The organism is Okeanomitos corallinicola TIOX110 (assembly GCF_038050375.1).
GTDB classification, from domain to species: domain Bacteria; phylum Cyanobacteriota; class Cyanobacteriia; order Cyanobacteriales; family Nostocaceae; genus Okeanomitos; species Okeanomitos corallinicola.
Genome location: NZ_CP150886.1, coordinates 4,671,216 through 4,786,558, shown reverse-complemented (window position 1 = coordinate 4,786,558; position 115,343 = coordinate 4,671,216). Strand labels below are relative to the sequence as shown.

General features: G+C 36.5%; 102 protein-coding genes (2 of these 102 cut by a window edge). 54 read left to right on the top strand and 48 right to left on the bottom strand.

All coding sequences use genetic code 11. From position 1 onward, the window contains the following. The 4 genes from WJM97_RS21040 to WJM97_RS21025 all read right to left on the bottom strand — a co-directional run. Positions 1–394 carry the 5' portion of a DUF2382 domain-containing protein gene (locus WJM97_RS21040; protein ID WP_353930708.1) on the bottom strand. The gene continues 77 nt to the left of window position 1, outside the view, so 394 of the gene's 471 nt are visible here — the first part of the coding sequence; its start codon is at positions 392–394; the stop codon falls past the left edge of the window. A gap of 361 nt (positions 395–755) precedes the next feature. Beyond that, entirely contained in the window at positions 756–1,703 is a 948-nt protein-coding gene (locus WJM97_RS21035; protein WP_353930707.1) for a DUF2382 domain-containing protein, read from the bottom strand. Between the two features lie 29 nt (positions 1,704–1,732). After that, positions 1,733–2,560, bottom strand: coding sequence for a DUF2382 domain-containing protein (locus tag WJM97_RS21030; protein WP_353930706.1), 828 nt, complete (start codon positions 2,558–2,560; stop codon positions 1,733–1,735). Between the two features lie 427 nt (positions 2,561–2,987). Next, positions 2,988–3,839 carry a DUF72 domain-containing protein gene (locus WJM97_RS21025; protein ID WP_353930705.1) on the bottom strand — a complete coding sequence of 284 codons (852 nt, stop codon included), beginning with the start codon at positions 3,837–3,839 and terminating at the stop codon, positions 2,988–2,990. Positions 3,840–3,985: 146 nt separating this feature from the next. Here WJM97_RS21025 and WJM97_RS21020 point away from each other — a divergent pair, with 146 nt between their 5' ends. Next, positions 3,986–4,429, top strand: coding sequence for a molybdopterin-binding protein (locus tag WJM97_RS21020; RefSeq protein ID WP_353930704.1), 444 nt, complete (start codon positions 3,986–3,988; stop codon positions 4,427–4,429). 171 nt (positions 4,430–4,600) lie between these two features. Here WJM97_RS21020 and WJM97_RS21015 read toward each other — a convergent pair whose 3' ends face one another. The 6 genes from WJM97_RS21015 to bchB all read right to left on the bottom strand — a co-directional run bounded on the left by WJM97_RS21015 (position 4,601) and on the right by bchB (position 8,891). Further along, positions 4,601–4,882: a DUF427 domain-containing protein gene (locus WJM97_RS21015; RefSeq protein ID WP_353933234.1), complete on the bottom strand. Its 282-nt coding sequence runs from the start codon at positions 4,880–4,882 to the stop codon at positions 4,601–4,603. A gap of 266 nt (positions 4,883–5,148) precedes the next feature. Further along, on the bottom strand, positions 5,149–5,439 hold the full coding sequence (locus tag WJM97_RS21010; protein ID WP_353930703.1) for a helix-turn-helix transcriptional regulator: 291 nt from the start codon (positions 5,437–5,439) through the stop codon (positions 5,149–5,151). A 2-nt stretch (positions 5,440–5,441) separates the two neighbouring features. Continuing rightward, a complete protein-coding gene (locus WJM97_RS21005) occupies positions 5,442–5,786 on the bottom strand; it encodes a type II toxin-antitoxin system RelE/ParE family toxin (RefSeq protein ID WP_353930702.1) in 345 nt (114 codons plus the stop codon). 131 nt (positions 5,787–5,917) lie between these two features. Then, positions 5,918–6,196, bottom strand: coding sequence for a type II toxin-antitoxin system prevent-host-death family antitoxin (locus WJM97_RS21000; protein ID WP_353930701.1), 279 nt, complete (start codon positions 6,194–6,196; stop codon positions 5,918–5,920). Positions 6,197–6,552: 356 nt separating this feature from the next. Then, the gene (locus WJM97_RS20995) at positions 6,553–7,104 is read right to left on the bottom strand and encodes a hypothetical protein (protein ID WP_353930700.1); all 552 of its coding nucleotides are present in this window, start codon (positions 7,102–7,104) and stop codon (positions 6,553–6,555) included. Between the two features lie 260 nt (positions 7,105–7,364). Further along, positions 7,365–8,891, bottom strand: coding sequence for a ferredoxin:protochlorophyllide reductase (ATP-dependent) subunit B (gene bchB / locus WJM97_RS20990; RefSeq protein WP_353930699.1), 1,527 nt, complete (start codon positions 8,889–8,891; stop codon positions 7,365–7,367). Positions 8,892–9,203: 312 nt separating this feature from the next. Between bchB and WJM97_RS20985 the strand changes: the two genes are divergently transcribed. Then, positions 9,204–9,893 (top strand): Uma2 family endonuclease, encoded by a 690-nt coding sequence (locus WJM97_RS20985; RefSeq protein ID WP_353930698.1) that lies wholly within the window; start codon positions 9,204–9,206, stop codon positions 9,891–9,893. A gap of 79 nt (positions 9,894–9,972) precedes the next feature. On the opposite strand, the gene WJM97_RS20980 is transcribed toward WJM97_RS20985, so the two are convergent. Genes WJM97_RS20980 through WJM97_RS20965 form a run of 4 tightly spaced genes read right to left on the bottom strand, consistent with a single transcriptional unit; the run spans position 9,973 to position 18,089 of the window. Then, positions 9,973–12,468 (bottom strand): BsuBI/PstI family type II restriction endonuclease, encoded by a 2,496-nt coding sequence (locus WJM97_RS20980; protein ID WP_353930697.1) that lies wholly within the window; start codon positions 12,466–12,468, stop codon positions 9,973–9,975. A gap of 11 nt (positions 12,469–12,479) precedes the next feature. Then, positions 12,480–15,461: a UPF0182 family protein gene (locus WJM97_RS20975; protein ID WP_353930696.1), complete on the bottom strand. Its 2,982-nt coding sequence runs from the start codon at positions 15,459–15,461 to the stop codon at positions 12,480–12,482. A 54-nt stretch (positions 15,462–15,515) separates the two neighbouring features. After that, complete coding sequence (locus WJM97_RS20970; protein WP_353930695.1) at positions 15,516–17,033, bottom strand: CHAT domain-containing protein; 1,518 nt, start codon at positions 17,031–17,033, stop codon at positions 15,516–15,518. A 60-nt stretch (positions 17,034–17,093) separates the two neighbouring features. Continuing rightward, positions 17,094–18,089 (bottom strand): hypothetical protein, encoded by a 996-nt coding sequence (locus tag WJM97_RS20965; RefSeq protein WP_353930694.1) that lies wholly within the window; start codon positions 18,087–18,089, stop codon positions 17,094–17,096. Between the two features lie 652 nt (positions 18,090–18,741). On the opposite strand from WJM97_RS20965, the gene WJM97_RS20960 reads away from it, so the two are divergent. From WJM97_RS20960 to WJM97_RS20945, 4 genes are all read left to right on the top strand, one after another. Further along, the gene (locus WJM97_RS20960; RefSeq protein ID WP_353930693.1) at positions 18,742–19,167 is read left to right on the top strand and encodes a cyclic nucleotide-binding domain-containing protein; all 426 of its coding nucleotides are present in this window, start codon (positions 18,742–18,744) and stop codon (positions 19,165–19,167) included. A 160-nt stretch (positions 19,168–19,327) separates the two neighbouring features. Next, a complete protein-coding gene (locus WJM97_RS20955) occupies positions 19,328–20,269 on the top strand; it encodes a tetratricopeptide repeat protein (RefSeq protein WP_353930692.1) in 942 nt (313 codons plus the stop codon). A gap of 235 nt (positions 20,270–20,504) precedes the next feature. Beyond that, on the top strand, positions 20,505–21,053 hold the full coding sequence (locus WJM97_RS20950; protein ID WP_353930691.1) for a phosphate-starvation-inducible PsiE family protein: 549 nt from the start codon (positions 20,505–20,507) through the stop codon (positions 21,051–21,053). A 305-nt stretch (positions 21,054–21,358) separates the two neighbouring features. Further along, positions 21,359–21,661, top strand: coding sequence for a hypothetical protein (locus WJM97_RS20945; RefSeq protein WP_353930690.1), 303 nt, complete (start codon positions 21,359–21,361; stop codon positions 21,659–21,661). A 55-nt stretch (positions 21,662–21,716) separates the two neighbouring features. Here the strand turns inward: WJM97_RS20945 and WJM97_RS20940 are convergent, their stop codons facing one another. Continuing rightward, entirely contained in the window at positions 21,717–22,403 is a 687-nt protein-coding gene (locus WJM97_RS20940) for an HAD-IA family hydrolase (RefSeq protein WP_353930689.1), read from the bottom strand. A 91-nt stretch (positions 22,404–22,494) separates the two neighbouring features. On the opposite strand from WJM97_RS20940, the gene WJM97_RS20935 reads away from it, so the two are divergent. Beyond that, the gene (locus WJM97_RS20935; protein WP_353930688.1) at positions 22,495–23,268 is read left to right on the top strand and encodes a glucosamine-6-phosphate deaminase; all 774 of its coding nucleotides are present in this window, start codon (positions 22,495–22,497) and stop codon (positions 23,266–23,268) included. A 137-nt stretch (positions 23,269–23,405) separates the two neighbouring features. Here WJM97_RS20935 and WJM97_RS20930 read toward each other — a convergent pair whose 3' ends face one another. Beyond that, positions 23,406–23,729 carry a hypothetical protein gene (locus WJM97_RS20930; protein ID WP_353930687.1) on the bottom strand — a complete coding sequence of 108 codons (324 nt, stop codon included), beginning with the start codon at positions 23,727–23,729 and terminating at the stop codon, positions 23,406–23,408. 902 nt (positions 23,730–24,631) lie between these two features. Here WJM97_RS20930 and pipX point away from each other — a divergent pair. The 4 genes from pipX to proC all read left to right on the top strand — a co-directional run bounded on the left by pipX (position 24,632) and on the right by proC (position 27,425). Next, positions 24,632–24,910: a transcriptional coactivator PipX gene (gene pipX / locus WJM97_RS20925; protein ID WP_353930686.1), complete on the top strand. Its 279-nt coding sequence runs from the start codon at positions 24,632–24,634 to the stop codon at positions 24,908–24,910. After that, positions 24,907–25,575, top strand: coding sequence for a YggS family pyridoxal phosphate-dependent enzyme (locus tag WJM97_RS20920; RefSeq protein WP_353930685.1), 669 nt, complete (start codon positions 24,907–24,909; stop codon positions 25,573–25,575). The genes pipX and WJM97_RS20920 overlap by 4 nt, the downstream gene beginning before the upstream one ends. A gap of 360 nt (positions 25,576–25,935) precedes the next feature. After that, a complete protein-coding gene (locus WJM97_RS20915; RefSeq protein ID WP_353930684.1) occupies positions 25,936–26,529 on the top strand; it encodes a cell division protein SepF in 594 nt (197 codons plus the stop codon). Between the two features lie 80 nt (positions 26,530–26,609). Next, the gene (gene proC, locus WJM97_RS20910; RefSeq protein ID WP_353930683.1) at positions 26,610–27,425 is read left to right on the top strand and encodes a pyrroline-5-carboxylate reductase; all 816 of its coding nucleotides are present in this window, start codon (positions 26,610–26,612) and stop codon (positions 27,423–27,425) included. Positions 27,426–27,648: 223 nt separating this feature from the next. On the opposite strand, the gene WJM97_RS20905 is transcribed toward proC, so the two are convergent. Together WJM97_RS20905 and WJM97_RS20900 are read right to left on the bottom strand one after the other, a co-directional pair. Next, positions 27,649–27,795 (bottom strand): CHAT domain-containing protein, encoded by a 147-nt coding sequence (locus WJM97_RS20905; protein WP_353930682.1) that lies wholly within the window; start codon positions 27,793–27,795, stop codon positions 27,649–27,651. After that, a complete protein-coding gene (locus WJM97_RS20900) occupies positions 27,782–27,937 on the bottom strand; it encodes a hypothetical protein (RefSeq protein ID WP_353930681.1) in 156 nt (51 codons plus the stop codon). Before WJM97_RS20900 ends, WJM97_RS20905 begins: the two co-directional genes overlap by 14 nt. A gap of 268 nt (positions 27,938–28,205) precedes the next feature. On the opposite strand from WJM97_RS20900, the gene WJM97_RS20895 reads away from it, so the two are divergent. After that, positions 28,206–28,439, top strand: coding sequence for a hypothetical protein (locus tag WJM97_RS20895; protein WP_353930680.1), 234 nt, complete (start codon positions 28,206–28,208; stop codon positions 28,437–28,439). 115 nt (positions 28,440–28,554) lie between these two features. Here the strand turns inward: WJM97_RS20895 and WJM97_RS20890 are convergent, their stop codons facing one another. The 5 genes from WJM97_RS20890 to WJM97_RS20870 all read right to left on the bottom strand — a co-directional run bounded on the left by WJM97_RS20890 (position 28,555) and on the right by WJM97_RS20870 (position 33,283). Beyond that, positions 28,555–29,616 (bottom strand): hemolysin family protein, encoded by a 1,062-nt coding sequence (locus WJM97_RS20890; RefSeq protein ID WP_353930679.1) that lies wholly within the window; start codon positions 29,614–29,616, stop codon positions 28,555–28,557. A 143-nt stretch (positions 29,617–29,759) separates the two neighbouring features. Beyond that, a complete protein-coding gene (locus tag WJM97_RS20885; protein ID WP_353930678.1) occupies positions 29,760–31,130 on the bottom strand; it encodes an AtzE family amidohydrolase in 1,371 nt (456 codons plus the stop codon). Beyond that, positions 31,127–31,336, bottom strand: a complete 210-nt coding sequence (locus tag WJM97_RS20880) for a DUF4089 domain-containing protein (RefSeq protein ID WP_353930677.1) — start codon at positions 31,334–31,336, stop codon at positions 31,127–31,129. Before WJM97_RS20880 ends, WJM97_RS20885 begins: the two co-directional genes overlap by 4 nt. 8 nt (positions 31,337–31,344) lie before the next feature. Beyond that, positions 31,345–31,713 (bottom strand): DUF952 domain-containing protein, encoded by a 369-nt coding sequence (locus tag WJM97_RS20875; protein ID WP_353930676.1) that lies wholly within the window; start codon positions 31,711–31,713, stop codon positions 31,345–31,347. A gap of 106 nt (positions 31,714–31,819) precedes the next feature. Further along, positions 31,820–33,283 carry a thioredoxin-like domain-containing protein gene (locus WJM97_RS20870; RefSeq protein ID WP_353930675.1) on the bottom strand — a complete coding sequence of 488 codons (1,464 nt, stop codon included), beginning with the start codon at positions 33,281–33,283 and terminating at the stop codon, positions 31,820–31,822. 95 nt (positions 33,284–33,378) lie between these two features. Here WJM97_RS20870 and WJM97_RS20865 point away from each other — a divergent pair, with 95 nt between their 5' ends. Continuing rightward, positions 33,379–34,269 (top strand): glutaminase, encoded by an 891-nt coding sequence (locus tag WJM97_RS20865; RefSeq protein ID WP_353930674.1) that lies wholly within the window; start codon positions 33,379–33,381, stop codon positions 34,267–34,269. Between the two features lie 105 nt (positions 34,270–34,374). Here the strand turns inward: WJM97_RS20865 and WJM97_RS20860 are convergent, their stop codons facing one another. Beyond that, positions 34,375–35,967, bottom strand: coding sequence for a hypothetical protein (locus WJM97_RS20860; protein WP_353930673.1), 1,593 nt, complete (start codon positions 35,965–35,967; stop codon positions 34,375–34,377). A gap of 552 nt (positions 35,968–36,519) precedes the next feature. Here WJM97_RS20860 and psaA point away from each other — a divergent pair. From psaA to WJM97_RS20790, 14 genes are all read left to right on the top strand, one after another. After that, positions 36,520–38,778, top strand: coding sequence for a photosystem I core protein PsaA (gene psaA, locus WJM97_RS20855; RefSeq protein ID WP_353930672.1), 2,259 nt, complete (start codon positions 36,520–36,522; stop codon positions 38,776–38,778). 92 nt (positions 38,779–38,870) lie between these two features. Next, on the top strand, positions 38,871–41,102 hold the full coding sequence (psaB, locus tag WJM97_RS20850) for a photosystem I core protein PsaB (protein WP_353930671.1): 2,232 nt from the start codon (positions 38,871–38,873) through the stop codon (positions 41,100–41,102). A 97-nt stretch (positions 41,103–41,199) separates the two neighbouring features. After that, entirely contained in the window at positions 41,200–41,970 is a 771-nt protein-coding gene (locus WJM97_RS20845; protein ID WP_353930670.1) for a hypothetical protein, read from the top strand. A 194-nt stretch (positions 41,971–42,164) separates the two neighbouring features. Continuing rightward, positions 42,165–42,467 carry a hypothetical protein gene (locus WJM97_RS20840; RefSeq protein ID WP_353930669.1) on the top strand — a complete coding sequence of 101 codons (303 nt, stop codon included), beginning with the start codon at positions 42,165–42,167 and terminating at the stop codon, positions 42,465–42,467. Further along, the gene (locus WJM97_RS20835) at positions 42,464–42,868 is read left to right on the top strand and encodes a type II toxin-antitoxin system VapC family toxin (protein ID WP_353930668.1); all 405 of its coding nucleotides are present in this window, start codon (positions 42,464–42,466) and stop codon (positions 42,866–42,868) included. The genes WJM97_RS20840 and WJM97_RS20835 overlap by 4 nt, the downstream gene beginning before the upstream one ends. Positions 42,869–42,903: 35 nt before the next feature. After that, positions 42,904–43,827, top strand: a complete 924-nt coding sequence (locus WJM97_RS20830; protein WP_353930667.1) for a sugar ABC transporter permease — start codon at positions 42,904–42,906, stop codon at positions 43,825–43,827. A gap of 28 nt (positions 43,828–43,855) precedes the next feature. Beyond that, positions 43,856–45,388 (top strand): cryptochrome/photolyase family protein, encoded by a 1,533-nt coding sequence (locus WJM97_RS20825; protein WP_353930666.1) that lies wholly within the window; start codon positions 43,856–43,858, stop codon positions 45,386–45,388. Between the two features lie 52 nt (positions 45,389–45,440). Next, the gene (locus tag WJM97_RS20820) at positions 45,441–45,836 is read left to right on the top strand and encodes a hypothetical protein (protein ID WP_353930665.1); all 396 of its coding nucleotides are present in this window, start codon (positions 45,441–45,443) and stop codon (positions 45,834–45,836) included. Positions 45,837–45,881: 45 nt separating this feature from the next. Then, complete coding sequence (locus WJM97_RS20815; protein WP_353930664.1) at positions 45,882–47,546, top strand: FAD-dependent oxidoreductase; 1,665 nt, start codon at positions 45,882–45,884, stop codon at positions 47,544–47,546. A 198-nt stretch (positions 47,547–47,744) separates the two neighbouring features. After that, positions 47,745–48,029, top strand: coding sequence for a hypothetical protein (locus WJM97_RS20810; protein WP_353930663.1), 285 nt, complete (start codon positions 47,745–47,747; stop codon positions 48,027–48,029). Beyond that, a complete protein-coding gene (locus WJM97_RS20805) occupies positions 48,026–48,343 on the top strand; it encodes a PIN domain-containing protein (protein ID WP_353930662.1) in 318 nt (105 codons plus the stop codon). Before WJM97_RS20810 ends, WJM97_RS20805 begins: the two co-directional genes overlap by 4 nt. Positions 48,344–48,462: 119 nt before the next feature. Next, positions 48,463–49,863 carry an ATP-binding protein gene (locus tag WJM97_RS20800; protein WP_353930661.1) on the top strand — a complete coding sequence of 467 codons (1,401 nt, stop codon included), beginning with the start codon at positions 48,463–48,465 and terminating at the stop codon, positions 49,861–49,863. A 41-nt stretch (positions 49,864–49,904) separates the two neighbouring features. Then, a complete protein-coding gene (locus tag WJM97_RS20795; RefSeq protein WP_353930660.1) occupies positions 49,905–51,281 on the top strand; it encodes an ATP-binding protein in 1,377 nt (458 codons plus the stop codon). 78 nt (positions 51,282–51,359) lie between these two features. Next, positions 51,360–53,774: an exonuclease domain-containing protein gene (locus tag WJM97_RS20790; protein ID WP_353930659.1), complete on the top strand. Its 2,415-nt coding sequence runs from the start codon at positions 51,360–51,362 to the stop codon at positions 53,772–53,774. A 271-nt stretch (positions 53,775–54,045) separates the two neighbouring features. Here the strand turns inward: WJM97_RS20790 and WJM97_RS20785 are convergent, their stop codons facing one another. Next, positions 54,046–59,511 carry a translocation/assembly module TamB domain-containing protein gene (locus tag WJM97_RS20785; protein ID WP_353930658.1) on the bottom strand — a complete coding sequence of 1,822 codons (5,466 nt, stop codon included), beginning with the start codon at positions 59,509–59,511 and terminating at the stop codon, positions 54,046–54,048. A 365-nt stretch (positions 59,512–59,876) separates the two neighbouring features. On the opposite strand from WJM97_RS20785, the gene WJM97_RS20780 reads away from it, so the two are divergent. From WJM97_RS20780 to WJM97_RS20770, 3 genes are all read left to right on the top strand, one after another. Then, the gene (locus WJM97_RS20780) at positions 59,877–60,278 is read left to right on the top strand and encodes a DUF3110 domain-containing protein (protein WP_353930657.1); all 402 of its coding nucleotides are present in this window, start codon (positions 59,877–59,879) and stop codon (positions 60,276–60,278) included. A gap of 151 nt (positions 60,279–60,429) precedes the next feature. Then, positions 60,430–61,350: an N-acetylmuramic acid 6-phosphate etherase gene (gene murQ, locus WJM97_RS20775; protein ID WP_353930656.1), complete on the top strand. Its 921-nt coding sequence runs from the start codon at positions 60,430–60,432 to the stop codon at positions 61,348–61,350. 126 nt (positions 61,351–61,476) lie between these two features. Then, on the top strand, positions 61,477–61,956 hold the full coding sequence (locus tag WJM97_RS20770; protein WP_353930655.1) for an ankyrin repeat domain-containing protein: 480 nt from the start codon (positions 61,477–61,479) through the stop codon (positions 61,954–61,956). Positions 61,957–61,991: 35 nt separating this feature from the next. Here the strand turns inward: WJM97_RS20770 and WJM97_RS20765 are convergent, their stop codons facing one another. Then, positions 61,992–63,215 (bottom strand): hypothetical protein, encoded by a 1,224-nt coding sequence (locus tag WJM97_RS20765; RefSeq protein WP_353930654.1) that lies wholly within the window; start codon positions 63,213–63,215, stop codon positions 61,992–61,994. 323 nt (positions 63,216–63,538) lie between these two features. On the opposite strand from WJM97_RS20765, the gene WJM97_RS20760 reads away from it, so the two are divergent. The 3 genes from WJM97_RS20760 to WJM97_RS20750 all read left to right on the top strand — a co-directional run bounded on the left by WJM97_RS20760 (position 63,539) and on the right by WJM97_RS20750 (position 65,840). Then, complete coding sequence (locus WJM97_RS20760) at positions 63,539–64,318, top strand: ATP-binding cassette domain-containing protein (RefSeq protein ID WP_353930653.1); 780 nt, start codon at positions 63,539–63,541, stop codon at positions 64,316–64,318. Between the two features lie 227 nt (positions 64,319–64,545). Further along, complete coding sequence (locus tag WJM97_RS20755) at positions 64,546–65,370, top strand: sulfite exporter TauE/SafE family protein (RefSeq protein ID WP_353930652.1); 825 nt, start codon at positions 64,546–64,548, stop codon at positions 65,368–65,370. Between the two features lie 8 nt (positions 65,371–65,378). Beyond that, complete coding sequence (locus WJM97_RS20750) at positions 65,379–65,840, top strand: DUF1634 domain-containing protein (RefSeq protein ID WP_353930651.1); 462 nt, start codon at positions 65,379–65,381, stop codon at positions 65,838–65,840. A 314-nt stretch (positions 65,841–66,154) separates the two neighbouring features. Here the strand turns inward: WJM97_RS20750 and WJM97_RS20745 are convergent, their stop codons facing one another. From WJM97_RS20745 to WJM97_RS20735, 3 genes are all read right to left on the bottom strand, one after another. Beyond that, the gene (locus tag WJM97_RS20745; RefSeq protein WP_353930650.1) at positions 66,155–66,703 is read right to left on the bottom strand and encodes an NUDIX hydrolase; all 549 of its coding nucleotides are present in this window, start codon (positions 66,701–66,703) and stop codon (positions 66,155–66,157) included. Between the two features lie 102 nt (positions 66,704–66,805). Further along, a complete protein-coding gene (gene folK / locus WJM97_RS20740) occupies positions 66,806–67,300 on the bottom strand; it encodes a 2-amino-4-hydroxy-6-hydroxymethyldihydropteridine diphosphokinase (RefSeq protein ID WP_353930649.1) in 495 nt (164 codons plus the stop codon). A gap of 30 nt (positions 67,301–67,330) precedes the next feature. Beyond that, positions 67,331–68,569 (bottom strand): transposase, encoded by a 1,239-nt coding sequence (locus WJM97_RS20735; RefSeq protein ID WP_353930648.1) that lies wholly within the window; start codon positions 68,567–68,569, stop codon positions 67,331–67,333. A gap of 437 nt (positions 68,570–69,006) precedes the next feature. Here WJM97_RS20735 and WJM97_RS20730 point away from each other — a divergent pair, with 437 nt between their 5' ends. Both WJM97_RS20730 and WJM97_RS20725 read left to right on the top strand, forming a co-directional pair. Then, entirely contained in the window at positions 69,007–71,319 is a 2,313-nt protein-coding gene (locus WJM97_RS20730) for a penicillin-binding protein 1A (protein ID WP_353930647.1), read from the top strand. An 88-nt stretch (positions 71,320–71,407) separates the two neighbouring features. Next, positions 71,408–71,599 carry a hypothetical protein gene (locus tag WJM97_RS20725; protein ID WP_353930646.1) on the top strand — a complete coding sequence of 64 codons (192 nt, stop codon included), beginning with the start codon at positions 71,408–71,410 and terminating at the stop codon, positions 71,597–71,599. A gap of 76 nt (positions 71,600–71,675) precedes the next feature. Here the strand turns inward: WJM97_RS20725 and WJM97_RS20720 are convergent, their stop codons facing one another. Continuing rightward, complete coding sequence (locus WJM97_RS20720) at positions 71,676–72,098, bottom strand: TerB family tellurite resistance protein (protein WP_353930645.1); 423 nt, start codon at positions 72,096–72,098, stop codon at positions 71,676–71,678. A gap of 57 nt (positions 72,099–72,155) precedes the next feature. Continuing rightward, the gene (locus tag WJM97_RS20715; RefSeq protein ID WP_353930644.1) at positions 72,156–73,496 is read right to left on the bottom strand and encodes a 16S rRNA (cytosine(967)-C(5))-methyltransferase; all 1,341 of its coding nucleotides are present in this window, start codon (positions 73,494–73,496) and stop codon (positions 72,156–72,158) included. 268 nt (positions 73,497–73,764) lie between these two features. Here WJM97_RS20715 and WJM97_RS20710 point away from each other — a divergent pair, with 268 nt between their 5' ends. The 3 genes from WJM97_RS20710 to WJM97_RS20700 are packed head-to-tail and all read left to right on the top strand — an operon-like array spanning position 73,765 to position 77,100. Beyond that, positions 73,765–74,922, top strand: coding sequence for a transcriptional regulator (locus tag WJM97_RS20710; protein ID WP_353930643.1), 1,158 nt, complete (start codon positions 73,765–73,767; stop codon positions 74,920–74,922). Positions 74,923–74,933: 11 nt separating this feature from the next. Continuing rightward, complete coding sequence (locus tag WJM97_RS20705; RefSeq protein WP_353930642.1) at positions 74,934–75,770, top strand: WD40 repeat domain-containing protein; 837 nt, start codon at positions 74,934–74,936, stop codon at positions 75,768–75,770. Between the two features lies 1 nt (position 75,771). After that, positions 75,772–77,100, top strand: a complete 1,329-nt coding sequence (locus tag WJM97_RS20700; protein ID WP_353930641.1) for an ATP-binding protein — start codon at positions 75,772–75,774, stop codon at positions 77,098–77,100. A 33-nt stretch (positions 77,101–77,133) separates the two neighbouring features. Here WJM97_RS20700 and WJM97_RS20695 read toward each other — a convergent pair whose 3' ends face one another. The 6 genes from WJM97_RS20695 to pstS all read right to left on the bottom strand — a co-directional run bounded on the left by WJM97_RS20695 (position 77,134) and on the right by pstS (position 85,207). Beyond that, positions 77,134–78,549: a glycoside hydrolase 100 family protein gene (locus WJM97_RS20695; RefSeq protein WP_353930640.1), complete on the bottom strand. Its 1,416-nt coding sequence runs from the start codon at positions 78,547–78,549 to the stop codon at positions 77,134–77,136. Between the two features lie 402 nt (positions 78,550–78,951). Further along, positions 78,952–80,409, bottom strand: coding sequence for a glycoside hydrolase 100 family protein (locus WJM97_RS20690; protein ID WP_353930639.1), 1,458 nt, complete (start codon positions 80,407–80,409; stop codon positions 78,952–78,954). A gap of 649 nt (positions 80,410–81,058) precedes the next feature. Further along, positions 81,059–81,865, bottom strand: a complete 807-nt coding sequence (gene pstB, locus WJM97_RS20685) for a phosphate ABC transporter ATP-binding protein PstB (protein WP_353930638.1) — start codon at positions 81,863–81,865, stop codon at positions 81,059–81,061. Positions 81,866–81,932: 67 nt separating this feature from the next. Beyond that, a complete protein-coding gene (gene pstA / locus WJM97_RS20680; RefSeq protein WP_353930637.1) occupies positions 81,933–82,814 on the bottom strand; it encodes a phosphate ABC transporter permease PstA in 882 nt (293 codons plus the stop codon). A 51-nt stretch (positions 82,815–82,865) separates the two neighbouring features. Next, positions 82,866–83,816 carry a phosphate ABC transporter permease subunit PstC gene (gene pstC / locus WJM97_RS20675; protein ID WP_353930636.1) on the bottom strand — a complete coding sequence of 317 codons (951 nt, stop codon included), beginning with the start codon at positions 83,814–83,816 and terminating at the stop codon, positions 82,866–82,868. A 212-nt stretch (positions 83,817–84,028) separates the two neighbouring features. Further along, on the bottom strand, positions 84,029–85,207 hold the full coding sequence (gene pstS / locus WJM97_RS20670) for a phosphate ABC transporter substrate-binding protein PstS (protein ID WP_353930635.1): 1,179 nt from the start codon (positions 85,205–85,207) through the stop codon (positions 84,029–84,031). 281 nt (positions 85,208–85,488) lie between these two features. Here pstS and WJM97_RS20665 point away from each other — a divergent pair, with 281 nt between their 5' ends. Both WJM97_RS20665 and lspA read left to right on the top strand, forming a co-directional pair. After that, positions 85,489–86,076 carry a biotin transporter BioY gene (locus tag WJM97_RS20665; protein ID WP_353930634.1) on the top strand — a complete coding sequence of 196 codons (588 nt, stop codon included), beginning with the start codon at positions 85,489–85,491 and terminating at the stop codon, positions 86,074–86,076. A gap of 54 nt (positions 86,077–86,130) precedes the next feature. Continuing rightward, positions 86,131–86,607, top strand: a complete 477-nt coding sequence (gene lspA / locus WJM97_RS20660) for a signal peptidase II (protein WP_353930633.1) — start codon at positions 86,131–86,133, stop codon at positions 86,605–86,607. A 233-nt stretch (positions 86,608–86,840) separates the two neighbouring features. Here lspA and WJM97_RS20655 read toward each other — a convergent pair whose 3' ends face one another. Further along, positions 86,841–87,272: a hypothetical protein gene (locus WJM97_RS20655; protein WP_353930632.1), complete on the bottom strand. Its 432-nt coding sequence runs from the start codon at positions 87,270–87,272 to the stop codon at positions 86,841–86,843. A gap of 443 nt (positions 87,273–87,715) precedes the next feature. Here WJM97_RS20655 and WJM97_RS20650 point away from each other — a divergent pair, with 443 nt between their 5' ends. After that, positions 87,716–89,986 (top strand): transglycosylase domain-containing protein, encoded by a 2,271-nt coding sequence (locus tag WJM97_RS20650; protein WP_353930631.1) that lies wholly within the window; start codon positions 87,716–87,718, stop codon positions 89,984–89,986. A gap of 76 nt (positions 89,987–90,062) precedes the next feature. Here the strand turns inward: WJM97_RS20650 and WJM97_RS20645 are convergent, their stop codons facing one another. Both WJM97_RS20645 and WJM97_RS20640 read right to left on the bottom strand, forming a co-directional pair. Beyond that, positions 90,063–91,496: a DUF4335 domain-containing protein gene (locus WJM97_RS20645; protein WP_353930630.1), complete on the bottom strand. Its 1,434-nt coding sequence runs from the start codon at positions 91,494–91,496 to the stop codon at positions 90,063–90,065. Then, the gene (locus WJM97_RS20640) at positions 91,493–92,119 is read right to left on the bottom strand and encodes a DUF3038 domain-containing protein (protein ID WP_353930629.1); all 627 of its coding nucleotides are present in this window, start codon (positions 92,117–92,119) and stop codon (positions 91,493–91,495) included. The genes WJM97_RS20645 and WJM97_RS20640 overlap by 4 nt, the downstream gene beginning before the upstream one ends. 379 nt (positions 92,120–92,498) lie before the next feature. On the opposite strand from WJM97_RS20640, the gene WJM97_RS20635 reads away from it, so the two are divergent. The 3 genes from WJM97_RS20635 (at position 92,499) to WJM97_RS20625 (ending at position 94,488) form a co-directional block, all read left to right on the top strand. Next, positions 92,499–93,017, top strand: a complete 519-nt coding sequence (locus WJM97_RS20635) for an adenine phosphoribosyltransferase (RefSeq protein WP_353930628.1) — start codon at positions 92,499–92,501, stop codon at positions 93,015–93,017. An 80-nt stretch (positions 93,018–93,097) separates the two neighbouring features. Beyond that, on the top strand, positions 93,098–94,144 hold the full coding sequence (locus WJM97_RS20630) for an ABC transporter permease (protein ID WP_353930627.1): 1,047 nt from the start codon (positions 93,098–93,100) through the stop codon (positions 94,142–94,144). Positions 94,145–94,206: 62 nt separating this feature from the next. After that, positions 94,207–94,488, top strand: a complete 282-nt coding sequence (locus tag WJM97_RS20625; RefSeq protein ID WP_353930626.1) for a hypothetical protein — start codon at positions 94,207–94,209, stop codon at positions 94,486–94,488. 106 nt (positions 94,489–94,594) lie between these two features. Here the strand turns inward: WJM97_RS20625 and WJM97_RS20620 are convergent, their stop codons facing one another. Then, the gene (locus WJM97_RS20620; protein WP_353930625.1) at positions 94,595–95,338 is read right to left on the bottom strand and encodes a response regulator transcription factor; all 744 of its coding nucleotides are present in this window, start codon (positions 95,336–95,338) and stop codon (positions 94,595–94,597) included. A gap of 159 nt (positions 95,339–95,497) precedes the next feature. Between WJM97_RS20620 and WJM97_RS20615 the strand changes: the two genes are divergently transcribed. The 6 genes from WJM97_RS20615 to WJM97_RS20590 all read left to right on the top strand — a co-directional run bounded on the left by WJM97_RS20615 (position 95,498) and on the right by WJM97_RS20590 (position 103,743). Then, a complete protein-coding gene (locus tag WJM97_RS20615; RefSeq protein ID WP_353930624.1) occupies positions 95,498–96,604 on the top strand; it encodes an alpha/beta fold hydrolase in 1,107 nt (368 codons plus the stop codon). Between the two features lie 380 nt (positions 96,605–96,984). Beyond that, positions 96,985–98,439 (top strand): cysteine--tRNA ligase, encoded by a 1,455-nt coding sequence (cysS, locus tag WJM97_RS20610; RefSeq protein WP_353930623.1) that lies wholly within the window; start codon positions 96,985–96,987, stop codon positions 98,437–98,439. Positions 98,440–98,828: 389 nt separating this feature from the next. Further along, the gene (locus WJM97_RS20605) at positions 98,829–99,908 is read left to right on the top strand and encodes an AI-2E family transporter (RefSeq protein ID WP_353930622.1); all 1,080 of its coding nucleotides are present in this window, start codon (positions 98,829–98,831) and stop codon (positions 99,906–99,908) included. A 191-nt stretch (positions 99,909–100,099) separates the two neighbouring features. Next, positions 100,100–101,536: a TldD/PmbA family protein gene (locus tag WJM97_RS20600; RefSeq protein ID WP_353930621.1), complete on the top strand. Its 1,437-nt coding sequence runs from the start codon at positions 100,100–100,102 to the stop codon at positions 101,534–101,536. A 131-nt stretch (positions 101,537–101,667) separates the two neighbouring features. Then, positions 101,668–102,390 (top strand): Uma2 family endonuclease, encoded by a 723-nt coding sequence (locus tag WJM97_RS20595; RefSeq protein WP_353930620.1) that lies wholly within the window; start codon positions 101,668–101,670, stop codon positions 102,388–102,390. 3 nt (positions 102,391–102,393) lie between these two features. After that, positions 102,394–103,743: a TldD/PmbA family protein gene (locus tag WJM97_RS20590; RefSeq protein WP_353930619.1), complete on the top strand. Its 1,350-nt coding sequence runs from the start codon at positions 102,394–102,396 to the stop codon at positions 103,741–103,743. Positions 103,744–103,877: 134 nt separating this feature from the next. On the opposite strand, the gene WJM97_RS20585 is transcribed toward WJM97_RS20590, so the two are convergent. Continuing rightward, a complete protein-coding gene (locus WJM97_RS20585) occupies positions 103,878–104,552 on the bottom strand; it encodes a DivIVA domain-containing protein (RefSeq protein ID WP_353930618.1) in 675 nt (224 codons plus the stop codon). Beyond that, positions 104,462–105,013, bottom strand: a complete 552-nt coding sequence (gene coaD, locus WJM97_RS20580; RefSeq protein ID WP_353930617.1) for a pantetheine-phosphate adenylyltransferase — start codon at positions 105,011–105,013, stop codon at positions 104,462–104,464. The genes WJM97_RS20585 and coaD overlap by 91 nt, the downstream gene beginning before the upstream one ends. A gap of 140 nt (positions 105,014–105,153) precedes the next feature. Between coaD and lgt the strand changes: the two genes are divergently transcribed. From lgt to rlmN, 3 genes are all read left to right on the top strand, one after another. Further along, the gene (gene lgt, locus WJM97_RS20575) at positions 105,154–106,026 is read left to right on the top strand and encodes a prolipoprotein diacylglyceryl transferase (protein WP_353930616.1); all 873 of its coding nucleotides are present in this window, start codon (positions 105,154–105,156) and stop codon (positions 106,024–106,026) included. A gap of 163 nt (positions 106,027–106,189) precedes the next feature. After that, positions 106,190–106,975: a precorrin-4 C(11)-methyltransferase gene (gene cobM / locus WJM97_RS20570; RefSeq protein ID WP_353930615.1), complete on the top strand. Its 786-nt coding sequence runs from the start codon at positions 106,190–106,192 to the stop codon at positions 106,973–106,975. A 266-nt stretch (positions 106,976–107,241) separates the two neighbouring features. Further along, positions 107,242–108,312, top strand: coding sequence for a 23S rRNA (adenine(2503)-C(2))-methyltransferase RlmN (rlmN, locus tag WJM97_RS20565; protein WP_353930614.1), 1,071 nt, complete (start codon positions 107,242–107,244; stop codon positions 108,310–108,312). Between the two features lie 38 nt (positions 108,313–108,350). Here the strand turns inward: rlmN and WJM97_RS20560 are convergent, their stop codons facing one another. The 4 genes from WJM97_RS20560 to WJM97_RS20545 form a co-directional block, all read right to left on the bottom strand. Further along, a complete protein-coding gene (locus tag WJM97_RS20560; RefSeq protein ID WP_353930613.1) occupies positions 108,351–108,530 on the bottom strand; it encodes a replication restart DNA helicase PriA in 180 nt (59 codons plus the stop codon). Positions 108,531–109,385: 855 nt separating this feature from the next. Continuing rightward, the gene (locus tag WJM97_RS20555; protein WP_353930612.1) at positions 109,386–110,216 is read right to left on the bottom strand and encodes a FecR family protein; all 831 of its coding nucleotides are present in this window, start codon (positions 110,214–110,216) and stop codon (positions 109,386–109,388) included. 41 nt (positions 110,217–110,257) lie between these two features. After that, on the bottom strand, positions 110,258–110,632 hold the full coding sequence (locus tag WJM97_RS20550) for a hypothetical protein (RefSeq protein WP_353930611.1): 375 nt from the start codon (positions 110,630–110,632) through the stop codon (positions 110,258–110,260). A 208-nt stretch (positions 110,633–110,840) separates the two neighbouring features. Continuing rightward, a complete protein-coding gene (locus WJM97_RS20545) occupies positions 110,841–112,706 on the bottom strand; it encodes an adenylate/guanylate cyclase domain-containing protein (protein WP_353930610.1) in 1,866 nt (621 codons plus the stop codon). 136 nt (positions 112,707–112,842) lie between these two features. Between WJM97_RS20545 and WJM97_RS20540 the strand changes: the two genes are divergently transcribed. Then, positions 112,843–114,030 (top strand): FtsW/RodA/SpoVE family cell cycle protein, encoded by a 1,188-nt coding sequence (locus WJM97_RS20540; protein ID WP_353930609.1) that lies wholly within the window; start codon positions 112,843–112,845, stop codon positions 114,028–114,030. A 188-nt stretch (positions 114,031–114,218) separates the two neighbouring features. Here WJM97_RS20540 and WJM97_RS20535 read toward each other — a convergent pair whose 3' ends face one another. After that, positions 114,219–115,343, bottom strand: the 3' portion of a protein-coding gene (locus tag WJM97_RS20535) for a mechanosensitive ion channel domain-containing protein (RefSeq protein ID WP_353930608.1). It continues 984 nt past the right edge of the window; 1,125 of the gene's 2,109 nt are visible here — the last part of the coding sequence; its start codon lies off the right edge, out of view — the gene reads right to left on this strand; it ends in the stop codon at positions 114,219–114,221.

Sequence of the window (115,343 nt, the reverse complement as noted above, 5' to 3'; positions counted from 1 at the left end):
CTACAACAACTGTGACTTTGATTTGCTGACATCCATGATTTTCTTCTTGAGCGATTGCATTTAAAAGCAAACTAGCAACTTTAGCAGAAGTAAATTCTCCATTAACAATTAAATCTTTCTCCAAACTAATAAATTCTGTTGTTTCCTTATTGATTAAATCAATTTCTGCTAATTTCTGATATTCTGGGCTAACTTGTTCAATAATCAATTTTTCCCTTCTTACAGAAACTGGAACTATCTGCGTTTCAATTTCTTTGCGAATAATTACCTCTCCTATCTTGTGTTTTTTATTTTCTATTAACAATCTTTCTTCCAAGAGAGGAATAGTTATTTTTTCCTTTTCTACCCGATGATTTACGGAAGATAAATTAGTATGGCTATGTTCGTTGTTCATTAAATATTATTTCAGTATTATTTCAGTACAGCATATTTAGTGAAAATTAGATACAAACTGTAATTATAAAATCCTTTTAGTGCGGGCATTCTTGAACTGAGCTTGTAGAAGTCTTACCCGCTAGGTGTGTACCTCACAATAGATGGAAGTTCTTTATGTATTCAAAAATCAATTACTCCGCATAAGCAGACTGTTTAAAAATTTAGTAATTCATAATTCTAGATTCATATTTAAAATATTAATCTAGTTTCACATCTAGGTTTAAAGGCTAAAATATCTTGTCTTATTTTAGAATATTAGAGTTATAAACCCATGTAAAACACAATATGTGAATTATGAATTATTAATTCTCAACTCCTAATTACCTTTCTTCAACCGGTAAGTTAGGTGAATTTACATCTAACTCTTCCCTTCTCACAGTATCTTGAGTTTGAAAAGTTTCTCTCTCAACAACTTTTTTTACTGTGATTTCTTCCCTCACAAAAGTTTCTTTACTCACTTCTGGGGTTTCTTCATAAACTTCCATACGAGCTACTTCACCTTCATGAAAGTCAGCTTCACCACTAAACACTTCTTTATCTGCATTTTCAGGAATAAAATGTTCAATGACAATGTGTTCTTTTTCTACTGGTACTGATACTCGTGCAGTTTCCATTTCCACGTGTTTACTAACTGTTACTTCCCCCATTTTGCGGCGATGTTTATCAGCAATCAGTCTTTCTTCATATAGTTTCAAAGTTTGATGATTTTGTTCATTTAATGAAAACAAATCTGGTTCGTGTTCGTAGCGATAAGTATCACGGGTGTAAGGTGGTTTAGTGGTTGGTAAAGATGTGGTTTCTGTAGATTCTACATAAGTTGGCGTTTCTAATACACCAGATGTTTCTAAAGGCGTTGATGACTCTAGGATACCGGATTTTTCAACAGATGTAGTAGTAGAAACATCAGATTGACGATATACTCCCCTTACCTGTTCTTCATAGTCATAATCAGTGATAGTATTTTCGTCAAATTCTGGTAATTCTTCTGCTTGTTCTTTTGTTAAACCAATGGCATAAACTCGATTATTATTATTATTATGATCTATACGAGTCCTACCAATTGGTAATAAAACTTTTTTACCAAAAATCCAAAAACCTAATTCAACTACTAAATATCGAAACTTGCCTGCGTCATCCACCAAAGCATCATACACCTTACCAATTTTTTCATCAGTTCTTTCTACATATACTCCTAAACCTTTGATGTCTTGATTTTCAAAAGTATCAAGATATTCTGGATGATAATCTTCTAATTTATGTAGCACCATGATATTTCTCTCCACTTATTCTCTACCATCTATTTTGAATGCTGGTTTTCTATGTTTAAATTATCGGAAGCATCAACATCTAATTCTTCCCTCCGAATGATATCTTGGACTTCGACAACATCCCGTTCTACTACTTTTGTAACTCGTACTTCTTCCCTAACAAAAGTTTCTTTGTGAATGTCTGGATTTTCTTGATACACATCTATATGTGCTACTTCTCCTTCTTGAAATTTAACTTCATTTGAATTAGCTACACTAGCAGTATTTGTTGGTTTAACTCTATTAATAACAACACGTTCTTTGTCAATAGGTACTGTCACTGATTGAGTTTCAGTTTCAATATGTTTACCAACTACCACTTCTCCAGTTTTCACACGATGCTTATTAGCAATCAAATGTTCTTCGTAAAGTCTGAAATTTTGATGATATTCTTCATTTAATCCATATAATCTTGGTTCTTGTTCATAGTCGTAATCTTCCCGGTTATAAGTTTTCCTCTCCTCTGGATGACGATAAACTTGTCTAACTTTTTCTTCAAACTCATGATCAATTTCTAGATATTTTTTGTATTCTGGTAAATGTTCTACTTGTTGCTTGCTGAGTCCATCTACAAAAACACGTCCAGCTTGATAATTAATCCGAGATAATCCAATCGGTAATAGGATTTTTTTACCAACTGAATCTAAATGGGTATCAATAACTAAATAGCGAAATTTCCCATGTTTATCTACTAAAACATCAGCAACTGCACCAACTTCCATTCCTCCTTCTGTATAGAGATGTAGGGATTTAATATCATCTCCACCAAAGGTTTCTCGATAGTTAGGATCAAAATCTTCCAATTTATAAAGAGGCATATCTTATCTACCTTTGTTTAAAATCTACTTACACCTCATCTTATAAAAACTTTATTTTTTTAACCTCTAGCTAATGACTTAATTCAGAAGTAAGATAATGTTTTTTCATGGCTAATACTTCTGATTAATAAGAGCAAAAAATAAAATCTGTCACTTGTTTAACTATTTATGACTACATTTAATTAAATATTTCTATATTTGATAATTTACAGATATTTTATACACAAATTTAGATAATTTAGCTATTTCTTATTTAGTTACATGGGAAAAAGCGCAGATTATACCGATAGAAAAATATGAAAATTATATTCAATTCATATTCAATTATAGAGAAATATTATTCCTATATGCAGAAAGATCATCCTGTAAATCCTAAAATCCTGGATATCCTGATTTTGACGATGAAAAATCATCAAATAACTCATTATTACCATAAACTTAGTTGATGAGATTGACTCAAATTATTCCAAGGTAAAGGCGGAATTTCTAACCCATTTTTTTCTAATAATTGTTGAAAATAACGAGCATTATTAGGAGATATATCTTCAATGGGACAATGGACAAATAAATAAACTTTAATTCCTGCTTTTAACCACTGCTGAATTTGCGTTACCCATTCTTCCATAAATGGCTGATTTACTGATAAACTCGGATGAGAAATAAACCGAATTAAGGTAAAAGGTGCAGTTACAGAAAATTGCACTGGTAGTTGAGGTTTTCGTCTTTCTGATGCTAATTGTGGGTCATTTTCCCCTGTATAAACAGGACGAGTATCTAATAAAACTCGACCAACTCCCAAATCTTTTAATAAGGTTGTTAAATTACTCAAATGAGGTTCTTCAAACCATTCACGATGTCTAACTTCTACAGCTAAAGGTGCATCTTGACGCGGCCATGCTTCCAGAAACGTTTGTAAATCATCTATTAAAGCTGGTGAATAACTCGGTGGTAGTTGGGCAAATATGGGTCCCAACCCTTTACCTAAAGGCTGCATCCTTTCCAAAAATGCTAAAGCTGCGGGAATATGGGGTTTCAGTAATTTTTGATGGGTGATATCTCGCGGTAACTTTAAACAAAATTCAAAATCTGGAGGTGTTTGTTGCACCCAACGGGTAACAGTTTCTGGGTTAGGTACAGCGTAAAAAGTTGTATTACCTTCCACAGTGGTGAAGCGACGACTATAAAGATTTAAAAAATCTGTAGTACGAGTTCCTGGGGGATAAAGTTCACCCACCCAACCTTTATATGCCCAAACTGCGCAACCAATCAAGAATTTCACGAAAAATTTATAGATTTAATGCTTGAGTATTTTTTCTCTCTAATTATACAAGTATATATGATGAATCGCTGCCAGTACCTGCTAGGATTATATGGAGATTATATAATTATAAATACCAAATAAATTGGTAGGCTTTTGGTAAACTTATGCCTAGAAAAGAGCAAGGTTGGGTGACATTCCAAACCTCAGAAGAAGAACGGAAAATTTTAGAAGAGTTTTGTCAACACTCTCAGCGGACTAAAACTGAGATTTTGCGGGAATTGGTGCGTGGTTTACACAAACAATCGGAGCAAACAAAATCACAAATATCACAACAAACCCCTCAGCAACAAGTAGAAATTCAGACTTCTGAAGTAGAAATTATTGCTCCCAAAAAACCATTAAAAGTTAGTTCTCGTAATATTTTAAAGGGTGTTGTGAAACAAGTTACTAAAGGAACTGTAAACAGTGAAGTAACTTTAGAAATTGTCCATAAAGTTGAGTTAACTTCCATCATTAGTAAGGTATCTGCGGAGGAATTAGGATTAGTTGAAGGTGCAGAAGCCTATGCTGTAATTAAGTCTAATGATATTGTTATTGCTAAAGATTAAAAAATTAGTTTTGGGAATTAATATCCCCGATATTTTGGAATAATTCGGGGATGTTTTTGTTTATTAAGCTTCGACGTTCACAAATTTATAGAAAGCAACATACAGCACTTCCCGTTGTTATGAGGTACACCCTTGGCGGGCAAGATGCCCACCCCACAAGAGTTTTATCATTTATGTCTGTACCTTATTGGTATTAAATCTGCTGTAACCTTCTATATTTTTAGCTTTTTCTTTAGCGCTGGGATAATACCAAGCTGCATCTTTTTTCGTTTCTCCATTGACAGAAATATTGTAGTAACTAGCAACTCCCTTCCAAAAACAGGAAGTGTGAGCATCGCTATCTGTGAAATATTCTTTGTTAATGCTGTCTGGGGGAAAATAATGATTTCCTTCTACGACTACGGTTTTGTCGCTTTCTGCTAAGATTGCACCGTTCCAAGTTGCTTTCATAATGAGATTAAAAAGAAAGTTAACAATTCTAATTGTGACATTTTTAGGTGACGATTGGGTTGTAATTATAAAATTCATGAACAAAGGTGAAGATTACCCTTGCAATTTATTTATACCTGGTTTGATATTTTTTAATATTATCAGTTCGCTTTCTCACCCGTCTGGGAATTAATTCCCAGTCTAATAACCGAAGTCCGTTAAAACGGACTCAATAATTATTAACTATTAGTTAAGCATAGATAAAATGCAAAAAGTCTACTTCATTTATGTCAAGCATCTATCAATTCAAAACGAATTTTCTTACCAAGAACTCTTGCAGCTTTATCAATTGTGTCTAAAGTAACAGAATGATGATCAGGATCTAAAAGTCTATCAATAGAGGATCTACTTGTTTTCATCTTTTCAGCCATTGCTGTTTTAGTAATATTTTTCTCAGCCATTGCGGTTTGAATTTGCCAAGCAATTACTCTTTTAATAGCTATTAAATTGATTTCGTCTAATGTTCCTTCTTCTTCTAAAAACTCATCAAGAGAAGAACCAATATAAGGGTTTTTTGTCATTTTTACGCCTCCAATATTTGTTTACGTTCTAAAGCTAAATCTAATTGTTGTTTTGGGGTTTTTTGACTTTTCTTAATGAAGCCATGCAGCAATATCATTTTACCTTCATAAAAACAAAATAATACACGAGCAATTTTATGTTGTGGTAAATTTGTCCTGACTTCAAATAATCCATCACCCATTGGCCGACAGGTTGGCATTCCAATTGGCCAACCAAATTCAACTGTTTTGATATCAGCACCAATCAAAAATCTTTCTTCTTTAGATAAACTTTTTAACCAATCACGAACTGGTTCAGTGCCATTTTCGTTTCTATAAAATTCAGCCGGAACTCTTTTATCTGTCATAAATCAAATCTAATTAAATGTAGAAGTAGGTATTAGGTATTTTTAATACTTTTCTCTAACAACCACAGACATTAGATTTGATGTTATACTATATTGTACCTTTTTTGGTACATAAAATCAATCACTATTTATTAGTCAATTCCCAACTCCTGACGTAGTTCGTTAATATTTTGCGGTTTTAAAGTTCTGGTTTTTGCTCTTTCTAAAGAAGTTAAAAGACGCGCTGCATTTTTAGGGGAGCGCAGTAAATGAGTTGTTTCTAATAAACTTTCTAATTCGTCAGCAGCAATTAAGGCGACGTTCTCACCGTCAGGTTGGGTAATAATCATTACTTCTCTATCTGCAACTACTTGAGCGCAGATTTCAGCTAGGTTATTACGAGCATCAGTTAAGTTTGTTTGGTTGGACATGGTGGGATTTTTCCTCATGCTGTAGCTGATATTTTTCAATATTATCAGTTAGCTTTCTCACCCGTCTGGGAATTAATTCCCAGTCTAATCGCCGAAGTCCGTTAAAACGGACTCAAATATTATTCTAGTTGTCTTGAGAAGACTTTTGTTATTAGACTCAGAATTCATTCTGAGGCGGTTTTAAGCTGTCTTTTTAGTATCATGTTAAAGATTTCCCCAAGTTTCAGGTAGTGGGTTAACCCAGGAAATAGGAACATAAACAACATCTAGAGTTTCACCATTTAAAGTAACTTTAAATTATATAAAATATAGGAATGTTGGGTTTCACTTGGTTCAACCCAACCTACGATCTATTTTCAAGTTTTATTTGAAAGCAATCCTTCAAATAGATAATTTAATTCTTCAAAATTAGCTGCTGCAAATGTTGAATCATCACTTTGAACTACTGTGTGAAAATGTTGATTATTTAAAACTTCCCATTGAATTAAAGTTGTGTGTTCTCGTTCAGGGACAAAAAGTTTTCGCTTCCAATGAATTCTTATTTGGAATAAATACACCCCACCATCACGCACTGCGAAAAATACAGGTTCTGTAGATTCATAAGTGCCGAAACCATGTACTATTTTCAGTGCTGCTCGACCAATTTCATCGCGGGTTATATCAAGACGCTGATCTATTTCGGCTGCTATCTCTAGATTTGACTTATCTGCCATTGATTTCCACTCATTTGGCAAAAATAGACTTACTCTAGATGGAGCATTAACCCTAGCATTGGCTGGTTGCATTGGCAATAGAAATATTACCGATAAAGCAATCAGTAATACAGCTACTAATGAAATAATGCGTTTAAGTGAAAATTCTAACTTTTGAATCATACCAACAGTCTCATTATTTTTTATAGACAACATCAAAAACTGATAAAAGCACTTTAATGAGTGTCACTTTCGTGTTGCGTATAAATCAACAGAGTATTTACTGATTAGCTTCAATTTTTTTTACCTACTAATTACGTAGTTTTCAATAAAAATACTAAAAAATAATTTTAAGCAAATTTTTCAATTGCTCAATATCAAAATGGTTTTTTTTGTTTTTCTCCACATAAAAAAGCAAGTAGTAAAGAGTAGATATTACCCCTCACCACTCACTCTTATCATCTAACCCCTAAAACCTACGCCCCTACAGACTCCTTCGCGGCATACAAAACCTCAGCCGAGATATCCTTAAACCCACGTTCACGGGCAAACTTTTCGGTATTTCGCTTCACTTTTCCGCGCACAAAACCAGGAATCTTATTCAATTCTGCTTGGCCATCTTTTGTCCAATTCAACCCAGTTTCTGAGGAAATTCCTTTGGTAATTACTTCTTTTGTATCGTGTCCACCAAAGATTTCTAATAGGTGATCTTCCATTCCCAAAGTGAAGGAATTGTAGATTAAATCTGTGATTTGATTTGTACCTTCATAACCCATAAATGGTTTGTAACCAATGGGGAAATTCTGAACGTGAATAGGTGCTGCAATCACACCGCAAGGAATATCCAAACGTTTACCAACGTGACGTTCCATCTGTGTTCCAAATATAGCAGAAGGTTCAAGCCGGGCGATCGCATCCCCAATTTCTCCATGATCTTCTGTAATTAAAACCTCATCACAATACTCGCTTACCTGTTCTCTAAACCAGTCAGAATCATATTTACAATAAGTACCCGCCATAACTACATGAATTCCCATTTCCCGTGAAAGAATTTTAGTTAAAGCTGCTGCATGGGTATTATCACCAAATACCACCGCTTTTTTACCTGTTAAATTCTGACAATCTATAGAACGAGAAAACCAAGCCGCTTGGGATACGTGCAAAGTTTGTTCATTGATATATTCATCATAATTAACTTCCGCACCTTCGGCATTAATTACCTGTTGAATTTTGCGGATACATCTGGCAGTTTCCACCACACCCATAGGTGTAATATCAACAAAAGGTGTACCAAAGTTTTCCTCTAAATATTTGGCAGTTGTTAAACCAATTTCCCGATAAGGAATTAAATTAAACCATGCTTTTGGTAAGTTCTTTAATTGATGAACTGATGCACCTTCAGGAATGATAGTATTTACCTCAATTCCTAAATCAGCCATTAATTTTTTCAGTTCTGTACAGTCATGATTATGATGGAACCCCAGGGTAGAAATACCAATAATATTAACTGAAGGATTAGCTGTTTTTTCTGTAGGTAATTCCCCTTTTTTGCGGGCTTTTTCGATATAGTATTGGATAATTTGTTGTAAAGTTCTGTCTGCTGCTTGTAGTTCGTTGTAGCGGTAATGGTTAACATCCGCCAGCATCACATCACCTTGTGCTTCTAACTGCGCTCGTTCCACAAAGTTATGTAAATCTTCTTGCAAAATACTGGAGGTACAGGTGGGAGTTAAAAGAATTAAATCTGGGTGTTCTTCTACATCTTTGCGGATAATATTATCTACTACTTTTTCTTGAGAACCACGGGATAAAACGTGTCTGTCTACGACGCTGGTTGTAACTGGGGTAAAGTTCCTTTCCCGCGATAACATAGAGCGCATGACGTTAAAATAGTCGTCTCCCAGGGGAGCGTGCATGATGGCGTGGACATTTTTAAAGGAACTGGCAACCCGTAAAGTGCCAATGTGAGCGGGGCCTGCATACATCCAGTAAGCTAATTTCATTCGGTCTTCTCCTCTTACAGTTTCAGTAATTATGATTTTTCAATTATTAAATTGGATTGTCGCAAAACTTTTGGTTATAAACAAATAAGGTTCTTTAAGTATAAAGAGTTAATTAATCAGTATTGCTGAAAATTATAATTGCTCAAACGTAGTTATAGATAGGACTTCAGCTATCAATTGTAAAAATATTGCCATAGTTTAAGTAAAGAAGTCTTAATGATTTGAGAAATATTGTCATGAATTTTTAGAGATTTGTTAAGTGGTAATTTTGTTAAAATGTAATCATGGCGTAATTATTTAATACACCAACCTATGGTTAAAATTCCCTTTTCTCCTGCTTTTATTCCTCCTTTGACAAACGGTGATAAACTTAATCGTTATGAATTTGAGCGTCGTTATGATAGTACCTCTAAAGTTAAAAAAGCCGAATTAATTGAAGGAATTGTATATATTATGCCCGCTGCTTTGCGTTTCCGAAGTCACGGTCAACCTCATGCTCGTATCCTCACATGGCTGGGTAATTATGAGGTTTTAACTCCTGGTGTAGAATTAGCAATTGAACCAACAGTACGTTTAGATTTAGATAATGAACCTCAACCAGATGCGGTTTTAATTATCACACCAGCAGCAGGTGGACAAACTAGAATTAGTGAAGATGATTATATTGAAGGTGCGCCAGAATTAGTGGTGGAAATTGCTGCTAGTAGTACAGCGATTGATTTACATGGTAAAAAACAAGCCTATCGTCGTAATGGGGTAAAAGAATATATTGTTTGGCAAGTTTTAGAACAAAAATTAAGTTGGTTTTCTTTAGAACAAGGTGAATATTTAGAATTAACACCTGATGCAAATGATATTTTAAAAAGTCGGATATTTCCAGGTTTATGGTTAGCAGTAAATGAATTGTTAACAGGAAATATGCTCGCAGTTTTGAATGTTTTACAAAGTGGGTTACAGTCTAGAGAACACGCGGAATTTATTAGTAAATTGGGCAATGATTAGAGTTTTTAAAAACTTTTAGCCACTCTTCGAGATCGCAAAGCGCGATTGTGTGAGATATAAAAATACTTACATATAATATTTATGAGTATGGACCCAGAAATCTTTCTCCATTAAAATGAATTAAATGATCTGGTTGATCTGCAACCCAAACTTCAGTTTCCCAAGCAATTTCACCTAAATATTTACTCATTTCTTTACGAGTAGGAAAAGCAGTTATAAAAACTAAACCCTTACTACTTGACTGCAAAAGCTGTTTTAACTCATTGTGTCTTTTGAGGTTAACAAGTCCATGACTGGTTACAGCTTCTATTAATATTAACCAGTCCTTTTGCTGATAGTAAACTACAATATCTGGCATTTTACCATGAGGATCTAACTCAATTCCCACTTCTCTAAACTTTTGAGTTTCATTAATGATGAATTTATCTCCAGCATCACCCACATAAAGAACCAAACCTCCTGGTGTAAATCTTGGACAAAAATTTTCTAAAATGTCTTTGATTAAATTATTTTGTCCACCTGATGATAAATAAATTGCTTTACCATCGGGTAGAGTAACGGGAATTTGTGCTATATTTCGATTTCTATTCTGCAATAAGTTTTTTACAGAAATATTATAATTCTCAAGTGATTCTTCCCACAGTTCAGAATTATAAGATTTGATTAATAATAGTGCTGTTGCTTGCAATTGATAACACCATTTAGGACTATTAATTGGTCGTTTTGGTTGATCTGGATTCTCAACAACTAAACCCATTTGTATAAACTGGTGCATTGTTTGTCTTCTCACAGTTTCCCGTGTATTTGGTGCATATTGTTTACCATAAAAATCACGAAACCAATCCATCATTTCTGTAATTCTGCGTCTGGGTGTTGTTGCTTGATTCCAAGAAGTTTCTGGTCTAATATCTGTTAATGCCAGTAAGCACAATGCTGATCTTTCATTTTGTTGTTCTTTTGGTGCAGAAATTTCTTTAAGAATAATCAGTGCTTCTTGAATACGTTTACTAGCTTGAATTGCGTTGATTGTTTCACTCATAATTGATAGATTTTGATGTACAAGATGATCTAGCTTATCCTGATTAAATCTAGATTCATTAATTTGTATTCCTAGGTTGATTAAATCATCTTTGCATGGGTATTTAATTTTGCGTAAGTCTGTCGCATTGACTTGTGTGTTACCACTAAAAAGTCGAAAGTATTGATCAAAGAAAGTTGAATTTAGAAATGCTGTTAAACCTTTTGCTAGGTTGATATTTATTCCTTTTCCTTTTGCATGATAGTAGTTGATATGATTCTCTATACCCAATGTTTGGTAATCTAGAGGATAAGATACAGCAGCAATAACACGACGTTTTTCTTCTTTAGCAGAAAATCGTTTGATTAAAACATAACAACCTTGGGGAATTAACCATTTCTGTGTTTCTTGGTTTTGTATAATAGCAATTGATTTTTTCGGTTTTTGGGGAGGAAATACAACTTTTCCAAACTTAATAGATTCTGGGTAAATTAGGGGAACTGTTTGATCATCCAAAGAATTTCTTAAAGCTGATTTGAGACGAAAATCCACGACTGGTCCTGTGGAGATTTCTAAACCCAATTCCTCTAAGGTAGATGAAAATTTATCCATCTGCACTTTTAAAGCATCTGCTAAAGAGTTGGTGATGATATGGATAAAATTCTCACTATCATTGTTTTCTATAATTTGATGATAGGGAACAATTCTCATTTCTGAAATTTGATCTAATTCTGTTTCTGAATTAATACTAATTGTGATGATTTTATCTTTATTTTCTTTTTTGATAGCATGATAAATTAGATTTTCTTGAATGATATTATCTTCTGCAAATACTAAATAACGACTATCAAAAACATGAATTTTTTGTAGTGCCATTTTTTGTAAAAAGGCTTGACGAAATGGACGATAGTAAGCACCATTACAGAAACTTCTAGGGGTAATTGCCACTATTTCACCATTTTCTACAAGCTGTAACATGGTCAGCCAAACAAAAGCACTATATAAATTTACTGTTTCAATTCCCTGTTTTAATAAATGTTTTTTCTCAATTGATTGGTTGTTAATTTTTTTGTATGGTGGATTGAGAATTGCATGGGTGAAACTTTGGGAATAATGAGTAAAAAGAGGTAAATTATTGGCTTTTATACTATTAACAAAGCTTTCATTGCGTAAACAATAATCGGCTGTAATCCCTTTGTTCTGCAAGGCTTGACAACATTCAATCAGACATTTTTCTAAAGATGATAAAAAGGTTGATTCTATTTCATAAGCTGTGAGTAAACAACTCTCAATTTGATGGGAATTTAGCAATAGTTGTTCTACGAAAGCAGCAGTTAAAGACCCAACACCAGCACCAGGATCAAGTAACCTAATATGACCAGATAAATTATTAAATTGTCCTGCCATAAATCTAGCAATTTTTGCAGGAGTGAGAAATTGACCTAATTCACTTCTGTGTTTTGGATTTAATTTTGATGATAAATTTATTCCATTTATATCTGTTGACTGTGTAATATAATTTATCATTTCATGAATTGATACAACAAAATTAAACATGAAATTAAAGACTAAATTGGTGGGATTTCCTCTTCTTCCACTGGACGAATAATAGCCGGTGCTGGTGTGACTTCTGGTTTAAATATTCCCTCTAATGCTTGTTCTAAAGTTTGTGCCATCACAATGCGATTTTCATAGGCTACTACAACTCTAACTAAAGTTGGTAAACTATTTTGTGTTGCTTCTAAATAAATTGGTTCAACATATAACAAAGATTGTTTAATGGGAACAATTAACAAATTACCTTGAATTGCTCTTGAACCTTGACGATTCCATAAGGATATTTGTTGGGAAATTACTGGATCTTGATTAATTCTAGCTTCGATTTGTTCAGGCCCATAAATCAATCTTTCTTTAGGAAAGTTATATAATAATAATTTACCGTAGTTCTCCCCATCGGAACGTGCTGCTAACCAGGCGGTTAGGTTTGTTCTTTGTTTGGGTGTGTAGGGTAGTAATAAGATAAATTCTTCAAAATCAACATCAGGAAGACTGGTGATTAAATAATAAGGTTCAAGTTCACGGGATTCTGTGCCATAGATTTCGTTGGGAATTTGCCATTGATCTTCTCGGTTATAAAATACCTGTGGGTTGGTAATATGGTAAATCATTAACCGTTCTGCTTGGATTTTGAAAAAGTCTACTGGATAGCGGATATGACTACGCAAATTTGCTGGCATTTGTGCCAGGGGTTGAAACATTTCCGGGAAGATTTGTGACCAGGCATTAATTAAGGGATCTTTGGGTTCTGCTACATAAAATTTAACTGTGCCGTTATAAGCATCAATAACAACTTTAACGGAGTTACGAATGTAATTTATGCCTTCATTATTTTGATCTGAGTAAGGATAGCGATCGCTAATTGTATAAGCATCTACTATCCAATACAAATAATTTTTATTGTCGGGAAATTTTTCCTGTCCAGGATTAGGGTGAGTATCAGCGGTGACCAAATAAGGTTCACTATCAAATTTCAAAAAAGGAGCAATCTCTCTAATTCTTTCTTGAATATTGCGTCGAAATAATATTTTTGTTTGTGGTAAGAAATCCCTGGTAAATATCATCCGCCAATCTTTTAAATACGTGGAAAATAGCCATCTTCGCCACAATGAACCGATTCTAATTCCCCCTTTTCCATCATAAGTTGTATACACATTATCGCTACCACTGGGATAATCTAATTCTTTAACTTTTGTTCCAGTCATCACATGAGTATTGGCAATTTCTCCATAATAAATGCGTGGTTCACCAATAGGAATACTTGCCCTAATTTCTGCACTAGAAGTAGTTAAAGCACTACCATTACCACTAATATCTTTGACAAAATATTCAGGTAAACCACCAGGAGCAACTGTATTTACAGGACTCATGGTAAAACCATAACCGTGGGTATAAACAAAATTGCGGTTTACCCATGTTTTCGCTTGTTCAGGTACGGCATTATAATCTAATTCTCTGGCGGCAATTAATACTTGTCTTTTTTCTGTGGTTAGGTTAGTTTTTTGCTTGGGTTCGGTATTAATAATATAGCGATCAATGTCTGCATCAGGAAAGCGATAATAAGGACGAATTTGTTGTAATTGACGGTTAGTTTTTAAGAGAGGTTTTTGATCCCAGAGGCGAATATTCCGAATTGTCAAATCATTAGCTTCAATATCTGCTTGTGTTAATTTTCCTTTGGGGTTAAAGGTTTTAGCCTCAATTGCTTGTAAATCAAATGCTTGTCGAGTGAGGGCAATAGTTCTTTTTATATAAGGTGTTTCTCTTTGTAATTCATTGGGTTGAACTATTAAAGATTGGACAATAACAGGAATAATAAAATCACCAGCAATGGTTAACATCAGATAGATACCAATACCAGAGATTATCCATTGATGATGTTTAGATTTGGGTTTAAAAAATAAAGTTTGCGATAATAAATAAAAGGCGATCGCTACAGCTAAAACACATAAAATTGTATCAGTTGGTAATTCTGCCATGACATCGGTAAAACTAGCTCCAAAACTCACACCACGGGGAGAATAAACCAGTTCATAACGACTTAGCCAGTAACTAAAAGCTACCATTAACATTAAGCCGCCACCTAACCCGAATAAATGACGTTTCTGTGGTGCAGAAAGCCCAAGATAAATCCCTTGGCTGAGGCTATCTCCCGATAAAAGATAGGTCAGTGCAACGGAAACAAAAGCATAAAAACTTAAACCTATCAGCCAAAAAGCTAATAATTCCCACAGCGGAAGAGAAAAAATATAAAAACTGATATCTTTACTAAATAAAGGTTCTGTACTATTGAAAGGTTGAGAGTGAAAATATAATAATAACTTGTCCCAATTTTTAGATATCATCCACCCAAAACCGAGACTAAAAACAACAGCGATCGCCCACAGAAAAAACCGATAATATATCAACAGTGCGATCATCATCACCACAGCTAAACAAATATATTGTGGTTGGGAAATGATCTTAATACTTAAATTCCCAACTATCTCAGGTCTAAATAAAATTGTAAATGGTGAACTAACCTGATTAATTTGTCCTTGCCAATAACTGGTAGCAACTAATCCATAATGAGTTACCATCAATCCTAATAAAAAACTTAAACATAGAGTTATAGGTAATAACCATGGTAATTTAATGCTTTTATTACCACCTTCAAGTAAAGATTTACCGTTATTTTTGTCATACTGAGGACTCAAAAAAGCCGCTATTTCTTTACTCAGTCCTGTATCCTGGGATCTAGCTGGTTCACTTTTCAAAAAATAGGGATATTTCCAACGTTCTGCTAAAGCTAAATTACCCAATAAATAGCCTAAACTGACACTAACAACACCTACCCACAAAGCACATTTGGTTATTAAACGCACCAGAAATGTTGGCAAATAACTTACTTCTTGAAACCAAAGAATTTCCGCACCTAGATGAGAAGCTAGATCCAAGAATAACCATAAACCCAAGGATAGGAAAATAGCTCTAAAGCACCATTTCAAAGACATTTTTCAGGAAATAAGAAGAAACTAACTAATTACAGTTGACTCAGGAATAAAATTTTAATTCCAATTACCTACCATTGTAAAAGCAGACCAATAGTATGGATGAGATAGGTTAATTGTACCCAAGTTATTCAGTTCTGGAGGCAGAGGAATAGCTTTTTCCGTAGATAAATATAATTCTTTATCTGTTATGCGTACCTTTTGCGTCAACATTGCTAACTGAGCTTGTCTAAGAGATTCTGACCGCAGACCATTAATATTTAACTGCTCGTAAAATTTGGTCATTAATGCTAAAGAACCTTGATCACTGACATACCATAAACTCCCTAAAACAGATTTTACACCTGCTTGCACTGATAAACCAGAAAATCCTAATTCTGCCTCATTACTACCTACAGCAGTTCTGCAAGCACTTAACACTAACATTTCTACTTTAGGATCTTTTTGCCATCCTAGTTCCCTAGAAATATTTTTGATCTGATCTACACGAAGTTTTTGATTCCAAAGTTGAATGTAAGAGTTATTTATACTTCCCGGTTTAAAATCACCATGGGTCGCTAAGTGAAGAATCCCAAAATGTTTCTGACGACTCAAAGATTCAAGATTTTCTAGGGTAGATTCTTGATTTAATAATGTTTGACCTCGATTAGGCCAAATTTCTTTACTAACAGTTTGTATTTCTAATGGTACAGATGGTAAAGGTTCTTGGCCTTCTGTACTTTGAGATATTCCTAAAGCGAGAATATCCGATTTAACTATGGGAACATAACGAGTATCTGTAAGGCTAAAACTAGGTATTAACCCTACACTATATTTTTCAATCAGAAACTTTTCTCCATCATATAAAGCAGCAACAGGAAGAGTACGCAAACCACTATCTAGACAAAATACAATAGTATGAATTTTATTTAATTCTAGTGCTGGTTCTATAGGTTTAATAATCCAGTTATAAAGTTTATTCGCACTATTAAAGTAGGTATTACTTCGAGAATTAGTGACTTGAGAACGAAATTCTTTAGCATTTTTTTCTATCTCACTACTATTAGCTTCTACTACAATTTCTCTAACAACTTCACCTACTTTATACTGATTATTCTGTGCAAAAAGTTGAGGCTTTGTTTTTAAGTTTTTGTTTTCATTCAATAAATCTTTTTCTGCTGGTTTGGGAGGGACTAAAATCAGGCTAAGTTTATCTTCTAGAGAAGTCACATAGAGAATGGCCGCATTTCTTCCTGTTAACTTTGCCAATTTATTTAACTGATCACCAATTTCTTCATGTGAACTAATTTCTCCAAATAATGGAGTTCCCAAATATTGGCTATATTCTACTGCTTGCAATTCCTCAAACTGTTCAATCCCTTCTTCTGGTGTTGTATCTAAAAAGGTATTGTTAAATTCTGGCTCATTAACAATGGTGCGATTTTCTATTGTTGTATTCGTATCAGGATTAATAAATTCCTGGGTATCAATATTAGTAATATCTGATTGATTGCCTGTTTGAGCTTGAACCGATTCCCAGAGAAATAGAGTTAAAACTACTGATAAAAAAATAGATATGAACTGCTTAAATTTCATCTTCTTAATCCTAAAATTTGCTGATTAACTAATTCAATGACAACTCACCCGCAATAATTTTTAAAAAGAAATACTGTAACCAATTCCTAAGATAAAGCGTGTCCCATCTCCAGCATTACCAGTGATATCACTCAATCCTGGGGTAATGACTAAGGGAATATTTTTAAATGGAGCAACAGATACACCTATGCCTAAATCTTGTCCACTCCATTCCACAATGGCATTTACAGGTTTCACAACTTTTAAGGCTACACTGCCAAAAACACCAACTGCATCAATTTGATTTCTAATATCTGATTCAGAACGAAATTGTCCACCACCAACTCCAGCGGATACATATAAACGACTAAAAAGTTTCTCTTCACTATCTTGTAAACGAAATAGTTTCGTAACTACCCCATAACCAGAATTACCCCCATCGGTATTGCCGAAAGTTATGAAGTTTTTGACACCAACAGCTATAGCAAAGTCTTCTGGAAGTTGACGATGTAATTTGAAACTAATATTTCCATCTTCAAAGGATGAGATATCAACAACACCAATATTTATATCTAAACCTACTGCTTTTTTGGCATCACCTAAACCAAAACCAACTCCTAAAGCTCCATCTGCTGCGTCAGTAAAGCGAGCGCGAGATTGCACACCTACACCAATGGAAGCTCTACCCCAAGATTTACCATAGGCTGAAGGGGTTAACATGGTAATACCTGGAGATGATGGTGGCTTGGTTTTTTTCTTTTCTAAAACTAAGGGTAATTTTTGTGGTGTAAATGGTTTTTCCTCTGGGTTGTTTGGTTCAGTTCTTAAACTATTACCACTATTGGTATCTGCATCAACTGTATTATCTGTGGTTGTTTGACTGAATAAGTGAACAGATGTGGGGATTTTTTCTGGTTTGCTCAGATGAAAATATCCTTCACTTAATTCAATGGGTAAAAAATTATTTATCTGATCAAAATTTGACGATTTATGGTTATGAATTTGAGTTTTATGGATAATCTGGTTGTGCGAATGATGATAAATTTCTATCTGAACATGATCTGCTAGGAAGTACATACAAATACTGATTTTGGTAGAATTTTTTTGATCGGAAATTTTAAATTATTTGGTTTATAGTCTGAGTAAAAATTATTTCTTAAATCAGATACACTTATATATTATTTATGCCTTGAGTTTATTTTGATACTCAGTGTTATCAAGTTATTATATCAAAATTGATAGTAAATTTTAAACTTTAGTCAACATAAATTTACGTAGGAGTAAAAATAAAAATAACTATTCTGGGTTAATCATTGTTACAGGGAATAAACTGGATAAATTTGTGTATTATTTATAGATGCTAAATAAATCTGAAGTTTTTTGAGAACTGCAATTACCATAGTTTGTAACTACAAAGTCAACAAAGGTAAAGTATTATTAGTTTCTTGACTTGAAAAGTAGTTTCCATGTTTAGAAATAAATTATACACGTTTTCTCTGGGGTGATTAGTAACAGTTAAGAGGACAAAACCAAGTATATTATTTATAGCAACGGATAAGGCTGTTAAGACATCAAGTAAACCCAAGACTTAGATCATGAAAGGCTTCTAGCTCTGTCACCGTGGTGTAGCATCTGTTCCCTGTCACCTGCTATATTATTATCCGACACCCTCAAACCTGGTTGATTTCCGTTTGATCATGTTGTAAAGTTATATTTTTACTCAGTAATTATGCTTACCAGTGTTGACCGTTTATTATTTGTCCGTCGTGTCCCTATTTTTAATGAATTACGAGATGATTTTGTCGTCAGACTTGCTTCCGTAATGAATGAGTTATCTTATCCGACTAATCATAGTATTTTCAAGCAAGGAGAAGAAGGGCGATCGCTCTATATTATTGTATCTGGTAGAGTAAAAGTACACATTGGAGATAAAACATTGGCGGAGGTAGAAAGAGGAAAATACTTTGGAGAAATGGCAGTATTTGATACTCAGCCCCGTTCTGCTTCTATTACTACTTTAGAATCTTGTGAATGTTTAGAACTTACCCAAGAGCAACTTTACGATGCTATTGAAGAAACCCCAGAAATAGCAGTGAATATTATTCGTGAATTATCTCGAATCATTCGCCAATTGAATGAAAATATGAGTCATTGAAATAACTTACCGATCTTTGCGTCTCGGAAGGTAGAACCTTCTAAAAAACATTCCCAGTCAGAGACTGGGAAAGAGAATGAACAATTTACTATTACTACTGGTAGTTAAAATCTTTGTAGTTTATCGTAAGAGTTAAGTGATACAATCACCAGGTTAATTTATGACTATATCATTTAAAAAACATTCTCTAATTGCAATTGTTACTTTCCTGCTACTAGATATACATATTAAACCAGTTTTTTCTATTTCTCCACCTTCTTTACTACTGGCTCAAAATTCTCGTCAAATAGCCTTAGAATCTTTAAATCAGGGTTTACAGGCTATTCAAGGGGGAAAAATAGAAGATGCGATCGCCGCTTTTCGTCAAGCTACAAAATTAGACCCCACACTAGCACCAGCCCATTATAATTTAGGTCTAGCACTGCGACAAGCGGGACAATTACAACCAGCAGCAGACGCATTTTATCAAGCAACACAAGCTGATCCACAGTTTGCACCAGCCTTTGCCAATTTAGGTGGGGCATTATTGGAAGGAAGTAATTTACAGTTAGCAATTGAGTATTTACAACTGGCATTAAAATTAGATCCGCAATTAGGTTTTGCTCATTATAATTTAGGGTTGGTAAAAGAAATACAAAGAGATTGGAATGGGGCGATCGCCTCTTTTCAAGCAGCTATCAAATATAGTCCAAATTCCCCTGAATCAGCTTATCATTTAGGAATTTCCTATCTACAAACAGGAAAAATAGAACCAGCAAAAGCAGCATTTAATCAAGCCATAACTATAAATCCTAGATATGCAGAAGCTTATTATAATATTGGGTTAATTTTGTATAAACAGGGTAAATTTAACCAAGCATTAGACGCATTCAGAAAATCAGTAGATGCTAAATCTAACTATGCAGATGCTTACTATGGAGCAGGATTAATATTTGTCCAAAATAAACAATATACAGAAGCAATTAAAGTATTAGAATATGCCAAAAATCTGTATCAAAAACAGGGTAAAACTCAATGGGTAAGCAACGCCGAAAAATTGTTAACACAGACACAAATCTTAGATAAAAATCTAAATAACAAATTAAATAACAAACCACACTGAAGCAGCAAACACTATTATTAAATACAACAAACATATTGCAAATAAATAAGACACAAGTATTAATCAGCGATTATGGCAACAAAATAGTTTTATTGCTAACTGCTGTTAGCTAAAAGCTGCTGTAATATTAATAAAATGGGGGTTAACTGGCGTAGAAATGCAGAAGTCAGCGAAATTGATAAATCAGTAACTGACTGCTGATAGCTTATTAATTGCCAAGGGAATGTAAACAGTCATGCAGAAACGCTTCAAGAGTCGGTTTTTATTTTGCGACCGCTGGTTAGACCGCCATGCAATAGTTCGCAATATGGAGGCTTTCCAAGACCTAATTGTCATGGTATTGTGTTTAGCCCTCTTTGCAGTCATGTTAATTCAATTGTGGGGTATATTTATAGCCATCACTAATAATATAGACTACAAAGAATTGACATCAAAAATATTATTTGTGTTGATTCTAGTAGAGTTATTTAGACTACTCGTAGTTTACCTACAAGAACATAGTATAGCCGTAGGTGTAGCAGTAGAAGTTGCCATTGTTTCCGTACTGCGAGAAGTAGTAGTTCACGGTGCAATAGATATTTCAGGAACACAAACCGCCGCAATTTGTGGCTTATTATTTATGTTAGGGGGACTATTATTAGTATGTGCAAAAACACCTCACATGGACTGCATCAGTGCGAACACAAAATATTGTCCAATTGTCAATCAAGAAGGTAAAGAAAAACTAAATGAATTGGCATTTCATTATTCAGAAAGATGTGATGAAAACCAACATCTTCTGTAGTAAATAAATCAATGGGTAGAAATAAAAATTATACCCTGGATAGGTTTAGAGACTACACCAAACCTTAATCCCCTCCTTTTTTTAGGGATTAAGGTATACAACATAAAACGGTTATAAAATTAGAATTTCGTCCTCAGATTTTTTCAGTCAGCCCTAATTACCAGCTATATAAGGCTCAAAATATCACTCAATCTACCTAAGATTTTCTTGACAATCACCATTAAAGAGTAGAAAGACTGCTGGATTTCCAGTAAAATGTAAATAAGATAAAATCCTGTCAATGACAGATGAAATGAGAGAGCATTATGTCTACATTACAAAAAACAAGAAAATATTATAAATGGTCTTGGGATGTATCTTTAGGTGGAGACTATGACACTTGGGGTTGTAGTACCTACTTTATGGAAATTGATAGTAATTTATATGCCCGTAGACAAATAGAAATTTATGAAAATGGTAATATTTTATTCTATGATAAAAGCCATTCATGTGATGAATATGGAATGCTGTGTGATAAGAAAATAGATGACAAAAATATTGAAGAATTTGAAATATCGGAAGCAGAATTTGAAAAAATATGGCAAACTAAAACCCCTATTAATAAATGATTAGAAACGGGTAATTAGCCAAGACTATTACCCAGAAGATAATTATCAAAAAACATCAATTTGTAGACGCAACTTCACTTATTTTTGCTTCTATTAATGAGTTTAACCAAGTCCATAAACGCAAGTCAGTAAAATCTGGAATGGTCATAAATGTACCCAAATTCTGTAAAACTTGAGGATTATGAGTAGAAGCAATTCCAATAGTGGGGATATGAGCAGCAACCGCAGACCGAATACCAGAAGGGGAGTCTTCAAAAGCAACCGCTTGTTCTGCTGTAATTCCCAGTTTATTCAGAGCAACTTTGTATGGTTCTGGATCAGGTTTACCAGCTGTACAGTCATCAGCTAAAACAATAGTATGGAAAATTTCTTTAATACCCAAAACCTCTAACATAAATTCGGCATTTAACCAGGGTGCATTTGTTACTAATGCACATTTTATTTGATGTTTTTCTATCCATTTTATGACTTCAGAAAAACCGTCTAGAGGTTTTAAATGGAAAGCACTATCACGGAAAAGAGCTTCTTTTTCATCAGCAAACTTTTCACCCTCTGCCCGTAACAAATGTGGTAAAATATCCTTAATAATTTCTGGGTTGAGTCTACCACTAATCCGGGATTTGTAGAAAGTTTCATCAATTTCTATGCTGTAATCTAACAGCATTTCTCTCCAAGCTTGGTAATGTATCGGGTCAGTGTTGACAATAGTGCCATCTAGATCAAAGAGAATTGCTGTCAGCATGAATTTTTTACTACTTTGTAAACAACTGTTAAGTTAATTTACTTAGTCTAGCGTAAATCGGCAACCACATCACAGTAAACTGGTCATAGAAATGCCAACTGCCACAAAATCTTTTTATGTTGATGATTTGCTAGTGCAAATTTACAAATCTGAAACAGAAATGGCACTAGATGCTGCTGAAGTTGTCCAGAAATATTTAAAACAGCTGCTGCAAAAACAAAATAAAACTGCTCTGTTATTAGCCACTGGCAATTCACAACTTAAGTTTCTCAATGCTTTAATTACATTAGGGGAGATAGATTGGTCAAAAATAATTTTATTTCATCTTGATGAATATTTAGGAATTAGTGCTGAACATCCCGCTAGTTTTCGGTTTTATTTGCGGGAACGGGTAGAAAAGCGAGTATTTCCCCAGCAATTTCATTATCTAGAAGGGGATACTTTAGAACCTATTGCAGAATGCGATCGCTATAGCAAACTACTCCAAAATCAAACAATTGATTTATGTCTTTTAGGTGTCGGAGAAAATGGACATTTAGCCTTTAATGATCCCGCAGTGGCAGATTTTCAAGATCCGGCTAGTGTCAAATTAGTGAAACTAGATGAAATTAATCGTCAGCAACAACTAAATACAGGATATTTTCAAAATATGGTAGATGTTCCCCAATATGCTTTTACCCTCACTATTCCCATGATTTGTCAAGCTAAAAAAATTATTTGTCTAGCACCAGAAAAACGTAAAGCCAAAATAGTTCAAGAGATATTACAGGGAGATATTACCACAACCTGCCCAGCTTCCATTTTACGAACACAACCACAAGCTAGTTTATTTTTAGATCTAAATTCTGCGAGTTTATTAACTTAAATTTTTACTGTCAACACTGATTATATTTTTAATTTTTAACCCTTGAGCTAGGAAGATGGATGTATATCCATCAATTCCTGAGCCATACTAATTGTGAAGAGAACTGTTGACTATTTCCACCTCGACAAAGTCCATAGTTATTTATTGAGAATAACTTCTTTTTTCTTTTTCATAATTGCTAAGTATTCATTGCGAGTTCCATCTACACGATAGTGATCACAAATTTGGCATAATTTCAGGAGATCCAAGCGACTGAATACTTTTTGATGTTCAATTGCATTGTCATTCCGCCACCGCCAAAAAGTAGTTCTATCAATGCGGCGATCGCTCTCAGGCCATCTGCGTCGTGATAGAAAACTTACCAATTCATCTTCATAAAAAGAATAACCTTTTGGTAACTTGAGTAGTGCTTCCCTCAACTCATTTAGCGGTATGAGTGGATCTAATTCAGATAGTCTCATGCCAGCAAGCCCTTATAATTTCTGGTAGTTACAATTGTGCAAAACTCCACATACAATAAAGTTAAATTACATGAAGTCTGACTGCAATACTGTCTGTTAAAAGTAGATAGATTAATAAATAAGGAAAGTAGATTTAGATAATTTTTCTACCTAGTTTTGCATCTATCTAATCAATCAACCTACAGCATGAATTGATATTTACATCATTCAACCACAAACAATAAACCGCTTGATGATCAATTTCAAGACCCGTGCAACAAATCTGAAGACTTAAATTTAGTCAATAATTGGCATAATTGAAAATTCTGAGCTAATTTCAATTAGCATTTTTTACCTGAAATATATTTCATTTATATATTCATTCATGTAAATCTTATTTTTCTCATTCTTTAGATATACTTACTGGTAATTAAAATTACGCAAAAAAATTAAATAAATGTATGAGCTTATCCTAGATAAAAAATCAATCACTGTTTCAGATTCGAGACTCTTCTTCCCACCAGACTCTTGCCATATCCAGATATTGTTCTTGAATGTAATCTGGTGAACCATATATTAGTTAAAATAGCTACATTTGCGCCATACTTCCAGAAGTATGGCAGGATAGAAATAAGTCTATCAAATGAAAAATCCACAAGAGATTTGAAAAAGGTGCAAATCTAAAGAAATAATAAAGAATCTCTCTGTTTTAGTGAGCAATTGTTTAGCTATTTTTCTTTATTTCTCTAGTTCCCCAGGCAATGAGAAACTAGATCAAGGTGTTCACGACAGCCATAACCTGGCAAAATGCTGTTAGTTTTGTAGAGTTTACAAAATTCTGACCTAAAGAATATTTATTATCGTCGGAAGAGTTGTAATTAACTACGAAATAAATAATATATACTCCAAACCTTGACTATTAAATGAATCCAGACTACTCAGAAACTTACATCAATCATCCAACGTGGGGTTTACTATATAGGATCTGCATGGTTGATGATAACCAGGATCTGTTTACAACACTTTATGCCCAACGCCTATTTTTTTTGGTAACAAGTGACGTTAAAGGCCTGAAATTTCAGTCTATCGGTAGAACCGAGGCCAGAATGATGCTGGAAAATCGTTTGCGTACTTTGCGACGCGGTGGTAAGTCTCAGGAGTACGATCAACTGCAAGGTGTTTTCCAACGTACATTCCAATGACAAGTTTGATTAGTGAACGTATTGCTAATATTCGCGCCTCACTTCCTCCTTCAGTGCGGTTGATTGCTGTCAGTAAAAAAGTATCAACTGAACTGATGCGGGAAGCATACAGCGCTGGTATTCGTGATTTTGGTGAAAGTCGCATCCAAGAGGCTACCAGTAAACAAGCTGAGTTACGGGATCTCCCGGATATTATCTGGCACTTCATAGGACATCTACAAAGTAACAAAGCTAAAAAAGCCCTGGAATTGTTTGACTGGATTCACTCCGTGGATAATCTAAAAATAGCCCAGCGTTTAGACACCCTAGCACAACAGATGGGGGTGAGTCCGAAAGTTTGTCTACAAGTAAAAATTCTCCCTGATCTTCATAAGTCTGGCTGGACGATACCAGAATTACTTGCTGACTTACCAACCCTCAACCAGTGTAAAAATTTGCAAATTCAAGGTTTGATGACGATTCCGCCTTTAGAGTTAAAAGATGAAGAAATTTTGTCTGTTTTTCATCGTACAAAGGAATTAGCTGAGGAAATTAACTCACAGAACTGCTCACTGATTAATATAGAGCATTTGTCCATGGGTATGTCGGGGGATTATCAGTTGGCAGTTTCAGCCGGTGCGACCATGGTAAGATTGGGAACTATCTTGTTTGGACAAAGGGTCTAAAGATTTGTTATCAGTCATCAGTTGTTACTTAACTCTGGGGCAAAAACTCTCTATGTACCCTATTCACAGGTTTAGTATCCTGGTTTTTGGTGTATCTGTAAGAATTTTGCTATTGACAAATGTAATTACTAAGACAAAATGAAGTAAAAATAACTTTCTATTGTCAATACCTTTAGGATATACTTTTGACTCATTAAATGTCCAAATAAGGTATATTTTTGTTTAGCACAGTATTTTTTTTTAATAAACTGTACTAGACAATACAATCAGCAATAGAATTGCTCAAGGCAGCAGCTACTACACTGGCTACCAAATTTATAGCCGGATCAATTAAGGTAATTTCCACTGGGAGCATAGACAATGAACAATATATTTTCCAAACTTAGGGATTTTGTTGGCTTGAATGAGCAGGTAGAGTACGAGTATTACGAAGAGGAACAAGACACTGATACATATCAAAATTTGTATCAGCAAGAAAATTCCCAACCTGCTCCTCAAGAAGTCCCTACACCCAATAGACGTTGGCGTGAAACTACTCCTACAATGGGAGACGAAGTAGCAGCAGCAGGATCAAAGCCTATGAGTAATGTGATTGGTATGCCAGGCGCAATTAATGGAATTTCGGAAGTTTTAGTGATCGAACCCCGCACTTTTGAAGAAATGCCCCAGGCAATTCAAGCATTACGTGAACGTAAGTCCGTAGTATTGAATTTGACAATTATGGATCCTGACCAGGCTCAAAGGGCTGTAGATTTTGTGGCAGGTGGGACTTATGCTCTAGATGGTCATCAAGAGCGCATTGGTGAAAGTATCTTCTTGTTTACACCTAGCTGTGTGCAGGTTAGCACTCAAGGCGGTTTTTTACATGAAGTACCTCAACCTCCTGCACGTCCTGTTCGTCCCACTACTCCTACTCCAACTTGGGGTAGCGAAGTTAACCGAATGGCGCAATAATGGAATGACAATTAGTCGTTTGTCCCTTGTCTTCATACTTGACAAATGACTAATGACAAATGAGCAATGACAAATGACTAATGGCTATTAAATTTGGTTTGATCGGTGGTGGGGTAATGGGAGAAGCTCTATTATCCCGCCTGATTACTAGGGGCATTTATCAAGGTTCAGAAGTTATTGTCAGTGAACCCCAGGAGGCTCGCAGGGCTTTTTTACAACAGCAATATGGGGTAAATGTCACTGTTGATAATTGTCGAGTTTTAACTGAATCTCAAGAAGTTATGATGTTGGCGGTTAAGCCGCAGATATTGAGTGCAATTGCTCAAGAACTAGCAGATATTTTTCCTATACAACATTCTCCTTTAATTATTTCTATTTTGGCCGGTGTGCCTTTAAAACAGCTAGAAGCTGCTTTTCCCCAATTACCAGTGATTCGGGCTATGCCTAATACTCCTGCGACTGTAGGGGCAGGAATGACGGCAATTTGTTTAGGTGCTTATACTGCTATGAATCACCAACAAAAAGCACAGGAAATTTTTACTGCGGTGGGAGAGGTGGCAGAAGTTCCCGAAAGCCTCATGGATGCGGTGACTGGTGTATCTGGTAGTGGTCCTGCTTATGTGGCTTTGATGATAGAAGCTTTGTCTGATGGGGGAGTTGCTGCGGGTTTACCCAGACCAGTAGCTAAACAATTAGCTTTACAAACTGTTTTAGGAACAGCGCAATTAATCGCACAAACCAAGATCCATCCAGCAGAGTTAAAAGATAGAGTTACCAGTCCTGGGGGGACGACTATTGCAGCGGTAAGCGAGTTAGAAAAGGCTGGTTTTCGTTCGGCTTTAATTCAAGCTGTGAAAGCGGCTGCTCATCGTTCCCAGGAGTTGGGGAAAGGGTGATTGGTAATTGGTGGTGGGTGATGGGTAAATTGCCTTCTTTGACATACCTCCTCGTCCTAAAGGAGCGAAGATTCCTTGACACTTCGCTGGGATGCGCCACAAGTGGTCTTACCGTCCCTCCATGTCTGTTTAGAGTCTCCCAATGCCCTATGGCGACTATACCTAAATTTTACCATAAAGCCGTCCTAGAAGGACGGGGCTTGTATCCCATTCTTTTGGTCACCTATTTCCACTCACCTTGTAATGTAAAACCTGCCCAATAATTTGCTTGAGAAAATTCTTCATTATTAAACATTTCAATCTGCGCTTGTCGCAATGCTACCGCAGGTTTTAAACCTTCTTTTAAGATTTTTTGATCAAATTTCTGCATTAGAGGATGTTTTAAAAGTGGGAGGCTGTTGTGGTATTGATGGTAAATTATTGATATTTGGAATAGATGCGATCGCAGTCAGAGGATTTGATAATATCAGCGCGATCGCTAAAATTTGTCCTTGTTTTTTTACCCTTACCATTGCATCACCTATATTTGGTGATATTAGATATCAGTGATTAATTTAAATGGTCATAAATTTGTTTGTCAATGATTAAATTAAATAAAATACTGGCAATAAATATCTGATTTTATTTTTTACTATTTTTAGTAAAAATCTTAATTCATGTGTATAAATTAATCACACATATTTATTTATTCCAAAATACTACTTCAGATAGAATATTTTTGGTCAAAAATTAATAACAATATTGCTTATATATGCTGATTAATGTTGATCATATTGTTTAATGAATATAATTAACTTAAATGCGAACAAGATTCAAGAAATTAATAATAGAGATCAACCAGGACAAGATTCATTAATTGCTAAAGGTTGGCAAAGAGAACAATATATTGGCATTACAATCTTATTAATAGGTGTAATTTTAATTATCGGATTTTTTAGCCGTAGATTTGAATATGCTTTAATTTTTGCCTTGACTTTTAGCATGATTTTAATAGTTTTTTTATTGTCTATTTAACAATTACGCTACTACCAATATCTACAAATGCTAATTTTACAGTATCAGAATTATTAGGGCAATTACAAACCTCTGAAAATGGCTTGAGTCAAACAGAAGCAGAAAACAGTTTAACTCAATCATCAAGTTTTACCTGATGGTGAATTGTACTGATGGACTGTAACATTTTTTCTCGCTTCTTCCGAGCAATTTCCTGTAAATCAACAGTTTTATCAGTTTCATCAACAATTTCCCCAGTTATTACCTCTAACACATCTTCTAAGGTAATTACACCAGCAACACATCCATATTCATCTACTACTACCGCCAGATGTTCATGGGATTCAATAAAGTTTTTTAGTAGTTTATCAGCCCTAATTATTTCAGGAACAAAACGAACTTTTCTAGTTAAATCTGCAATTTTTTGGTCACTATTTCCCTCAACCATCGCTGTTAATAATCTTTGTTTAAGTGCAAATCCCATGACTTGATCAATAGATTCATCAATGACAATAATCCGGGTATGTTGGGAAGCAATAATATCTGCTTTAGCTTCGTTCAAAGTCAAATTACCACGGATATATGTCAGCATGATTTGAGGTGTCATTAAATCTGATGCTGTCACATCATTTAATCTAAATACCCTCTGAATCATTTCAGCTTCATCACTTTGAATAATTCCTTCTTCCTGACCAATATTTGTTAATAGTTTAATTTCTGCTTCGTTAGTAGTAGGTCTTTTTTGACCTTGGGAAAAAGGTGCAGTGACATTTTCCATAATCCATACTAACGGTGTAAAAGCAATAGAAAGTCCAGTGATAGGTATAGCTGTTAATAAAGCAACTTGTTCAGAATATATCTCTCCAATTGTCTTAGGAATAATTTCTCCAAAAACAATAATTAGAAATGTTAATATTCCTGAAAATACCCCCAACAAACTATCTCCTAACACCTGAGTTGCAATACCACCCGTAATAATACTACCAATAATGTTGAAAATATTATTGATAATTACTATTGTTGCAATCGGCCGATTCATATTTTCCCGAATCGCTAAGAGTGCAATTGCGGCGGGTTTCTTTAATTCTGCTAACTGTCTAACTCTCAATGTGGAAACAGAAAAAAGAGCCGTTTCTGTACAAGAACACATTGCTGAACCAAGAATGAGTACAAAAACAGTAATTATCAGGTTTAACATATAAGTTCCCACGTATGGGAATAGAGGTTTGGATTTAGCTAATCGCTAATTTAGACTTTCATAATTGTAACGCCATTTGGTAATTTCTAAATATAAAAATCTTATTCTAAGTTACATAGAGAAAAGAGGTACTTATTACTAAATCATTTCTCATAAAAAACTATACCCTGTGCTTCCAATACTGCTGCAACTTGTAAAATTAAAGCCTCATTATATGGTGCAGCTATTAGTTGTACTCCTAAAGGTAGGGAGTTTTCTTGATTTATGGGTACTGATAAAACAGGCAAACCGATAAAGGATAATGGTTGAGTAAATAATCCTAAATGGGGGCGGATAAGAATTTCTTCACCATCTAAAACCATTTTTTCTTGCCCAATTAATGGAGCAGTAATTGGCGTTGTTGGGGCAATAATTATATCTACATTTGCAAATATTTGTCTAATTTTATCTCGATACCATCTTCTAAAACGTTGGGCTTGGATGTACCAACTATTGGGAATTAATGCACCTGCTAAAAATCTGTCTCGCGTTGCAAAATCAAAATCTTCAGGACGTAATTTCAGATTTTCTAAATGTAGATTTGCACCTTCACAAGCTGTAATCACAAATGCCGCAGCGCGAGCAACTTTTGCCTCTGGAATGGTTATATATTCCCTCACATTTAAAGCCTTAGCTACCTTCTGGACAACTTCGAAAGCTGCTGTTTCGGCTTTTTGGGTAAAATAATCATCTGCAACTGCTATTTTTAGATTACCAATATCATTATTTATTTGTGGTAAACATAATTCTGGAGGACGTTTTGTACATACTGGATCTTTTTCATCTTCACCTTGCAAAACATCAAATATAGTGGCAATATCTCTGACTGAATTTGCAAAATGACCGATATGATCTAAGCTGCTAGAAAATAATTTTACACCTGCACGGGATAATCTGCCATAGGTAGGTTTAAACCCAAAAACACCACATAAAGCAGCAGGAACACGAATAGAACCATTAGTATCAGAACCTAAACTAAAAGGAACTAAACCCCCAGCAACCGCAGTAGCAGAACCTCCAGAAGAACCCCCCGCTATTCGTTGTAAGTCATGGGGATTATGAGTTGCACCATAATGGGCATTTTCTGTGACAAAACCATAAGCATATTCATCCATATTTAATGTCCCCACTAACACTGCACCAGCTTTTTTTAACTTAGTAATAGCGGTTGCATCTTGGGTAGCTGGTAGATTTTCTGCATTAATTTTTGATCCTGCTAAAGTTGTTAACCCTACAATATCAAATAAATTTTTGACTGCAAAAGGTACACCAGCTAATACACCAGGATTTTCACCTTTAGCAATTCTTTGATCAATATTTGCAGCATCTTGTAAAGCGATCTTTTCGGTAAGTTCGGTAAAACAATTTAATTCTTTGTTCTTAGCGGTAATTTTACTTAATGTCGTTTTAGTAATTTCTACTGCGCTAACTTTACCTGATAGAACATTTTCTGATATATCTACAGCATCATTCATGGTTCAAAAACTGGGGAAATTTCAATTTTTTCTGATAGATGAAAGTCATTAACTATTTCTGCTATTGACTTGATGCGTTCAAAATTAGCTATTACTCCTTCTTGATATTCATCATTGATTGGTAAATTTAATAATAATGACATTTGCTTTATGTATTCACTAGCATTAAATTCTTGGTTACTTATGTTTTCTTCTGGTTTCATCATCTTTTAAATTAATTGAGATCAATTAATTGAGAAATTTCTAATGGTAAATAAAAAACACCATCTTCTCCTATCTGAAATTCTATCACTTTGTAAACAGCATCAATATTTAAAGCACCATAAATGTGAGGAAATAATTCATCTACTTCTCCAAATTCATAGCGAATTTCTGCCTGTACTTTGGCGGTATCTATGAACAGAATAACTAAGTTTTGGTAATTTTTGAAAAACCGATTTGCAGTTTTTACAACTTGTTCTGGTTGGGAAGCATGAATAAAACCTTCAGTATCCAAACTGGGATGGTGATAAATATTTAAAATTTGTGCTTGGTGCCATTTTTGATGTTCGGTAATATGAAAAATTGTTTTCATGGTTGTCATGATTAACACATTATTCCTATATTAATATTATATATGTTTTACACAATATAAAAAATTATCTAAATCAATTAAGATATTTAAACTTTTCTGTTTCAGAAAACCCATACTAACTAGGTACACATAAACCAGATAATTCTATCTTCATTATCTCCAAGGAATCTAAGTCTACTTTCACAATTACATGATTGTTTGTATCACTAATATATAGATATGATTCCCAATAACTCACTCCAGAAGGTTCGCAAAAAGTCCATTCTTCTTCAACTGACAAAAAGGTTTTACATTCTCCATTACTAAGATTAACTAATTTGATTTTGTGATTATATGTATCTGCAATAAAAAGCTGATAATTAAAATATTCGACACCTAAACAATGTTGTAAACGTACCTGATCACCTACACCATCTTTATCACCAAAACAAAATAAAAACCCACTACCGCAAATAGTCTCAACATTCCTATTTTTTGATATTTCTACACTGCGAATTGAACTGGTTTCGCTATCAGCAATAAATAACTCTTTACCATTTGTAGTTATCCCACTAGGTTGAGCAAATGCACATTCTTGAAAATTACCATCTACACAACCTTCACCACCACTACCAGCATAGGTATAAATAGTATTTGTTAATAGATTCATTTGCCAAATTTGATGACTTCCCGCCATAGTTATAAACAAATTATGATCAATTTTCACTAAATCCCACGGTGAATTTAATTCTATTGCTAATGCTTTACCACCATGGGGATAAATGATTTTACTTTGTTTACCTGTTCCCGCAATTGTTGATACTATTTTATTTTGAAGATCGATTTTTCTGAGAATATGATTTTCTGTATCTGCAATATAAAGTATTTTGTTTTCTTGATCATAGGTCATTCCTTGTGGTGCTGAAAATTCACAACTTTGAAAATCACCGTCTTTTAAACCACGATTTCCTATTCCAATAATATCAATAACTTCTCCGTCTAAGGTACTCATAACTATCCGATGATGTCCAGAGTCAGCAATAAATAAACCATCTGCTGTTGCTAAAACTTTACTTGGAAATGCTAGAGGTGTAATTAATGGCTGATTTTGTTTTTTCAAAGTAAAATTCAGTGTTTGATAATTAATATTGGGTTGATTTTTATTCAAAGTTTGAATGAGTAGATTTTCAATAGTTTGAAGATGTCCTTCTCCTGAAAATTGACCAATTATGTACCCTTGTAGATCAATAATAATTAAGGTCGGCCAAGCTTTGACAGTGTAATTTTCCCAAATTTTATAATCGTTATCTACTACAACTGGATGTTCTATTTCATAACGTAATATTGCTTGACGGATATTTTCTATTTCTTTTTCATTATCAAATTTTCCAGAATGAATACCTATAATAGTTAAGCTGTCTGAATATTTATTTTCTAAATATTTAAGGTCTGGTAATATATGCAGACAATTAATACAGCAATATGTCCAAAAATCTAAAATAATAATTCTACCTTTGAGTTGTTTGAGAGATAAAGGTTTATCTGTGTTTAACCAAGGATTATTTTGTGGTAGTTCCGGTGTTCTAATGCGAGGAAACATATTAAAAATTAAAAAGTTGATAACTATTTTATAGCTTTTTAGACTGGTATAATTTTAAAAAGTAGATTTTATTTTTGAATACTTTAAAAGTTTTAATGAAACTTACAGACATAAATATCAATAATGTATCTGTCTGGGTTAAACAAGCACAAACCCAAGCAGAAAAAGGAAAAGTTATTCAACGTATCCCTCTTTTATCTCAAGCTAACCCTGACTGGTTTGCTGTTTATATTTGCTTGTCTTCAGGTCCAACTTTAAGTTTAGGAAATGATGATTGTATATTTCCTTTAATGAGTGTGATTAAGCCATTTTCTTTTTTATATTTACTAGAATCTTTTAATTCAGATAAAGTATTAAACTGGGTTGGTGTCGAACCTTCATTAATGGCTTTTAATTCTTTAGAACAATTAATAGCTGATCATGGACATCCTCGTAACCCAATGATTAATAGTGGTGCTATTATTATAGCTGATAAATTACCTGGTAGAGATGGAAGCGATCGCACTCAATTATTTTGTGAATGGTTAAATAAATTAGCAGATATTCAATTATTTTTAGATATAAAGATGTTAAATTCCGTGCGTGCTAATCGTTCTCCAGTAAATTTAGCGATCGCAGAATATCTTTACCAAGCTGGAAATATTGAAAATATTGACTCAGCAATTGATACCTATGAACAAATATGTTGTATTTCTGGAACAGTAGCAGATTTGGGTAAATTAGGACAAATATTAGCTTGCGAAAGTAATATTATTAACTCCCAAAATCGTCAACTTGTTAATTCTGTTATGTTAACTTGTGGACTGTATGAAGCTTCTCCCCAGTATGCAGTTAAAATTGGTTTACCAATGAAATCTGGTATTAGTGGGGCATTAATTACAATAGTACCAAATCAAGGAGCGATCGCTTGTTATAGTCCTGCTTTAGATAATATCGGAAATTCCGTTGCAGGTTTAGCATTCATAGAAACTTTATCCCTCACATAAATAATAGTATAATTGTTGTAATGCGGGCATACTTCAATAAGTTCAGTACAAGTCTTGCCCGCTATTACTATAACTTAAATTAGATCAAAGTTGTCATAATTTAATCTACTTAGTTAGAGTTTCTGTTTTATTCAAGGATTTACGATCAAAATAGTCACTTAATCTATCTAAACTTGTTTTTTGCGGTTTTGATTTTTCTCTTGTTACTTCTGTTTCTACTTTTGGAGAAGTTGTAATTTCAGGAGTAGGAGTTTCTTCAACCTTCGTTTTTACTTCTGTTTCTACTTTTGGAGGAGTTGTAATTTCAGGAGTAGAAGTTTCTTCAACCTTCGTTTTTACTTCTGTTTCTACTTTTGGAGAAGTTGTAATTTCAGGAGTAGAAGTTTCTTCAACCTTCGTTTTTACTTCTGTTTCTACTTTTGGAGAAGTTGTAATTTCAGGAGTAGGAGTTTCTTCAACCTTCGTTTTTACTTCTGTTTCTACTTTTGGAGAAGTTGTAATTTCAGGAGTAGAAGTTTCTTCAACCTTCGTTTTTACTTCTGTTTCTACTTTTGGAGAAGTTGTAATTTCAGGAGTAGAAGTTTCTTCAACCTTCGTTTTTACAGAAGTTTTTACTTTTGGAGGAGTTGTAATTTCAGGAGTAGGAGTTTCTTCAACTTTTTCTTGAGGAATTGGTTTTATTTCTGCTTTAGGAGTAGCAGCAGGAGTAGGTTTAGTAACAGGAATTTTTGTAGTGTAATTTGGATCTGCAATACCACGGACATCATCTGCTGTTACCTCACCCCTGACAATTTTTGATAGAGTATCTTTACCATCAGGTTGGTAATTAATCATTCTCACTGTACTATTAAATATATTCTTAACAGGGTTGCCCTGATTATCCAGAAATTCTAATTTTACCCAGTTTTTACCAGGTTTAAAACCTTTGAGATACACAGTTTCCCAGCGATCTAAAATAAAGCTTTCACCGTTAATCGTACAACGAATGCGCCAATCACTAATTGTATCTTCAGGATTATTTTCAGTCGCAATATGTAAAGGTGCGTTAGTTAGGTAAAAATCCAACATAATTGGTTCTGCACCATAACCACCATTAGGACGACTATAAGTAAGTAGCGGTAAATTGGGATCTGGGTTATTATCATCGCTTTTAGTCAAAACATGAAACTGCATTTGTGCATAAGCACCTTCATTTTTAAAGCTTTCATACCAAGGACGAGATGCAAATACGCGCAATGTGTGTGTACCTGCCGATAGATTTTTTAATAATAAAGGTTTATTTAAATCATAAACAGCTATATAAGGTTCATTATCAAGAATTACGTGTAAATGAGGTCCCAACTGCCATTGGGGATCTTTAAATATTGGTAAGTCTTGAACCTGAAAACGGATTTCCACGGTGTCATCCACTAGAATTTCGTCAGAAGATGGAGTTAATATTGTTACTTGTGGTTGATAACTTTCTAACACCGGACTTAGTGCTTGAATAACTTCTGGTGGGGCAGTTTCTAAAAATTTTTTAGCTACTTGAGAGATTTTAGGTGCTGAATTTAATGTCTTAATAGAGACATCTTGACCACCTGCTTTTTCAGCACAACTGCTTAAAGTAAAAATCAGGAGGAATGTAAAAATAAATCGGTAGATAGGGATAATATATCCCCAGAAATTGTTTAATCCTGTATTTTGTCTGTAGTTCATGCGCTTCACCCAATAAAGTTATTTAACAAAATTATGTTCTGTTTTTTTGACTACACCCTATACCCTACAACCAATAAACTAAACTTCACACCCTACAGACGGCACAAACATATATCTACAGAGAACTTTGTCATCTCATAATATTTTCCTTATGCCTCTCATAAGAATAAAAAATAAGTAGTATCTATCACAAAAATTGCAAATTTTAATTTCAGCACAAACAACGTATAAAGCTACAAATCCATGATTTATGTCTCCAGAGGTAATTAACTATAAGCTTTAAGAATTGTTATGGTTTGTAAATTTAATGGAAAAACTATTGACTTTTGTACAATAAGTTTGAATATAAAAGGCAGATATAGCAATAAATCTGGCAAGAATTTGGCAAGTTTGAATTATTGTTAAAATGTCTCCAACAAAGTACAAGTATAGACTCTATAATTCAACAGAAACAACAAATCCACACCGCTCCAGAAAAGACCTGGAAACGGAGAGTAAATTTTACTCAGTGGAATTCATGATTCCTCAATCCTTATTAACAGAGGAGGTCGAATGACGATTAGTCCTCCGGAGCGAGAGGAGAAAAAAGCAAGAGTCATCGTTGATAACGATCCTGTACCAACTTCATTTGAAAGATGGGCAAAGCCAGGACACTTCGATAGAACCTTAGCTAAAGGACCAAAAACCACCACCTGGATTTGGGACCTCCACGCCCTCGCCCATGACTTCGATACACATACAAGCGACTTAGAAGACATTTCTCGCAAAATCTTCTCCGCGCACTTTGGCCACCTGGCTGTAGTGACGATTTGGTTAAGCGGGATGTTATTCCACGGCGCTAAATTCTCTAATTACGAAGCTTGGCTGGCTGATCCATTAGGAGTAAAGCCCAGCGCACAGACTGTTTGGCCAATCGTTGGACAAGATATTTTAAACGGTGATATGGGCGGTGGTTTCCACGGCATTCAAATCACCTCTGGCTTGTTCCAAGTATGGCGTGGCTGGGGTATCACCAGTTCCTTCCAACTATACGCAACTGCCATTGGCGGTTTAGTATTAGCAGGTTTATTCCTGTTCGCTGGTTGGTTCCACTACCATAAACGCGCTCCCAAACTGGAATGGTTCCAGAATGTGGAGTCCATGCTCAATCACCACCTATCAGTATTGCTAGGTTGCGGTTCTTTGGGATGGGCTGGTCACTTGATCCACGTGTCCGCACCAATCAACAAATTATTGGATGCAGGCGTAGCAGCTAAAGATATCCCATTGCCCCATGAATTGCTGTTTGACACAGCAAAAATGGCGGAATTATATCCTGGGTTTGCCAGTGGTTTAACACCTTTCTTCACCTTGAACTGGGGTGCTTATGCTGACATTCTGACCTTTAAAGGCGGATTGAACCCCGTAACAGGCGGCTTGTGGATGACTGATATTTCTCATCACCACCTAGCGATCGCGGTATTGTTCATCATCGCCGGTCATATGTACCGCACCAACTGGGGTATCGGTCACAGCATCAAAGATATCCTAGAAAACCACAAGGGACCCTTCACTGGTGAAGGTCACAAAGGTCTTTACGAAAACCTGACCACCTCATGGCACGCTCAGTTAGCTACCAACCTAGCTTTCTTAGGCTCTTTGACAATCATCATCGCGCACCATATGTACGCGATGCCCCCCTATCCATATTTGGCAACTGATTACGCTACTCAGTTGTGTATCTTCACCCACCATATTTGGATCGGCGGCTTCTTGATTGTTGGTGGTGCTGCTCACGCAGCCATCTTCATGGTTCGAGATTACGATCCAGTCGTTAACCAAAACAACGTCTTGGATCGGGTGATTCGTCACCGTGATGCAATCATTTCTCACCTCAACTGGGTTTGTATCTTCCTTGGCTTCCACAGCTTTGGTTTGTACATCCACAACGACACCATGCGCGCATTGGGTCGTCCTCAAGATATGTTCTCTGATGCAGCAATTCAGTTGCAACCAGTGTTTGCTCAGTGGGTACAAAACCTACACACACTAGCACCAGGAACAACAGCACCTAACGCCCTAGAAACAGTAAGTTATGTGTTTGGCGGTGGAATGTTAGCTGTAGGCGGAAAAGTAGCTGCGGCTGCGATTCCTCTAGGAACAGCTGACTTCATGATTCACCACATTCACGCCTTCACCATCCACGTGACTGTTTTGATTCTGCTCAAAGGCGTACTGTATGCTCGCAGTTCTCGTCTAATTCCAGACAAAGCCAACTTAGGCTTCCGCTTCCCTTGCGACGGTCCAGGTCGTGGTGGTACTTGCCAAGTATCTGGTTGGGACCACGTGTTCTTAGGATTGTTCTGGATGTATAACTCCTTGTCAATTGTGATTTTCCACTTTAGCTGGAAGATGCAGTCTGACGTATGGGGTACTGTAGACGCAAATGGTACAGTCAGTCACATCACTGGCGGCAACTTTGCTCAAAGTGCGATCACCATTAACGGTTGGTTGCGTGACTTCTTGTGGGCGCAAGCTGCACAAGTAATCAACTCCTACGGTAGTGAACTGTCCGCTTATGGACTCATGTTCTTGGGCGCTCACTTCATCTGGGCATTCAGCTTAATGTTCCTGTTCAGTGGTCGCGGCTACTGGCAAGAGCTAATTGAGTCCATCGTATGGGCGCACAATAAACTGAAAGTAGCTCCTACTATTCAACCCCGTGCATTGAGCATCACTCAAGGTCGGGCAGTAGGTTTAGCTCACTATCTATTAGGAGGAATTGCCACAACCTGGGCATTCTTCCACGCACACATCCTTTCAGTAGGTTAAAACAACTCAGTGGAAATTTTGGGTGTAAAAACTCAAAGTTTCCCTGATAGCACTGATAGCAATGGCTAAAGGTCAGAGGAATCATCAACCCTATGGCAACAAAATTTCCAAAATTTAGCCAGGATCTCGCACAGGACCCGACTACTCGTCGGATTTGGTATGCGATCGCCACAGGCAACGACTTTGAAAGCCACGATGGCATGACTGAAGAGAATCTTTACCAAAAGATTTTCGCCACTCACTTCGGCCACTTGGCAATCATCTTCTTGTGGGCATCCAGCCTCCTGTTCCACGTAGCCTGGCAAGGTAACTTTGAACAGTGGATCAAAGATCCCCTTCACGTCCGTCCTATTGCCCATGCAATTTGGGACCCTCACTTCGGTCAACCCGCCGTTGACGCTTTCACCCAAGCTGGTGCAAGCAATCCTGTAAACATTGCTTATTCCGGTGTTTACCACTGGTGGTACACCATCGGGATGCGGACAAACCAAGAACTGTACACAGGCTCTTTAGGTCTACTCCTATTGGCTGGATTGTTCTTGTTTGCTGGTTGGTTACACTTACAACCCAAATTCCGTCCTAGCTTGGCTTGGTTCAAGAGTGCTGAACCCCGTTTAAACCACCACCTAGCTGGTTTGTTCGGTGTTAGCTCCTTGGCTTGGACTGGTCACTTGGTTCACGTAGCCATCCCCGAATCCCGTGGTATTCATGTAGGTTGGGATAACTTCTTAACCGTAGCTCCCCACCCAGAAGGTTTAACCCCCTTCTTTACCGGTAACTGGGGTGTTTACGCTCAGAACCCTGACACTGCTGGCCATTTATTTGGTACTTCCACTGGTGCTGGTACTGCGATTTTGACCTTCTTGGGCGGTTTCCACCCCCAAACAGAATCCTTGTGGTTGACCGACATGGCTCACCACCACTTGGCGATCGCTGTATTGTTCATCATTGCCGGTCATATGTACCGCACTAACTTCGGAATTGGTCACAGCATCAAAGAAATGCTGAACTCCAAATCCGGTTTAGTTCCCGGTAGCAAGAGCGAAGGTCAGTTTAATCTGCCCCACCAAGGTCTATACGACACCATCAACAACTCCCTGCACTTCCAACTGTCATTAGCTTTGGCAGCATTAGGAACAATTTGTTCCTTGGTAGCGCAGCATATGTACGCTCTGCCTCCCTATGCGTTTATCGCTAGGGATTACACTACACAGGCAGCACTGTACACCCACCACCAGTACATCGCTGGTTTCTTGATGGTTGGTGCATTTGCTCACGCAGCAATCTTCTGGGTTCGTGACTACGATCCTGAACAAAACAAAGGCAACGTCCTTGACCGGATGCTACAGCACAAAGAGGCGATCATCTCTCACCTCAGTTGGGTATCTCTATTCCTTGGTTTCCACACCTTGGGCTTGTACGTTCACAACGACGTAGTAGTTGCTTTCGGTACTCCTGAAAAGCAAATCTTGATTGAGCCAGTATTTGCTCAATTTATCCAAGCTGCTCAAGGTAAAGCTCTCTATGGATTGGATGTACTACTCTCCAACCCCGACAGCATCGCCTACACAGCTTACCCCAATGCCGGTAACGTATGGTTGCCCGGTTGGTTAGATGCCATTAACTCTGGTACTAACTCTCTGTTCTTAACAATTGGCCCTGGCGATTTCTTGGTTCACCACGCTTTCGCTTTGGCTATCCACACCACCACCCTGGTACTTGTTAAAGGTGCTTTGGATGCGCGTGGTTCTAAACTGATGCCCGATAAAAAGGACTTCGGTTATGCGTTCCCTTGTGATGGTCCAGGCCGTGGCGGTACTTGTGACATCTCCGCTTGGGACTCCTTCTACTTAGCTATGTTCTGGATGTTGAACACCATTGGTTGGGTAACCTTCTACTGGCACTGGAAACATCTAGGTATTTGGCAAGGTAACGTTGCCCAGTTCAACGAAAACTCTACCTATTTGATGGGTTGGTTCCGTGACTACCTCTGGGCTAACTCCGCTCAGTTAATCAACGGTTACAACGCCTACGGCATGAACAACTTGTCTGTTTGGGCTTGGATGTTCCTATTCGGACACCTTGTTTGGGCAACTGGTTTCATGTTCTTAATCTCCTGGAGAGGTTACTGGCAAGAGTTAATCGAAACCTTGGTTTGGGCGCACGAGCGTACACCTCTAGCTAACTTAGTTCGCTGGAAAGATAAGCCCGTTGCTCTCTCCATCGTTCAAGCTCGTGTGGTTGGTTTAGCTCACTTTACGGTCGGCTACATCGTCACGTACGCAGCGTTCCTCATTGCTTCTACGGCTGGTAAGTTCGGTTAATTTCTGACTACTGGTTTGTAGGTAATTAAAAAATCCCCTGCCGCAAGGTGGGGGGTTTTTTATATAATGATTTATCAGTATGTGAAAGTTATAATTTATGTCAGATTCAGAGATATTAGAACAATTACATCGAACTTGGCTTCAAGCATTAATCAATGATGATCATAGAGACTGTGCATCTATTATCGTTGATGCAAAATTAGAATTTGATTTTGATTGGGATGAATATAATGGGCGCAATTATGATTCAGGTCTAATAGTATATTTACCTCTACATCTCAGATTATTAATCGAAAATAATCAGGAAATTAAAACAAATTTGAGAAATTATTTTATCTTTATTGCGGATGGTCATGTTTGGCATGATATGAAGGATTTTCCTATTTATTACAGAGTAAAACTGTTGGAAGTAGAAGAAAATTGGCAGAAAACTATCAAATTCTTAATTGCTAAATCCAAGGATTTAAACCAAGGACTAATTACAGAAAAAGTATTCACACGAAAGGCTAAAGATCCTATATTTTATAATGAGATCAAATTTGCTTCAAAGTCTGAAATTAGAATTGCACAAGAGTTAGAAGCTAAAGGTGTATTGTTTTTTCCTCTACCTCTAGCTGTAAGACATGAAACCGGTAACATTTATGAAGACCATAGAGAAGTAGATTTTTTAGTTTGTCTAGATGGTACATTTGGAATATTAGAGGTTTCGTTTCATTCAGATAGATATGAAAAGGATAAAGAAAAAGATGCTTGGTTTAAAAAATCAGGAATTCTCTGTATTGAACACTATCCTGCGGAAAAATGTTATAACAATCCAAGATCAGTTGTTGAAGAATTTTTAAGTATTCTATCTCAACACAAAAGGTAAATTATAAATAATTTAATTTTTAGAATTATCAGATGGTTTAGAGCTAAAATTAACAAATATCTAGAAACAATTAATTATTTAAAATAGATATAATTAAAACATCCTCAAACCTACATTTACTAATAGTAAATGAGATAACCTTAACTGAAAGTGTATAATTAAGATTAATTTCACACAAAAAATTAGGCTAATAAATGATCACAACTAAATCTCTACAAAAAGCTATTGATGCAGTACGTTCTTTGCCAGTTAATGACAAGCTTCAGTTACTCCAAGTTATTTTACTTGATTTACAACAGAGTGATCAACTTGAAGCATTACAGGCTACTTTTTGGGAAAACCAATCTTTAGATGAGTTACTTCAACAACAATCAAACCCCGTTATTACTGATATTAAATCCCTAACTGTTGGTTTTTGGACAGAAGCTGAATCAACGGATGAATTTGAAAAATTTATTACAAATAGCAGACAAATTGACAGAACAAGACAATCATGAGTATTTTATTACTTGATACAAATGTAGTATCTTATTTGTTCAAAGGTGATACTCGTGCTGGAGAATATGCTCCAATCTTGCAAGGAAATCGTCTCGCTATTTCATTTATCACTGTAGCAGAATTATATGAATGGGCAGCTATTAAACAATGGGGTGAAAGACGGTTAACTCAATTAGAAGCGATATTGGCAAGTTACTTGGTAATTCCCGTAGATGTTGAAACTTGTCGTATTTGGGGAACAATTCGCGCCCAGCAAAGAGCAGCAGGAACTACGATAGCTTCACAAGATGGGTGGATTGCTGCAACTGCTATTAGACATACATTACCATTAGTTACACATAATCCCAGCGATTTCCAAAATATCCCAAACTTAAGAATTATTAGTGTGATTAATCCTTGATTAAATACTAATAATTTCTAAAAAACCTATTGAATATGCTAAATCAACTAAAATCCAAAAACTGGCCTCTCATCCAACAAAAACTCACCCCTTACCTATTCCTACTTCCCGCCTTATTAATACTATTCCTGACAGTCTTCTGGCCTGCACTGCAAACCTTCTACCTCAGCTTCACCAACTATGAATTTATAGACGAAACTCCTAAATGGATAGGCTTTGCTAACTTTGTCAAACTATGGAAAGATAAAGTTTTTTGGCAAACTCTAGAAAACACCTTTCTTTATTTATTGTTTGTTGTCCCCATTTTAGTCATTACTCCCCTGATTTTAGCTATTTTAGTTAATCAAAAATTACGGGGAATGAACTGGTTTAGAACTGCATACTATACCCCAGTGGTTATTTCAATGGTAGTTGCAGGAATAGCTTGGAAATGGTTATATGCAGAAAATGGTTTATTAAATCAATTTTTAAAAACTATTGGTTTATTTCCTGATGGTATTCCTTGGTTAACCAGTCCCGATAAAATCTTAGGAATTGTGCCAATTTCTCTAGCAAGTGTGATGGCCGTAACTATTTGGAAAGGTTTAGGTTATTACATGGTAATTTATTTAGCTGGTTTACAATCTATCCCTGCTGATGTTTATGAAGCTGCATCAATAGATGGTTCTGATGGTATTAGAAAACATTTAGATATTACCATTCCTTTAATGCGTCCTTATTTAGCTTTAGTTGGCGTAATTTCCGCAATTTCTGCCACAAAAGTATTTGAAGAAGTTTATGTAATGACAGGAGGCGGTCCCCTGAACAGTTCTAAAACTATTGTTTATTATTTGTATGAACAAGCATTTAGTAATTTAGAATTAAGTTATGCCTGTACAATTGGTTTAGCTTTATTTCTAATTATGTTAGTTTTATCTATTTTGAGATTGTTTGTTAATCAGCAAGATAGTATAATTTAGGTATTTAGTATCAGGAAATTAAAATAAAATGTCAGTTGGTGTTTGGGTTCTAGGGGATCAACTTTGGGAACAACAAGCGGCTTTACAAAGTTGTGCAAATATTAAAAACTTACCTGTAATTTTCATTGAATCACTAAATCATGTTCAAGTTAGACCCTATCATCAACAAAAGCTGGTGTTAGTTTGGTCTGCGATGCGTCATTTTGCCGCAGAATTAAAACAAAAAGAATATGCAGTAACTTATCAAGAATGTGATGATTTTAGCATTTGTTTAGAAACATGGGTTAGAGAAAATAAAATTACTGAATTGCGGGTGATGACACCCAATGATAAACCATTTTTACAAGTCATTAAAAATTTAAAATTGAACTGTAAAATTACCCTGATTTCTAACAATCAATTTTTATGGATTCGAGAGGAATTTTCTGATTGGGCAAAAACTAGAAAGCGTCTATTAATGGAAGATTTTTATCGCCAGGGAAGACGCAAATTTGCTATTTTAATGGATGATGATAAACCAGTGGGTGGTAAATGGAATTTTGATCAAGAAAATCGTAAACCACCCAAAGGTAAATTAAATACACCTGCTGCAAAATGGTTTCAAACAGATGAAATTACCACAACAGTAATTAATAAAGTAAAATCCTTATCTTGTGCAACCTATGGAAAAGTAGAACCTTTTTTATGGGGTGTAAATCGTCAACAAGCATTAGAAGTATTAGAATGGTTTATTCAATATCGTTTACCGAATTTTGGCACATACCAAGATGCGATGGTGACAGGAGAAGATACCATGTGGCACGCTTTACTTTCTCCTTATTTGAATCTGGGTTTATTGCAACCTTTAGAAGTAATTACCGCCGCAGAAACAGCATTTTATCAACATCAATTACCTTTAAATAGTGTAGAGGGTTTTATCCGTCAAGTGTTGGGTTGGCGAGAATATATGTATGGAGTTTATCATTTTGTAGAGGAAGAATATCAGGACTTAAATTACTTTAATCATACCCAACCTTTACCGGAATTTTTCTGGACTGGTAAAACTAATATGAATTGTTTAAAACAAATTTTCCAGCAGATAGAAAATACTGGTTATGCTCATCATATCCAAAGATTGATGGTATTGAGTAACTTTGCGTTAATTGCTGGACTTTCACCCCAAGAAGTTGAAAATTGGTTTCATGCGGTTTTTATTGATGCTTATGACTGGGTAATGCAAACTAATGTGATTGGTATGGGTTTATTTGCTGATGGGGGAATTTTGGCTTCTAAACCCTATGGTGCTTCTGCTAATTATATTAATAAAATGAGTGATTATTGTAAAGGTTGTGTTTATAATCATAAGGAAAAAATTGCTGATAATGCTTGTCCATTCAACTTTTTTTATTGGCATTTTTTATATCAACATCGGGAGAAGTTACAAAAACAAGGCAGAATGAGTTTTATTTTGAGGAATTTAGATAAGATGTCTGCTGCTGAGTTAGAATCTATTTGTCAACAAGCTGAGAGTTGGCATGAAAGAGAAACGAACCGCAGAGACGCAGAGAACGCAGAGGAATAATTATCTTTTCTCTTTGTTTCTTTGCGAGTAGTAAATCAAAAATATCAAAATTATGAAAAATATAATTTCTGCTCTCGCAATTTTCGGAATTACTGCAACTGCTTTTGTATCTAATCAGAGTTTTGCCCAATCATCTAAAATTGAGGAATTTAATGTGGTTGGTAATGAGCCTTTTTGGAATATTCAAGTGACAAAAAAATCAATTGTCCATAAAGCATTAGGAAAACAAAATCAAATTTTCCCCTATTCTGCGCCATTATCAGCACAAGGAAGACCTGTTAATAAAGTGCGAGTATATCAACTTAGAGGCAAGGGAAACAATATATTAATTTTAAATAAGGTTGAGAATTGTAGTGATACAATGTCTGATAAAAAATACCCTTATTCTGCTACTTTAATTATGGGTAATCAAGTTTTTGAAGGTTGCGCTGAAAGAAAATTTAAGTAAGTGAAGTTTTATTTCCAATAATTGACAACAACAGAGGAAAAAATTATGGCTAAACCAATGATTTTAACTGTGGATGATGATCCGCAAGTATTACAGGCGATCGCTCGTGATTTACGTAAGGAATATGGCGATCGCTTCCGTATTTTACGCGCTGACTCAGGGGCAAAAGCATTAGAAGCCATTAAAGAATTAAAGTTAAGAAATGAAACCGTAGCCCTATTTTTAGCGGATCAAAGAATGCCGCAAATGACAGGGGTAGAATTTTTACAGGAAGCATTGGAAATTTTCCCGGAGGCGAAAAGGGCATTATTAACAGCTTATGCTGATACCGATGCGGCGATCGCCGCCATCAACAAAACCAGTATCAACTACTACTTAACAAAACCTTGGGATCCCCCAGAAGAAAAACTATATCCCATCCTCAATGACCTTTTAGACGACTGGTTAGCCAACTATCACCCGCCCTTTGAAGGTATCCGCGTTATTGGTAATAGATGGTCTCCCGACTCCCACAACATCAAAGATTTCCTTGCTCGAAATCACGTACCCTATCAATGGTTGGACATAGAACGAGATCAAGAGGGACGTGATTTACTTAACTACAGTGGTAAAGATAAAGACAAACTACCTCTAGTTATCCTCGAAGATGGAGAGCGTTTAATCCAACCGACTAACATCCAAATCGCCGACAAAATCGGACTGCAAACCCAAGCCAAACAACCATTTTATGACCTAGCCATTGTTGGAGGTGGACCCGCGGGTTTAGCCGCCGCCGTTTATGGTGCTTCAGAAGGGCTAAATACCGTGATGATCGAACGAGAAGCCCCCGGAGGTCAAGCCGGTACAAGCTCCAGAATTGAAAACTATCTCGGATTTCCCGTCGGTCTGAGCGGTGCAGATTTAGCTAGACGTGGTGTGACTCAAGCCAAACGCTTTGGTGTAGAAATTCTCACACCCCAAGAAGTTGCTGGTGTTCGCATTGAAGGTAATTATCGTTACGCCATTCTCAAAGATGGTACAGAAATTGCCTGTCATGCTTTGATGTTAGCAATGGGGGTATCTTGGCGACGTTTGAACGTACCCGGTATAGAAAAACTCACTGGTCGCGGAGTTTACTATGGTGCAGCGATGACCGAAGCAATGGAATGTAGCAACGAACAGGTTTACATCGTTGGTGGTGCAAACTCTGCCGGACAAGCAGCCATGCACTTTAGTAAATATGCTAAAGAAGTGCATATGTTAGTTCGCGGCAACGATTTAGCTAAGGGGATGTCCCAGTATCTAGTTGATCAGATTAGTGCTACAGAAAACATCATTGTTGAACTCAATACCAGTGTGGTTGAAGCCAAAGGGGAAGATAGCTTAGAAGCCTTAAATCTCCTCAACAGTGTTACTGGTGAACAGGAAATCGTTGCTGCTAACTCCCTATTTATTTTCATCGGTGCAGTTCCCCACACTGACTGGTTAGAAGGAATAGTTGAACGGGATGAAAGAGGCTTTGTTCTCACTGGACCAGACCTATTTAAAGATGGTAAACGCCCCAAAGGATGGCATGAAGATAGACAACCTTACCTCCTAGAAACCAGTGTTCCTGGTATCTTTGCAGTGGGTGATGTCCATCATGGTTCTGTGAAGCGGGTAGCGTCAGGAGTTGGTGAAGGTTCAATTTGTGTGAGTTTTGTGCATCAGTATTTGGCAAAGGTAGTTTAGGAAGGTAATGGGGTAATAATGCCCCATACCTAAATTAAGACTATGATTTTATTGCCCGCAGAGGCGCAGAGTCGCAGAGAGTAAGTTTGAATTTTTTGAGTTTTAAAGTTCATACTTTTTGCAATGTTGAGGAATAGATTTATCATCCATTTAATATTACTTCTCATAATATAAAAATATTATCTCATCAAAAACATCATGCAAGCATACAAACTCAAAGGAAAAATTGATTCATCTGGAAACTTGGTAATTACCGAACCCCTGAATTTACCACCTGGAAATGTAGAAATTGTAGTCTGGCCAGCTACAGAAAATCTCGATAATACAACAACCCCAGTAAGTGAACCAGTGCCAGAAACACCAAGGAAAAAATCGAGGATAAAAGCATTTGATGGTTTATTTGAAAATGCTCCACCCGTTCCAGCAGACTTTGATCCTGAACAAGCTAAATGGGAATATTTAAAGGAGAAACATAACCTGTGAAAATCTTACTTGATACCAATATCATTATTGATAATGCTCTTGAAAGAGAGCCTTTTTGGAATACAAGTGAACAAGTTTTATCGCTAATTGAACAAGAAAAAATTGCAGGTTATATCTCAGCTTCCACTGTTAGCGATTTGTATTATATTATCCGTAAAGCTAGAGGTCGAAATTGGACGCTTAATTACTTAAATCAATTACTTACTTTCTGTCAAATTGCTACGGTGAATCAAGCTGTAATTACAATGGCTTTCACAACCAATTTTAAAGACTTTGAAGATGCCATTCAATACTCGACTGCGGTAGTTAATTAATTAGATGCAATCATTACCGGTAACCCTCAAGATTTCCCTGTAGTTACACCGCAAATTCTCACTCCTGAACAATTAATTGAGGAGTTGAACAACTCTCATCCTGATAACTGATAACTGAAATGTTAAACATAGAAGATTTAAAACAAGTAGAATTATTTTCCACCCTCACAGATGACCAATTGCGGTGGATATGTGAACAAGGAAAAGAAGTTTGGCTGCAACCAGGTGACTATCATCGTCATACAGGTGATCCTGCCGAGCAAGTTTTTATTATGATTGATGGTGAGGTACAAATTACCCAACCCGTCGGTACTCAAGAAATTGTTTTAGTAACTTATGGTGCAAAAACCTTCTTTGGAGAATTGCCAATTTTAACTGGAGAAACCACCTATTGGGCTTGTGGTAAAGCTGTCCAACCTTGTCATATTTTGGAATTAGATAAAGATAAATTTTGGCAAATGTTAGCCACCATGCCTTCTGTGACAACATCCATTTTACAAACAATGGCACAGCGGGTACAGGAATTACAATCTATGTCCCAACAACGGGAAAAATTAGCAGCTTTGGGAACAATGGCCGCTGGACTTTCCCACGAAATGAATAACCCCATGGCAGCAGTTAGAAGGGGAATTGGTGAATTACAAAAGTTATTTCCTCAATTACCTAGTTTGGTTTTACAACTTAGTCAACAACAATTTAATCAAGAACAAGTTGAATATTTAATCTCTTTACAAACAGAAGTAATTGAACGACAAAAAAGAGCTACTCAACTTGCACCTTTAGCACAGTGTGATTTAGAAGATAACTTAATAGATTGGTTAGACGATAATAACGTTAATGATGGTTGGAAATTAGCCTCAACTTTAGTTTCCGTTGGACTGAAAGAAAAAGATTTAGAAAAAATTACCCAAAAAGTACCTACTGAATCTTTAGGAGACATTTTAGCTTGGCTAGAAGCGACTTTAGCCGGGTTGGGGTTACTTTCTGAACTGGAGGAAGGTTCAAACCGTGTATCGGAGCTTGTGAAGGCATTACAAGACTATTCCTACATGGATCGCGCCCCTGTGCAAGAGGTGAATGTTCATGATGGCTTAGAAAGTACCCTAACAATGATGCAATACAAACTTCCCAAAGGGGTAATTATTAACAGAAATTATGGTAATTTACCGAGAATTAGCGCCTATGGTAGTGAGTTAAATCAAGTGTGGACAAATTTAATTGATAATGCCATAGATGCGATTGGTAATCAAGGGGAAATTACTATTAGAACTAAATGTGAAAATGATATAGTTTTAATAGAAATTGCTGATAATGGACATGGAATACCTACGGAAATTCAAAGTCGGATTTTTGAACCCTTTTTTACTACTAAAAGCGTCGGACAAGGTAAAGGTTTAGGTTTAGATATTGTTTATCGAACAGTAGTTTCTAAACATAAAGGTGATGTGAGGGTTAATTCCTCTCCTGGTAATACTTGTTTTCAAGTTCGTTTACCTGTAGAAATTAAAACAGGAGATTAGTTAATAGTAATTTTATCTATTACCCACTACCAAATTATATTATGATGCAAGAAACGAATAATACCTCTACTCTTTTTCCTCGGTTATCTGATGAGGTTTTACAACATTTGAAAGAATATGGAACAGAGATTGATTTAGAAATAGGTGAATGTTTATTTAGGGAAGGTGACCGCAGTTATGATTTTCATGTTGTTTTAGATGGGGAAATTATTGTTACTAAAAAAATTAGTGGACAAGAACAAACTCTAGCTACACACCAAAAAGGTGAGTTTATTGGTGAACTTTCAATACTCACAGATGCTGATTCTATTGCTAGTGGTTATGCAACGGTAGCTAGTAGAATTTTAAAATTAGAACAGGAAACTTTTAAACAGGTTATTGCTAAATTTCCCTTTTTAGCTGATATTTTTATTTCTACTTTAGCAGCTAGAACAAAAATAGTTGAACAACAATTACAACAACAGGAACAATTAGCATCTTTGGGTAAATTATCCGCAGGAATTGCCCATGAGTTAAAAAATCCCGCTGCTGCTGCTGCAAGGGTAGCTGATGAGTTATTAACTCGGTTTCAAATTTCACAAAATCTGAGTTTACAACTGCATCAATCTGGTTTAAATTCTCAACAATTGGATTTTTTAAGTGATTTTATTACTCAATTACAAACAATCAAAAATACCAAACAGTTTGATATTTTAGCACAGAATCATCGAGAAGATGAAATTACAGAATGGTTAGAAGAACATGAAGTTGATCCAGATGGGGAGATGGTTTCTACTTTAGTTGATGCTGGTTTAGATAGTCAACAATTAGATAATTTATCTGCTCAAATTCCTGATAATACTTTAGGTATTGTTGTTGCTTGGTTAGCTGCTAATTTAACAACTATGGGATTAATTAAAGAAGTTAAACAAAGCAGTGATCGCATTTCTGAATTAGTTAAATCTGTTAAATCTTATGCTCACACAAATCAAGCACAATTACATCAAGTTGACATTCATGAAGGAATAGAAAATACCCTAACTATGTTACGTCATAAGTTAAAAGATGGGATAAAAGTCATTAGGGAATATGGACAGAATTTACCTGTTATTCAAACATCTGGTAGTGAATTAAATCAAGTGTGGACAAATTTAATTGATAATGCTGTAGATGCTTTGGAAGGAAAAGGAAATATTTTTATTCGTACTTCCCGAAATAACAAATATGTAATTGTAGAAATTGCTGATAATGGACCGGGAATACCCCCAGAAATTCAAAGTCGCATTTTTGAACCGTTTTTTACTACTAAAGGAGTTGGGAAAGGTAGTGGGTTGGGTTTGGATATTATTAATGATATTGTGGTTAAGAAGCATCGGGGAGAAATAAAACTTAAATCTAAACCAGGAAATACAAGTTTTCAGATTTTTCTGCCTATATAATTAATGACTCAGTTTTTATAGTTTGTGATATAATTGTCACAAGTATTACGATAATTTACTTATAAACAAACTCATAATATGGACTTCGTTATTTTAGATACTGAGGGTAAGCCAAATCTAACTGAATTAGCTATTGTTGATAGTCAAGGTGTCGTGATTTATGAGGGTTTTTGTGATACTAAAATTCATGGTTTTCAAAATGTTTTAAATGTCAAAAGTCTTAAAACTTTATTAACAGAATTTCTGACTATTGTTCAAGATAAAAAAATCATCTGTCACTATGCAGAACATGATATTGATATTCTCAAACGTAGTTTTCGACAAGTTGGTTTACCTTGGCAAGATTTAAAACAAAAATTACAATTTGATTGTACTTGGATTTTAACTAAAGACTGTTTCCCAAATTTAGAAAGTTATTCTTTAGAATATTTGAGTAAATATTTTAATCTTCGAGCTAATAATCAATATTTCCTTCCTAATATGGCACATACCGCTAGTTATGATGCCACATTTACATATCATCTTTATAGAAAAATTATGATAGAACATCTCAAAAAACAACCTAATCCATTTAGTAGCAGTCGAGTTGATACACCTTTTCAACATCATCCAGATTATGCTGATACCTATCATCGAGAATTTCAGATTTTACAAACTGCTTTAAATAACATCAAATTAGATCCTAATCATCAAAGTAAAGGGGTAGTTGTCATTGGAGAACCCGGTAGTGGAAAAACTCATTTAATGATGAGACTTGCTAATGAAAGATTATCAAGTAATAGATTACTGTTTATTCGTCAACCTAATGATGCTCAATCCGTACTTTATCATATCTATAGTAGAATTTTAGAATCTCTAGTTGAAAAAGCAGGTAATTTACCTCAATTAGATTCTTTAATTATTAACACTTTTCGGAAAATAGTTAGCCTTAATAATAGAGACGTTAAACAAAAAAACATAGAGATATTAAAAGCATTATCTGATTTAGAAGATAATAGTATTAATGCTTTAGGTAAAGAAAATACTCAACGTAAACGGGAATATTGGCAATACATAGAAAAAACTATTAATGAATGGTGGATGAGTAATTATGCTGCGGGTAGTTTTGCTTTATCTATCATCAAAGGAATGGTTAAATATTGCAGCTATACAGATTATAAATATAGAAATATAACCACTCGTTGGTTAGCAGGAAATGTTTTAACTGATGAAGAAGCAGAAACTGTTGGTTTACCCAATTGGGGAGAGGAAATAAGTAAAGAAGCATTCTCTTTAGAAGCTATTTCAGTTTTGGGTAGATTATCTACTCTCGATGAACCTTTAATTATTATTTTTGATCAATTAGAAGGTTTAGGACTTGCTCATAATCAAGAAATATTATTAAATTTTGGGGAAGCTATTAAAGAAATTTTCACTCATGTTCCTAATAGTTTAATCATTTTGAATTTATTTCCTGATAGGTGGGAAAAATTTCAAACAATATTTGATCAATCTATTATTGGCAGAGTATCTCAATATCAAGTTTCTTTACGTCAACCAACAGAAGCAGAAGTTAAATCTATTCTCAAGGTAAAAATGCAAGCTGTAGATATTACCTTAGAACAACTATTTTCACCTGAAGATTTAGATGATATTCTAGCGAAAAAACCGATTCGTGCTGCTTTAAATCGTGCGGCTAAATACTATGATTATAGAGTTAATAACATTCCCTTACCAGACGAAAGAAAACCAATTCGTGAATTAGATAATGATGAAAAAATAGAACAACAACTAAAATTTTTACAGCAACAGCAACAGATATCAATAGAAGTTTTAAGTCAATTGATTCAAGCTATAAAAGCACCTAATTCTGTTGATTTAAGCAACTTACAGGATAAATTAGCAAGTTATTTATCTGGTGAAACTCCAATTCCCGTAAATCCTGTAATTGAATATCTAATTGAACATAAAACTGAATTGGAACAAAAATATGATAATCCATCTATTATTAGTGATGGTGATGATGTTGGTAAATTGAGGAATATTGCTGAAGCTTTAACTCATATCCAGTCATTTAAATTAACACAGTATCGTTTAGGAAAAAGGGTATTACCAGAACATATTGTTATAGAAAAAGGAAATCAATATCATGTAATTGCTTTTTTAGAAATTAGTGGTAATCCCTTTACGAGTCGTATTACTAATTTTAATGAATTGGTAATTAATAATTCTCAAAGTAAATTTGATTTAATTAGAGATGAACGTCAACCAGATGTTACTGGTAAAGTCGGTAAAGAAAGAATACAGCAACTAGAAAATAGTGCTAATGGTAATTTTGTTCTATTCAATAAAAAAGATAGAATTCTCTTTGATTTGATTTATGATTTAATTATCAGTATTTATAACAAAGATTTAGATATAGATTTAGAATCAGCTTTAAATTTTGTTACCACTCATCAAGAATGGTATCATTGGATGTTTACAAAGTTTGGTTTTACTCCACCTAAAAAATAAAATCTCAATTGGTGAAGTTCTGGAGGTATTTTCTCCTTCTTGTAAACTCCTTGTACAATATTATTGGTAGCTTCTGTTAACCAGATCATTGGATTAGCAACTATTATATTTATATAATCCTTATAGCTTAATGATTTTGACAATAGACAGCTATCAGTGGTAGGAAAATATCAGCGTTATTTTCAGCACAATCCAGATGAAAAGCATCAAATTTTTTAATATTGACTAGATTGTTCTGCAAAACCTGTAAATTGCCGCTTCTTTAAAACACTTAAAACCGTCGCTCATACTCAATCACAGTCCGACTATCATCCGTTAAATTAGTCGAAGCACGAATCCGAAACTCATCATTAATTCTGTAATTAATACCCCATTGAAAGGGATCACTAGCAGTTAAAATCTTAATCGTAGAAAGAGAAAATATGTTAGAAATATCTATTCCTGCTTCTAATGCTAATTCTAAAGTAGAATTGCTTTTACCAGCTTCCGGGTTATCAGACAGAATAGTTGGAAATATCCGTAATTCACTTAAACCAAAAGCATCACCAATTTGGTTAAATGCACCTTGGAAATTATTAAATACCGCTGAACCTGCAATATTAATTAAACCCAATGTACTGTCACCTCTTCCTTGAGTATCTATAAAACCTCCACCCAATAGAGTGACAATTTCTGTTTGTGAACGGGAAGGACTAGTTCTTAATTCTAAATTCTTATCTAGTTGACGTGCAGAACCTTTCACTATTGCTTCCACTCGCACTGTTTCTAGTGCAGATAAACCTGTAGAAAGTTGTCTGTTTAAATCAGTAGTTTGAGTACCATCTAACACCTTAGCAATAAGTTTAACATCTAATTCAGGATCACGGGGTTGAGAACGTCTAAAAATTGCCGTATGTTTATAGCTACGCGCTAGTTTAAATTGAGTGGTAAATAAATTCACTCCACCTTTATCTAGTCTAATTGTTCCTGCTGGTATGGGATCATTTAAAGACCCAGTCACATCTAACTCACCGGATGCGAGGAAATTAAACACAGGTGGACTAGCTATTTGTACGTTCTTTCCTAGCTTAATTATTAAATTATTTAATCTTACAGTACCACTATCAACATCAGGGATTTTGTTTTGTTTATTCGCTGCTAAGATTGATGATTGAGGATTATTCTGAGACAATGCTGACGCGCTAGATTCTGTTAGTAAGACTTGACCATTTGATAACTCAATTTTGCCACCAATTCCCGGTTTAAGTACAGAACCAGTAATTGCTAAATTACCACTAGCACCACCTTGATATAATCCTTTTAAATTCAAGATTAGTTTTTCCAAGCTAACAGCTAATTGCTTTTCTTCTGGTATTGGTTGATTATTAAAGATGGGAATTTCTCCAGCAGCTTCGATCTTACCATCACTAAACTGTGCTTGTAGACTTTCTAATATGACTTTATCCAAATCAAATGTTGCTTTACCAGAAACGTTTGTAAGTTTCCCAGGTAATGCTTGTGCTACAAATGTGGCATTGTTCAGGGTAGCGACACCTTCAACCAGTGGTTTTTTGATTGTTCCCCTAACTTTAATATCTATATTTCCCTCACCGTTTTCAAAGGCTATTTGATCAGTTAGTAAATTTAATATTCTGAGATTTTCATTTTCAATTTTAGCATCTAATTGAATTTGATTATTACTTGGTTCTACAGATGCAAAAGGTAATTTGTAAGGTATATCACCTTTAATTGCTAGAGGTTCAATTCCTGCGGCTTTAAATTCGCTACCGAACTGTAATCTTCCATCGGAGTAACTAAAACCTGCTAGAGCTAACTGAATGGGTTTTTGATTGAGTGTTCCTTCTGTAATTTCTAGGTTTCCTCTCGATTTTGGATTAGCCATACTACCAGCTAAACCAGCATTAATATTAAGATTTCCACTAATTCCCAGAGGAATTTTCACGAATCTATCTAATAGTTGAATGGGGAAATTTTCAACTATTAATTTTCCTGATTGTTGTTCACCACCAATATTACCAGTTAAAGCTATGAGTCTATTTTTAGCTTCGATACGTAAAGGTTGTAAACGTAAAATACCTTTTTCAAAACCACCTTCAGCAATTAATTTATCAGCACGATAAAAACGACTTGGTTCTTCTTCTCTACCCCAAGTAAAATCTTGTCCACGTAATTTAAAGTTGATTGCTAATCCATTTTTAGTAGCCGTATTTAAGGCAATTTCCCCATTTAAAATTCCTTTCAAATCTCTTAAATCTGGTATGGGTTGAAATTCTACTCGTTTTTCTTCTTCCGCTAATAGTAGTGCATCTATCTCTGCTAACCGCTGGATTTGATTCAGTAAAGTTTGTTCTGGTAAACCTCGCGGGTTGGTTGTTAAATCTGCTGCTGTTCCGTAGGTTGGTGGTGTTAAACCTCTTTGTAAATCTTGAATTTCAAAGATTTGAGCAACTGTTAATAAATCTTGGATGTTGGCTTTGTCGAGATTAACTTTAGCTTGAATTTGGGGCCCTTGAGAAGTTTGTTTAACAGCGGCATTTAAAATATAACTACTTTCATCTTTGGTAAATTTGCCATCTGTGATGGTGGCTGTATTATTGTTGTAGCTAAACTGAGTGGCAAAGTTATCACCTTTAATTCTACCTAATTGGGGTTTAGCGATCGCAATATTACCTTTAGCATCTAATGTCTTTTGATTAAATTGCAAGTCTCCACTTAAAAACCCAGCTAATACACCTTTACCCAAAACTGGATTACTAGGCAAGTTAAAGTTTAAAACCTGTAATGGAAATTGATTAACTTTAACGTTCCAATTATCTCCCTGTGCTTCACCTGTAGCTAATGCTTGTTGCCACTGTACCAAAAAGGCAGTAGGTTGATTATTAGCATTTAGTGTGGCAGCTAATCTATCTTTTTTCCCGGCAATATCTATATTTGAACCCTTTCCTGAAACTATATTAACTTCACCAGTTAATAATGGTTCAAAGGCGAATTTCTGAACTTGTAAATCTTTTAAAGCCAACGCACCTACCACATTTGGAGATGTCGGTTTTCCGGTTATTTGTCCTTTAAAATCTGCTGTTCCCGCTACATTTACAGCATTGGGTAAATTAAATGGTAATTGTTTTAGGTCATAATTTTGCGCTTGCACATTCAGGTTTAATTGAGTGATTTCGGGAATACCTGGTTGTTGTGCATTAGCGACAATATAACCACTGGCGTTAATATTTGGTGTTCTGGCTTGGGGAATAGTTAATTGTTGACCATTCCAAGCTAATGCTGCATTTAAAGGAGTATTAATTCCGGGAATACCTCGACTAAATTGCACTTGACCGGTAGCACGCAAATCAGCTAATTTTGTCGAACCTAAAATTCCCGCTACTTGTAATTGACTGGTAAACTTACCTTGTAATTGTTGGTTTAAACGATTTAATTGCACACCGGAACTATTAACTACTGCTTGGTATTTACCATCAGCAACTTGAATATTAGAGGCTGTAACTATTCCACCAGCTAAATTCAATCTAGCATTACCAGTTGCTTGGATATTTTCTGGTTGAAAAGAGTCTACAGCACCAGCAACATTAAAATCACCTGCTAATATTCCTGTTAATTGTGGGGGAATATCTGCTAATTTCTGTACAGGTACATTGTTAACTGCAACTTGAGCTTTATAACTACCATTACCTACTTGAATATTTTTAGCAGTGATTTTTCCATTCCCAACTGTTAAGCTACCTTCACCCACAGCACCTAATGTTTTGAGGTCGAAATTTTCGGTGTTACCAGCAATGGTAAATTTCCCTGCAATGGGATTATTTAAAATTGGTAAAGATTGTTTTAATATTCTTCCTAACCGGACATTATTAGCAATTAAATCAGCGACAAAGTTTTTATCTTCTAATTGCAAACGTGCAATATTAACTCTACCACCACCAATATTAATACCTGCCCCTTCAGAACGAATATTAGTGACTTGGAATTTTTCAGAAGTTCCTGAGACAACTAATTTACCGTTAAATGCAGCATTACCTAAAGAGATATTTTCTAATTGTTCTGGTTTTAAAAAAGGTTCTATTTTAACTCCCGATGCTTCAGCTACAGCTTGCCAATTTTGCCGATTATAACTACCATAACCACGGATGATATTACCAGCGACATTAATAGCTACATTCCTAAAATCAACTGTCTGGTCTGGGTTGATAATTGTTTCCCCACTCGCTGGGTATGTGGCTTCTGGGGCTTGCCATCTGACTACAGTTTGTACATTCTCAGCCGCACCACTAAGTTTAGCTGTAGCGGTGACAGTACCAACTTTTAATGTAGAATTAATCGTATCATTATAGAGTTTAGCGATCGCATCTCCTGGGACATTTTGGGCAATTAAATTAACATCCATTTGTGGTACTTTCCCCAATTGGATTTTTCCTGTACCTTTAACTTCCCCACCTAATGTAGTTTTACCTTGAATATCTTTAAGGGTAATCAAAGAATCACGGCTAGTCAGAGTAAATCTACTGCTAACTTGCTCAAAATCAACTTTATCAATTTTGGCAGGTTTAATATTAGTAACTTGACCTGAAAGCATCGGTTCGTCAATATTTCCTGATATCTTTAAATCTGCTTTTACTACTCCACTCACAGGTAAAGGTGATTTAACTTTGAGAGTTTCTAGAGCATTAGTTACACTCACTGCATTAACATTAGCAGTTAAATCAAAGCCTTTTTCTCGATCAATTATGCCTTTAGCTGTGAGAGGAATTTTACCATAATTACTAACTATATTTTCTAACTCTAAAGATAACCCGGCAAACTTAACGCTTCCCTGAGTATTAAGCAATTTTTGAGGTACTTCAGGTATTTGTAAATTTACCCCTTTTAAAACCGCATTACCATCTAATAAAGTTGGTTGGTCTGGAATTAATTTAACTTGTAAATCACTATTAATTTGTCCAGTTTGTAAATACGCAGGTAAGGGAATTAAACGACTGACATCGGCGGCTGATAAATCTTGGGCTTTTACTTGTAAATCCCCATCCAAAGTAGCCTGAGCTTGCAAATTTCCTTCGATGAAAACACTACCACCACTGTCTCCTTTACCAGTTACATCAAACTTAACTGCTTGGTTATTGTCTACCAGTTGGGCTTTACCATATAAGTTTGAATATACTACGGGAACTGGAGATTGGTCACTGGGTAAATTGATATTTGTTTTCTCATTTCCTACTAATACCAATTTGGCATTACGAAAACGGAGTGTATCTAAATCAGTTTTAATAATCCCTGGTTTCCCCGGTGGCTCTAAAATAGTAGTAATCCAGCGTTCTTGACTATCCTGTTCAATATAAACCTCTGGATTAATCAAAGTAACATCTAATTTTATTTGCCGATTAGTAACTAATTGCCAAGGATTAAAACTAACATCTATTGATTCTATAGTTGCCCGGTCTGTATCCGTAGGTGTTGCGGGAATAGATGAAGCAGCAAATTTTACACCTGTGAGGGAAAATCCTGTTACTTCCCCCAATTTTAAGGGACGGTTGAGAGCTTTGGTCAGATTTTCTTGTGCTAGGGGTGCTAACTCTGTTTTAATGAAATTTCTTAACCACCAAATACTACCAACAAGTAATAGCAGCAACAGCGAAACCAAAGCCATGCTACCACGACTCAAGAGCATCAACCGTAAGCGCTGGGAGCTTGTGGTTGGGGTTTGAGAATCTTGTTTAGAAGAGTTAGACATGGGTTTTCAGTGTTTAACTGCCAGATAGATATATTAGCCAACCTGCTATAGAAAATAACATATATCTTCCATAATCCTACTCTGGAGATAGGGTAAAAAATTAAAAATTAAATGGCGATCGCTAATCTTTCGCTAATCTTGAGGATATCTAACCTAGAGTAGAAAATACAGGAGTTAGAAAATCAAGAATTCAGCACTTTAACTTCACTCAGGGTCTTGGGAAATACCACCACACCACATTTATGATTTTCTGAGTATTTTCAGTCTACCCCCACATCTGCCATCATACACAATTCAATCTGTATTCTGACTCCTGACTCCTGTATTCTGTTTGATAATATGAAACTACACCAAAGGGATGGATAATGCGTGTTTTTGTACTAATTTTCAATGCTGGCACTGATAATGAAGGTATTCACTCAATTCGGGTAGGTAATGTCAACAAAATCATGATGTTCGAGTCAGAAGATGATGCCACGCGGTTTGCTTTAATGCTAGAAGCTCAAGATTTCCCTACGCCGACAGTTGAAGACATGGATGATCAAGAAATCAAGGATTTTTGCGAAGGGGCTGGGTTTGAGTGGGAAATTGTCTCAAAAGATAGTAACGCTGTAGTTACTCCTCCAGAATTAAACGTAGACGAAACAGATTGGCAACTGGATAAAACCCAAGATCAGAATAATCCCGACAGTTCTGAGTCAGAAGAAACAGAAATGTCTAATCCTGAACTAGATAGCATCCGTCGGCGACTAGAAGGGTTATTGTAGTTAGTTATTAGTTATTAGTTATTAGTCATTAGTGTTGAATAACTAATATAGCAATAGACAAGGCGGTCAACACTGTCACCTGTCACCTGTTCCCTGTCACCTGCTATAACTGACGACTGATAACTGACTACTAAAAATTGACACACAAAATATGACAAATTTAGAATCCCGTGGGCATCTTCTCACAGAACAGGTAAATCCTAATAGTCTCAATTTAGACCAACTTAATGCTTTAGAATTAGTAGAATTATTTAATACTGAAGACCAAAAAGCTGTAGCTGCGGTAGCTGGGGCTAAGGTTGAGTTAGCAGAGGCTATTGACCGCACAGCAGAACGTTTACACCAAGGTGGACGTTTATTTTATATCGGTGCAGGAACAAGTGGACGTTTAGGAGTGTTAGATGCGGCTGAATGTCCTCCCACTTTCTGCACTCCCCCAGAGTTGGTACAGGGGATTATTGCTGGTGGTGCAGGGGCGCTGCTACGTAGTTCTGAAGGTTTGGAAGATTTACCAGCAGATGGGGAAAGTGCGATCGCCCAACATAAAATCAATCAACTAGATGTAGTGGTTGGGATCACCGCTGGGGGAACTACTCCCTATGTTCATGGTGCATTAAAAGCCGCTCGTCAACGGGGAGCTTTAACTGTTTTTATCGCCTGTGTTCCAGCTGAACAAGTTAAGGTTGACGCAGATATAGATATTCGGTTGTTAACAGGCCCGGAAATATTAGCCGGTTCTACTCGTTTAAAAGCCGGGACTGTCACTAAACTGGCCTTAAATATCCTTTCTACCAGTGTGATGGTGAAATTGGGTAAGGTTTACGGCAATAGAATGGTGGATGTTGCAGTCACAAATCAAAAATTACGCGATCGCGCTTTAAGAATTTTACAAGATTTAACTGGTTTAAGTCGGGAAGCCACAGGTTTTTTATTAGAACGCAGTGGTAAATGGGTGAAACTCGCTTTATTAATGCACTGGACTGATTTAGATAAAACTGCTGGAGAAAAACTTTTAGCTGCCCATCAGGGTAATTTGCGTGCGGCTGTTGATAGTTATAAACAGGAGAAATAGAGATAAATATTAGATCCCCCAAACAGTAAAACCAGGGGGATTAATACCTGATTGCACCAATATTTATTTTGCTTTATTTTGCTTTATTATGTATATAATTCATCTACCTAAAATCTAAAATTTAATATGACAGCCTTAATGAAAGCCATCAGCAAAAATGATATTTCTCAAGTCCAAAAACTAATTCAAGCAGGTGCAAATGTGAATGAATTAGATAGTAACCAAGATGCACCTTTAGTCATTGCTGCTTACAAAGGATATCACCAAATTGTCAAATTACTCCTGGAAGCCGGTGCTGATGTAACCGCTGTTGATCCCGGTATGAAAGCCACCGCTTTACACGCTGCTGCCTATGCAGGAAGAACAGAAGCCGCTAAATTATTGATAGAATATAACATTGATATCAATAAACAAGGCCCCTACAACGGTTATACAGCTTTACATGATGCAATTTGGCAAAATAACATTGATATTGTCAAATTACTTTTACAAGCAAATGCTGATTTAAGTATCCTTTCCCAAGATGGTAAAACCCCTTTAGATTTTGCCAAATCCAAAAATTACCAAGAAATTGTCACATTAATTGCAAATAAATTAGGAAAATAATTAGTAGGGGTTTAGCAATGCTAAACCCTAAATATTTAAAAACCACCTTGAGATAATGTTTCAATTTTTTGAGTGAAATACTCTTCTTGATATTTAATTTGTTGAGCTATTTCTAATCCCTTTTGAAAAGCTGTCAATGCTTTTTTATCTTCTTTCTTTTTTAAATATAATTCTCCAATTTGATCATAAGTCTCCATCAAACCATAGAAATTAGTAGCTAGGGTTTGTGTTTCTAATAAAATTTGACCAGCTTGTAAAGCTTCATCAATTTGATTTTGCTCACGATAAAGCTTAATTAATTTTTGCAAAGATTCACTAGCAATTAAATAGTTTTTTGCATTCCAAGCAGTCACGTAAGCTTCTTGATATTTGTTAAATGCTTCCTGTGAAAATTCAGGATTTTTTTGGGCTATGTATTGATAATTTTCGGCGATCGCAATTTTTAATCTTGGTATAGCAGTCAGATTATTATCTCTCGTATAAATAGCAGCCAACCTACTCAATACCTTAATTGCTTCTTCGTGCTGTTTTCCTCGTTCATAAATATAAACAAGTTGTTGCAAATACTCAACTTCCTGAATTTTATCACCGCGACTAACTGCAATATTTAACAAATCTTGGTAAGTTTTGGCAGCTTGGGTATAATCAAACCAGCTTAAATTTAACTCCCCAATCTTATTTAAAACATCTATTTCAGCGTTAACATTTCCTTGGTTTTTTAACAAACTTAAAACCTGTTCATAAGTTGTAACAGCTAATTTAGGAACACGAATATTTTCATAAGCTTCCGCAAGCGATCGCCACAACTTTAAATCTGTATTTTTCTCACTCCCTATCTGTTTTTCAATTACCTGCAATCGCTGAGTAATATACATTATCTGCTGACCTTCATTTTCCTGCCAAGTAATTGCACCCACCCGTGACAAAGCTTGTATTTCAGATAACAAACCTAAAAAACGCCTCAGTCTTAGTTCTCTATTCCAAATATCCAGCGCAGTTTGCTTATCTCCCCCTTGAAATATCCTCATCCCTTCCTGGTGCAAATTATCTAGATCAGTCTCTAATTTGGCTAATTCTCCAGTAGTTAACGGTTGTTGTTTCACCGAACTTCTCACCAAAGGATCATCTATCGTCATCTCTAAAGGACTAGGTGGAAACCTATCCATTTCTTCTGGGTTTTTACTTTCTGCCAATGTCACAAAACTGAGCAAAGACCAAATCATGATAGTATGAACGAGAAGACTTATGGATCTGACCATATATAAATTACCTATCTTTGAACATGAACAAATTATTGGACGTACACCAACTAAAAATTATCCGTCTATTGACCGCTGATATCTGAAAGTTGCTGTATCTTCATCAATTCTTTATTTAATTAATTTTTTAATTTGTCATTTATGTCACTATACACAGTAGTATAGTAAAAACTGTTAATTAAAATTTCCTAGTAAACATTTACACAAACATATAATAAACAGTTATAAGCTGTTTCCTTATATCCTTAATTACCTCCTCCATTCATACCATAAAAATTTTCACTATTTTCCCAGTCAATAGTTGTTAAATCTATTTTGTCAGCATGAGTAAAATAATTTCTGCCATCCAAGTTAAAAACTTCAGCCTTTACTATGAAAATCATAAAATTATTGAAGATGTATCCATAGATATTCCTCAAAATCAGATCACAGCCATTATTGGGCCTAGTGGTTGTGGAAAGTCTACATTTTTAAAATCGCTCAATCGCATAACAGAATTAGAAGGAAAAGTAAAAACAGAAGGAACAATAGAATTTTTTGGTCAAAATATTTATGGTCGTCGAGTTAATTTAAATCGCTTACGTAGGCAAATTAGTACAGTTTATGCCAAACCAAATCTATTTCCCCTGAGCATTTATGATAACGTTGCCTATGGAGTAAAACTAATTGGATGGAATCCCAAAACAGAATTAGATAAAATTATCCAGTTAGCACTAAAGTCTGCCAATATTTGGGAAGAAGTCAAAAATAAACTGCACAAATCTGCCCTAGAATTATCCTATGGACAACAAATAAGATTGTGTATCGCTCGTGCTTTAGCAGTCAAACCACAAATTTTATTGATAGATGAATTATGTGCAGGACTTGATCCTCTAGCAACTTCAAAAATCGAAGAACTAATAGAATGTTTGCGTTCGGAACTCACAATTATATTTGTCTCTCACAACATTCAACAAGTATCTCAACTCTCAGATTTTACTGCTGTATTTAACTATAATGAACATCAAATTGGGCAACTATCAGAATTTTCAGCCACCAAAAAACTAATATCTCATAGTTTTGAGCATGGTCATCGTGATTATGCTTATACTCGTTTTCGTTAATTCAGTAAATCTAACTTACATCATTTCCAAATCAATACAAATCACAACCTTTGTTTCTTTAGGATTGATGATGAATTTTGTATAACTCGTTTATTTATTTTTATATTTAGTATCAAATCCTTGTTCCCAGTAATTAGCAGTAATTATACTTTATGATGAGCTAATCATCTTGATCTGAAAAATTCTCAGATATTAAGGAAAATCAATCTCATCAAGGGAATTAGGCTTTGAGTATATTAGTTTTTTCCATATTAGTATGGCTAGGCTCATTTAGTGCCGGATTACTAGGATCATTAACTGGCTTGGGAGGGGGAGTAGTCATAGTACCTTTATTAACTTCTGTATTTGGGGTTGATATTCGTTATGCTGTGGGTGCTTCCTTAGTATCTGTAATTGCTACCTCTCTAGGTTCAGCATCTATCTATATTAAAAAAGGGTTCACAAATTTGCGTTTGGGAATGTTTTTGGAAGTAGCGACAACAATAGGCGCTATTATTGGCGCGATGGTGGCCACTTTTGTTTCAGTTAAAATACTAGGATTTGTTCTCGCATTTGTACTAATTTACTCTGCTTATTTATCCCAGCGTCCTCAAGCCGAAATATCAGAAACTGAAACACAAGAACCTTTATCAACATATTTTCAACTCTATGGAACTTATCCAACCGCTGATCGTTTAATCTCTTACCAAGCACATTCTTTACCTGCTGGGTTTATAATTATGTTAATAGCTGGTGTCATTTCTGGTTTATTAGGAATTGGTTCAGGTGCATTTAAAGTTTTGGCAATGGATCAAATTATGGGTTTACCTTTTAAAGTTTCCACCACTACTAGCAATTTTATGATTGCAGTGACAGCGGCGGCATCTGCTGGAGTATATTTAACTAGAGGTTATATTGATCCAGGAGTATCAATGCCAGTGGTTTTAGGGGTATTACCTGGTGCTTTTGTTGGGGCCAGAATTTTAATCGGTGCTAAAACAAACATTTTAAGAAATATCTTTAGTGTGGTATTGCTGATCATGGCATTCAAGATGATCTACAACAGTTTATAGAGGTAATTATGTATAAAAATAATTCAAGAGAACCTCAGCCAAATCATTTAGAAATTCTCAAAAATAACTCTGAAATAGATAGTAATCATAAATTTGTAAAAACACAAACTGAGCAACAGTTAGCATTTATATTAAGTAATTTTCTCCAATATGGGGTTTTAATCGCCAATGTGGTAGTGTTGTGGGGGGGGATATTATATTTAATTGAGCATGGTAGTGAAACTGCTCAATATCAGATTTTTCAAGGTACATCAGCTGAGTTGCGATCGCCTATAAGTATAATCAATACAGTTTTGTCAGGTAGTAGTACAGGAATTATTCAATTAGGATTATTAATATTAGTTGCTATCCCAGTTCTCAGGGTAATTATCTCTTTTCTAACTTTTCTATGGACACGGGAATTTGTCTATGTAATTATTACTGCCTTAGTTTTGTGCAGTTTAGGGTATGGCTTAATTGGGGCATATTAAGTAATTAAGTCTAGGAATTTCTATTTTTAAACAAAATGTATATTTAAGTACCTGGGCAAAATTAATTGCACATTTGGGAAAACAATAGAAATCTCTGTATCTCTTGTCTGTCACCTGTCACCTTTCTTAAATATGAAATTTATTTTGCACGACTACTTATCTTGTCTGATAGCGTAACGCAAACCATTCTTTTACTGCTACTACCCACCATAGATACATACAGCAGATTGTATATTAATTAAGTAACAAACTTCAATCACGAATCCTGTTACTATGGAGTGCTTATTAGTCTGCTGTATGGTAATCTACAAAAATTACATCAAAAAAGAACGCGCTAGGAAAAAGCTGGTGATAGTTTTAGCGTCTATAGGTTGTCCTTCATGAATAGCTTTATCTAATTCTTCAGGACTCAACAAGACTGTTTCAATATCTTCATCTTCTTCTTGTGGGGGTGGTGTTTCTAGTTTTTCCAAATCTCTAGCCAAAAAAGCATAGATAATTTCATCGGAATAACCAGGTGCTAGGAAAAATTCTCCTAACTTATCCCACTTGTGGGCGCGGTATCCTGTTTCTTCTTCAATTTCCCTTTTTACCGTCTCTAGAGGTTCTTCACTTGGTTCGACAGTACCTGCGGGAAATTCTAATAACCTGCCTTGAACTGCAAAGCGATACTGACGTACAAGTATTAACTTGCCATCTGCTGTCACAGGAAGAGCTAGAGCGCCACCTGGATGACGAATACACTCCCATTCCCCTTCTGATTTGTTGGGTAAACGCAAACGATTAACTTCAAAGTCAAACTTGCGCCCTTTATGAAACAAACGTTGCTTGAGTAGTTGTGGTAATTCTCTACCTAGTGGCATAGTAAAAATTTATTGTCTGCAAAAATACACAGAATGTATACGATTCCTGAGTTGTCACATCAGGGTTTTTCCCTGGAAAGGATGCTAAATATACTAGATTAATTATCCTTCCATTAAGTGTACATCAGAAGTGTCTAACTCTTGCAATAAATTCTGAATTAATCTTCCATGTACTGGCTCTCTCCAGTTGGGGGCAATTTCAGCCAATGGGACTAAAACAAAAGCTCGCTCATACATCCGGGGATGGGGTATTTGAAGATTTGGCTCATCTAAGATCAAGTCATTGTATAACAACAAATCTAAATCTAGAGTTCTCGGCCCCCAATACTCTGTTCTGACCCGTCCAAATTGTTGTTCAATTGCTAATAAAGTTGTTAACAACTGTTGGGGTGTCATTGTCACTTGTAATATGGCACAGCCATTTAAATAATCTGGTTGTGGTGGTCCAATGGCTTTGGTTTTATACCAACTAGATTTGGTTGCTATAACTATCCCTGGGGTTTGGGCTAAAACCGTCAATGCAGTTTCCAAAGTAGATTGGGTGTCACCCATATTACTACCAAGAGCGATCGCAGTTCTGACTACTTCCTGAGTCATTTATAGTTCCAAAAAACATAGACAAATATCTCATGGCTTTCGTTTGTCGGGAATAACCCCGACGGGGCGGACTACAACGCCCTCTATCCCTAGACTAAATGCTGTCGGGACTACTTTTCGTAAAATATTCAAACTACCATTGACATCAGCATGAATCAATAAACCATTACCTGCTCTATAAAGTTTAGTTTTGATTCTGCGACCACTAAATTTAACTTCTTTCGAGTCAACTTTGCCATAAGTAGGAATCACATCTTGGTCTAAAAAAGAAGCTACAGAAGTGTAAGACTCCTCAGAAACCAATACATTTATCCCCACTAATTTCGCTTTATAACTCAACTGCTGTACAAATCGAGTATGGGGAATACAAACAAAGTTTTGATTATTTCTGCTGCCCAAATTCCCATTCTGTTTCCACAAGGAATTTTGACCTATTACTAAAGTCCCAATCCCACACTTTACTAAATGGTTAATAATTAAGCGACTGGCTTTATGCAGATAATCATCAACTTGAAAATTCCGTTTTTTCGTTAAACTTTGTAGTCGTTTAGATGTCTTTTGATGATTTGGTAGTAAAGATTGTAAATTGGCTTTTCTTTGATTATAATAACGATTAATTGATTTGATAATCCGCCCGGAAACCAGAACTGGTATAAATCCCGGCTGGTTTGATGTTAAGGTTGCTAGATTATCTATTCCTAAATCAATCGCTGCTATAGCATTACTGTCTAAACCATAATCTGTTTCCTCTTTTTCATAGACAACTTCCACTACATAATGGTCAATCTTGGGAACAATTCTTACTTGATTGAGATGCACATAGTCTACTTTTGTAGGAATGCGAATCTGTGTTTGTGACAGATGAATCAACCCAGATTTCATTTTGGGTTTACTCACTGCTTGGGCTGTGTAAACTAATAAATGTCTACCTTTTTCTTTGTGTTTATATTTGGGTAATTTGGGTCTGCCTAAAAATTTAGATTTATCTGAGGCATAAGCTTTAATTGCTGCAAAAAAACTTAACCAGTTGCGATGTAGTCCTAATAATACTTGTTGGGCAACTTTCGCTGGTAAGGACTGGTATGGTTCTGTCGCTTTTAATTGTTTTGCTAAACAATTGTAATCGAGGTATTTTTGAGCAAAGATGAAACTTTGGCGAATGTGAAAGTTAGCATAATTGTAGAGGTTTTTGGCAGCAAAACACAATTTATCAATCTCCTGATAATGGGGATGATTTCTTTGAATGATATGCCGCTCGACTACTTGCATACACTAACTGGTTTCTATGAATATTCGCCCATGTATACTAACATATCTTAGATCTGATACAGCACAAAATTCTTGCTCAGTTCTCTTTGCACAAGAAAAGCTGTATAAGTGATTTTAGCTGACTTGTCTGTGATTAATGACTAGAGATGACTATATTTGTCTATAAATTCGGCGAAGTTTACCAATACTTTGTGTTCTTTTTTTTCGTCTTGCTGAAATTAATTTTGCTGCTACTATGGCACACTTTTCTGCTGTTCTAGTGTTTGTGAATGGTGTTTACAAAATTTTGGCAGCAATAGTTTGAGAAATTACAATACATGACACCGAATTTGGGGAATAATTTATGAGATATTATAAACTAACGTAATTAACAAACTAATTCTAGTCTCTAGAGTTAATCATTCAATCTAAGTAGCTCTGAGAAGGAGAAACTGCTCTTGCCTATTGAGAATCATCAAAAAACCGAAGAGTCAACAGATGACAACTTCCCATCAAAAAACCTGGTGAAGGCAAGACAGTTACTCAAGCAGGTGAAAACTGTGTCATCTGAAATTTTGGTTAAAGTCCGTATAAATAGCAAAATCAATGGCAAACCCTTTTATCGTCACAGCTGGTTTTTGACTGGTTTAGGGTTCGGCTTGGGTTTAAGCAGCGGTATTGTAGGTATTAACTATGGTATGGAGAAGATAGATAGTTCTTTGCCAGATAAGTCAGAACTAAAGGCCATTTTACGGGAGCAAACCCTGACCATTAAAGCCGCTGATGGTACTGTTCTCCAACAGCAAGGGGAAGTGACAAGGGAACATATCAAGCTAGAAGAAATACCAGATAATCTCAAGAAAGCGTTTATTGCTTCAGAAGACCGCAGATTTGAACAACATAATGGTATAGATGCTCAAGGTATTATCAGAGCATTTGTGAATAATTTGCGATCGCAAAATGTAGTCGAAGGTGGTAGTACCATCACCCAACAAGTAGCCAGAATTCTTTTCCTTAGCCAAGAAAAAACCGTTTGGCGTAAATTAAAAGAGCTTCGTTTAGCGCAAAAAATGGAAGAAGAACTCAGTAAACAGGAGATTTTAGAGCGCTACATGAATCTAGTTTACTTGGGTTCTGGTGCTTATGGTGTGGGGGATGCGGCCTGGATATATTTTAGTAAATCGGTGGATGAACTGACATTATCAGAAATGGCCACCATCGCCGGACTCGCTCCTGCTCCCAACCAGTATGCCCCCGATAAACATCTGGATATCGCTACAGAAAGACGAAATACCGTATTAAATATCATGCAGGAAGAAGGCATGATTACATCCCAACAAAAGCAAGAGGCAATTAATGAAACCTTGGTAGTTAATACCAACTTACCCAGACGCTTACAAGTTAAATTCCCCTACTTTACTACCTACGTTCAGCAAGAATTACCAAAATATGTCCCTGCCGATGTTTTGGCCGCAGGTGGTTTAGTGGTAGAAACAACCCTGAACCCGACTTGGCAAGAGGCAGCAGAAACAGCCGTTGATAAAACCCTGAAAAATAAAGGTCGTTGGCAAAACTTCAAACAGGCCGCTTTGGTGGCGATAGATCCCCAAAATGGCGAAATTCAGGCGATGGTCGGGGGTAAGGATTTTACAAAAAACCAGTTTAATCGCGTTACTCAAGCACAACGACAACCAGGATCAACATTTAAAGGTTTTGTCTATGCTGCGGCGATCGCTACAGGTAAAAATCCCTATGATCGTTATCTAGATGCACCTTTGATCGTAGATGGTTACGAACCCCAAAACTACAGTGAATCATTTTATGGTTGGATGAACATGAGGGATGCCCTCACCCGTTCTATTAATACAGTTGCAGTCAAGGTGTTGATAGATGTGGGATATCAACCAACCATTAAACTAGCTCAGGACATGGGCATTAAATCTCAACTCAAGCCTACCTACTCTTTGGCTTTGGGTTCAAACGAAGTCAATCTCCTGGAATTAACCAGTGCCTATGGTTCTTTTGCTACCCAGGGTTTACATACAGAAGTACATGGTATTCGTCGCATTTTTAACCGTCAAGGTAATGTGATCTGGTCTGCTGAATTTAAACCTCAACGGGTTTTAGATGCTGATAGCGCAGCTATTACAACTTGGATGCTCCGCAATGTAGTTAATAATGGTACTGCTGGTGCTGCTCAGTTGAATGATAGACAGGTGGCCGGAAAAACCGGTACATCTGATCAATCCCGTGATTTGTGGTTTATTGGTTATATTCCCCAAGTTGTTACTGGGGTTTGGTTGGGTAATGATGATAACCGCCCTACATGGGGTAGTAGTACCAGTGCAGCTTATGCTTGGCGTGAGTTTATGAAAGCAGCTGTGAAGGAAATGCCTGTAGAAAAGTTTCCTAAACTACCTAATTTAAACAAGCACAAAGGCACAATTAAAGCTGAACCTATTAAACCTAAGCGAATTGTTAATCGCTCAATTTCTACTAATGATCAAACATCCGATGAATCATACAGTAGACGTAGAAGTAGACGCAGACCTAGTAGCTATCAAGAAGAACCGCAATCAAATTACACCCGGAGACGGAGACGAAGTTACCGACGACCAGAAGAAACTCCTTCCAGAAGACGACGTTCTAGCGGTTCTTCCTCTCAATCATCTCCTGTGAAGAAAAAGCCATCTACATCTTCCACACCCAAACCTTCTTGGAGAGAAAGACTCAAACCAAGTTCATCTTCTGGTAATGAGTCACAAAATTAGAAAATATTTCCTCCCCATGGAGGATGGATGTGGTAAGTTCGTTTTATACTTTGTTAAGAAGTATTACTTTTCATAGGACAATATACTTATGCACTTATTACTTGAAACAGCCGCAGCCAGTGGTAATCAGTTTCCTTTAGCATTTACTCTGGTATATGTAGTTGGTTTTATTGCTGCTGTCACCATCGGTTCAATTGCTTGGTACAACTCAAAACGTCCCGCAGGTTGGGAAAGCAAAGATCGTCCTGATTTTGTACCCAAAGTTGATAAAGAATCATAGGAAGAAGGTGACAGGTGACAGGTGACAGGTGACAGGTGATTGGGAATAAATTGTATTTATCCCAATGCCCAATGCCCTAATTCTGCACATCTACCCAACGACGGTAAAGCTTTTGAATTTGTTTGAGTAGTGGGGTGTAAATCGGTTGAGTTGAATCATGGGATTTACTCAACTCCTCTAATTTGGTAAGAAGTTTAGCTTCTTCAACAGCTACTTCCCCATCACTGTAAATTAATCCGCTGATAGCTTCAATCAGGGTTTCACATTCTTCTGAACTAGGGCGATCGCCTAAATACTCTTTTACCCATTCATAACATTGACTTGGTTTAACTGGTACTAATTCATACAACCAAGGTTTAATTTCTGGATCATTAGCTAAACCTTTGGCTTGAGCTATTTCTCGCAGATATTGTCTTTCTTCTGGTTGGATTCTACCGTCAATCCACGCAGCCCCAATCAGGATTTTAACTAAATTTTTAACATGAGAATTACTAACCATCACTGCCTCCTCCAATAGATTCAGGCGTTGATTAAATGGTACAATGACTAACAGTATTCACTCGGAATCATTGGTTTTTCTTAAACGCACCATGAAAAAACCATCCATATCTCGTTGGTGAGGCCATACCTTCAACCACCCCTGGGATGAAATATCTACAAAATCAAAGTTGGGATGTTGAATTTGCCAATCAGGATTTGCTGTTAAAAATTCAGAAATTACCTCTTCATTTTCCTGTGGGTGCAAGGTACAAGTTGCATAAACTAACACCCCTCCGGACTTGACAAATTTAGCAGTATGTGATAATAATTCTTTTTGGATTTGGGAAAGTTCCTGCACAGATGCCGGAGTTTGTCGCCAACGTGCATCAGCGTGACGGTGCATAGTTCCTAAACCAGAACAAGGAGCATCTAATAATAAACGGTCAGCGGTATTGTAGAATTGGGTCAGACTGCGACTATCCCCAGTGCAGACTTCGATAGATTGTAAATTCAGACGTTGGGTATTTTCCTTGAGTTTGCGTAACCGAGAAGCAGTTTTATCACAAGCGTAAATTTTGCCTTTATCACCCATTAATTCGGCAATATGAGTAGTTTTTCCTCCTGGTGCTGCACAGACATCAATCACCACATCATTAGGTTGGGGGTCAAGCAAATGACCAACTAACTGGGCACTACTATCTTGTACACACCACCAACCATAATTAAAACCGGGTAAATTTTGAATTGCACCGGTACTACCAATTAATCTTAAACCTTGGGGTAAATGGGGAATTTTGCTAACTAAAATCCCAGCATTTTTAAAAGCTGATTCTACTTGTTCTAAATTACTTTTAAGGATATTAACTCGTAAATCAATAGTCGGGGTTTGGTTCATCCATGCACAGAGTTTTTCTGTTTCTTCAAAACCCAATTGTTTAAGCCAAACTTCAATAATCCAATTAGGGAAACTGTGTAAAATACCTAATCTTTCTACAGGGTTTTCTGGTAAATTTAAAGGTTCAGCATTATTTTCTGAAAGTCGTAAATATTGACGTAAAAAACCATTTACAAAACCCGTTAAACCAGAGAATTTATTTTCCTTAGCTAATTCAACAGTAGTATTAACAGCAGCAGAAACAGGAATTTTTTCTTGATAACGGAGTTGATATAAACCCAGATGTAAAATAGTGCGGAGGTCTTTAGGTTGTTGGTTTGCTGGTTTAGTCGCAAGTTGGTCAATAATAGCGTCTAAAGTGCGTTGTCTTCTCACACTTCCATAGACTAATTCTGTCATTAAGCGACGGTCATTATCGGGTAATTGATATTTTTGTAATCCACGGTTGAGAGCGACATCAGTGTAAGCTCCTTTGTGTACTTCTTTGAGGGCAATATAGGCAAGTTGACGGGAGTTGGTCATGGGAGTTAGAGAGATATATTTTAACAGTCTCATAGCGAAAGTCAGTTAAAACTGACTATTTTCAATTTATTAATTACATATTTTTACATCAATTATGATTGAACATTGAGCTAATTATAGAACAGCCTGGGAATAAATTCCTATTAGACTGGGAATTCATTCCCAGGCGGATAATGACGCAAATCGAAAAATCAAGGTTAAAAAATATTAACCAGACTATTGTTACCAAAAATCAGCTATAATCCTTACTAAAATCTCAACAACATCCATGACTTGGCAAGACTTCCTTAACCAACAAGCAGATATTCAAGGTTTATCTGTTGAAGAAAAAACAACTTTATTAACCGCACTACCTCAACCAGATGCACAAATCAGTCAGATAAAACAAAGTGACGAATTAAAAATCACAGAAGCTACTGTTAAAAGTCGTCTAAAAAAGATTTATAAAAAGTTTGAAAATGTCTGTCCTGAACTGAGCGAAATAAACGGTGCAGGTAAATTTGAAATATTACGCACTTATTTAAAACAGAAATATCATCAATCAGATGAAAAATATCAATTACCTATTTCATATACCTATTCACCAGAATTTCAATCACTAATCACCGAAAAAATCAAATCCTTCTGCGGTCGCGGATTTGTATTTGCAGCATTTCAAAACTTCATCAACACCAATAAAAAAGGCTATTTCACAGTTATCGGTGATGCGGGAATGGGCAAAAGTACCATCGCTGCAAAATACGTTTTTGAAAATCAAACAATTTGTTATTTCAACAACTTACAAGAAAATCGTAATAGTCCTGAATTATTTCTGGAAAGTCTTCGTCAACAACTCATTAACCGCTATCAAATCACAAATGTTGAAAATGCGGATTTATCAACATTACTGGTAAAAACTACTGAAAAACTAACCACCAATGAAAAATTAATCATTGTCGTTGATGCACTGGATGAAGTAAAGCAAGAACCAGGAGGAGAAAATATTTTATATTTACCGACAACTCTGCCAGATAATGTTTATTTATTCCTGACAAGAAGACCTTATGATAAAGAACGACTCCAGACTGAAGTGAAAAAAGAATCTTTAGATTTAACTGATGATAAATATAACCAAGAAAATCAGCATGATATTCAAGAGTATATTCGCTTCTGTTTAAAAAATGATCCAGAACACAAAGACGGATTACAAACTTGGATAAAAAACAAAAATATCACTCCCGACGCTTTTGTAAATGAATTAGCAACCAAGAGCGAAAATAATTTTATGTACCTGCGCTATGTTTTACCAGCAATAGCAGAGGGTAAATATAATGATTTGAATTTAACCCAATTACCCCAAGGTTTACAGAATTATTATCAAACTCATTGGGAACGGATGAAAATGGATGATGAAGCTCAAAAAATGAAAGTCATAGTAGTTCGGTAGTAGCAGTAGCAGTGACAGCAGACGGAAACCGGGTGATTTCTGGTTCTAGGGACAATACTGTGAAGGTGTGGAATTTAGAGACAGGGGAGGAACAGTTCACCCTCAAAGGTCATAGTAGTTGGGTAGAAGCAGTAGCAGTGACAGCAGACGGAAAACGGGTGATTTCTGGTTCTAGGGACAATACTGTGAAGGTGTGGAATTTAGAGACAGGGGAGGAACAGTTCACCCTCAAAGGTCATAGTAGTTGGGTAGAAGCAGTAGCAGTGACAGCAGACGGAAAACGGGTGATTTCTGGTTCTAGGGACAATACTGTGAAGGTGTGGAATTTAGAGACAGGGGAGGAACAGTTCACCCTCAAAGGTCATAGTAGTTATGTACAAGCAGTAGCAGTGACAGCAGACGGAAAACGGGTGATTTCTGGTTCTAGGGACAATACTGTGAAGGTGTGGAATTTAGAGACAGGGGAGGAACAGTTCACCCTCAAAGGTCATAGTAGTTGGGTAGAAGCAGTAGCAGTGACAGCAGACGGAAAACGGGTGATTTCTGGTTCTAGGGACAATACTGTGAAGGTGTGGAATTTAGAGACAGGGGAGGAACAGTTCACCCTCAAAGGTCATAGTAGTTATGTACAAGCAGTAGCAGTGACAGCAGACGAAAAACGGGTGATTTCTGGTTCTAGGGACAAAACTGTGAAGGTGTGGAATTTAGAAACTGGGGAGGAGATAGCTACTTTTAGTGGTGAAAGTCCATTTTCTTCCTGTGCAGTTACACCAAATGGGTTAACAATTGTTGCGGGTGACGGTTCTGGAATAGTGCATTTTTTAAAGTTGGAAAATGCGGGAGAATGAAATGATGAACTCCACACCCAGACCACCAACTATGAATAATTCCATAGTTAATCCCCAAGAATTTGCAGCAATAATTCACCAAAAAAGCGCGAATTTTCTGGGTCGTGATTTCGTGTTTACTGCTATTAATAATTTTCTCAATCGCTACAACCGGGGTTATTTCACAATTATCGGTCTACCCGGTAGCGGTAAAAGTGCAATTATTGCTAAATATGTTAAAGATAATCCCTCAGAAAATTGCCAGGTAATTTATTACAATGCGGAATTAGAGGGGAAAAATCACGCTGAGGAATTTCTGAGATTTGTTTGTCAGCAATTATTAGATATCACCCCTCCCCAACCCTCCAATATTCAAAGTTTATCCTCTTCTTCCCCCCGTAGCGGGGGGACTGAGGGGGGTGCGAGGAGGGAGCAAAACGTCTCAAACATCCCCTCGTTTACGGGGGGAATGAGGGGGGTTCTTCCCGACAACGCAACAGAAGGGAGTTGGTTTTTATCTTTGCTTCTCCAACAAATCAGCGACAGTTTATTACAAACAAATCAAATAAATCAAACAAATCAAAAATTAATTATTGCCATTGACAGTTTAAATTGCATCAATCGCAATTCACAACCACCAGGAACAAATATTTTTTATCTTCCTCCTTACGTTCCCCCAGGGGTTTATTTTCTCCTTTCCCGTCGTCCGTTTTTAGCAGATAATTCTGGTTTATTAATTGAAGCACCGGTGCAAAGTTTGCATTTAGGAGATTATCCACAGGAAAATAAACAAGATATTCAAGATTATATTAGGAGTTATATTAATTTATCACCAGAATGTAGAGACGTTCCATGGAACGTCTCTACAACAAATAACGTCTCTACAACAAATGCAAACAAATCCTCCACACTAAAATCCGGGTTAAATACCCAGCAAATCAACGAAGTCGAATTTATTACTAATTTAACCAACCGCAGCGAAAATAATTTTAAATATGTCAGCGAAATCTTAACCGCTATAGCTGATGCTTTCTACACCCAAACTGAACAAATAGAAACATCATTTCCACCAGGATTAATAACCTACTATCAACAACATTTAGATAAAATATTAGATTGGGAAAATCAAGATTTTGCTGTAGAAGTTTTACAATTTCTAGCACAACAAACCCCACCTATATCAGTTACAGATATTGCTAATTTACTAGACGTTGATGAGTTTGATGTGGAGGAAATTTTAGAAGATTGGTTTGAGCTTTTACAGGTAGAAAATACCTCTGATTTCCCGGTTTACAGTTTATATCATGATAATTTCCGTCAATGGTTAATATCTTCCCACTTTCACCAATAAGACTGTTTTAAACTGTCACCTGTCACCTATTCCCTATAAATCACAAAATTTTGGATCATTTTCAATATCCAATTCTTCAAAACTAATTAATTCTAAATGTTCAGGATTTTGCATTAATTCCTTGGCTAATAAAAATCCTGTAATTGTCCAAGTTGTATATCTCCGTGATTCTTTACCAATTAAAGAACCACTAGAACCATCATAATACTCTGGCCATTCATCCTGATGTAACCTCGCTTGAGCTAATTCTAAAGCACGTTGACTAAGATCATTTCTCCCGGTTTTTTGAGCAGCAGCGGCTAAACTCCATAATAAAACAGGCCAGCTACCACCATTATGATATGACCAAGGTAAATTTTTCGGGTCACAACCGGTAAAGATTTTATATTCGTCTTTTTCTAAAGCCGGAAAACAAATTTTCATTGGCATTTTTCCTACTAAATCATCCCATTGTTCTTCAATTAAATTCATAATTGCTTGGGACTGTTTTTCATTAGTGAGAGAATAAACAACAGCCATTAAATTACCTAAAGAAAAGAACCGAGTATCTAGTTGAGAAGGTCCAATATTTCCAGCTAAATAACCACCATGTTTGGGCAACCACACAGATAAATCGGCGTAGGGAATAGAATCTGCATAAATATTAAATTGATTTTCTGCTGTATGTCCATATTCTTCACTTTTAAAGCGATAGATGACATTCAATCTTTTCATATCAATCCAATAATGATGACGGATATGATCTCTTAATAAAGGTAAACGTTTATCAATAGCTTGCACAATTTCTTCGTCACCAGCACAAATTAATAATTTACGTGCAGCACGTAAAGCACCATAAAATAAAGATTGAATTTCTAAAGGATAGCCATAAATACCCAAACGACGGTAAATCATACAAGCACCATCAGGAACTAAGAGAGTTGGGTTCATATCAAACCGCGTCGCCAAACAAAGTTCCATTATTAAGGCAATACCCTCTTGAAATTTGGGTTGCATGGCAAAATTTATATCTTTTGTAGCTTTGACATAGGCTTGTAAAATGATTATCCACCATAAACAAGAATCTACAGATGTGACTCTAGCTATTGCTTGTTCTCCAAAGTCTGGTTCTACTGATTCTTCACCATTTATAGATTCAACTTTAAAACTAGCAGGAATTAAACCCCGACTAGGTTGGTAAGCACTAAATAGATTTTTTTTAGGTTGTAATTTTAACGTTTTTTCTAAAAAGTTCCGAACAATATCATATTTTCCTTTAATTAAAAAAAGTAGTGCAGACGGCACAAAATCCCGAATAAAACAATGACCAAAATTTAATACTGCCTGGGTTTGATCACAAACAACAATAGTTCCTATGGGATTACCCTTATAGTAGGTAATTGATTTTTCTATTAGTTCCCAAGCTTCAGTTTCTAATTGATCAAAGTTTGATATTTTTTGCTTCTGCATTGGGTAAATTCTCCTATATACTGCCATGGAATGGGTATCTAATTAATATCCATTTTATAGAGGTAAAAGATATTAATTCCTCTAAGTCTTCTATTATCATATCCCTCTTAATTGATTGCTGAAACAAAAATAGCAGTCTGAAAGAAAGCCGCATATTTTTGATTTAGATTCAATAATATTGTTTATTTTTTACAATTTTAAAATTAATAGATGTGCAAATAATGATAGAAATTTAAAAAATATGCTCATACAGTTGGATTTAGAGTATCATCAGATATAATTATAAAAGTGAATTGAATTATCAAAAAATTAGTTTTAATTCATAATAAAGCAAGGGTTTAACACTGCTAAACCCTTACTGAAGTCAGAATATGAATATCTTTACTTTTGCCTTTTACCTGGTTATAAAGACATATAGGATTCTAGTCCACCTACTTCAAATTCACAAGCTCTAGAAACTGACTCCGTAGGAAATTCATTAAAGCTAACTAATGGTAGTAAATCAGGCTTATTTATTATTTCTTTAGCTAATAAATAACCTGTAATTGTCCAAGTTTGATATTTCCGAGCTTGTTTACCAATGAGTCTACCTTTTTTGCCGTCGTAATATTCTGGCCATTCATCTTCACTTAGTCGTGATTTAGCAATTTCTAGTGCTTTTCTCGCCATACCTATTCTATTTGTTTTTACTGCGGCCGCTGCTAACATCCACATCAAAACAGGCCAACTACCAGCATTATGATATGACCAAGGAATATTTTTAGGATCGCATCCTGTGACAACTCGATATTCTTCATTTTCCAAAGCTGGAAAACAGATTTTCATCGGCATATCTCCTACTAAATCATCCCATCTTTCTTCAATCAAAGTCATAATTGCTTGGGATTGTTCTTCTGTGGAAAGATCAGAAATTATCGCCATTAAATTGCCCAAAGCAAAGAAGCGAGTGTCTAATTGGGAGGGTCCAACATTACCAGCTAAATAACCACCTTTTCTGGGTAGCCATTTATCTAATTCATAATAAGGTAAAGAATCTACATAAATATTAAATAGATTCACCGCTGCTTTACCATATTCTTCACTTTTGAAGCGATAAATTGCATTCAACCGGGAAATATCTATCCAATAATGTTGACGAAGATGACCGCATAATAACGGCAAGCGATTATCCATTGCTTCGACAATATCTTCATTCCCCTTACATATTAATAGCTCACGAGCCGCACGCAAAGCCCCAAAAAAGAGGACTTGAATTTCTAAAGGATGACCATAAATACCCATCCGTCTGTCTATCATGCACGCTCCATCAGGAACTAACAAAGTGGGGTACATATCAAAACGATTCGCCAAACAAATTTCCATAATTAAGCGAATACCAATTTGGAAATCTGGTTGTTTTGCTAAACTGTAATCATTGGTGGAAACGACATAAGCACGTAATAAAATCAACCACCACAAACAAGAATCAACTGGTGTTACTCTAGCGATCGCGTGTTCCCCAAAGTCAGCTTCTAAATGTTCTTCTCCGTTAATATTAACAACTTTAAAACTGGCAGGTATCAACCCTTTACCTGGTTTGTATGCGTCTAATGCTCTTTTTTTCGGTTGTAACTTTAAGGTTTCTTCCAGGAAATTTTTAACAATATTTGTTCTTCCTTTAACCAAAAAAATCAACGCCGAAGAAACAAAATCTCGGATGAAACATTGATCATAATTGAGAGCTTCTACGGATGGATCATAAGCTGCTAAAGTCCCTACTGGACGACCCTGATAGTAGAGAATTGAGTTTTCTAGGCACTCCCAAGCTTCTTTGTCTATATTTTCGGTATTTTCTGCTGCGTTTAAGTCATTTAATTGCATTGCTAGAATAACTCCGGTTAGATAGTGAATTTGCAGTTGATGCGCCTTTACTTATGATCAGTATTTGCTATTTTCACCATGAAAGAGTGATTATGGGAATAACTAATCCAATTTCTGAGCAGACATACTTAAAGCATAATGGTTGCAAATACTGGATTTGAGCAAATTAATTGCTAGTTAATTTACTTTCTATAAATATCTTTCCGTGAATTCCAGTTTTCTGGTCTTCACATCAATCAATAAAATCTCGAACTCAAAGAAACTATAGCAAGAAAACAATCACAGCAAAATGCCGAGATATACTCATGTGTTTCACAATGCCTAATTTGACAATGTTGTATCACCCTTGACGAAGAATATATCTGGACTATAACTACAGGTGTCTATGAAGCTTGAATACCCTGGAGTGCATTAACTTTACTAAGATTGAACTTTTGCGTCTACTCATTAAGTTATTCCCCTTTAACTTAACAATTTATAACTTTTTTTCCCAATGTGCAATATAAATTCTTAAAAAATTTAAAATAGCGATTTTTATCAAAGTTTGTCTATTTGCAGCCAATAATCACGGTAAGTAGGACTGAGGAGGCAGAAGGTAAAATTTGGAGACTATGAAACAGCCTTTTTTCCTATTGCCTCTTCCCTGGTTTTAACCAAATCTACCACTGATGTAAGCCTTTGTATCCTCTTGTTGAGGATCATTGAAAATTAACTCTGTGGGAGCATATTCTACTAGGTAGCCTGTACGACCACCTTTTTCTGAAGTTTTGACGTTAAAGAAAGCAGTTTGATCAGAAACCCGCGCTGCTTGCTGCATATTGTGGGTAACAATCACAATAGTGTACTTTTCTTTCAGTTCGTGAATGAGTTCTTCAACCCGCAAAGTAGAAATAGGATCAAGGGCAGAACAAGGTTCATCCATCAAAATAACTTCTGGTTGCACAGCTACTGCCCTAGCAATACATAATCTTTGTTGTTGTCCACCAGACAAAGAAAGACCACTTTGGTTGAGTTTATCTTTGACTTCATCCCATAAAGCTGCTTGTCGTAAACTTGTTTCTACTAATTCATCAATATTGCCGCGATAGCCATTAATCTTAGCTCCAAAGGCGATATTATCTCGAATAGATTTAGGGAAAGGGTTTGGTCTTTGGAATACCATACCGATTCGACGGCGTACTTCTACAGGGTCAATATCTGGAGCATACAAATTTTTATCGTAAAAATAGACCTTGCCTTCTGCACGAAAGGAGTCAATCAAATCATTCAGGCGATTGTAACAACGTAGCAATGTACTTTTACCACAACCAGAAGGCCCAATAAAAGCAGTAACTTGATTTTTGGCAATATCCATCCAAATATTTTGGACAGCGAGGAAGTTACCGTAAAAAATATTCAGGTTTTCTGTCCGTAAAACCATCTCAGTGCTATTAATCGTATCAGTTTTAGTGACCATGAATTTTTATTGTTTAGGGTTAGGTTGTAAATATGACTTAGGCATTCTCTTGAGGTGATGGAATTTTTTAAGCTTTTTGCCTGGTTGCCCAACGAGCGATAATGCTGGTAATTAGAACCATTAGCACTAAAATCAGAGAAGCTGCCCAAGCTAGAGATTGCCAACTTGGGAATGGTGAAATAGCGAAGTTATATACTAATACAGCCAAAGAAGCCGTCGGTTTGAGTAAACCATTCGGCCAAAAGGAGGAAAACAAAGCCGTAAAAATTAATGGTGCGGTTTCTCCTGATGCTCTAGCGATCGCCAATGTCGAACCAGTAACAATGGCAGGTAAAGCAGCCGGTAAAACTACTTGGATTACTGTTTGAAAATTAGTAGCTCCTAAACCCAAAGCAGCCTGTCGTAAATCCTGGGATACTAGCTGCAAGGCTTCATCTGTAGTGCGGACAATAATTGGTAACATCAGGATTGCCAAGGCGAACCCACCACCCAATGCTGAGTAAGAACCTAAATTCAGCTTAGTTAAGGTTAAAACTACAATCCCATAAGCAAAAACCCCGGCAATAATTGAGGGAACTCCACTTAATACATTAGTAGCAAAGCGTACTCCTCTAGCAATTCTACCATCACTAAATTCAGTTAAATATATGGCAGCTAAAACACCAGTAGGAATACTGAAAACTGCCCCAATACCCACCATGAGCAATGTACCTAAAATGGCATTACCAAAACCTCCCCCCTGGCTGAAAGGTGCTGGGGGTAGTTGGGTAAATACATTGAGACTGAGACTGCTAAAGCCTTTAAATAATACATAAGACAGTACAGCCAAGAGAGGAACTAGCGCCAATGCTCCACAGATAAAGGCCAAGACGGTCATGACTGTGTTAAACAAAGTACGGGGGGAAGTCGGGGAACGGGTGAGACTGTTTTGGGGAAAAAGAGAAGTCATAAAGTCACAAGTTCTAGGAATCAGGAGTTATAGGAGTGAGGACAATCAATGCTAAAGTCGCTGCACTCGCATCACAATAAACTCTGCCAAAATATTTACTAACAGAGTTAATAAAAACAGAACTAAAGCTGCATACATCAAAGCAGAAACCTGTAAACCACTAGCTTCTGAAAATTGGTTAGCTAGTAGGGAAGAAATAGTATTAGATGGTGCTAACAAAGAAATCTTGATATTGTTAGAATTACCGATTAACATGGTAACAGCCATGGTTTCACCCATTGCGCGACCAAGTGCTAACATAACTGCGCTGACAATACCAGAAAAAGCCGCAGGAATCAGCACCTTAAAAATTGTTTCCCAACGAGTTGCACCTAGTCCTAACGCAGCTTGGCGTAGACTGGGAGGCAGGGAAATTAAAGCATCACGGGATATGGCAGTAATGATTGGCAAAGTCATAATTGCCAAAATCACCCCTGCTGGTAACATTCCTGGCCCAGTTGGAGGAGAGTTAAACAACGGTATCCAACCCAGAGAATTATGCAACCATTTACCCAAATCAGTGAGGATGGGAATTAAAACAAAAATTCCCCACACTCCATAAACAACGCTGGGAATAGCAGCCAGTAATTCTACTAGGAAAACTAATACTAAACGCACCTGTGAGGGCAGAAAATTCTCACTTAATAAAATAGCCGTACCAACACCAATGGGTACAGCTATTAATAATCCAATCAAGGAACTAACTATAGTTCCATAAATTGCTGGTAAGACACCATAGTTATCATTAACTGGATTCCAATCGCTTTTGATTAAAAAATCTAAACCAAATTGTTGAATAGCAGGTAAAGCACTCGTCCCAACTTGAAAGGCTATCCATAATAAAATAGCTGCGATCGCTAGAGCAAAAATCTTTGTCAACCAAATAAAACCACGATCCAGAGATTTGTCAAGATCAGAGCGTTTCTTGGTTTCTGGCGACAGATTGTAATAATTTGTAGTCATACACACTGACTGTAAAAAGCAAATCTGAAAGAATGTGAGGGGGAACCAAGCAAAAGTTAAAAATTGAACAGTTACTTAGAAAATGGTGGTAATTACCATCACTGAAATCATTGTTGCGCTGCTCGTAGTATCTGCATCCTAGCTGAATCAGGGTTCCCGACTGAATCAATAGGTTCACTACTTAGATATTCAAATTACCTAAAATATCATCATTACTTACTGGCACTGGTAGTTCCACTTACAGCAATTTTGTAATCAGGGCTGATTGCATCTGCTACGGTAGCTACTTTTTGGACTACATTTGCAGGTAAAGGAACATAACCTAACTCAGCAGCCAGCTTTTGTCCATCGGTTAAAGCATACTCGATAGTTGCCTCTACGGCTTTAGCTTTAGCAGCATCATCATATTTTTTGTAGGCCAGAATCCAAGTATAGGTGACAACGGGATAAGAATCTGCACCTTCTGGATCAGAAATAAATGCGCGGAGATTTTCTGGTAAAGTTACTGCTTCTAAAGTTTTGGATGCAGACTCTTCGTTAGCAGTGATAAAATTACCACTTTTGTTTTCTAAAGCAGCAGTTTTTAAGTTACTTTGTTTAGCGTAACCATATTCTACGTAACCGATTGCACCTTGAGTTTGTTGGATTTGGGCAGTTACACCTTCATTACCCTTACCACCAACTCCCGCTGGCCAATTTACACTCTTACCTTCACCGACTTTCTCTTTCCATTCGGGACTGATGGCGCTGAGGTGTTTTGTAAATACCCCTGTAGTACCACTACCATCAGCACGATGAACTACAGTGATAGGTGTACTGGGTAAGTTAACACCAGGATTTGCCGCTGCGATCGCTTGGTCATTCCATGTCTTGATTTTGCCAAGCAAAATATCCGTATATACTGCTCTTGGTAATTTCAATTCAGCCACATCAGGCAAGTTATAAGCCATCACAATACTACCTGCTGTCACAGGTAATAAAAGTACACCTTTTTCTGCTGGTATTTTGGCAATTTCCTCATCTTTCATGGCCACATCACTAGCACCAAAGTCTACAGTGCCTTGGGTGAACTGTTCTACTCCAGCACCACTACCCACAGACTGATAATTAACTTTCAGATTGGGATACTTTTTGTTCAACTCAATAAACCATGTTTGATAAAGTGGAGCGGGGAAAGATGCACCAGCACCAGTTAAACTCACATCTCCACCTAAATCCAAGGTTTTCCCAGGACTAGAAGCTGTAGTATTTTGAGTATTACCTGCATTATTAGTAGCAGTGTTATCAGGGCTGGAATTTCCTCCACAAGCTGCCAAACCCAAAGTCAGTGCTATTGCTGCAACTGAAGTTTTCAAACGGTTATTTTTAACAGGATTTTGACCTAATAGCATTGCTGTCTAAATGTTGTAAGTTAGCACGTAAGCGCTTCCAACATACCTCTAAATTATTAATCGCAGGTAAACAAAAGGTTAACAAAAACATCTATTTATTTTACTAGGCGATAGTATACGTATATCTGCTTGATATTTAATCATGTACAAGTAATATATTTATCTATACCCTGACGTGATATCTAAAAATGCTGATCAAAACCAATTGGTGACATTGAAGATTTTTCCCTATACTGGTTGCTGTAAGAGTTCCCTTTGGCCTTGTCCCTGTTGCCCGATAAATGTTTGCTGCTTCCAATCAATTATTATGGTCCATGATTGGCTTACTCCTAACAATGGGTGGAACGTTCCTAGAAGTCTATGGTACTACTATACCTTGGAGTTGGAGTCAGCAAGGAATTAAAACTTTTTCCTTAGGCGTTAGTTATCAAATTGGCGCGGTTTTATTGGTAGGTTGTTTAGGAGGTAGAAATGCTGCTGCGCTTTCACAGATTGCTTATTTAGTAATGGGATTAACGTTGTTACCCGTATTCGCCGAAGGTGGTGGCATGGGTTATGTTAAATTGTCCCAATTTGGCTACCTATTGGGTTTTATACCCGGAGCTTGGATTTGTGGCTATTTTGCCTTTAAAGCCAGACCTCGTTTAGAAACCCTAGCTTTTAGTTGCCTATGTGGCCTATTAACTGTCCATATCTGCGGTATTGCATACTTAATAATTAGTTATCTTGTTCCGTGGAGAACCGCAGAAAACATATCTCTGATACAAGCTATACTCAAATACTCCTGGTTTTCACTTCCAGGGCAAATAGTTGTAGTTTGCGCCGTGACTATAGTAGCTTATGTACTACGACATCTAATGTTTTATTAGTCATTAGTCAGTAGAAAAACTGACAACTGACAACTGACAACTGACTAACTTACCATGCGTTTAAAAAATCGTCCGTTTTGGATTGTTGCTGTTATTTCTTTTTTGCTAGACCAACTAACAAAATTTTTGGTAGTGCAAACCTTTGATTTAGGGCAAACACTACCACTGTTACCAGGAATATTTCATTTTACTTATGTCACTAATACTGGTGCTGCTTTTAGTATTTTAAGTGGCAAAGTAGAGTGGTTGCGTTGGTTATCTTTAGGAGTAAGTTTAGGATTAATAGCTATAGGATTATTTGGACCAGTGTTAAATATTTGGGAAGAATTAGGTTATGGTTTAATTTTAGGTGGCGCTTTAGGTAATGGTATTGATAGATTTGCTTTAGGTTATGTGGTTGATTTTTTAGATTTTCGACTCATCAATTTTGCAGTGTTCAATATAGCAGACTCTTGTATTAGTATTGGTATTGTGTGTTTATTAATTTCATCTTGGCAAAAAACTCCAAATTCTAGTCAAAGAACACGCTGAAAAATTTAATGATTCATACCAATTTAGTATTTGGTGTAAGCCATTTCCCTAGATTCAAAAAAATAACTTTTTCAGCCAAACCTAATTAGGTACAAAATTCACTAATATTTTGCACCTAATCAAGAAATTATGAATTAATGGCTACTGACATAAACAATTTGGGTAAATGTTCTTGAATTATTGTCATCACTAAATCTGGCACAACATTAAAATTATCGCCAATTCCCATTAACTTACTTACTAAATTCCACAAAATAAGAACTGCCAGGAACTGGAGTTACTTGAGAAGAACTTTCTAATTTGGGTTCAGCTGGCGTTAATGGAGTTGGAGTCATCTGGGTAGAATCTTCAGGACTAGATTCAGTTGGCGCGACTGGAACTGTGGTGGTGTCTACATTGGTATTATTATCAACAGCATTGGTTTCACTATTGATCTCTAATGTTTGAGGTTGAGGAGTAGTAGAGAAACCCTGGTCTAATGGTATACCACCAGGACAACGGGAATTAAGGGGAAAATGTAGGCAAAGAATTCTCATCCCTTCCAGTGACATTTTAATTTCTGGAGGCGCACTAGTTGAAGAGTCATTAGATTGTGCCATAGCAACATTACTGGTAAAAGCCAAAGTTATAGCTGTACCAACTAAAGTCAGAAATTTTCCCTTCATTTTGCAATTAACCTCAAGGTGCAAGGAACACTGGGCTAATTAAATCAAACTATTGATTAGACAAAATCTGTCTAAAGATAGATGTAAAATTTCCTTTTAATTGCTAACAGCAACTATTGAAAGTAATATTTTCATCTTTTGTAAAATCAGCAGTAGTTCTTAGAAATACAAAAAAAATATGGTACTGGAAATGGTATATTTAATTATTTGTGATCAAATCAATATTTGATGGCAACCATAAGCAATAAGTCATCTATAACCTGAGTGATAAAAATCACCGATTTCTTTTACCTAATCAATGGAAGTATGATATAAAAAATCACTATCAAAATTCAGTACAGGAAAATTAGTAATGGCTTGTGATTAAAATAGTGTCAGACTAGGATCAAACTCTTGACCCCTATGATTTCGTCTTCACAACCAACTGTGATGTGATATTGCCGATGAATTCTCCGCAACCCCCGCAAAAGCCAAAAACCTTACTTGGTCAATTGACGCAAGCAGTAAACACGATTCAAGCCAGGGTAGATTTTTCCAAACTGGCGCTCAAGCCTAATGCCAAAGTACCAGAACTCTGGGTGCAGGATGCGGGGGCGGACAAAGCGGAAATATATCCCCTATTAGGCGATCGCTACATACTGGGACGTAGTTCCAAATCCGCTGATATTGTCGTCCGTAACCCGGTAGTCAGCCAAATTCACCTGTCTTTATCACGGGATTCCAGCCAAAGAACCCCAACTTTTAAGATCAAGGATGAAAATTCTACCAATGGTATTTATTTAGGTAAACGCAGAGTCACTTCTTTAGAACTACGTCATGGCGATGTTTTCACCTTGGGTCCACCAGAACTGGCAGCTTCAGTCCGGTTACAATACATAGATCCTCCTCCTTGGTACATCAAAGGACTGACCTATGGAATGTATGGTATTGCCGGTGTCAGTAGCTTACTGGCCTTAGCCATAGGCATAGAATGGATGAAATTTTCCGTTAGCCCCCTACCTACAGCCACCAGCGCACCTGTAGTTATTTATGCCCGTGACGGTTCTACTCCCCTAAGAGAACCCCGAAATATTGCTCATGTAGACTTAAAAACTTTGTCAGAGTTTGGACCTTATCTAGCATCAGCAGTAGTAGCTTCGGAAGATAGTCGCTATTATTGGCATTTTGGAGTTGATCCTTTAGGAGTTTTACGAGCAGTATTGATAAATACCCGTACAGGTGATGTACAACAAGGTGCTAGTACAGTTACTCAACAACTTGCCCGCAGTTTGTTCCGAAATTATGTAGGTAGCCAAGATTCTTTAGGGCGGAAAGTCCGTGAAGCTATAGTTTCTCTGAAGTTAGAAACCTTCTACAGCAAAGATGAGATATTACTAACTTACTTAAATCGAGTATTCTTAGGTGCGAATAATTCCGGCTTTGAAGATGCCGCTAAATATTATTTTGACAAATCCGCCAAAGAATTAACCCTATCAGAAGCGGCAACCCTAGTAGGAATTTTACCTGCCCCCAATGCCTTTGATTTTTGTGGAGATGGACCAAGAAAACTAGGAGCCGCAGATTACCGCAACCGTGTTATTAAACGGATGCTAGAGATGGGCAAAATTAGCCCAGAAGAAGCTAACAGAGCCAGACGCTCTACCGTACAAGTAAGCCCAAAAGTATGTGAGCGCCAAGCCCAAACCATAGCCCCGTATTTTTACAACTATGTTTTTCAAGAACTAGAATCAATTTTAGGAGAAGGGGCGGCTAGAGAGGGCAACTACATCATAGAAACCCAATTAGACCCAACAATTCAAGCCCAGGCAGAAGCCTCACTACAAAATACAGTTAGTAATGCAGGTTCAACTTTTCGCTTTGATCAAGGAGGACTTGTCACCCTAGACTCCAGAACTGGCAGCATCTTAGCAATGGTAGGGGGAACTGATTACAGAAAAAGCCAATTCAATCGCGCCGTACAAGCCCAAAGACAACCGGGGTCTACGTTTAAAATTTTTGCCTACACAGCTGCCATAGAACAGGGAATATCACCATTTAGAAGTTATTCCTGCGCTCCTTTAACTTGGCAAGGCTTTACATACAAACCTTGTCGTTCTGGTAGTGGTGGTAGTTTGGATATGACTACAGGTTTAGCACTCTCAGAAAACCCCATTGCCTTGAGAGTTGCCCAACAAGTACGGTTAAGTAAGGTTGTAGATATGGCACAACGCTTAGGAGTTAAATCCTCCCTTGATCCTGTTCCAGGTTTGGTTCTTGGTCAAAGTGTTGTTAATGTTTTAGAAATGACCGGTGCTTTTGGGGCGATTAACAATCGTGGTGTATGGAATCCACCCCATGCCATTAGTAGAATTTTAGACAGCAGTGATTGTGAAGATCGTAATGATTTACAGACTTGTCGTGTAATTTACTCTTATGAGTTAGATCGCAACAGCAATAAGCGAGTTATCAGTCCTGAAGTTGCCAACCAAATGATAAATATGATGCAGCAAGTCGTTACCAGAGGTACTGGCCGTAGTGCGGCGATTGGACTAGGAGAAGCCGGGAAAACAGGCACGACTGATAGAAACGTAGATTTGTGGTTTATTGGTTTTATTCCCCGTCGTCAACTTGTAACGGGGATTTGGTTAGGTAATGACAATAATTCCCCTACATCCGGTAGCAGCGCCCAAGCCGCCCAGTTATGGGGTAATTATATGCGGAAAATTACAAAGTAAATTAGTGATTGGTGATTGGTGATTGGGAAAAGTCAAGAGTCAAGAAGTAGAAGTTAATTACTTTTGACTTTTGACTTTACCTGTATCCCTCCCAAGGTAAAACTTCCAAAGTCCCATTAGGCTTGAAAATTACCTGAAAATGAGCCAGAGGTTCTTTGTTATTGGGAGCGGCCACATTAGAACCATACACAGATTGAAACATCTGCGGTAGAGGTGTTTCTCGAAAATAATCAAAGGCAACTTGGTTCAGTGGTTCATAGTCAGCTATAACACCGATTTTGTTGACGGCTACCCGATATTGTAATTCTCTGTTAAAAGTCGGTGTAACACTCCAATTTTGGCGAATTGTATTGTACAGTTTTTGTTCTAGTTCTTTGACTGTACTGGATTCAGTAATTTTTTCACCAATTACCTTGGGTGTGCTGGCATATCCACGCCAAGGACTCACTTCTAACACCCCTTTACTGGTAAATACAACTCGAAATTGGGCAATGGGTTCATTATTAATCATGCCATTGGCAGGATTATATAGCAGTTTTGGTAATGGGGTTTTTTCTATTTCATCATTGGCTTTGTTATTAACTGATTTGTAGCCAAGAATACTACCGTCAGCACCCACACCCAGGCGATAGACTAAATCCTCTTGAATTGCGGAACGATTCTCCCAAACAGAATTAACTTGGTTATAAACTTGACGTTGTAATACTCGTAGCTGTGAGGAATCCGTAATTTCTGAAACCTGATTGAGAAGAGATTCTAAATCTCTAGCTACTGGTATGGGTGGTTCTGTTGGTGTTGAGTTAATTGTAGGTTCAACCGTTGCTGTGGGTGAAGTTGTGGGTGAAGTTGTGGGTGAATCTGTAGGTGTTACAACACTGCTTTGTTCCTCTGTTTTTGGTTCGGGTGGACGAACTTGAGGCGGAGGAATTAAGCTAAATGCAAAGGCTGCGACGACCAAACTGGATAAACCTACACTAGCAGGTACTACTTCTTTTAATATTGCCTGACTGGTGTTGCCATAAAGCCTAGTGACAGGTTGTAGTTCTAGTGTTAGTTCTGGTAGGGTTTGGGTATCGGCAAAAAATTGATCTACAGCTTCAACTAAATCAAACAATTGCACTGTATTCAAATCAATTTGAATAGGGTGTTTAGCTTGGTTGATGGGAGATTCTGCACCCTCACCTGTGACTTCTGAATGGACAATTAATTTATGTCGGTTGCTGTCAACTTTTTGAAATTCAACTAATTCTGAATCAAGATTGTGTGCTTGAGGGTTGGGAACATTACTTAAAAATTCTTGAGCGTAGGCACTAACTGCTCTGACTAGGCTTTCAAAAAGCTCTCGTCCCCCAGCTATGGGTTCACTATTATTAGATAAATAAAATTCTGCATTTACCAATATAGCTAACTCTGGCCGTAATTCTTGCAGCTGATTAGAGGATGTCACATTAGTTAAACCCTCTAGAAGCAGTGTGCAGTTAGGTAAACTGTATTTACGTTGAATATTCATTCTACTTCACCGTCAAAAAGAGAAATCCAAAAGCGCTGCATTCCAGCTGTACCAGTGCAAAATAGTAGTTTTCCTAATAAATCTATAGCTAGTTCATCTAATTTTTCATCTGAGTTTAAGGTTAGTAACACAGAACGTCTGGCGTTCATACGACTTTTAAAATGCGCTCTAAACCTTTCTAGATAGTTAGCTAGACGTAAATTTTGTTCTAATGGAATCTGTTTTTCAGATAATTGCTGATATATCATTAACATCTGGCGGATGACTACTGTTAAACGGCGTGCTATGTAACAGGCGATGATGACTAATGCTTTTGCTTCTAGAATACTGAGAGGGCGGCGGGTGTGCGCTCGTCTTAGGGGGTTAGAACTACGCATCCGCCACAGGTTGACCCGATTTTGAATAATTCCTGTCAGGTCTAACTCTTGAGCAAAAGCAAGGATAGCTTCAGAGCCACCAAGTTCTAAGGCTTCAATGGCTAATAATATCAGGTCTATTTGTACTGTGGTTCTGCGAGGACATCCCTGTCCGCTAATTGCTGGATCTGGTAGTGCATCCAGGATCATTGGCATAGTCTCAGGAGTGGGACTATTCAATGGTGTTACACTTGCGGAGACATTCATTCTATAAAATACCTTGTGCTATTCCAAAAAACTGAGTGAAACAAAATTTAAGATAGATAGCCAAACCAGAACTCAGTCTTGTGGTTATGGCATAGGCAATCCAAATATATACAATATTTACTCTGGTTAATCCAAGATTTCCCTATACTGTAATGAAACTTTTAAAGCATAAAATCACCTACTTAACTACTGACTTTTACAGTGGATATACATCTCTAGCTTGGTTTAAATTCTTGTTGATTGTCAATGATTGACAAAACATAAATCTAGAATCTCCAGAGTATGACATTATAGTGTACGATTTTTCAGGTAATTGGGAATTAGATCAGTTATCATCGTTTACTGTTCCCTATTCCCTGTTCCCTATCTACTAACAAATATGGACTTAAAATCTTTAATTCGTGATATACAGGATTTTCCTAAACCTGGAATTTTATTTCGGGATATTACTACCCTACTGCGTGATCCAGATGGTTTGCGCTACACTATTGACTTTTTAGCACAAAAATGTTTTGAATCTGAAATTCAACCTGATTGTATTGTGGGGATGGAGTCAAGGGGGTTCATTTTTGGCGCTCCTCTGGCCTATAAGTTAGGTTGTGGTTTTATTCCTGTTCGCAAACGAGGAAAGTTACCTGCCGCAGTTCATAGTATTGATTATCAACTAGAGTATGGTACAGATAGCTTGGAAGTACATCAGGATGCTTTAAATCCAGGTAGTAAAGTTTTAATTGTGGATGATTTGATTGCTACGGGTGGTACTGCTAGTGCTACTGCTAAGTTAGTACAAACAATTGGCTGTGAACTTGTAGGTTTTGGGTTTATTATCGAGCTACGGGAATTACAAGGTCGTCAATATTTACCAGATGTACCGATTATTTCTTTGGTTGAATATTAGGAAGAGGTGATAGGTGACAGGTGACAGGTGACAGAAAAATGCAGGGGGAAAGTTAAGTAATAACTAATAACTAATGACTAATGACTAATACAAAAATTTCTGTGGCTACTGGTCGAGATTGGCTGATTAAACTGGTGACAGATGAGACTTTTGTTTATGTAATCAAAAGACTATTACAAGCTTTGTTAACGATTTTTCTGGCTTCTGCGCTGTCATTTTTTGTGATGAAGTTGTCTCCTGGTGATTATGTAGATACTCTGAGACAAAACCCGAAAATTTCTCCGGAAAGGATTGAGGAAATCAGACAACAGTTTGGTTTAGATAAGTCGTGGCTGGAACAATTTTGGTTTTGGTTAAAACAAATTATTACTCAAGGTGATTTTGGCACAAGTTTTGTTTATCAACGTTCTGTATCTTCTTTGTTGTGGGAACGTGTACCGGCGACTTTACTTTTGGCGATCGCTTCTTTGTTTATAACTTGGTCTATTGCTATTCCTCTGGGTATTCTCGCTGCTGTTAAACAAAATCGTCCCACTGACAAGATTCTACAGGTTGTTAGCTATGCTGGACAAGGTTTACCCAGTTTTATTACTGCTTTATTTCTATTATTCTTTGCCCAAGTTACTACCCCATTGTTTCCTGTGGGTAATATGACTAGCATTGATCATGCTGAACTGACATGGTTGGGTAAAATTTTAGATATTGCTTGGCATAGTATTTTACCTTTGCTTGCTTTAAGTATTACCAGTTTTGCTGGTTTACAAAGAATCATGCGCGGTCAATTATTGGATGTTTTGCGACAAGATTATATACAAACTGCCCGTGCTAAGGGTTTACCAGAAAATCGGGTTATTTATGTTCATGCTTTGCGAAATGCTATTAACCCCTTGATTACTTTATTAGGGTTTGAATTAGCAGGTTTGTTAAGTGGCGCTTTTATTACAGAAAATTTCTTTAACTGGCCTGGTTTGGGTAAGTTGACTTTACAAGCTGTTTTAGCAAAAGATCAATATTTGGTCATGGCTAGTTTGGTGATGAGCGCTGTTTTATTGATTCTTGGTAATTTAATTGCTGATTTAATGTTGAAAGCGGCTGATCCAAGAATTAAATTGGAAGATTTGAATTAATAATTTAGTTAGTTGTCAGTTGTTCAGAAACATTAGCAATTACAAATTACGAATTAAACATTATGCTGGCTCAAATTTATTATATTATTCGCTCCAAAACAGATGGAAAATATTTGACTGCGAAAATTGATGAGGATAAATCAGGATATTTATTACTGTTTAAAGAAGATTTTGATGCTCTGAGCTATCTCAACACCCATGCAGCTGATTTGGCAAATCGGCTTACGGTTGAGTCTCTTCCTGGTACACAAATAGGAAGTTTATTAAAACGTTGGGGTTTTGCTGGGATGGGAATCGTCAATGATCCTTTGTTACCTAATATTGAATTCTTCCAATATGGCTAGTTAGAGAGCAGAGGAGCAGGAGCAAGTCAAAAGTCAAAAGCCAAAATTAACAAATTTCTGTTTCTTGTCTCTTGTCTCTTGCTTTTTCCCACTAACTGCTGCTACGTTACTCTACGACAGTAGCTGTAACTCCCTCATTTGATGGCGGTAGCGTCGGCAATTCTAGACAGTATCCGGCACCATAAACCGTTTTGATGTAACGGGGATGTCTTGGATCTGGCTCTAGTTTAGTTCTCAAGTGACGAATATGCACCCGAATGGTTTCAATGTCATCATCAGGGTCATAACCCCACACTTCTCGCAAAATTTCGCTAGGAGAAACTGTTTGTCCATGACGTTGAAGCAAGCAATGAAGTAACTCAAATTCTAAATGAGTTAGTTTTACAGTTTCACCGAACCAAATGGCCTCAAATCTTTCTGGAACGAGGGTAAGAGAACCATAATTCAGGATTTCACTGTGTTTTGCAGCTTGAGGAATGCGGTCGGTACGTCTTAGCAAAGCTCGCACTCTGGCCAGCATTTCTTCTACTTCAAATGGTTTAGTTAAGTAGTCATCCGCACCTGCATTGAAACCCTCAACTTTATATTGAGTCTGGCTTAAAGCCGTTAACATCAATACAGGTATTTCTGCTGTACGCTCATCTCTACGTAAGCGTTGGCAGATGGTAAAACCATCTACTTTCGGTAACATCAGATCGAGCATGATCAGGTCTGGTTGTAGCTGGAGTGCCAGTGCCTGACCTTTGATGCCGTCTTCTGCTTGACTAACATCGTAGCCAGCCATTTCCAAGTTGACGGCAACAAGTTCTGAAATCGCTGGGTCATCGTCTATGACAAGAATCCTCGGCATTCTTAAAAAATTATGACTACTTTATTTAAGGATAAATTAAGAACCTTTGAGATATACAAAGATTACTATTTCAATGATAAAAAGTTTTCAAATCTAATATAAATATTAAGATTAAAGGATTGTTAAATCAAGGCTAATTGACAAGAAAATTAACATAAGATGCTTAAATCTATTTATAATCCACCATTTTTCTTAAAAAATGGCGCTGCTATGACTGCTTACACCGCTTTGTTAGCAGGTCGTAACTGGGAAAATACAACTACAGATCCAGAACCAACATATCAGCAGGTCGTATTTACCGGAGGGCAGGATGTACCAATTTTTGGTTTGGTTGCTATCCCCAAAAATGCCCACGGGACAATTATTGGCACTTATGGGATTACTGGTGAGTTGAAGCAGCAATGGTTTTTAAGATTGTTGGGACGAAAAGCTTATGCTCAAGGTTACGCTGTAGTTCTCTTTGATTGGCGAGCGCATGGGAAGACGGCGCAGTTATCCCCCACTTTAACGTCTGATGGGTTATATGAAGGGGAAGATTTTGTGAGAATTGCTACAGAGGCTGTAAGAATGGGTTGTCCTCCAAAATGCTGGTTTACAGGGTATTCTTTGGGGGGACAATTAGCACTCTGGGGTATCAAAGCCGCACAGGATGTGAAATCAACGGATATTGATTTTGCAGGTGGGGCGGTAATTTGTCCCAGTTTGGATTCTTTGCGATCGCTCAATTACTTAGTGACACATTCCTTTGGTAGATATGTAGAATCTCGTATTGCTGGAGAATTGAAAAAACTGGCTTGGAAATTGCATGATCACCATGATGGTTATTTTGATCCAGCAGCGATAGAAAGAGCAAATAGTATTTGGGGGTTTGATGAAGAATTGGTCATCAGCCGTTTAGGTTTTAATTCCGTGGAAGAATATTATCAGGCCAGCAATGCCTTAAATCTGTTACCTGAGTTGCAAAAACAAACTTTAATTATTTATGCTGCTGATGATCCCTTATTTCATCCTGATATTGTTGATGATTTAAAAGCTATTGGTGAACAAAATTCCTATCTAGATTTATTAGTAACTAAATATGGTGGTCATGTTGGTTATGTTAGTAGTAAAAAATGTCAAAGTCAATTTCAAGATCCTGATAGATGGTGGGCTTGGAATCGGATTTTACAGTGGATAGAAGATAGGCAATTTACGGAAGATGTTCATAAAAACAATCAAAACAATCAAAACAAATTGAGTGTTTTATCATCCAGTCTGGAAAATTAAATCTAAAACCAAATCATCATAGGATTAATATTTGAATTTTGAAAAAATTAGGTATTGTAGGGTGTGTTAGAACGAAGTTCGTAACGCACCAAAACCTTGATAATGGTGCGTTACGCTATCGCTAACGCACCCTACATATTTACGTATCTTTTCAGAAATCAAACTGGATTCCCATATCATTTTTAAGTAAAACTGGAATCATAATTTACCAAACTTTGCCAAATAACTTTACATGATACTAATGAGAATTATCTTTACAGCTATATTCAGATATGATAGATGATAACAGTTATATCCATGAGTTCTATTAAGTTTATCAGTCTGGTTACTTACAAATTACGCTATCATTGCTAATCGTTAGATTGTCCCATTCCTCTATTATGACCCTATCTATTTACAATACTCTCACCCGTCGTCAAGAAGAATTTAAAACCGTTGAACCTGGCAAGGTAAAAATGTATTATTGTGGTGTGACAGTTTACGATTATTGCCATTTGGGTCATGCTAGAGCTTGTATTGTTTGGGATGTAGTGCGTCGCTATCTTCAATTTATCGGTTATGATGTGCGTTATATCCAAAATTTTACTGATGTTGATGATAAGATTCTGAACCGCGCACGGCAAGAAAAATCTACAATGGAAGCGGTATCAGAACGTTATATCCAGGCATATTTTGAAGATATGGCACGTTTGGGGATTAAAGAAGCGGATGAATATCCCCGTGCTACCCATACCATGAATGGTATCCAAAGATTAATTCATGATTTAGAACAAAAAGGTTTTGCTTATCCTTCCCAGGGTGATGTTTATTATGCAGTCAGGAAATTTGATGGATACGGTAAACTTTCTGGACGGAAATTAGAAGATTTACAAGCCGGTGCAAGTGAAAGGGTAAATGTAGAAGATGCAGAATACCAAAAGAAGAAAGATCCCTTTGATTTTGCCTTGTGGAAAGCTGCAAAACCTTCAGAACCGGCATGGGAGTCACCCTGGGGAAAAGGCCGCCCTGGATGGCATATTGAATGTTCTGCTATGGTACGCGATCGCCTGGGTGATACGATAGATATTCATGCTGGTGGTGCTGATTTAATTTTCCCACACCATGAAAACGAAATTGCCCAATCTGAAGCAGTCACAGGTAAACCATTAGCTAACTATTGGTTACACAATGGCATGGTAAAAGTTGATGGTGAAAAGATGTCTAAATCTTTAGGCAATTTTACCACCATCCGCGATTTATTAGATCGTGGAGTTGAACCAATGGCATTAAGATTATTTGTGTTAATGGCACAATATCGTAAACCAATTGATTTTACAGATGAGGCAATTTTAGCAGCAACAAATGGCTGGAATACTTTGAAAGAAGGTTTATTGTTTGGGTATCAATATGGTAAAAAATTAGGTTGGGAAAATCTGGAATTGAATCAAAATAATGTTGATAAATCAGAAGTTGATAAATTCACCACATTAGTTGATGATGATTTTAATTTTCCTGGTGGTTTAGCAGTAATTTTTGAATTAGCTAAAGAATTAAGAAAGGAAGGAAATATTATTGTTCATCAAGGAAAAACAGAAACTTCAAGTAATGAATTATTTAAACAATGGCAAACCTTAGTCACATTAGCAGAAGTTTTAGGTTTAACAGCACAACCAGAAATAGAAACTTCTCAAATAGATGGTTTAAGTGATGCAGAAATTGAGGAGTTAATTCAACAAAGACAGGAAGCAAGAAAAGCCAAGAATTTTGCCGAATCTGACAGAATTAGAGATGAATTATTAGCTAAAGGAATTACCTTAATTGATAGCAAAGAAGGTACACGTTGGCATCATTCTTAAAGTAGTATTGTAGTAGAATTGTAGGGTGCGTTAAGATGAAATCTGTAACGCACCATTGTTACAGCACTTCCCGGTGTTATGAGGTACATATCTAGCGGGCAAGATGCCCGCACCACAAGAGTTTCATTATTCAACTTTGTACCTCTTTAGAGCAAAATCTACTGTATAAATTTGGTGCGTTACGTTATGGATAAAATTTTGCCAAATACGATAGAAGTAAACGAACCACAGAGACACAGAGAACACAGAGAAGTAAAGGATAAGTTGTAGGGTGAGTTAACATTAAATATGTAACAAACCTTGATTAAAAATTAAAATAATCGTGCGTTACGTTATCACTAACGCACCCTACCTATCAAAAAATCTAATAAATTAGATAACACCTAAATATGATAGAAAAGCGTAAATCTATTACCCTTGCAGAATTGCTATTAATTGTAGCTATTGTTTGTTTAATGGTTCTACTGTGGCAATTACGGGCTTTATTAGTAACATTAATGATAGCAGTAGTTTTAGCTGCTGCGATCGCTCCCATTGTAGATTATGCCGAAAAATTACGTATTCCCCGCTGGTTGGGTGTAATAGTTGTGTATATTAGCCTAATTGCTGGATTGATCGGAGCAGGTTTAATCATTGGACCATCCGTTTCTGAGCAAATTCAACGACTAGCTAATAAATTGCCAATTTACCTAGAAAACCTGCGAATTGTCTCCGAAAATGTAGCAATGCGAATGGGAATTACCCAAATAGAAACAATAGAGCAGTTTTTAGATATTCAATCCTTAATCAAATGGGCATTTCGGTCGAGTCAGCAACTACTTGTACGTTCCTTTGGCCTAACTCGTGGCATAGTTGGGGGTGTTATTAACCTGATTTTAGCTTTAGTAATTTCTGGGTACATGGTCGCCGGTAGTAGCAGTTTAGTAAAAGGTATAACAGAATTATTTCCCCAACCTTGGGACAAGCGACTAGCAAATCAAGTTGTACCAATTTCCCGCCGCATGGGTGGTTACGTGCAAGGACGAGTGTTAGTTTCTGCTATTTTAGGCGTAGTTATCACCCTGAGTTTAAGTGTTTTAGGACTATCAGAATTTGCCTTAGCACTCGGTGTAATTGCTGGGTTTACTAATTTAATTCCCTTTCTCGGCCCAGTATTAGGTGCAATTCCCGCTTTAATAGTTGCCATTCCCCAGGGAGGACTAACTTTTTTATGGGTTCTCCTGTTATTTGTGATTATTCAGAACATTGAAAGCTACGTACTAGATCCCCTGTTAGTAGGTTCATCCGTGCGGGTTCATCCCTTGTATCAACTTTTAGCAGTATTAGGAGGCACACAGTTATTAGGTATTATTGGTGCTGTAATTATTCCCCCTTGGGTGGCTGGTGTAGCAGTATTATTAGAAAATCTTTATCTACGTCCAAAAATGTTATCTCAAGGTCAATCATCCACTATTGAAGTAAACAATTGAATATTTTCAGTTAAAATATTTGATTGTTGAGAAAGTTACCTAATTTTTTTGTGCAAAATTGCTATAAAGTGGTTTAGAATCAAATATCAAAAATAATTAACCGCAGATGAACGCAGATAGAAAAAGATAACGCAAGTGATTGATAATTCTTCTGTGGTTTGCTATTCAACAATGTTTATGTAATTATAACTATGTGGAAAGAACTAACAACCGCAATTTCTCATTTCAATATTTCTGCTGATTGGATCGGTATTCGCGCAGTCAAAGAAACAGCGAGAAACCATTATGTACGTGATGGTTTACCCAAAAGTAATGGTAAATCATTAACAATGGGTGCAATGATTGAAGTGATGGTAAATGGTAGTATCGGTTATGCTGCTACCAATTCCTTAACATTATCATCATTGCAAAATGCCGCAGAAATAGCCTATAAACAAGCAATTGCAGCTAGTGAATTTTGGATTTATCCCTTCAATGAAACTCATCGTCCCAAAGTAGTTGGTGAATATAACTCACCCTTTTTTGAACCATTGAATTCTATTAGTCCAGGAGAAATCAATGATTTATTAATTAGAATTTGTCATCATCTGAAAATTAACGACAAAATAGTACAAACCACAGCCCATATTAACAGCAGTGAAAAAGAAACTTGGTTTGTTAGTAGTAACAGTTCAGAAGTTTATCAAAAAATCATTACTTTAGGAACACATTTTGGTGTCATTGCTCAAGATGGAGCAATTGTACAACAACGTAGTAATAACGGAATGTACGCTAATTTTTATCAAGGTGGATGGGAATTATTAAAACAAGATAATCTCTGGCAGCGAGTACAAGAAGTAGCCGAACAAGGATTAGAATTATTAACAGCAGAAGACTGTCCAAATACGCGCACAAATTTGGTTTTAGCACCAGATCAAATGATGTTACAAATTCATGAAAGTGTAGGACATCCTTTAGAAATTGACCGCATTTTAGGAGATGAGCGTAACTATGCTGGGGGTAGTTTTATTAAACCAGAAGATTTTGGTAAATTAGAATATGGTTCACCTTTAATGAATATCACCTTTGATCCTAGCGTTGAAGGTGAATTTGCCAGTTATGGTTTTGATGATACAGGAGCAAAAGCCACCAGAGAATATATCATCAAAGAGGGTATTTTACAAAGAGGTTTAGGCAGTTTAGAAAGTCAATCTCGTTCTGGTTTACCAGGTGTTGCTTGTGCGCGTGCTTCTTCTTGGAATCGTCCACCAATTGATCGCATGGCTAACTTAAATTTAGAACCAGGAAATGCTAATTTTTCAGAATTAATTGCTGATATAGAACATGGTATTTACATGGAATCTAACCGTTCTTGGTCTATTGATGATCGAAGACATAAATTTCAATTTGGTTGTGAATATGCGAAATTAATTGAAAACGGTCAACTCACAAAAACCCTACGTAATCCTAATTATCGAGCTACTACTCCAGAATTTTGGCATAGTTTAATTCAAGTAGGAAATGATTCTAACTGGCAAATGTACGGTACACCATTCTGTGGAAAAGGAGAACCAAATCAAGCTATTTGTGTGGGACATGGTTCACCAGTTTGTCTATTTGCAAATGTGGAAGTTTTTGGTGGTGGGTAAAAGGTAATCAAGGAAAATAAGCTCCCCAACTTTTTATTTTCATCATCTCAACAAATGATCATCTATCCTCAGAAGTCGGGGAGATGAAATAATGCTACAATTAACAAATAACTACTTGATGCCATATCAATATGATCATTGCTCAAGAATTAGAACTTGCAGAAGACATCTCCTCAGATGTAATATTTCCTCCCAGCGATTTATATAGTGATGAACCTCCCTTGGAAACAGAACTACATCTACGACAAATAATTTTGCTTTTCCAATGCCTAGAATGGTTATGGAAAGATAGAACTGATTTCTATGCTGTGGGAAATCTGACTATTTATTATAGTCCTCACCAGAAAAAATCAGAATATTTCCGAGGTCCTGATTTTTTTGTTGTTTTGGGAACTGAACGCAAAACCCGTAAAAGTTGGGTGGTTTGGGAAGAAAACGGTAGATATCCCAATGTCATTGTAGAAATTCTATCAGCAAGTACAGCTAAAACTGATAGAGAATATAAAAAAGAACTTTATCAAAATACTTTCCGTACACCTGATTATTTTTGGTTTGATCCTTATACATTAGAATTTGTAGGTTTTTATTTAACAAATGGAAAATATCAACCTTTAGAACCAAATGAAAGAGGTCATTTATGGAGTGAACAGTTAGGTTTATTTTTAGGAATCCATGAAGGATTATTAAGGTATTTTACTTCAACAGGTGAATTAGTACCTACACCAGAAGAAACTGCAACGGAAGCAGAGAAAGAAGTAGAAATGCAAACGGAAAGAGCAGAACGGGAAGCTAGAAAAGCTGAACGTTTAGCAGCAAAATTGCGAGAATTAAATATTGATCCAGAGACAATTTAAAAAATGATATTATCAGAATTATCAAGATTAGAAAAAAACTTTGATCAACTGATCGAAATGCTGCTGAATAAAAAAATAGAGGACGAATATTTTACCGTCAGACTAAATAGTGAAAGCAGTCAATTTACTAGATTTAATTGTGGTAAAGTTAGACAAACAGGTTTAGTTAGTGATGGTTCAATTACACTGAATTTAATAGCAAATCAGCGCAGTAGTTTTTGTAAGTTTCCTTTGACTGGGAATTGGGATTTAGATTGGCAATTAGCATACAAAACTTTAGAGGAATTAAGAGAAGAATTAAAGATATTACCTATTGATCCTTATCTGGTTTTACCTCAAGGAAATAATACCAGCAGAGAGGTAAATTTAGGTGAATTATTAACACCGGAAAGTGTTGTTAATAGTATTTTGCAACCTGTTAAAAATTTAGATTTTACTGGAATTTATGCTGGAGGAATTATCATTAGAGGATATGGAGATTCTAGTGGACAAAAACACTGGTTTGTCACCGATTCATTTAATTTAGATTATTCTTTGATATTAGAGACAGGAAAAGCTGTTAAAGGTGGTTTTGCTGGAAGTGAATGGAATAAAGCAGCATATATTGATAAGATAAATCAGGGAAAAAAACAATTAGAGTTAATATCTCGTCAACCCAAAGAGTTACCCAGGGGAAAATATAGAACTTATTTTGCTCCTGCTGCGGTAGCTAATTTATTGAATATGCTTTCTTGGGGTGCTATTAGTGAAGCTGCTATTCAACAGGGAAATAGTGCTTTAGCTGTTTTATCACGTCAGGAAAAACAATTTTCTTCTAAATTTAGTTTAAAAGAAAACTTTAAATTGGGATTAGTTCCTCGATTTAATCATTTAGGAGAAATCGCAGCAGAGGAGTTAACTTTAATAGACAAGGGAGTTTTGGTAAATAGTCTAGTCAGTTCTCGTAGTGCAAAGGAATATAATAAAAAATCCAATGGTGCAAATGCTTCAGAAACCTTGCGTTCTCCAGAGATAAGTGTAGGTAATTTAGCATCTGAGCAGATTTTACCGAGTTTAGATACTGGGTTATATGTTTCTAATTTGCATTATTTGAATTGGAGCGATCGCCAAACTGCTAGAATTACAGGTATGACCCGTTATGCTTGTTTTTGGGTAGAAAATGGAGAAATAGTTGCACCTATTGAAAACTTGCGTTTTGATGAAAGTCTTTACAACTGCTGGGGAGAAAAAAATCTCATTGATTTTACCAACTTCCAAGAAATTATTTCCGAAGTAGGAACTTACGAAAGTCGTGAACTAGGTGCTAGTTTAGTTCCAGGAATGTTAGTGGAAGATTTCACTTATACTTTGTAAATAAATAACACCAAGACACCAAGACGCCAAGATAATCTTTGCCATTACCTTACTATAAGCCAGTTGATCATCAATATTACTGATATGTTTAGTTGAAGACTGTAAACCGAATCTAGAAAAAAGAACCTCAAAAATTATCCTGATCTTTTCTTATGATTAGATAAATTACGTTGTTTAGCTATTTCCCCCCGCAATTGTAAGCGTCCATTAGTAATAATTCTTAACATATCCTGAAGATCCTGTTCGATATTTTCCAAAACATTATCAGCATATTCATCAGCACCATCTTCAATTTCTTGAGCTTGAGCGATCGCCGTTTGACGTATTTCCTCCAACTCTTGCATACAAGTTTGTCGCTTGCGGTCAATTTCTGCCAAAGTATCCTGCATCATCGCATCACACTCTAGCTGCACCTTACGCCGCAATTGTTCCGCTTCCCGTTCTGCATGTCGGATGATATCGTTATCAGCCAAAATTTGCGCTCTTTTAGACTGTGCAGCCTCCACAACCTGTTGTCCATATTCCTCAGCTTCCAACATAATTTCCTCCTTTTGTTGGAGTAATTCTGCTGCTGATTGAAACACAGACGGCAGGGAAACACGCACAAAATCAAGCTGTTCTAAAAGCTTATCTTCATCTACTAAAGTTCGTCCCACTAAAGGAATTTGTAAACCAGCCAGAACAATATCCTCCAAACGGTTAAGTTCTTGCAAAATATCTACACCTCCTTGTCCGGTAAGACCTTCTTGGGGTGGGACACCGTTTCCGTTGTGATTTGGGTCAGGGGCTGAGAGCTTTGGTTGTAGCATTGGTATATATCCAGGGCAATTTGTGGAGGTACAAGATGATCGACAGAGCCACCAAATTTTGCAATCTCTTTTACCACACTACTACTTAAAAAACTATACTCGTTCGAGGTGGCTAGAAAAACTGTCTCAATCTGAGTGGAAAGAGTTTTATTCGTGTGAGCCATTTGTAGCTCAATTTCAAAGTCAGAAACTGCCCGTAGACCACGCAATAAAACCTGTGCTTTTTGCATTTGAGCATAATTAACAGTCAGACCATCAAAGCCATCTACATCTACATTAGATAAATTTTCTGTAGCCTGACGAATTTGTGCTAATCTTTGTTGCACAGTAAACAGTGGCTTTTTGTTAGGATTTCTTAAAACAGCCACTATCACCTTTTCAAACAGCCGACTACCGCGCCGAATAATATCAAGATGACCCAAAGTAATCGGGTCAAAACTACCAGGATAAATAGCAATCATTTGTATAAATCAAACTGCCTTACGTAATTATAGCGACATAAGGGGCATTGGGTTATTCATCACCCACTCACCCCACCGCCTCTGTTCCAGCTTATGATGTTTAGGTTGAGAACGTAGCAGTAACTGTTAGGTAATTCTGCATGGAACTGGATTTTTTTGCTTTGCCTTTGGGCTTTCAATTTACTTCTCCTGGTCCGATTGTGGTGGAACTTGGACCTATTGCCATTCGTTGGTATGGCTTACTGATTGCCTTGGCTGTGTTAATTGGAGTTACCATTTCTCAATACTTAGCCCAGCGTCGTCAGGTAAACCCTGTATTAATCAGTGATTTATCAATTTGGCTGGTAATTGGTGCAATTCCCGCAGCACGGATATATTACGTATTATTTCAGTGGTCTGAATATTCCCAACATCCAGAGCGAATTATCGCTATTTGGCAAGGAGGTATTGCCATTCATGGAGCAATTATTGGCGGTGTAATTGCGGCTGTAATCTTTGCTAAATTGAAAAAGATATCTTTTTGGCAATTGGCAGATTTAGTCGCACCATCGCTGATTTTAGGGCAAGCTATTGGACGTTGGGGTAATTTTTTCAATTCTGAAGCTTTTGGTAGACCGACAAATTTACCATGGAAGTTATTTATTCCAGAGGCACGTCGTCCCCTGGGTTTAGCTAGTTTTGAATATTTCCATCCCACGTTTCTCTATGAATCTCTGTGGAATTTAATGGTTTTTGCCTTGCTACTGACTTTATTTTTTAGGGCTTTATCTGGCAAACCACGTCTGAAAGTGGGAACATTATTTCTCGTTTACTGGGTAGCTTACAGCTTAGGACGCTTTTGGATTGAAGGACTACGCACCGATAGCTTAATGCTAGGGCCTTTAAGAATTGCACAGATTGTCAGTTTAGCAGGTATTACATTCGGATTAGCTGGTTTAGCTTGGCTTTATGTACTCAAACGCCCTCTACCTGATGTTGTTTCCACTTCTAAAAGTGATGGGGTGATGGGATAAGCCAATGACTAATCACAAATAACTAAAAATAAAAAATGCCCCAGAATATTTTCTAGGGCTTAACCAGGGTGCATCTACCAATTCTCTCTACTAGATTAAGGGGGTGCATCCGGAAAGGTAGTCAAGAAATATCAAAAATTGTTTGTGTGTAAAATAGGGTGTTATGGATAAAAATATAACTCAGACTTTAGATTCATCAGTATATATTGTGGGGGCGGGTCCGGGAGATCCTGATTTATTGACGGTTAAGGCGCAAAAACTCCTAGCTAGGGCTGATGTGATATTATTTGCTGATTCTTTAATTCCAGAAGAGATTTTAGATATCTGTCGTCAAGATGCGGAAATTATTAAAACCGCCAATAAGACTTTAGAAGAGATTATACCCATAATGGTGACAGCAGTGCGATCGCAAAAATCTGTAGTGCGTCTTCATTCTGGTGATCCGAGTCTTTACAGTGCCATTCATGAACAAATGCAGCTTTTAGCCCAAGCAGATATACCTTTTGAAGTGATCCCAGGTATCAGTGCTTTCCAAGCTGCGGCTGCTAAACTCAAGGTAGAATTAACAGTTCCCAATTTAGTCCAAAGTATAATTCTTACCCGTATCAGTGGACGTACTGGAGTACCCACAACCGAAGAATTAGCCAGTTTAGCTGCACATCAAGCTAGTTTATGCTTGTATTTGAGTGCGCGTCATGTTGAAGATGCCCAAGCTAAATTATTAGCACATTATCCAGCCCAAACCCAAGTCGCTATTTGTTTTCGTGTCGGATGGCCAGATGAAAAAATCTTGGTTGTTCCCCTTGAGAAAATGGCATATTTTACCCATCAAGAGAAATTACTACGGACTACACTTTATATAATTAGTCCTGCACTTTCACCAGTATCAGGGCGTTCTCGTTTGTATCATCCTGAACATAATCATTTGTTTCGTACATCTCATCACTAAGTAGGTAAAATTAATAGAATAATTGCAAAAACTCAGAGGTTAGGATTCAGGAGGTAGGAATCGGAATTAATTTCATTAGAAATTAAAAGTGTTGGTACAATGAGGCCAGAACAAACCTCAGCGATGATTCAGGATTTTTGTCAGGATTTTTGTCAGGAAATTAGCCAGACTTTAAATGTTTCTAAAAATCGAATTAAGTTAAGTCATTCAAGACAAGTTGAAAGGCTAGGTGTAGGATAGAGATCCTGCATTAACTAATAGTTTTTATGTCTGCTATCCCTTTTGTGTCTTCTGTAGATGCCAGCAATTCTACAGGGTCTAAATTAGTTCCTCCTCTTCTTGGTGCTTCGGTGACTGAGTTAACTACTTGGGTAAAAGAACAGGGACAACCTGGTTATCGAGGTAAACAGTTACATGACTGGATATATAGTAAAGGTGTGCGATCTCTAGCGGATATTTCTGTATTTCCTAAAAGTTGGCGCGAAACGGTTGCAGATGTTCCCATTGGCCGCTCCTCTCTACATTACCGTTCCGTTGCTCCTGATGATGCGGTAAAGTATCTGCTGAAATTGGCGGATGGGGAAATTATTGAAACTGTGGGTATCCCTAGTGATAAACGCTTAACTGTCTGTGTTTCTACCCAGGTTGGTTGTCCGATGGCTTGTGATTTCTGCGCTACGGGTAAGGGAGGATATAAACGTAATCTCACCCGTGGGGAAATTGTTGATCAAGTATTAACTGTACAGGAAGATTTTCAACAACGGGTTAGCAATGTGGTGTTTATGGGTATGGGTGAACCGTTGTTAAATACGGAAAATGTGGTTTTAGCACTAAAATCTTTAAATCAAGATGTGGGTATCGGCCAGCGATCACTTACTCTGTCTACTGTCGGTATCCGCGATCGCATCCGTGAACTAGCAGAACACAATTTACAAATTACTCTGGCAGTTAGTCTCCACGCACCTAACCAACAACTAAGAGAACAGATTATTCCCAGTGCTAAACCATACCCCATCCCAGACTTACTTGCAGAATGTCGGGAATATGTTGAAATAACCGGACGTAGGGTAACTTTTGAGTATATTCTCCTAGCTGAAGTTAACGACTTACCAGAACACGCCTTAGAATTATCTAAATGCTTACGCGGGTTTCAAAGTCATGTCAACTTAATCCCCTACAACCCTATTGAAGAAGTAGATTACAAAAGACCAAGCCGCGATCGCATACAGGCTTTTGTCAATGTTCTCCAACAAAATAACACCGCCGTTAGCGTCAGATATTCTCGTGGACTAGAAGCAGATGCTGCTTGTGGACAATTAAGAACAAGTAACAGCTAATTTCTCAATTAGGAAAACTTTTACCTGTCCCCATCATCCTATCTTCTAGCGTAAATACCTGGTGCATAAGCTTCAACTACTCTACCTGTACGAGTACAGTTAATCATCAGGTAATCACAGGTGGGACATTGTGTTCTGGTTAATTGACTATCTGTAATATAGTGACGTTCAGCCATACTGCCACAATTTGGACAGTGAATCTTTTGTAAAACTTGCATTTTAAAACCCCTGGATTAAATAATTTTTGGAAAAAGCCTTTAACTATGGTTGGTAGAGATATTGAGCTAGGATATGAAATAGTTATGGTTAACAAATTGCAACAATGTAAAAAATTTAAAAATCTTGGGTATCCTTTTCGATTATCCTAGTTTTAATCTTTTAAGTCGTCATGCTTTAGATATATAAATTTACTTTGGCAATGACTTTTATCTCTATTCCTAGTGATCCCCATAGTATAAACTTTGAGACAGGTATGTTTATCTTCTTCAGGAAAATAACCTATATATGTATTCAAACCTCAGCAATCAGGAAAAACTGTATTTAAAGTCACAGAATTATTATCTTTAGATTTTATTTATATTTTTATTTATATTTTATATAAGTAAAGATGTAGTTTAAGTTACAGTCTCAATTCTAGAAATAGTCAGATACACTACTCAACGACCAGAAAATATCACTACATCTTAGATAAAGAATTTAAGCAAAACTTCCAATAATAGATACTACACCTGTGAGCAATATTTGCTAATCTAGTAGTTAGTAATGGGTAATAAGAAATGGGTAATTAGTAATCAGAAATTGAATTTATTAATTACCCATTATTTTTTACAGCATATTTCATTCTTATGAGGTACAAATCATAATAAAGAAACTCTTGTGGGGTGGGCATCTTGCCCGCCAATAATGTACCTCATTACACCGGAAAGTGCTGTATCATCAATGCAATGATTTTAGTGACCATAAAATTGATCCATAGATAACAAAAAATCATCAGCAGCATAGGTGTATGGGGTAGTAGAGGTCGTGGGTTCGAATCCCGTCACTCCGACTGATTTAATATTAAATGATAAGAACTAAGGAACTACTAATTGATAGGGTTGTTGTGTTCCTAAAGGTGTGATAACTTCTGCTTCTACTTGACGGTTAGGTGGTAAAGGAACATTAACATCAAAATTACCTGCTTCATCAATATTGATAGATTTTTGGAAAAATTTGACTAAGTTAACTGGATCAACATTACCGACTATTCTCACTTGGTTACCATTAGCCACAAGTTGACGGATATTCAGACGGGGGTTGTCTTGGAGAGGGACAGGAGGAGAAGGGGATTTACCGGGAATAGTTAAATTTTGAAAACCAGCATTGACTAATACTGTTTTACCTTGGGCGCTAGTAGATACACTACCTTCTTTAGTCCCAACGCCAGTTTTACCATTATCTTGAACACTGACACCAAATTCTGTTCCTCTGACACCAGCTACTCCAGCCGGGGTACTAATTTCTACACGGGAAGTATCATGAGTTAAGCGACGAATTTGCATACGAACTTGGCCAGACTTAACTTGAAGTTGTGTAACTCTTCCACCTCCTGTTCCCTTGTCTAGTCTATTGACTGTGACAATTGTGTTTTCTGCAATGTTAATAAAACCAGTGCCTATATCCATTGCTAGAACTGCACTAGAACCTTGTTTAGTGATAATCGTATCTCCCACAGATTGGATTCTCAAACCGTTTTTTGCAGGTTGAGATTTTTGTCCATTTACATATATGACTTGTCCTACAGGACGACGTACCTCTAACCAGCGATTTACTTTTACTCTTAATGGATCTGCGGATGAAGCATTAACTGTACTTACTAATGCTGTGAGGACAAAAATAAACTGATAAGCCCAAAAATTTTTCATAGATAACACCTTTTAATATTAAATTGTTAAATTTTCAACTGTTAACGAAAATAGACAACTCGTGCATCTAGTCCTTGAGAATTTAACAAATGAGTCCAGCATTGTGCTTGAGACCTATTTGTATATCCTCCCACATAGATGTAGGGACCGAGTCTATTTTTTGTTAAAAATGCGTCATTAGCATATTTTCTGATTTGGTTTAATATTTTATCCGAGTTGCCAGGGACAACAACTACGTAAGGTTTTTCTGATACTTGGCCGATGACAATTACATTTCTGGTACGGATACCAGTCATAGACTGTGCTAACTTGGGCGTGTTTGGTAAACTGCAAGGAGATAATTGACTTACAGCTTTATATAATAAGGCTTGCCAAATTATAATTGTGGTTATGCCTGTAATTAGATATCTATTCACTTATTCACCAATTTCTATTTTAAAAAATTAAGTAGTTAGACCGTTAAAATTGCCCTGATGACAAGGTAAAGTACAAGAGAAAAGAGATTTTTAAAACTTTTACATTTTTTACATACCTCGTTTTTTGCTCCGACTTACATATTTGATGAGGAATAATAATATTTTACAGGTAAGAGGTTAAAAACTTATATTTTCCATTAAGATTAGTTTAATTTTCGTTATTTATATGACCGATAATGGAATAAATCATTGTTAGTTTTTCTCTGCCACGTAATTGGATCTGCTGTACTTTTTGGGTGATAAAATGGTTTTTAATTAGTTGAAATGTTGTTTCACTAACTAATATGTTGTGAGGGTTATTTTCCCTGACATTTTTGTTGAGTTGTTCTAAACGTGCAGCAATGTTGACAGCATCGCCTAAAACAGAGTAATTTAAACGTTCAGATCCGCCAATGCTGCCAGCAACAACTAAACCTGTGTGAATGCCAATACCAATATTAATTCTTGGTTTACCCAAGCTTTCTAACTCCTGATTTAATGATATTAATCTTTCTTGCATAGCAATGGCAGCAGATACGGCTGCTAAGGCATCCTGTTGAATTTTTTCTGGGTGATGATGGGGAAAGGGAATACCAAAGACAGCCATGACAGCATCACCAATGTATTTATCCACGATTCCATGATGTTTTTGCACGCATTCAGCCATAGCGGAGAGATAGCAATTTAGCCAGTTTAATAAATCTTTTGGTTTCATTCCTTCAGAAATAGAAGTGAAGCTACGGATGTCACTAAATAAAACAGTTGCTACCATTTCTTGAGCTTCTAATTCGCCATTTTGGAAAATTTCAGACCGATGATCCCAGATTAAGTTTGCTGTTTCTTGGGAAACATGACGAGCAAATAAACTCATTAATTGTTGTTTTTCTTTTTGTTCTTGCCACTGTACGGTAAAAGCTGCTAAAAAAATAGTGCCAATAGGTGAAACTGTAGGCAATAAAAAATTAAACTTAGTTAAGGAAAAGACAGATATACTAAACCAAGCTAAAGGTAATAATAAGAGTAAGGAAATACGCGTGTAAAGTTGCAAAGGAATGAGTAAAAAACTAGCACCGCTACCAATAATTAATAATAGGCAAATTTCCAATTGCCATGACATTTTTTGCAGTAGTCGCTGGTTGAGAAGATTATCTATGACTGCGGCGTGTACATATACACCAGATGTGGGTGGTGTTTGTTCAAAGGGAGTTTTTAGAGGGTCTTTTGTACCAGTTGCTGTTAATCCTATGAGGATAATTTTGTTTTTTAGTTTACTGCCATCTATTTTTTTTTCGATAATGTCAATAAAGGAATAGGTGGGAAATTTGTGAGTTGGTGCTATCCAATTTATCCAGACAGATTGAAGGTTATTTTTTGGTTTTAAAGGGGGGATAGAAATCAGAGATTCCTGTAATTTCTGAGCATCTGATGTTAAAGTAGACTTTAAGCTATAGTTGTATGTTTGTAATAATTGAATGCTAAAAGAGGGAATTTGATCTAGGTAAAGATAGGATTGACGGGTAATTCCATCTATGTCAGCATTGCTGGCAATTTGGCCTTTAATGGCGACACGATCTAATTCGGGAACTGGAGGTATGATTTTTTGTTGTGAGTTAGGGGCGATCGCCAGGACTACATTACCGCTAAATTCCATAGTTTCGGCTAGTGTTTGGTCATGAATACTGGGTTCAGTCAACAAGATATCAAAACCAATAGCGGCGGGGTGTGAAGCTGCAAGAGTATCCAATAATTGAGTATAGCGATCGCGTGAGATGGGAAACTCTCCGTATTCAGCTAAGGTGTTATCATCAATAGCAATCACAGCAATACGTTGATCCCAATGATGATCAGATAGGTGAGAACGGATGTTAAACAGAAGATTAAATCCCAGCAATTCTAAGGTTGACCAAGCCCCTATCTGCCATAATCCCAGAGAAAGCAATGCAGTTAGTAGGTGAGGATGAAATAGATGTTTTTCGATTTGGGAGATGCCAAGATGTTTGCAGATATCCCTGAGAGATTTTTGCCAAGATTTCATCTTATGTGTAACAAAAGTGATTATATTGGTGGTTAATGAATATTGATGGGGCGATAGCTTCGCTGGCCACAGGCATCGCCAACTTACAGAGTATCTTAAACTAAATCTGTGCAATTTTTCTATCTTGTAACACATTGTGAATTTACGTCAATTAATCCCAATTTTTGATAATTCTGTTTCCTCTTGGGGATTAGAAGCCCGTGTATTACGTTGGTTAACTCTAGTTTGGTTGTTTGTGGGCTTGGTTGTGCTTTTTTCTGCCTCCTATGCAGTTGCAGATGAACGCCAAGGAGATGGAATGTATTATTTTAAGCGTCAAATTATTTGGGTTCTAGTTTCACTGATCATTTTCAACATAATTGTTAATTTACCCCTACGAAAAGTTTTAGGGGTATCACATTGGTTTTTTATACTGTTTTTAGTCTTAATTTTTCTTACGCTTGTTCCCGGATTAGGAAGAAAAGCTTTTGATTCAGCCCGTTGGATAGCTTTAGGTCCTATTCCTATTCAACCATCTGAATTAGTTAAACCTTTTTTGGTATTACAAAGTGCGAGATTATTTGGTCAGTGGGAAAAATTAAGTTGGGGACTTAGATTTGCTTGGTTAGGGATGTTTTGTTTGGTATTATTAGGAATTCTCGCCCAACCGAATTTAAGTACAACAGCACTTTGTGGGATGACAATTTGGCTAATAGCTTTAGCAGGAGGTATACCATACAAGTATCTAGGAGGAACAGCATTAGGTGGAGTTTTACTAGCATTACTCAGTATTTCTATTAAAGAATATCAACGTCGTCGGGTCATGTCTTTTTTAAATCCTTGGGCTGATCCTACAGGAGACGGTTATCAATTAGTACAAAGTCTATTAGCTGTAGGTTCAGGACAAACCTGGGGTGCTGGATTTGGACTTTCTCAACAAAAACTATTTTATTTACCCATTCAAGATACAGATTTTATTTTTGCAGTTTTTGCCGAAGAATTTGGTTTTGTGGGTAGTCTTTTACTGTTGTTAATGTTAGCTGCATTTGCTACTTTAGGATTTTTCGTGGCCATGAAAACTAAAAATATCATTCACAGATTAGTAGCAATTGGCATTACAGTTGTGATCATTGGTCAATCATTACTACATATCGGTGTAGCTACGGGGGCTTTACCAACTACTGGTTTACCTTTACCAATGTTTAGTTATGGTGGTAATTCGATGATTTCTAGTTTGGTAGCTTGTGGTTTATTAATTCGTGTAGCGAGGGAAAGTAGTGAAGCTGAAGTAGTACCTTTACCAATTAATAAACCTGAAAGAAGAAGAAGAAGGAGAAGACTTTAGTCGTAAGGGTTTAGCAGTGCTAAACCCCTACCTTAGATATGAAAATTATTATTTATTTTCCAGTCCTAATTTTTATTGTGGTGCTATTATTTATAAATTTTATTAGTTATAGTCAGGGCTGAAGCCCTAACTACAAACTTTATTTTTTGTCTGTCGCTAGTTTCTCAGTTAAGAATTGAACAAGAAATTTAAGATTCATAGGTTAAATTTCTTTCTTCTGGAAAAGATGGTATTAGTGCATCTGAACTTCCAGTTATTTCATTCATTGCTCCTCCTTCTGAGAAGTAATATATTTTGCGTTCAGGAGTTGGAGCAACAGGGATATTTTCTTGTTTGAAACGTTCCTGAATCATTTGAATTACATCTTCATGAACTCCCCAAAAATCATCTTTCTTAGTCCAACCACTAACACCTATCGAGAAATAATATTCTTCCACTGACCAGAGAAATTTTCCTGGTTTGGGATCTTCCAGAATTTTCGGGTGTGATTGAATAATTTCTACCAATAATTTTTGCACTTTTGCTAAGTCTTCATTCATGCCAATCCGCAACCAAATAGACACTTTACGGTTTTCGCCATGAGTCAGATTTTCTATCATTCCTCCCCAAACATTATTATTGGGTATAACATACATCTGACCCAGAAAGCCTTTAATGTTGGTGCTGGCTAGAGAGATAGAATCTACATAACCCCAAATACCACTAACTTTAATTTCATCACCGATATCAAAGGGTTTGTTAAACATAATCATCAAACCACTGGCAAGGTTACCCAGGTTACTTTGTAAGGCAAATGCTAAGACGAAACTCACTCCCCCAACTAAAGCTAAAATGGGTCCAAGACTAACTTCTAATGCTGTTAGTGCCAACATCACACCAACCACAACACCACCACGTTTGATAACCATGACTATAAACTGACGTAATAGTTCTGAGCCACCGTCAAACTGTTTCAGAGATTTATTAGTGACATTTCCTATTGCCTGAGAAGCAACAACAGAAACAGCTAAAATACCAAAAAACTTACCAAAATTGATCGCCCAACGTAAACCGCCTTCTTCTGATTTCATCCAACTGATTATACGAAGACCTGCTCCTTCAGTGTCTTGTAAATCAATATTTACTATGCTGATGGCTTCAATGTATTTTTTATAGGCTGCTGGATCTCCACCTTTACGTTCTAGTTCATCAAGAACGACTTTAAACCTATCAACTAAGGCTGTTCTTTCTGCTTGCAAGTTCGTAACTGTAACGACGAGTTGGTTTTTGAATTTCGCCTCTTCTTCAGCATTTTTATCTAACTGTTCTGCCGC

Bases quoted from the DNA above. Each gene is read 5' to 3' on its own strand.
- WJM97_RS20815 (WP_353930664.1), top strand. From the start codon at position 45,882: ATGGCTAAACCAATGATTTTAACTGTGGATGATGATCCGCAAGTATTA.
- WJM97_RS20860 (WP_353930673.1), bottom strand. From the start codon at position 35,967: ATGAACTACAGACAAAATACAGGATTAAACAATTTCTGGGGATATATT.
- WJM97_RS20905 (WP_353930682.1), bottom strand. From the start codon at position 27,795: ATGCAGAAATTTGATCAAAAAATCTTAAAAGAAGGTTTAAAACCTGCG.
- WJM97_RS20885 (WP_353930678.1), bottom strand. From the start codon at position 31,130: ATGAATGATGCTGTAGATATATCAGAAAATGTTCTATCAGGTAAAGTT.
- WJM97_RS20840 (WP_353930669.1), top strand. From the start codon at position 42,165: ATGATCACAACTAAATCTCTACAAAAAGCTATTGATGCAGTACGTTCT.
- WJM97_RS20720 (WP_353930645.1), bottom strand. From the start codon at position 72,098: ATGGTTAGTAATTCTCATGTTAAAAATTTAGTTAAAATCCTGATTGGG.
- pstS (WP_353930635.1), bottom strand. From the start codon at position 85,207: ATGCTATTAGGTCAAAATCCTGTTAAAAATAACCGTTTGAAAACTTCA.
- WJM97_RS20830 (WP_353930667.1), top strand. From the start codon at position 42,904: ATGCTAAATCAACTAAAATCCAAAAACTGGCCTCTCATCCAACAAAAA.
- WJM97_RS20790 (WP_353930659.1), top strand. From the start codon at position 51,360: ATGGACTTCGTTATTTTAGATACTGAGGGTAAGCCAAATCTAACTGAA.
- WJM97_RS20875 (WP_353930676.1), bottom strand. From the start codon at position 31,713: ATGACAACCATGAAAACAATTTTTCATATTACCGAACATCAAAAATGG.
- WJM97_RS20940 (WP_353930689.1), bottom strand. From the start codon at position 22,403: ATGCTGACAGCAATTCTCTTTGATCTAGATGGCACTATTGTCAACACT.
- WJM97_RS20870 (WP_353930675.1), bottom strand. From the start codon at position 33,283: ATGTTTCCTCGCATTAGAACACCGGAACTACCACAAAATAATCCTTGG.
- WJM97_RS20820 (WP_353930665.1), top strand. From the start codon at position 45,441: ATGAAAAATATAATTTCTGCTCTCGCAATTTTCGGAATTACTGCAACT.
- pstA (WP_353930637.1), bottom strand. From the start codon at position 82,814: ATGACTTCTCTTTTTCCCCAAAACAGTCTCACCCGTTCCCCGACTTCC.
- WJM97_RS20825 (WP_353930666.1), top strand. From the start codon at position 43,856: ATGTCAGTTGGTGTTTGGGTTCTAGGGGATCAACTTTGGGAACAACAA.
- WJM97_RS20545 (WP_353930610.1), bottom strand. From the start codon at position 112,706: ATGAAATCTTGGCAAAAATCTCTCAGGGATATCTGCAAACATCTTGGC.
- WJM97_RS20695 (WP_353930640.1), bottom strand. From the start codon at position 78,549: ATGCAGAAGCAAAAAATATCAAACTTTGATCAATTAGAAACTGAAGCT.
- WJM97_RS20835 (WP_353930668.1), top strand. From the start codon at position 42,464: ATGAGTATTTTATTACTTGATACAAATGTAGTATCTTATTTGTTCAAA.
- WJM97_RS20665 (WP_353930634.1), top strand. From the start codon at position 85,489: ATGTTTGCTGCTTCCAATCAATTATTATGGTCCATGATTGGCTTACTC.
- WJM97_RS20735 (WP_353930648.1), bottom strand. From the start codon at position 68,569: ATGCAAGTAGTCGAGCGGCATATCATTCAAAGAAATCATCCCCATTAT.
- pipX (WP_353930686.1), top strand. From the start codon at position 24,632: ATGAATCCAGACTACTCAGAAACTTACATCAATCATCCAACGTGGGGT.
- WJM97_RS20770 (WP_353930655.1), top strand. From the start codon at position 61,477: ATGACAGCCTTAATGAAAGCCATCAGCAAAAATGATATTTCTCAAGTC.
- proC (WP_353930683.1), top strand. From the start codon at position 26,610: ATGGCTATTAAATTTGGTTTGATCGGTGGTGGGGTAATGGGAGAAGCT.
- WJM97_RS20995 (WP_353930700.1), bottom strand. From the start codon at position 7,104: ATGTTGTCTATAAAAAATAATGAGACTGTTGGTATGATTCAAAAGTTA.
- WJM97_RS20935 (WP_353930688.1), top strand. From the start codon at position 22,495: ATGCCAACTGCCACAAAATCTTTTTATGTTGATGATTTGCTAGTGCAA.
- WJM97_RS20945 (WP_353930690.1), top strand. From the start codon at position 21,359: ATGTCTACATTACAAAAAACAAGAAAATATTATAAATGGTCTTGGGAT.
- WJM97_RS20715 (WP_353930644.1), bottom strand. From the start codon at position 73,496: ATGACCAACTCCCGTCAACTTGCCTATATTGCCCTCAAAGAAGTACAC.
- WJM97_RS20600 (WP_353930621.1), top strand. From the start codon at position 100,100: ATGTGGAAAGAACTAACAACCGCAATTTCTCATTTCAATATTTCTGCT.
- WJM97_RS20635 (WP_353930628.1), top strand. From the start codon at position 92,499: ATGGACTTAAAATCTTTAATTCGTGATATACAGGATTTTCCTAAACCT.
- pstB (WP_353930638.1), bottom strand. From the start codon at position 81,865: ATGGTCACTAAAACTGATACGATTAATAGCACTGAGATGGTTTTACGG.
- WJM97_RS20585 (WP_353930618.1), bottom strand. From the start codon at position 104,552: ATGCTACAACCAAAGCTCTCAGCCCCTGACCCAAATCACAACGGAAAC.
- WJM97_RS20595 (WP_353930620.1), top strand. From the start codon at position 101,668: ATGATCATTGCTCAAGAATTAGAACTTGCAGAAGACATCTCCTCAGAT.
- WJM97_RS20725 (WP_353930646.1), top strand. From the start codon at position 71,408: ATGCACTTATTACTTGAAACAGCCGCAGCCAGTGGTAATCAGTTTCCT.
- WJM97_RS20890 (WP_353930679.1), bottom strand. From the start codon at position 29,616: ATGTTAAACCTGATAATTACTGTTTTTGTACTCATTCTTGGTTCAGCA.
- WJM97_RS20630 (WP_353930627.1), top strand. From the start codon at position 93,098: ATGACTAATACAAAAATTTCTGTGGCTACTGGTCGAGATTGGCTGATT.
- WJM97_RS20845 (WP_353930670.1), top strand. From the start codon at position 41,200: ATGTCAGATTCAGAGATATTAGAACAATTACATCGAACTTGGCTTCAA.
- psaB (WP_353930671.1), top strand. From the start codon at position 38,871: ATGGCAACAAAATTTCCAAAATTTAGCCAGGATCTCGCACAGGACCCG.
- WJM97_RS20880 (WP_353930677.1), bottom strand. From the start codon at position 31,336: ATGATGAAACCAGAAGAAAACATAAGTAACCAAGAATTTAATGCTAGT.
- lgt (WP_353930616.1), top strand. From the start codon at position 105,154: ATGGAACTGGATTTTTTTGCTTTGCCTTTGGGCTTTCAATTTACTTCT.
- psaA (WP_353930672.1), top strand. From the start codon at position 36,520: ATGACGATTAGTCCTCCGGAGCGAGAGGAGAAAAAAGCAAGAGTCATC.
- WJM97_RS20900 (WP_353930681.1), bottom strand. From the start codon at position 27,937: ATGGTAAGGGTAAAAAAACAAGGACAAATTTTAGCGATCGCGCTGATA.
- WJM97_RS20915 (WP_353930684.1), top strand. From the start codon at position 25,936: ATGAACAATATATTTTCCAAACTTAGGGATTTTGTTGGCTTGAATGAG.
- WJM97_RS20760 (WP_353930653.1), top strand. From the start codon at position 63,539: ATGAGTAAAATAATTTCTGCCATCCAAGTTAAAAACTTCAGCCTTTAC.
- WJM97_RS20645 (WP_353930630.1), bottom strand. From the start codon at position 91,496: ATGAATATTCAACGTAAATACAGTTTACCTAACTGCACACTGCTTCTA.
- WJM97_RS20620 (WP_353930625.1), bottom strand. From the start codon at position 95,338: ATGCCGAGGATTCTTGTCATAGACGATGACCCAGCGATTTCAGAACTT.
- WJM97_RS20955 (WP_353930692.1), top strand. From the start codon at position 19,328: ATGACTATATCATTTAAAAAACATTCTCTAATTGCAATTGTTACTTTC.
- WJM97_RS20615 (WP_353930624.1), top strand. From the start codon at position 95,498: ATGCTTAAATCTATTTATAATCCACCATTTTTCTTAAAAAATGGCGCT.
- WJM97_RS20745 (WP_353930650.1), bottom strand. From the start codon at position 66,703: ATGCCACTAGGTAGAGAATTACCACAACTACTCAAGCAACGTTTGTTT.
- WJM97_RS20780 (WP_353930657.1), top strand. From the start codon at position 59,877: ATGCGTGTTTTTGTACTAATTTTCAATGCTGGCACTGATAATGAAGGT.
- rlmN (WP_353930614.1), top strand. From the start codon at position 107,242: ATGTCTGCTATCCCTTTTGTGTCTTCTGTAGATGCCAGCAATTCTACA.
- WJM97_RS20785 (WP_353930658.1), bottom strand. From the start codon at position 59,511: ATGTCTAACTCTTCTAAACAAGATTCTCAAACCCCAACCACAAGCTCC.
- WJM97_RS20980 (WP_353930697.1), bottom strand. From the start codon at position 12,468: ATGTTTAATTTTGTTGTATCAATTCATGAAATGATAAATTATATTACA.
- WJM97_RS20710 (WP_353930643.1), top strand. From the start codon at position 73,765: ATGACTTGGCAAGACTTCCTTAACCAACAAGCAGATATTCAAGGTTTA.
- WJM97_RS21010 (WP_353930703.1), bottom strand. From the start codon at position 5,439: ATGACAAAAAACCCTTATATTGGTTCTTCTCTTGATGAGTTTTTAGAA.
- WJM97_RS20985 (WP_353930698.1), top strand. From the start codon at position 9,204: ATGGTTAAAATTCCCTTTTCTCCTGCTTTTATTCCTCCTTTGACAAAC.
- WJM97_RS20590 (WP_353930619.1), top strand. From the start codon at position 102,394: ATGATATTATCAGAATTATCAAGATTAGAAAAAAACTTTGATCAACTG.
- WJM97_RS20950 (WP_353930691.1), top strand. From the start codon at position 20,505: ATGCAGAAACGCTTCAAGAGTCGGTTTTTATTTTGCGACCGCTGGTTA.
- cobM (WP_353930615.1), top strand. From the start codon at position 106,190: ATGGATAAAAATATAACTCAGACTTTAGATTCATCAGTATATATTGTG.
- WJM97_RS20750 (WP_353930651.1), top strand. From the start codon at position 65,379: ATGTATAAAAATAATTCAAGAGAACCTCAGCCAAATCATTTAGAAATT.
- WJM97_RS21000 (WP_353930701.1), bottom strand. From the start codon at position 6,196: ATGTCCAACCAAACAAACTTAACTGATGCTCGTAATAACCTAGCTGAA.
- cysS (WP_353930623.1), top strand. From the start codon at position 96,985: ATGACCCTATCTATTTACAATACTCTCACCCGTCGTCAAGAAGAATTT.
- WJM97_RS20765 (WP_353930654.1), bottom strand. From the start codon at position 63,215: ATGGTCAGATCCATAAGTCTTCTCGTTCATACTATCATGATTTGGTCT.
- WJM97_RS21030 (WP_353930706.1), bottom strand. From the start codon at position 2,560: ATGCCTCTTTATAAATTGGAAGATTTTGATCCTAACTATCGAGAAACC.
- WJM97_RS20700 (WP_353930641.1), top strand. From the start codon at position 75,772: ATGATGAACTCCACACCCAGACCACCAACTATGAATAATTCCATAGTT.
- WJM97_RS21005 (WP_353930702.1), bottom strand. From the start codon at position 5,786: ATGACAGATAAAAGAGTTCCGGCTGAATTTTATAGAAACGAAAATGGC.
- WJM97_RS20555 (WP_353930612.1), bottom strand. From the start codon at position 110,216: ATGAAAAATTTTTGGGCTTATCAGTTTATTTTTGTCCTCACAGCATTA.
- WJM97_RS20920 (WP_353930685.1), top strand. From the start codon at position 24,907: ATGACAAGTTTGATTAGTGAACGTATTGCTAATATTCGCGCCTCACTT.
- WJM97_RS20960 (WP_353930693.1), top strand. From the start codon at position 18,742: ATGCTTACCAGTGTTGACCGTTTATTATTTGTCCGTCGTGTCCCTATT.
- WJM97_RS20625 (WP_353930626.1), top strand. From the start codon at position 94,207: ATGCTGGCTCAAATTTATTATATTATTCGCTCCAAAACAGATGGAAAA.
- WJM97_RS20655 (WP_353930632.1), bottom strand. From the start codon at position 87,272: ATGAAGGGAAAATTTCTGACTTTAGTTGGTACAGCTATAACTTTGGCT.
- WJM97_RS20975 (WP_353930696.1), bottom strand. From the start codon at position 15,461: ATGTCTTTGAAATGGTGCTTTAGAGCTATTTTCCTATCCTTGGGTTTA.
- WJM97_RS20560 (WP_353930613.1), bottom strand. From the start codon at position 108,530: ATGCAAGTTTTACAAAAGATTCACTGTCCAAATTGTGGCAGTATGGCT.
- WJM97_RS21020 (WP_353930704.1), top strand. From the start codon at position 3,986: ATGCCTAGAAAAGAGCAAGGTTGGGTGACATTCCAAACCTCAGAAGAA.
- WJM97_RS20895 (WP_353930680.1), top strand. From the start codon at position 28,206: ATGAATATAATTAACTTAAATGCGAACAAGATTCAAGAAATTAATAAT.
- WJM97_RS20605 (WP_353930622.1), top strand. From the start codon at position 98,829: ATGATAGAAAAGCGTAAATCTATTACCCTTGCAGAATTGCTATTAATT.
- WJM97_RS20690 (WP_353930639.1), bottom strand. From the start codon at position 80,409: ATGCAATTAAATGACTTAAACGCAGCAGAAAATACCGAAAATATAGAC.
- murQ (WP_353930656.1), top strand. From the start codon at position 60,430: ATGACAAATTTAGAATCCCGTGGGCATCTTCTCACAGAACAGGTAAAT.
- WJM97_RS20650 (WP_353930631.1), top strand. From the start codon at position 87,716: ATGAATTCTCCGCAACCCCCGCAAAAGCCAAAAACCTTACTTGGTCAA.
- WJM97_RS20640 (WP_353930629.1), bottom strand. From the start codon at position 92,119: ATGAATGTCTCCGCAAGTGTAACACCATTGAATAGTCCCACTCCTGAG.
- WJM97_RS20795 (WP_353930660.1), top strand. From the start codon at position 49,905: ATGATGCAAGAAACGAATAATACCTCTACTCTTTTTCCTCGGTTATCT.
- pstC (WP_353930636.1), bottom strand. From the start codon at position 83,816: ATGACTACAAATTATTACAATCTGTCGCCAGAAACCAAGAAACGCTCT.
- WJM97_RS21035 (WP_353930707.1), bottom strand. From the start codon at position 1,703: ATGGTGCTACATAAATTAGAAGATTATCATCCAGAATATCTTGATACT.
- WJM97_RS20810 (WP_353930663.1), top strand. From the start codon at position 47,745: ATGCAAGCATACAAACTCAAAGGAAAAATTGATTCATCTGGAAACTTG.
- bchB (WP_353930699.1), bottom strand. From the start codon at position 8,891: ATGAAATTAGCTTACTGGATGTATGCAGGCCCCGCTCACATTGGCACT.
- WJM97_RS20800 (WP_353930661.1), top strand. From the start codon at position 48,463: ATGTTAAACATAGAAGATTTAAAACAAGTAGAATTATTTTCCACCCTC.
- WJM97_RS20865 (WP_353930674.1), top strand. From the start codon at position 33,379: ATGAAACTTACAGACATAAATATCAATAATGTATCTGTCTGGGTTAAA.
- folK (WP_353930649.1), bottom strand. From the start codon at position 67,300: ATGACTCAGGAAGTAGTCAGAACTGCGATCGCTCTTGGTAGTAATATG.
- WJM97_RS20970 (WP_353930695.1), bottom strand. From the start codon at position 17,033: ATGAAATTTAAGCAGTTCATATCTATTTTTTTATCAGTAGTTTTAACT.
- lspA (WP_353930633.1), top strand. From the start codon at position 86,131: ATGCGTTTAAAAAATCGTCCGTTTTGGATTGTTGCTGTTATTTCTTTT.
- WJM97_RS20965 (WP_353930694.1), bottom strand. From the start codon at position 18,089: ATGTACTTCCTAGCAGATCATGTTCAGATAGAAATTTATCATCATTCG.
- WJM97_RS20930 (WP_353930687.1), bottom strand. From the start codon at position 23,729: ATGAGACTATCTGAATTAGATCCACTCATACCGCTAAATGAGTTGAGG.
- coaD (WP_353930617.1), bottom strand. From the start codon at position 105,013: ATGATTGCTATTTATCCTGGTAGTTTTGACCCGATTACTTTGGGTCAT.